Raw genomic sequence first — 112,690 nt, 5'->3', positions numbered from 1 at the left:
GTTTTCAAAGATCAACTTCTTCGTTACCGGCGAATCTCGTTCGCACCAGCAACTCTTATAATATATCATGTTCGTTTCGATAATGCAAGAGGTTTTTTTAGAAAGTTTTTTTAAGTTCTTCTTAAGTCCTTCATTACTTTCGGTTGACCTCTATCCCGCCGCAATCTTGCTTATCGCGACTGGATTTATAATGTATCATATTTCCCAACCCGATAGCAATACATAATTTCTTCCAAATGATAATTTCTTTATAAATAGCTATTAGTAGTATTTCATTACAGTAGATTCATAGACAGTATGTCGGACGAGCATACAAAAGGGACCGAGATGAGGTCCCTTTTGTTTAACTATAACCAGGCATTCATTGATGATGTCTTAACTCTTAATCCAGGGATTGTGGCGCTTGCCTTTTGATGAGACTTGAGGCTTGCGTGATTTCTTGGCTGCTGTTCTTGTTTTATTAGCTTGCTGACGATGGACTTTGGCTCTTTCCTTAGCATTCTCTTCAATGGCGGTATCTCTGGATCCGGATGGTTCCGTATCATTCTCAACGTCACTGCTGACCGACATATTATATTGCTTCGTTTCGAAAGGAGCCGACGGATTGAATGCCGAATCGAGCTGCTGATCATTTTGCCGATCATACCAGTTCTGTTCATATGGATTTACAAATGGAGGATATGCTCCTTGAGTTCCCATGAGTTCGGACGGATATCCGTATGGCCTAGCATTGTAGTCCATTCCACCCTGCCAAGGTTGATACGATACCGCCATGTCCGGTGCATGCTGATAATGCCCGTGTTGCGGCATGTTATAGTGCGGACTAACTTCTCCCCCGTGGCATCCGCATGGAGACGGCACATAACCATATGTCGCCGCTGTATGATGATGCTCAGGATATGGATGATAATCGGAACCCACATTCCCTGTATACGATTCCGCGATCGAGAACTGGGAATATTCCAAGCTCATCGGCTGTTCAGAAACACCCGGATATCCTGAAGCTGCATTTCCCCAGCCTTCATTATAGGAAACGGGCATCGATTCCTGCGGAATATGGTGATACGGATGGACGGCTGGGCCGTAATCTGCACCATGCCATTGTTTAGGCTCATGGCAACCACATGGCCCTTCATGAAAACCACCGTATGGAGGCATCATAAATGCAGGCGCTTCTTGAAAAGGAAATTCCGGACATGGATGTGGCATCATATGAAGTGGCATCTCCATAAATGGCGGACATGGTTCGGCCATGGGATGGATTGGGTGAGGTAACGGCATGGCTTTAACAGGGTACGTATACTCAGGTTCTATTGGTTTATATGGCGGTTTAAAATCTGGTTTGTACTCTGGTTTGAATTCAGGTTTGAATTCCGGCTTGAAATCAGGCATGATTACAGGCATTTTAAAATCAGGCATGACATCCGGTTTCTTGACTTCTGGCAGGATCTCTGGTTTCTTGACTTCTGGCAAGATCTCTGGTTTCTTGACTTCCGGCAGGATGACCGGCTTCTTGATTTCAGGTAAAATCTCCGGTTTGTACTCCGGTTCGAATTTCTTAGGCTCCTCGGGGAAAGGCGAAATCTCAGGAAGTTTCGGCAAAATCGGCGGCTCGGGCTCCTTAACTTCCGGAACAACCGGAGGCTGCTCGATCGGCGCTGTGATTTCTTCCTTTACTCCTGTGTAATCCTTGCCGCCCGGCTTCTTCTTGCCCGGGTTCGAACCACTGCCGCTGCTCATCGAAACCCCGTCATCTGCGCCCGACTCCGAATATACGCCTGATGAAGGGATGTTCACGACCTCTCCCACCAGCAGGGCATTCGGATTCTTAAGCTGCGGGTTGGCATCAATGATTTCCTTCAGGGTTACGCCCCATGCCTTCGACAGTTTCCAGAGGGAGTCCCCCTGCTTTACCGTATGCTTATGGATAATGGGTTGGCTGCCGCCTGGTACCGGAACAGGCTCTGTCGGTACTTTGATTTTGGCACCGACATCGAGCTTATTCGGATCCACCAGCTGTGGATTGGCATCGATGATTTTCGCTAAAGGAACGTCGTATTTTTTGGACAGCTCATATAGGGTGTCGCCTTCCTTGACGATGTGTATCTTCACGCCGCTAAAACCTCCTACACTCTTCTAGGCGTCATGTAATTCGCCCGCTTTCGTTACTACATCCTATGCACGGAATAGGCGATTGACATCCCTCTAGGCAAAAAAAATCCTTTCATCGACATGAAAGGATTTTTTAAGTCGTTTATTTAGCTGTCCAAAAACGTTAGGATTCCCACACTTTATAACCGTCTTGATCCACAATTTTGCGGAATTCCTCGAGCAATTGAAGCGTAATTGGACCAGCCTGCCCTATTCCGATCATCCGTCCGTCAATTTCGCGAGCGGCGATGACCTCGGCGGCGGTTCCTGTAAAAAACACCTCGTCTGCAATATATACGTCATGCATGCTGAAAGGCTCTTCCTTCAATTTAATGCCGAGTTTATCGCATAAATCAATAATCGCCTGACGCGTAATGCCTTCAAGCGCACCAAGGTAGCACGGTGGCGTGGTGACCACGCCGTTTTTCACGATAAAAATATTGTCCCCGGAGCCTTCCGTCACATATCCTTGTGCGTTCATCATGATCGCTTCATCCGCTCCCGCAAAGTTGGATTGGATCTTCACAAGAATATTGTTCAAATAGTTCAGAGACTTGATTTTCGGATTGAGCGCATCCGGAATGTTACGGCGCTGGGCTACGGAAACGGCCTTCAAACCGTTCAGATAGGCTTCTTCAGAGTAGATCGCCAGCTGTTCCACAATGATCAACACCGTTGGTTTAGGGCAGCGACGCGGATCCAGACCCAGATTGCCTGCACCTCGGGATACTACGATACGGATGTACCCGTTCCGCATATCGTTGCGCCGAATGGTTTCGGCCGTAGCCTCCAGCAGCTCATCATATGCCAGTGGGATGACTAAATCGATGGACTTGGCGGAATCGTACAGTCGATCCAAGTGTTCCTTGCACTTAAAGATGTTGCCGTTATATATCCGAATGCCTTCGAATATGCCGTCTCCGTACAAAAATCCATGGTCAAAAACGGATACTTTTGCATTCTCTTTTGTGACGAATTCTCCATCCAGATAGATCCATTGCTCTGACATTTACTTAACCTCCATTTTCTCACTCTCGTACGCATATCCCGGATAAGTACCCAGCACACGAACCAAACATCCCAGCGCTTCAATCTCTCCTATGGCGGCGAGCAATAGAACGGAATCCGCTGCGGCCATGACATCGATATAAAAATAGTAATTACCGAGTTTCTTCTTCGTCGGACGGGATTCGATCCGCGACAGGTTCAGGCGCCGCCAAGCAAAAGCAGAAAGCACCTGATGCAGCGCTCCCGGCACATCCTCTGGCAGGGTCACGAGAATGCTGGTCTTGATATGCTCCGGCGAACGGTTGACTGACATCGGCTCGCGTCCGATCAGGACAAACCGGGTGTAATTGTTATCATGGTCGGTTATACGCTCGGCAAGCAGGTTTAATCCGTGAGTGGCTGCGCCAAGTGAAGTGCCGATCGCCGCCCAGCCCTGCCCGGGATTTTCCTTTACGATCTTAACCCCTTCAGACGTGCTGCCTACTTGCTCCAACTCAGCCTGTGGTGCAGCCTTCGCGAGGAACTGACGGCACTGTGCCGTTGCTACTTGATGAGACCAAATTTTTGTGATTTTACTGTAATCCATCGTACCGTCATTTGAACGGAACTCGGCAGCATTTCCGATCAGGTTTTGAATGGAAGGATAGACCCACTCTACCTGCATCGGAAGATCCACCTCATTAACCAACCAATCCATATGAAGGCTCACGGAGCCTTCGATGGTATTCTCAATCGGGATCACGCTGTAATCGCTTTTTCCTTCTACTGTAGACATAAATACATCAGAGATCAGTTTATGGTGGACAAACTCCACCGGCTCACCGTTAAGGAGATAAAGTATCGCTTCATGAGATACCGATCCTGAGGGCAACAAGGCTATTTTTTTCATGCGGTAACTTCCCCTCTAATCATATCCAAAAAGGATCTATTGTTTATATCATCCAAGAGCTGGACGCCTTCCGCAACTGGATTTAATGGGTAGCACGAAGACGAGATTCCTTCCGCCTTCATCGTCTCCAATAAATATGCGCTCAATTCTTCTACCCGCGAATCGTTCCGATCCACCAACGCAATCATCGTCGGACCCGCTCCGCTCAGCGCAATACCGAGCGCTCCGTGGCTTGTAGCTTCAGCCAAAATTTTGGTCATCCCTGGCACAAGCGGTACCCTATAGGGCTGATGAATCCGGTCTTGCATTGCGGCACGAATCAAATCCAGTCTGCCTGCCGAAAGAGCCGCGGTCATCAAGGAGGATCGACTAATATTATATACAGCATCCGCTAAACTGACCTGGGCGGGCAGAGCTTCCCTTGCTTTGGATGTCGCCAACTCGAAATCAGGAATAACGACGAGCGTTCCGAGGTCTGCTGGAGGTTCAATACGTATATAATCCGCATGGGCTCCGTCCCATACAGCCGTAATAATCCCTCCAAATAAAGAAGCCCCTACATTATCCGGGTGCTTCTCAAGATCCGTCGCCATGTCAAAAAGCTTGGAATCGGGAAGCGGCGAACCGATCAGCGCATTGGCAGCCGCCAGCGCCCCTACAATCGCCGATGCACTGCTGCCAAGGCCGCGGGTAAGCGGAATTTCGGAATACATGGAAATCTCGAGATCAGGAACAGCCTGTCCCGCTTCTTCAAAAACCATCTGAGCCACCTTGTAGATCAGGTTGCTCTTATCCGTCGGAAGACCGCACATCTCATCACCATGTAGATGGAATACGGTCCGCTCCGACGCCTTCATCTCGATCCAGGAATATAAAGACAATGCCATGCCGAGTGTATCGAATCCAGGTCCCAAATTAGCCGTACTGGCCGGAACCTTCACCCGGACACCTTGAGACAAACTCATACCCGTGCAGCTCCTTCAAGCTTAGCAATAGCATCCATTACGGCTGATTCTGTATCCGATACGACGAGCGGTTCAGCGTTCACGGTAGAAATGGCGATATTCGGATCCTTGAGCCCATGCCCTGTCAGCACACAGACAACGGACTCTCCACCTTTAAAATATCCTTCGCGCTTCATTTTATAAACGCCTGCGATGGAGGCAGCCGATCCAGGCTCGGCAAAAATGCCCTCACGCGATGCAATTTTGCGGTATGCTTCCAAAATTTCTTCATCCGTTACGTAGTTAATCTGTCCACCGGATTCCTCTGCGGCCGCAACCGCGGTTTTCCAGCTGGCCGGGTTCCCGATACGGATGGCAGTCGCTACCGTTTCCGGATTCGCAATAGGCTCTCCCTTCACGATCGCCATAGCACCTTCTGCTTCAAATCCTAGCATTTTCGGCAGTGAAGATGATTTACCCGCTGCATGGTACTCTTTAAATCCTTTCCAGTAAGCGGAGATGTTCCCCGCATTGCCGACCGGAATCGCCAGCACGTCCGGAGCTTTCCCTAACTGGTCAACAACTTCGAATGCAGCCGTCTTCTGGCCTTCGATTCGATAAGGATTCACGGAGTTCACAAGCGCAATCGGATGCTTCGCCGTAATCTCACGCACGATTTCCAGCGCGCGGTCAAAATTGCCCTCAATCGCAATAACCTTCGCTCCGTAGATCATCGCCTGGGCGAGCTTGCCCAGCGCAATATTATTGTTCGGAATGATAACGATACAATTTAATCCGCCACGAGCGGCATAAGCAGCAGCTGCTGCAGACGTATTACCCGTGGAAGCGCACATAATAGTGCGGCTTCCCTCTTCCATTGCTTTTGCCACGGCCATTACCATCCCACGGTCTTTAAATGAACCCGTGGGATTAAGCCCTTCAAATTTGAAATGAAGATCAATTCCGAGCTCTTCGGATAGATTCACGGCTTTGATCAGGGGGGTGTTCCCTTCCTTAAGCGTTAGAAGCGGAGTACGCTCATTCACCGGCAAATATTCTCTGTAGGTTTGAAGCAATCCTTCATACGGCATCTCTCATGTTCTCCTTTTCTTATGAAAAAATTATATCGGGTTATTTAATGAGTTCTAATCCCTTATCCTTCAACACGGTAAACACTTTTAATCCGGCGAATGACTTCCAGGCCTTCAAAATGATTCAGCACTTCATCCATATTGGCTTTACTCGCATTGTGCGTGACGATGATAATCTCTGCGTCCGGATTATGCTCGTTCGGCTGCTGAACAACGGATTCCAGGCTGACGTTATATTCGGCGAACACCTGCGTAATTTGGGCAAGCACACCTGCTTTATCGTCGACATGAAGCAAAATGAAGTTCTTGTACATGATCTGCTCATCGGTTTTGAGTTTCTTCGGTTTGTATGGAACGATGGCTTTGAGGCCGTTGACGCCGAGCTTCAGATTCTTGATGACGGCAACCAGGTCTGCAACAACGGATGTAGCGGTTGGCATCTCGCCGGCGCCTGCTCCGTAAAACATCGTTTCACCTACAGCTTCTCCGTATACATAAACCGCGTTAAATACCCCATTCACGGCCGCGATAGGATGTCCTTTTCGAACCATCGTAGGCTGAACCGTGATGCTAAACTCATCGTCCTGACGCTCCGCTATACCCAGAAGCTTCATCTCGTAGCCCAAACGCTTCGCATAGGCGATATCTTCTTTGGTCACTTGCGAGATTCCCTTAACGGTTACATCCTGGAGCTCAACGTTCGTGCGGAAGCCGAGTGTCCCGAGTATCGCCATTTTGCGGGCCGCGTCCAAGCCTTCCACATCGGAGGTCGGATCGGCTTCTGCATAACCCAGCTCCTGAGCTTCTGCCAGGACATCCTCATACGATGCGCCTTCTTGGCTCATCTTGGTCAAAATGAAGTTGGTTGTACCGTTCACGATCCCCATGATTTTCATGATTCGATCCGAGGAGAAGCCTTCAATCAACGTGCGGATAATAGGAATACCGCCAGCAACGCTTGCCTCGTAGAACACGTCGCACTGCTTCTCTTGCGCCTTGGCTAATATTTCGGCACCATGGAGAGCCATCAGATCCTTATTCGCCGTTACGATATGCTTGCCGCGCTCAAGCGCTTCGAGGATATAGGTTTTTGTCTGCTCAATCCCGCCCATCACTTCAACGATGACATCAATCTCAGGATCGCGGATGACCGCCCATGGATCTTCCGTCAGTTTATTCTGGTCCACATTGATACTGCGGTACTTCTCCAAATGTTTGACAGCGATGCGTTCTATCGTAATCGGCGAACCGACCTGGCTGCTCAAATCCTCCTGATGCCCCTCAACGATGCGGACAACCCCTGTCCCTACGGTTCCTAATCCCAAAAGTCCTACTTTGACCGGTTTCATTAATACATACCTCCTGTATCCCATCGCATAGATATCTATTTATTCGTCATAACTTACCCTTGGCCTATCATCTGCACTCTTCTTACTCCGGTTATTCGTCTCAATCCGTCGAGCAGATCATCCAGCTCCTCATTAAGCCGGGATACTTCGACGGAAATCACGACATTGGCGATACCCTGCAGCGGAATGCTCTGATGAATGGTTAACACATTCCCGCCTTCACCCGCTACCAGCCCCAGCACTTCGGATAACATCCCGGAGCGATGTTCCATATCGATAGAAATCGTTACGATTTCATCTCGTTCCAGTTGATTGATAGGATGGATTCCATCCTTGTACTTATAAAAAGCGCTTCGGCTAAGCCCAACCTGCTCAACGGCTTCATGGACCGTCCTAACGTCTCCCGACGCCAGCAATTTTTTCACTTGCATCGTCTTAACCACAGCCTCGGGAAGGATGTCTTCCCGGACCAAATAGTAGCGTTCCTTCACAAACGTCCTCTCCTCAAAGACTACTGTATTCGTATAGTGGACATTATACTGGATATACCAAGTAAGGGCAATACATAAGTGTCCAGTTTTTTTAGATATCCCGATATTTCTTATGTCAACTCTATAGCCTATACTATATCGCAATTCGAATCGGAACACATCGATATTCACGTCAAAATTGTAAATGATGCGTAAGAAAAAGCAGTCTCCGGTATGCGGAGACTGCCGATAACGTTATACTGACGATGTGTAACTCAAGGTCAACCCGCAATAGTCGCATGGTACTGATTCGTTTGGGTTTAACATGATTCTGTTTCCGCAGCCAGCACACTCATGACTTTTTGGTCCCAGTGACGCGGCTGATATAGGTGATTGATCGGATGAAGTTCCCCTGAAACTGTGATGTTGTTGCGTGGGTAAAATACGAAACCCCGCAATGATCAAAGCTAATGGAAAAAACACATACGTCAGACCAATAATAAAATAATAGAAATTTTAAAATCGCGATTTAAAAGGCTTCACTGGAACGCTCATACCAAGATCTCCTCAATTTCTTCTTAATCGGACGCATGAAGATTAAGCCACAATCACCGTACCGCAATACTCACATTCTTTTTTCTCCAGATGCGTTACGACCGACCTTGCCCCGCAGCCCGGGCATTCCACAGACTTCGGTCCTGGATCGGGCGTCGCTTCGTTTCGGATTAATTGCTCTGGTTCAGCCGCAACTTCGCCCAGTGAATACTGCATTCTCTGTCCGCTGCGCGAAACAAATTCCCCTTGGAATGGGGATTGGCTTCTCCTCTGCAAGGACGGGATGATGACGACTCCATTGTCGAGCTTTCCGTTAGGCAGCATACGCCGTTCAAACATGAACGTGATATCCCGGACGGCATGTGCCGGCGTTTGTCTTGCCTCACGAGCGATATGTTCAATCTGGACGAGCCCTCTTTTCATAATGGCATTCGAATAAAATTGCAGTAAGCTGTTGAATTTCTTGTCTTCTTTTTTGGCAATCAACAGCATGATGATAGCTGGAACCAGTATAATAACGCCCCAAACGATGGAAGCCGAATAGAGGCCATCGACATCTTTATCATCAATAGTCGCCAGAATCATAAGCAATTCAAAGATTCCATAGGTGATGACCAAAACCCACCCGAAGAGCCGGTTGTTTCGTCCCTTACAGTGATTATGGCGATGGGTGACAAGCACCCGAACAGCTGCCAGCACAATGGCCAGCGGAAAAAACAGAACCGCCAGCGCAATAATGGAATAATCCACTGTCGTGAATTTCTGTTTAAAGCGCTTGAGATCAGAAGCTTCCATTTTCTATCCCCTCTATCATCTGCATTAGGTTGATCCCGCTTTTGCTTTCAGAAGTTCCGTGTTGCGATCCTGTACCGTTCTAAGGATATCGCGGATGATGTGAACGGTTTGCTCTGCCAGCTCATCACGTTGTTCCGCTTGTGTCTCCCCGATCAGTGCCACTTGGTCCTCCAACATCGCGATTTTTTGCTGGATCATATGCTCCACTTCATATAATGAGGTGTGTGTGATTGGATCGCTATACCGAAGCGTTTCCTCAAGCTCGGCCATCTGCCGGTCTAACGAATGAATGTTCTCTCCTGGCATCTCCCCTAGTTTTCTCCGGATTCCCCCGATCCAAGCCACCGTCTCTTTCTTAACCGAAAGATGATCACTTTCCTTCCGTTCATGAGCTCCTGCATATTTTCCCGCCAAAGCTATCAGTCCCAAAACAACCGAAAACCCCAGGAAGGTTATCAGATGAATCATCAAATACGAAGATTCAGGAAGCTTAAATAAATATCCCAGCAGAATAACCTCCAGCAAGACGGAGATTGTATAGATCCCTATAATAACGCCTGAAGCAATATGAAAAGGTGCTCCTGACGAAGCCGCTTTGCGCTGTTGCATGACAAAACCGATAAATACAAGAATGGCCGCCTCGACGCATCCGAGGGCTATGCCCGATATCCAAGCATTCAGTTGAACGATCCCACTGATCAATCCGAACAGAAGGATGGTTACGACCGGAAGCGCTACGGCAGCCAGCCATAATCTGTTTCGACTTGTGGTCCTTGTGTTCACTTTATTCCCCCGCTTTCACTTCACATCAATTTATGACCGCACTCCATGCAAAACTTCTGGCCCGGTTTGATCTCATGATGACACCCAGGACATGTAAGTTCATGGCTCGACCCGCAGTGCGGGCAAAACTTGGCTTCCGCATCCACCAATTCACCACATGCCCGGCAAGGCATAGGCAGCGGGGCACCGCACTCCGGACATTCAACAGCACCGGCCGGATGGTCATGGCCACACTTAGGGCATGCATGGTAAGGGTCTCCGCAGTGAAGACAAAACTTGGCATTTGGAGGTAGAGGCTGCCCGCAATCGTTGCACCGGACAGTTTTCGCTGGCTCTTGCTCGGCTTGCGCCTGAAGCGATTGGCCGCATCCCGAACAGAATCGGGCTTCTTCCCCGTTCCGTGTTCCGCATTTGGTACATGCCTTCTGGTTGATTGGCATATCATCCTTCTCTAGTTCCTTTGAACTCTCAAACATATGCCGGGCGGTCTCGTACATCGGGCCGACCATCCCAAGTCCCATGCCCAGCCCGGTTCCCATGACCGCTGCCGGGCTGCCGGGATTCTTCGCTGCCCCCTCAAGCGTATCAAAGGTTCTTTCCTGATGATAGGTATATCCGATGATGTCCATCTCCGCTTTCTTCGCTAGCGCCTCCTTGATTCGAACAGCTGCAGGGTCATTCTCCGGTATGTTAATGGAATCTACATAGAAATTCAGCAGAGTGATCCCTATCTCTTCAAATGAAGGCGCAATCGCTTCCATGATATGCTTCGATATTTCCGCTATGTAAGCATTGATCTCCACAACGCTGATTTTTTTGCGAACGATATAGGAGGATATGATTTCCGTAATATTGGACATCAGTACGCCGCGATAATATTTAATCAGGGTGCCCTGGTCAAAAGTTTGCAACGTACCGACCATGGTCGCCAGAAACTTTCGCGGATCGCTGATCTGTACGCCGAATTGGCCAAAAGCCCGGACCGATACGATAATATTGTATTTCGGATCTTGCAGCTGGATCGGCGAGTTAGTTCCCCATTTCACGTCCAGTGAACGAAGTTTGTTCACAAACCAGACTTCTGCCGTAAAGGGAGACTTCCCACCGAATGGAAGATTGATCACATTGGATAAAATCGGTATATTCGCTGTACTCAGCGTATGCCGCCCCGCCGAGAAGGAGTCCAGGGCCTGACCGCCCTTATACAGAATTGCCTCCTGTGTCTCATGAACAATGAGCTGGGTCCAAGTCCCTAACTCCTGATTCGGATAACGCCATGCAAACACATCCGGCGGCCCTTCGTATTTTACAACTTCAATAATAGCCATAGTTCTACTCTCCTTTTTACGCCGTTCCTTCCATCCTGATGGTATATGGAAAAGGACTATTGTACTACTATTGTATACGATTTACCCGATATGTGGATGCAAAATTTGGAAACCTAAATGGAAAAGACATATCGAAACAATTTCACAGGCAGATGCCATAAATCACTGCGCATGTTTACGTGTTATCGATTCACGGAGATACAAGTTCATTCATAAAAAAAATACCGCCAAGCCTGCTGTTATACAGACCTTGCGGTATTTTTCTTCAAAACGTATTTGTCACGCATTAATAGTAGCTGCTGCCTTCAACAAATTCGAATTCGAAATCGCCAATCCGTACAATGGTGCCTTCTGTCGCGCCCCGTTTCCGGAGCTCTTCATCAACGCCCATATGACGCATCGTTCTTGCAAGCTTCAGAATCGCATCATGTGAATTCATCTGCATCCGTTTCAGCATCCGCTCAATTCGCTCGCTATGCACCACATACATCTCATTATCCCTAGTGACGGTGAAGGAGTTGTCGTTTTGCGCTTTGAATTTATACACCTTACGCTCGGAAACCTCGGATACTTCTTCAATCGCCGGCTCATCCGGAATACTTTCGAGCACATCGATCGTGCGATAAAGAAGTTCCTGGATACCTTGTCGGGTCAGCGAGGAAATCGGCATGACCTCGATGTCCGGACGGATTTCCTTCACCTTCTCTTTGAAGGCTGCCAAATACTCTTCCGCCTCCGGCATATCCATTTTATTAGCGGCTACGATTTGCGGCCGATCGACCAGAACCGGGTTGTAAAGCCTGATTTCATCATTGATTTTTTCCCAGTCCTCAAACGGATCCCTTCCTTCCGTGCCTGCCATATCCACAACATGGATAATGACGCGTGTTCTTTCCACGTGCCGGAGGAATTCGTGACCAAGTCCCACGCCCTCATGAGCACCCTCAATCAGACCAGGCAAGTCAGCCATTACGAAATTGCGACCGTCTCCAACCTCAACCATTCCCAAATTCGGTGTTATGGTCGTAAAGTGGTATGCGCCGATCTTCGGCTGAGCCGCAGATACAACGGATAACAAGGTTGATTTGCCTACGCTAGGGAACCCGACGAGACCTACATCAGCCATCACTTTAAGTTCCAGGGTTACGTAACGCTCTTCGCCTTCCTCACCGTTCTCGGCAAGTTCAGGCGCCGGATTGTTCGGCGTAGCAAAGCGGATATTTCCACGCCCTCCACGGCCTCCTCTGGCAACAACAACCTGTTGACCGTGCCGGGTCAGATCCCCAATAACCTCACCGGTATCGTCATCCATTAAGATGGTACCCGGCGGGATACGGACAATCATGCTATCCGCATTGGCGCCATGCTGACTTTTATTGCGGCCTTTTTCCCCGCGCTTGGCCTTAAAATGCTTCTGGTAACGGAAATCCATCAACGTGCGCAGTCCTTCGTCCACCCGGAAAATCACGTCGCCGCCCTTACCGCCGTCACCGCCGGCAGGTCCGCCTTCAGGAACGTATTTCTCTCGACGGAACGCAATGAGACCATCTCCGCCGTCTCCGCCTTTTACATATACTTTTGCCTTATCTACAAACATGAAATCACCTTCCTCAAGTCACAAACGGCAAATACAAACGATACGAGGTCTCCCCCGGCTCCGTCTGCTCCACCCGAATGCCTTCGCCTTTTACGGATTGTTCAATCTGAAGCTTCAAGCTGTCCGGGTCTCCAAAGGATCCTTCTCCTTGTGCCCATACCATCAGCTCTTGTTCTTGCTGCATAAATGTTAATGTTAATTGCCGGGTATCCCCCCAGGACGCTTTTCCGCTCAATTGAAAAGCTCTCACCGTTTGAATGATTGCTTCGGTAAAAGACTCCGCCGTTTGTGGCGATACTTTGTCTTCCAGTTGTACCTGGTCCACAACTTCAACGTCGAGCTGCAGATTGTTGCTGTACGTACGGTATGAATGTAAATAAAAAACCAGCGAAGGAATGCCTAGCTTAGATATTCTGCTCTCCGTCGCCATCCTGTCCTTTATTCTTTCCACAGAACCCACTGTTTTATCAAGCTTTCCAAGTTGAATGTAGCCGTACAAAATTTGAAGCTCATTCATCCAATCATGACGATGGTGATTCAACATCTGAATCGCCGTCGACTCCATATTCCGAATGATGGCTTGCTGTCTGCGCTCGTCCGATTTTCGGACAAGCCATGCACCGCAGGCAGACGCAGCGACAGCCCAAACCGTCAACACTGCTCCTGCAGCCAAAGTCGGTTTCCATACCATCCATGCTACGGGTATTACGGAGGTTAACCCCGCCCCAGCTGCTATCCATTTCCAGGATTTCATCGCTTCTCCTCGTCTTTCAACAGCAATTGGTTACATTCACCAAATCCCAGTATATCATAGACTTCCAGGACGGTTCATCCCCTGGATGATGATCTTTGCGCAATTCACAAAAAAAGAAGCCCCGGCAACGATGCCGAAAGGCTTCTTCTGTATGCAGCATAAGAAACGATTAAGCTTCTACTGCAGCCGCTACTGGAGCGACATCAACCGGGTAGACGCTCACTTTCTTGCGATCACGACCCCAACGTTCAAATTTCACAACGCCGTCAACTTTCGCAAACAAAGTATCGTCTTTACCGATACCTACGTTCGTTCCTGGATGAATTTTCGTTCCGCGTTGGCGAACCAAGATGCTGCCGCCAGTCACTGCTTGACCGTCTGCACGTTTCACACCAAGACGTTTCGATTCGCTATCGCGACCGTTCTTTGTGGAACCTACACCTTTTTTCGATGCGAATAACTGAAGATCCAATTTCAACATGTTGTCTACCTCCTTCTTCAAGTAGTCAATTCTTGTATTCTTATATACTTGCCGTATGAATCGGCAATTCCCTGTAACATAACAACCATGGATTCGAGAAGCAGTTGAACTTGTCCCGAGACGGAATCGTCTGCCGTCGGCGGAAGATTCGCACTAAGAAAGCCGCCCTTCATCCGGGTCTCCATAACAGTTCCGGTTAACACTTCAATGGAATTGACCGTCCCCACTGTAATGCTGGAAACTCCAGCACATACAATATCTTCTCCAGGATTGGCATATCCCGCGTGCCCCGTAACCTTGAAGCTATGGATCCGTCCATCTCCCCCGCGCAGTACTTGTACAGTAATCAATTACCGCACCTACTTACGCTTGGATTTTCTCGATGGTTACTTTAGTGTAAGGTTGACGATGACCTTGCTTCTTGTGGTAGTTCTTCTTCGGCTTGTATTTGTATACAACGACCTTACGGCCTTTACCGTGCTTCTCTACCTTCGCAGTTACAGTCGCACCGGAAACAATCGGCGTACCTGCTACCAAACCGTCCTCTTTGGATACGGCCAGTACACGGTCGAAAGTCACGCTCTCGCCGTCACCTGCAGTCAGCTTCTCGATGAACAATACGTCGCCCTCTTGAACTTTGTATTGTTTACCACCTGTTTCGATAATAGCGTACATTTGCTTGCACCTCCCTATGTCTCAGACTCGCCTAGTTTAAGGTGTCCGTCCTAAGCAGGAACGTCCTTGCTAACCCAACCGGAGCGGTTACAGCATGTGCAGCAATTCATCACTAGACACATACCCAATGATAATATCATATCCCATGTTCACCGTCAACATCATTGTTCGATAACAACGCCTCTGCCCCCACAAGCTCCGCAGGGCTTGGCAAATGGGAGCGAAGAGCTTTCTCTAGCTTTTTTTCGGGTCATTTCCAGCAGTCCCAGCTTGGTCCAACCCACCACAAAGCTCTTGGTACGGTCCTTGCGCATCACAGCCTCCATGGCAGAAACAACCTGCTCCCGATGCTCTTCACGATCCATATCGATGAAATCAACGATGATAATGCCTCCGATATCCCAGAGCCGCAGGATTCTTGCAATCTGCTGCGCCGCCATAAGATTTGTCTTCAGCACCGTTTCCTCGAAATTATCGCCACCGATATATTTGGCTGTATTCACGTCCATGATGGTCATGGCCTCCGTCTGATCTACAACAATGGTTACACCCTCGGGAAGCGTGATTTTCCTTGCAAAGCCGGCTCTCATCTGCTCGTCCAACCCGTAAGCATGAAAAATCGGACTTCCTTCCGAGTAATATGTAACCTTTGGCTCTATACCAGGAACGGTTTCCCTCAGATAGCTCTTGGTTTCCTCGCCTTTAAGCTTGCTGTCGATCACAAGTTCGTCATGAAGCGGATCAAAAGCATCGCGGAGAAAACGCTGCAGCATACCTAGATCACGATGAAGAAGCGTTGGAGCAGGAGAAGATTCGCTCTTGTCGAGAATTCGCGCCCACTCTTTTCGCAGATATTCAAGATCTCCCTTAAGAAATTCTAAAGGCTCGTCCTCCGATACCGTGCGGATAATGATCCCCTCTTCGTCTGTGCGGAGCTGATCGCCGATACTCTTCAGCCTTGCTCTTTCCGCATCACGTCCAATTTTCTTGGAGACGGCTACATAATCCGCAGTAGGCATGTACACCATGCATCTACCAGGAAGCGAGAAATGGGTAGTGACCCGCGCCCCCTTGCCACCTCTCGGTTCCTTCATCACCTGCACGATCAATTCCTGGCCTACTGTTAGCAGCTCCGATATTGACGGCTTCTGCTTGGGCTGCTTCTCTAAATGAGGATGGAGCACATCATCAATATAAAGAAATGCATTCTTCTTCAGCCCGATATCTACAAAAGCCGCCTGCATCCCCGGCAGCACATTAACAACCCTGCCCTTATAAAAACTACCGACTACACTTTCCTCACGACTCCGCTCAACGGCGAATTCTGCTAACCTCCCATCTTCGATGAGGGCCATCTGAATGGTCTCATGTTCACAATGAACTATCATTTGCCTCATGGCTTCACCCCTCATATGGAAGACGATATTCTATTTTTTTATCCTAACACAATCTCAGATGATATGAATGGATAAAGAATCATGGCCCGCCCTGCGTCTTCCTCATGGTGTTTACGATTTACGCATACCAGGGCGGACCATTTGATGCAAAATAAGAAGAGATCACATGCTGCTCCGGAACGACGGCAAGCAGGCTGCCTCGTCCGCTCATGACATAAATGAGATGATACTTCTCTCGTTTAAATAGACGCATGATATCATCCAAAGGTTTCGAAGAATCTGCAACGATTGGCTGGGCAGGACCGAGTCCATCCAAGTTTCGTTCATAAATCTCGCTCCGATTAACCAAAAATCGTAAGAACCGGTAATGCACATTCCGATAGTCTTCAAAATTGGAATACGCTAAAAAGAAACCGATCATCAGCACATTTAAACGGATACCGCCGCCGGAGAATAACGGCTGCAAGCCATATCCGATCATGATCAAGCTGCACAAAATGCCGGCGCGGGAAGCCCACAGCAACGTCGCATGATATGGGGCGAGCAGGCTCATGAGAGCCTGCAGCACTTTGCCGCCATCCAGTGGCAGAATCGGGAGAAGGTTAAACAGCGCAATGATGAGATTCCCCTGAATGATATAAGATAACAGCTGCTCGTCTCCCCACCCCGCCCATCTGCACACCAGGGTAATTCCAATCATGATGACATTTTGCAGCGGACCCGCAAGCGCAATGATTATTTCCTTCATCGCGGTCATCCTGCCGTCATCTTCAATGACAGCAACGCCGCCGAACGGCAGCATCTGAATGGCTCGTACCTTGAACCCCATCGCTGCCGCTGCGGCGGCGTGTCCCAATTCATGAATAAACACGATAATAAACAGGGTCAGCAATTCTAAAAAGCGACCGGTGAATACAGAGGCCAGCATGACAATAACAAAGAGAGGATGCAGCGACAATACCGTTCCCTTAAACTTAATCAAACGGAATCACTTCCGCCGGATCGACACCACGATTCCCCTCTTTCAGTTCGAAATAAAGGGCGGGCGGGCTGCCTGTGCCTGAAGACGCCAATGTGCCGATAATATCTCCACCTTGGACCCAATCGTTTACCTTAAGTCCCGTTTCTGCCAGCCTGCTGTATATCGCCGTTCTCTCTCCTGTATGCTGTATGAGAATGGTGATCCCAGTCTCAGGATGTTCTTTAACCTCAAGCACGCGTCCAGTCTCTATACTCTTAACCGCCCGGTCTGCTAAAGAACCCCCTCCGGCTTCCAAAACAATGCCTTTAAGATCAACAGCAAAGGATTGGACCACCTTTCCGGAAAGCGGAGGAACTAAAGAAGTCCCGGCATTTACCTTCGTCGAGCGCTCGTCAGTTTGTCCAAAAATCGGAATAAAGGAAGGCGCGCTTCCAAAGTGCTCCTCGTACCATACTTGAGCTGCCTGGAAATCCATCTCATGGCTCAGTCCCTCAACAATAAAAGCTTGCGTACGAAGAGCCCACGGCTGCTGAAACGAAAATACCCCCCATGCCAGCCCAAACACCAGCGCACTGACGATTACGCGGCGCACCAATCCCGACAGAAACGAAGCTTTTCTTGGAGGTTCCCCTGGATCATCGGGATCCAGCGTACCATGCCAACCGCGGTGCCCTTGCTTCCAAAGCTGCTCGGGATCCGGTTCCCTCTCTGCGAGATGCGGGGATGGGTTCGCTCTGTGATCCTGTACAAAGCCTGTCTTGTGAAGATTGAGATTGGCAGGCTTCCTCTCGGGAACGGGCGTCCATGACGACTTATCATGCGGTGCCGGAGACTGTTCCCCTTCCAGCAGCTCGCGAATGCGGGCTTCTCTTCGGTTCTTAACTGAAGTTTTGATGTCCATTGTTCTTTCCCCCTTGGGGCTTGTTTTCTTACTCTATCCTATGAGGAGATGAAAGATATTTAGAACAAGCCCTATTGAAGAGGCACGCAGAATGTATGCATATCAAAACAGCGTTAATGAAGTAAACAAAAAAAACCGATGCCTCTCGGCACCGGTTCGTGTTATAAGCCCTTAACCCATTCCAAAAAACTTTTTGAATTTAGTGAACATTCCTTTTTTCTGATGGATTTGCATCAGAGGAACGGTGTCACCTAGGATACGCCGGGCGATGTTTCTATAGGCGATGGCTGCCTGAGAGTCCGGATTCATCACCGTAGGCTCTCCGATGTTGGCCGCTCTAATGACCATTTCATCATCCGGCACGATACCGATTAGATCAATATTCAGCACCTGTAGCACATCTTCAATCTCCAGCATGTCGCCGGATTTCACCATGTTCGGGCGAATCCGGTTCACCACGAGCTTCGGAGACTCGACATGCGAGCTCTCCAGCAGGCCGATAATCCGATCCGCATCCCGCACCGCTGCATTCTCGGGCGTTGTAACCACAATCGCTTTATCGGCACCGGCAATTGCATTCTTAAATCCTTGCTCGATTCCAGCCGGACAATCGATAATGACGTATTCGAATTCCTTTTTCAATTCAAGTACGATATCTTTCACCTGCTCCGGAGAAACGGCATTCTTGTCTTTGGTCTGGGCTGCAGGAAGCATATACAGCTCATCAAAGCGCTTATCCTTGATTAGCGCCTGGTTAAGTCGGCATCGCCCTTCTGCAACGTCGCACAAATCGTATATTATCCGGTTTTCCAGGCCCATCACGACATCCAAATTACGAAGACCGATGTCCGTATCAACCAGACACACTTTTTTTCCGAGCAGTGCTAAAGCTGTGCCGATGTTCGCCGATGTCGTCGTTTTACCGACTCCGCCTTTACCTGAAGTTACGACGATTGCCTCTCCCATGTTCTACACCCCTTTAAACACATTAAAATCCCGACCCAAACGTGAGATGTTGCTGATCTTATCGATCTCCATGCTTCCGTCCTTCAAATACGCAAACTCCATGACCGTTTCCCGCGTCTCCCACTCATCCGGCGGTCTGCTGATCATCTGGGAGATACGGAGCTGGGTGGGGGCAAAATACGAAGCCGCTATAATCGCTTCCTCGTTGCCCTCTACACCGGCGTGCGCGGTTCCACGCAGAGCTCCCAATATGTAGATATCGCCGGTACACGTTATGGTCCCGCCGGGATTCACATCGCCGAGGAACAAGAGATCGCCGTCATGATGCAGCACCTGTCCGGAACGCACCATTCCCGTCTTAAGCGTAAACTTCTCCTCTGGAATGAGCTCGGACTCAAGCGACGGCGACTCCACATTACGTATCAGCAGGTTGCCCTTTTGCTTCAATATGTCAAGAATCGTCTGCTTCTCTTCTTCGGAAATTTTCCGGGAACCCAGCTTCACATCCACATGAATGATAGGTCCGGTCAAAATATTCTGATGACTGTGCTCCAGCTTATAGCGCAGCTCGCCGAGCAACTCCTCCAGCTCGCACTGGTCATCAAGCAGGAATACCAGGCCATCTTTGATGCCCTTAATCGTTACATGATTGGATTTTACAGCCATAAGCCTGTCCCTCCCATCCCTATACATTTCGCGCTCAAACCTTCAAGTTCCTGCTAGTCTAGTAAAATGTCATAATGGAGGGTTCAGGATGCCTTCCTTCTCTGATTCTTCGTAACCAACTCAATCTGCTTGCGAAGAGGAACGTAAATCGCCAGAGCAAAGGCAAAATGAACAAGGAGATTGGGTAGCATATGATGAAGCAGTGACCAATTATAAGAAGTCGGATTGAGTCGAAACACCTTATATATGCCAAAAAGCGTACTGTCAAACAACAAACTTCCCAGGATGACAACGGTCATCATCATGGGCAGAGGTGCCCGCGGGGACTTGAATACAAGTCCCACCAGATACGCGGATACCCCCATAGCAAATGAATAAGTGCCAATCATCTCGCCGTAATACACGATATCGTGAAGCATGCCGAATAGGAGTCCGAGCACCAGCCCCGTATGGCGATGATAATAAATCGATACAAAGAATAAGCAGACCAATACAAAGTTAGGATAAATCTGAAGCTGCAGCGAGCTTGGCGTTAACCAGAAAACCACCGTACCCTGCAGGATAAACAACACGAACAGCAACAGGACCAAAATCTGTTTACGTGCCATCTTATTCAGGCTCCTCAGGCGTAAAGACAACGATCAGATACTTCCAATCATCAAACTTGGCCGCCGGTTTGATCGTAGCTGTTCTGCTCTGACCGTATTGGCTTACCTGAACACTTTTCACCTCACCAATGATCAAGCCCTGTGGTATAACGCCTCCGGCACCGGATGAAATAATTTTATCGCCCTTCTTGATCGGATCATTCTCCTGAATACGCGTCATCTGCAACGTGTTGGTCTTCTCATCGTAGCTCTCGACCACGCCAAACGTTTTATCCTCTTTCCCGATGGCCGTTACCGCAATCGGCTGCGGATTCGGATCCTGGGCGTCCATCGTTGTCAGCAGCTTCACCGTTGAGCTGAAATTGCTTACGCTGCTAACAATACCGACCATGCCGTCGACGGTCGTCACCGACATGTTAGGGCGAACCCCGGCACGCTCGCCCAAGTCAATGACAAGCGTTCGGTTGTTTGGATCTGAATTCACGCTAAGGACCTGTGCGGTACGATATACATATTTGTCACGGTCCTTCTGGTTCTTCGTAAATCCAAGAATATCTTGAAGCTCTTCGTAATTGGCTTTCATTGTATTGTAGGAAGCACTCTCTCGAGAATATTGGGCTACCGCTCTACGCAGTTCCTCATTCTCTTCATAGATCTCCTTCATGTTCCGTACATCTTCAAAGAAACCCGCTATATAGGCAGCGGGCTTATAAAACACACTTTGCACAAAACCGACCGTATCTTTGACAAATTTTTCAGGCCAAGATAAAGAAGCTCTCGGGCCGAGCGTAAACCCCATAATAGCGATAAACGCTACCAGCCCGATGAGCATAATAAACAAACGCTTATTGCCTAGCAGCTTAAACAGTTGCAACACCCTCTAACTTACTGTTTTCTCTCCCAACATTAGGGGTTTACACTTCTTCTATTAGGTTCTACCGTTTGGAACGGACGGCAGAGCTGCTCCGGGATTTAAACAAGTGAATGTTCTCGAGCGCTTTACCTGTGCCAATGGCCACGCAATCCAGCGGATTCTCTGCAACGATCACCGGCATGCCGGTCTCTTCGGCGAGCAGCTTGTCCACGTTGCGAAGCAATGCGCCGCCTCCCGTAAGCACGATGCCGCGGTCCATAATATCCGCAGCAAGCTCCGGAGGACATTTCTCAAGCGTAACCTTAACCGCTTCAACAATGGCATTAATGGTATCTGCCAACGCTTCGCTAATCTCATCCGAAGTAATGGTAATCGTCTTCGGCAGACCCGTCACCAAGTCACGGCCGCGAATTTCCATCGTTTCCACGGTCTCCAGCGGCATGGCGGAACCGACTTCCATCTTGAGCAGCTCGGATGTGCGCTCACCGATCATCAAGTTATATTGACGTTTGATATAGGAAATAATAGACTCATCCATCTCATCGCCTGCCACGCGTACAGAGCGGCTGGTTACGATACCGCCAAGAGAAATGACCGCAACCTCGGTCGTACCTCCGCCGATATCAACAACCATGCTGCCTGTAGGTTCCCACACAGGCAAATCGGCACCGATTGCAGCTGCAAAGGGTTCTTCGATCGTATAAGCTTCGCGTGCACCGGCTTGCTTGGTCGCATCTTCAACCGCACGCTGCTCTACCGCCGTAATGCCGGAAGGTACACATACCATCACGTTCGGATGGCGCGGGAATATGGAGCGTTGCTTCTGTGCTTGACGAATAAAGTATTTAATCATCGTAGCTGTTGTATCAAAGTCAGCGATGACGCCGTCTTTCATCGGGCGAATGGCACGAATATTGCCTGGTGTGCGTCCAATCATTTTCTTAGCCGATTCTCCGACGGCTTCAATGCTCTTCGTATCTGTACGCAGAGCAACCACGGAAGGCTCTCTTACGACAATTCCTTTCCCACGAACATAAACCAGCGTATTTGCCGTCCCCAAATCGATTCCCAAATCTTTCGTAAAACCACCTAACATGATGTATCTCCCTTTCTTCGTCAATCTGAACTATTATATTACATCAAGCCCCGTTCCTTCAAACTTACAAACGAACCGTCCCCAATGATCAGATGATCCAGCACGTCGATCCCGACAATCTGTCCTGCCTCCACTAAGCGGGCAGTCAGCGATATGTCTTCCGGGCTGGGCGTCGGATCTCCGCTAGGATGGTTATGCGCGCACACCAGGGATGCACTGCTGCATTTGATGGCCGCTCTGAACACCTCGCGGGGATGAACGATGGAAGCGTTAAGGCTTCCCATCGATAACGTTTCCTGGGCAATGACATGATTTTTCGTATTTAAAAATACACAGACAAAATGCTCTTTCTGTAAATAGCGCATCTGTTCACTGAGCAGTTCTGCCGCGTCATGCGGACTGCGAATAATAACTGGCTCTACATGTCTCGATGCGGCTAAGCGCCGTCCAAGCTCTATGCCAGCCTTCAGCTGAACAGCCTTAGCGGTTCCAATTCCTTTGATTTGCGTAATTTCCTCAATGCTGAGATCAACGAGCTGCCGGATGCCGCCTGCTTCCCCCAGCAGCCGCTGGGCTATATGTACGGCAGATTCTTGGCGGGTTCCGGTCCGAAGCAATATCGCCAGCAATTCTGCATGGCTTAAAGCGCTCGCCCCATATTGCATCATGCGCTCTCTAGGTCGTTCATCATGGGGGATGTCGCGCAGCAATAGCGTTGGCGACTCCATATATTCCCCTCTTTTCTAAGATTTAAATCAGCAGGTCACCGAAAATTTAGGATCCCCCTACATTTCGCATGCCGTTGTTCTATATCTATGAATCGGTGAGTACATCCATCCCCATTTCAGACAGCATGTCCGACAGCAGAGAAAGCGGCAGGCCGACAACGTTAAAATAGTCGCCTTCGATTCCTTCCACGATGGTTGCACCCAAGCCTTGAATCGCATACGAGCCTGCTTTGTCAGCAGGTTCCCCGCTCTTTACATAAGCCGCGATCGCATCATCACTTAACGATTTCATCTTTACGGTTGTCACACGGTGGGCAACCTTTGTACGACCAGATTCCCGGTCAACACATGCCACGCCCGTGTACACGAGGTGAGCCCGTCCTTGAAGCATGGACAACATCCTTGCCGCGTCAGCATGATCCTCCGGTTTCCCGAGGACATGATCATCTACAACTACAATCGTGTCGCTTCCCACAATGATACCATCTCCCGGATCATCCGTCAGCTTTCGGAGAACCGCTTCCGCTTTACGTAGTGCCAGTGACTCCACAATTCGCTCTGGCGACCACCCTTGCGGGGTGTCCTCATCAGCTTCACTAGGCATAATCTCGAATGGGATACGAAGGGAGGCAATCAATTCCTGACGCCGAGGAGAGGTGGAGGCCAATATGATACGGCGGTTTCTCTTCTCATTCAAGGGGGATAATCTCCTTTGTCATGTCTTAGAGCCTGCGGTATAACCAAAGTGCAGCTATAATGCCAAGCAGACTGAGCAGGCAAAAGTTAAGTTCAAGGTTAATATCATAACGAATAATGTCAAAATCAGCGCGAGGCGACCACTTAATCGGTGTAGTAGACGTTAAAAACGACAAAGCCTTGACAGGCTGAAGCGCCTTAGCAAGCCATGTTCCCGTCAGCCACCCCAGCAGCAAAAACAAGATGAGCATTCCTTTGTTTTTCTTCATGCATCCTCTTCCCTCGCCATATTTTGACACCCTAATTATTATACGGTGAATCGATAAGCAATACAAACAGAAATCCGGCAGGGGGAACTATTTCCAGTTCCAAGCCGGATTTGACGTAAATTTGAATTTATAGGCCGTCCAGGAGTTTCTTTTGGCCCATGACATAGTTCATCATACCTGTTTGAATCTCCCACAAATGCCCCTTGGATTGATTTTTGTTATATTCGGAGAGCGCAGTGATTGCACTGTTCATGGATTGCTCCATCGCGGGCAGCAATGCCCCGGTCTCCGGACCCAAGCCGGCGGACAGCAACTTCATCGTTTGGATCCACTGCTGGTGCAGATTTGTGATCGCAGTCATATTCTCCGACGCCACCGCGCCCGCCTCCTGCTTCCCCAGCAGCGATGCCGATAGCGTACTCAACTCCGATACCAGCTGCCCGCTTATCCTAAAATAGTCCGCCAGCGTCTGCTCCTCGCCCGCAAAGACAGCTGACTCTATATTAGGGAGCGCGATTTCTTTTACGTATAATTCGACGCCTTCGGCCTTAAGCTGATTGCTGAGCAGCTTGGCCTGCTCGCGATCTGGTGAAATGCCCGCATACACCCGGTTCTCCTCATCCGAATCTCCGCCGGCGGCAATACCGGACTGCAGCAGCTCCCCCTTCGCTTGCTCAGCCCGTTCCGGGGTGCTGAACACACCGTACTGAAGCATATAAAAGATTTCACCAGGAATGTGAACAGCCGATTCAGTTAAATCAGGTGCGAGGGATGCACCCGTTCCACCAGAGGAATCAGCCGGTGCTTGATTCACTGCATCATTGGTTTCAAGCTGCCCCGATGTTGGATCCTCACCTGCATTACCGCCGTTAAACATAGACAACACCATATACCCAAACAGCAAACCCGTAACAACAGCCGCTGTCACGGACACAGCCATTTTCCAGAAGGAGGTAGGTTTGCGTGAGCGATAATAACTGTAGTCATCAGCAGATGACTCATATAGATCCGCCTCGGGCCCGAGATTCCAGTTGGAGTCGTTCGCTTCGGGGTCCACTCTTCCGGGATACACGTCATCATGAAGGTCATAGAGTTCCTTACGCTCACGCATATCGTCATATGTATCGGTATGTTCAGGTCCGTCACCAAACGACCCGCCGTCGATATGATCCAGACGCCGTCTTTCCTCAGCTAATCGGCCCCTGGACCGATTATGACGCGAGGTTCTCCACTCTTGACCGTTCACATTCGGGGTCTCCCCCTCCTCCCGGAGAGGCGGAACGACGCGCAGATGATCATGCTGCATACTGCTCCTAGGTTCGAACGAAGTGCCCGCATCGGCAAACCGATCTGGCGCCGTTGTGTCAAACTCGTCGAATACGAGATGGCGGTCATCAACTTGGTCATTGCGTCTTGCTGGAACTTTTTGATACGAATCACGTTCCTCACGCATATGATCCTTATGACTATCCTTCGGCGGATCGTGATCAAAACGAATCGTCATCCGTGCTTTATTCATATCCACACACCTCACTTGTCCTTCTACACCTAGCTATATGATCAAGCTTGGCAACTTATGAGTGTGCGAAAAACAAAACAAACAGGCTGACCAAGAAAGCATCTTGATCAGCCTGTTATACTTAGCGATTCCGCTCGCTTTGCCTCCGTTCGAAAGACAAAAGCCCATGCAATCCCCTGCTGCAGCGAAGCAGCAAAGCATGCGCGCAATCCATTTACTTCTTGCCTTTAATAGACTCTGCTAAAGCAGCGCCGACTTTCCAAATATCGCCCGCCCCCATCGTGAGAACCAGATCGCCTTCTTTTACACGACCTTTGAGATCGTTCAGAACATCCTCTTTGGTAGGCAAATAGCGGGCACCGGCATTACTGTTCTGGACAATCAACTCCACCAGCTTACCGGAACTGATACCCTCGATTTGCTTCTCGCCGGCAGGAGAATAAATATCGGTGATGATCACTTCATCCGCTTCTCCGAACGCGCGGCTAAACGCATCCAGAAGGAAAAAGGTCCTCGAATACCGCTGCGGCTGGAATACGGCAATAATCCGTTTGCCCGTCGCTTTAGCAGCACTGATCGTAGCCTCGATCTCCGTCGGATGATGCGCATAGTCGTCAATCACCAGAATGCCTTCTGCTTCGCCCAGCACCTGGAAGCGGCGCTTAGCGCCGTTGAACTTAACAATGGCCTCTACAATCGCTTCAAACGAAATTCCGCCCTTCAAGCAGCATATCACCGTAGCCATTGCGTTGTAGACATTGTGTTTACCCGGTACGGACAGTTCCACGGTGCCCAGCTCCACTCCGTTATGAAGCATCGTGAAGCTGACGTGACGGTCGCCGAGCACCAGATTTTTTGCCGTATACTCCGCATCAGCATGAATGCCGTATGTGGTCACATTACATTTAAGGTCAGGCAAAATAGCCTGGATGTTGTTATCGTCCGCGCAAACCACGGCCGTCCCGTCTGCCTTGATCTGGCTGAGGAATTGTACATAAGCTGCCTTGAGACGATTGAAATCCCCTTCGTAATTCTCCAGGTGATCGGCCTCAATATTCAGAACAACGCCGAGCCAAGGGTGATACTGAAGGAATGAACCGTCGCTCTCGTCGGCTTCGGCCACTACGTGCTCGCCTTCACCGGCTTTGGCATTCGTGCCAACATTCATGATTTCCCCGCCGATGATAAATGTAGGATCGACGCCGCATTCTTCCATCACGAGCGCAATCATGGAGGAAGTGGTTGTCTTACCATGCGCACCCGCTACGGCGACCCCTTTGCGTTCGTTCAAAAGACGCGCCAGCATCTGCGCACGGTGAAGGACAGGAATGTTCAGCTTCTCTGCTTCGACCCGTTCCACGTTGTCTTTGGACAATGCCGTCGAGTAAACCACAAGGTCCGCGCCCTGGACTTGCTCGGCGGTATGTCCAATGTATATTTTGGCGCCCTTGGCCGCCAGCTTTTCTGTCAATTCTTGCGATGCCACGTCAGAACCCGTGACTTTATAACCCATCTCCAGCATAACTCTTGCAATGGCGCTCATCCCGTAGCCGCCAATTCCTATAAAATGAACATGTTCCGATGTATTCAACAGATATCACCAACCTTTTTCAGAATCGGAAAGGCCCAGGAGGTTGGAACGCACGTCGGCAATCAGGTACAACGTGCCCGACACCACCCCAAGATCCTCCGCTTCCGTCCGTGACTTCAACTCTTCAAGTGCGTTTTTCCAATTTGGTTCTATGATGATTTGCAGTGTATGTTTGGCGTATTTCTCCCTTACCTGCTCTACGATGTCACCAAGCGCCTTGGCGTCCAGTTTCTTCCGGAAATCCGGTTCAGTCAGGATAAGCGTATCCACTATTGGCAGTATATGCTGCAAATACGATTCATGATGCTTATTTGCCAGCATTCCCATCATTAAGTTCAATTTCCGATACTTATAGATCTGCGGCAAGCTTTTGGCCAAGGTTTCAGCCCCTTCGGGGTTGTGCGCACCATCGAGAACAATCCGCGGGGAGGACTGTACTTGTTCCAGTCTTCCCGCCCAGAATGTATCCTTAAACCCTGTACGTAATTCTTCTTCATCCACGATAAAAGCCATGTACTGGCGAAGCACCTCCAGCGTCATCATGGCAAGCGCAGCATTGGCGCATTGGTGCTCGCCTTGCATCGAGATGTCCAGATCCATGTCCCGGAACGGGCCCTTAAAGCGGAAAGTCTGGCTTTCTTCATCCCCGCGCAGTCTCTCATAGGAGAATTGTTCATCTACGAGATACAGACTTGTACGGTTTTTTTCTACCGTTTGTTTCAGAATTTCGACAGCCTCAGGCTGAGTTACCGTACTCACCACAGGGACTCCAGGCTTGATAATGCCAGCCTTCTCCGTGGCGATCTCCTGAATGGTATCACCCAGAACGTCGGTATGGTCCATTCCGATATTCGTGATCACCGAAATGATAGGATGAACGATATTGGTTACATCAAGGCGACCACCAAGACCAGTCTCCCACACCACCACGTCCGGATAAGAGACCTCAGCATAATAAAGGATCGCAAGGGCTGTGGACACCTCAAACATCGTGGGCGATCCAAGCCCGGAGCTCGCCACTTCGGCTACAAGCGGCTCTAAGCGATTCGCAAGCGCCAGCAGCGTTTCTTCCGGTATGTCCTCGCCGTTATACTGAAACCGATTGGTAAACTTCGTAATATAGGGAGAAGTGTAGGTGCCAACCGTGAATCCCCCTTGAAGCAAAACCTTTGTTAAAAAAGCGCATGTGGAGCCTTTTCCATTCGTTCCGGCCACGTGAATAAATTTCAACCGCCGTTCCGGATGGTCGAGCAGCTCCATCAATCGCTGAATTCTATCCATGCCAGGGCGGATTCCAAACGGAATCAGCCCATTGATCCAAGCTACCGCTTCCTCATAGGTATGGAACGGAGCTACAGCTGCTGCTGCCGAATGATCAACCATCGTTCTCACCTTCTGGTCCAAGTTCATCTTGCCCTCAGCCTCTCAATTCTTCGATGCGTGCGATCACTTTACTGCGTTTGTCCGAGTAATCCACAAGCTTCGCCCGTTCTTCTTCAATCACCTTTTCCGGTGCTTTCGATACGAAACCAGGATTGTTCAGCTTCTTCTCCACACGCTCGACTTCGCTGTTCAAGTGCTGAATTTCCTTCTCCAGACGCGTGATCTCCTGAGCGATATCGATCAGCCCGGCAAGCGGCAGATACATTTCAACACCTGTAACCACAGCGGTCATCGCCTTATCCGGCGCCTCAAGCGCAAGGGAGGACTGATACTCCGACGTGTTGCAGAAGCGGCAAATATAATCCGCATTGCGATCGATAATGCTGGCAATTTGCTCGCTTACCGGCTTCAATTGCAGCTCCACTTTTTTGCTCATCGGTACGTTTACTTCCGCCCGGATGTTACGTACAGCGCGGATGACATCCATCAGCAGGTTCATTTCGGTAACAGCTTCCGTATTCTCAAACGCCTCATCATAGGTCGGCCATGAAGCCAACATCACCGTCTCGCCTTCATGCGGCAAATGCTGCCAGATCTCTTCGGAGATGAACGGCATGAACGGGTGGATTAAACGCATCGTGCGGTCCAGCACATAGGCAAGCACCGACTGCGTCTTTTTCTTGGCCGCTTGATCCTCGCCATACAGGGACAGCTTGGCAAACTCGATATACCAGTCACACAGATCATCCCAGATGAAATTGTAGAGCAGTCGACCGGTTTCGCCAAATTCGTAGGCATCAATTAGACGCGTAATGTCGCGGGAAGTTTCGTTCAAACGATGCAAAATCCACTTGTCGGCCGTTCCCAGCTCTCCGGAAATGTCGATATCCGCGGCCGTGAAGCCCTCCAGGTTCATGAGCGCAAAACGTGACGCATTCCAGATCTTGTTCGCGAAGTTACGCGCTTGTTCCACGCGTTCCCAGCGGAAACGAAGATCCTGGCCCGGTGTACTGCCGGTCGATATCATATAACGCATGGCATCTGCGCCATACTGTTCAATAACCTCAAGCGGGTCGATACCGTTTCCGAGCGACTTGGACATCTTACGGCCTTCGCTATCCCGGACCAGACCATGGATCAGCGTATCTTTAAACGGCATTTGATCCGTAAATTCAAGCCCTTGGAAGATCATCCGCGATACCCAGAACGGAATAATATCATAACCCGTCACGAGAACGCTCGTCGGATAATAACGTTTGAAATCCTCGCTGTCCAGATTCGGCCAGCCCATGGTCGTGAACGGCCACAACGCGGAGCTGAACCAGGTATCCAGGACATCCTCGTCCTGTCTCAGATCGTCCTTGCCAAGCTTCGCTCGCGCTTCCTCTTCATTCATGGCAACAACCACTTCGCCCGTAGATTCGGAATACCAGGCCGGAATCCGGTGGCCCCACCACAATTGACGGGAAATGCACCAATCGCGTACATTCTCCATCCAATGCAGGTAAGTTCGCTCGAACCGGTCAGGAACGAAGTTTACGCCCTTGCCGGATTTCTGCGCATCCACAGCTGCTTCCGCAAGCGGCTGCATCTTAACGAACCACTGCGTCGACAGATAAGGCTCAACCACCGCACCGGATCTTTCGCTATGGCCAACCTGATGGACATGATCTTCGATGCGGAGCAATACGCCCGATTCCTTCATGTCGTTTACGATCTGCTTGCGGCATTCGCTCCGGTCAAGACCTTGGTACTTACCGGCAAACTCATTCATCGTCCCGGATTCATCCATCACGGTAATTTGCGGCAGATCATGTCTCTGACCCATTTCGAAGTCATTCGGATCATGCGCCGGCGTAATTTTAACCGCTCCGCTGCCAAAGTCCTTCTCAACGTACTCATCGGCAATAACCGGAATCTCGCGGCCGACAATCGGCAGGACCAATGTTTTGCCGATCATGTCTTTATAGCGTTCATCTTCCGGATGAACAGCTACCGCCGTATCGCCAAGCATGGTCTCCGGACGGGTGGTTGCTACAGTAATGGAGCCGCTGCCGTCTTTTAGAGGGTATTGCAAGTGATACAAATGGCCATTGACCTCTTTGTACTCCACTTCAATATCGGACAAAGCCGTGCGAGCAGCCGGGTCCCAGTTGATGATGCGTTTTCCGCGATATATGAGCCCTTTATCATAGAGCTTAACGAATACTTCCCGAACCGCTTCCGACAACCCCTCGTCGAGCGTGAAACGTTCTCTGGAGTAATCGAGGGACAGGCCGATCTTGGACCATTGATCACGGATCGTATTCGCATATAGATCCTTCCATTCCCACACTTTCTCGAGGAATTTTTCACGTCCCAGATCGTATCGGGTAACGCCTTCTTCGCGAAGCTTCTGCTCAACCTTGGTTTGCGTAGCGATGCCCGCATGGTCAGAGCCCGGCAGCCACAGCGCATCATAACCCTGCATCCGCTTTACGCGAATCAGAATATCCTGCAGCGTAAAGTCAAGGGCATGGCCGATATGAAGCATTCCCGTAACGTTTGGTGGAGGAATAACAATCGTGTACGGCTCCGCGTCCGGTCGTTTGCCAGCTTCAAAGAAGCCGCCTTCCTTCCAGTACGGATACCATTTTTGTTCAGCTGCCTTCGGATCATACGTCGTCGGCATTTCTAACTGGGATTGGTTTTGTTTTTGATCCATATTTTCGTACCTCCGATACTGTTAATCAGTTTTGCCAACCCGAAATGTTTTAGCCTCCGGGCGTGGCCATGGATATCAATGTTTGGCGTGAAACAAAAAAAGCCCTTCGTCCTCAAAGGACGAAAGACTGTTCTCTCGCGGTACCACCTTTGTTTCGTGCTTATAATAATCCATCAACCGTGTCCTCCCATGAAGAACATGAAAGGCTTACGATCAAGCACGACACTTTACGCAGATAACGGCTGCGGCCGGCGAACTCTAACCAGGGTAGCAATCGATCCCTACTCTATCTCAAGTCCGCAACTCCGGGGTGACTTCGGCAAGCTGGTTCCTGCGGAATCTCACAGCGCTTGATAGCAATTCCGCTCTCTGAAGGCCATACCTTCCTACTCTTCCCGTTCAACGTTGTTCTATCTTTTGAAATACCTGTACATATTCTATTCAAATATACCGTGGTTGTTGCATATAGTCAATATTTCGAGTGTTTCCGATCCATTTAGACATCATACCTGCCGAATCAATAAATCTTATACTGCAAAGAGGAGCCTAAGCTCGTCCTATTCCCCTCTTCCTCTTACCGATTCCCCGCCAAATAAAAAGCAGGCCAAGGATGTCCTTCCTTGACCTGCTTGTTCTTACGAAATTGCTCCCCCCGCCGATTACTGGGGAATGTATAATACCTGTCCTTCTTCCACATTCTGCTCGGACATGCGATTATATAACAAAAGCTCTCGTGGCGTCAGTTGATAACGCTCGGCAATCACGTCGAGTGTCTCCTCACGCTGTACAATGCACATCCGGACCTTGCGGAACGGCGTTTCCTCGCGGCGGTTACCCAAGAACAGACTCTTCCACTCCACATCCTCGGCCGATGCGGAATCAACCAATTCCTCCGTCTCTTCTTCCTCGTCCCGAGCAGCTTGATCCTGATCCTGAACCGTTCTGCTCGATTGAAGCAATGAAGATAAGCCTACACCCGATGTGCTGTTTGTGCTGCTGTTCTTCGTGTTAAAGGCCACCTTTAACTCCGGCTTGGTCGGAACCTCTTCGGCTTTAACGGAAACCTCCTCCGCAATATCATCCATATCCTCCAAAGGTACTGCTTCCTCAGCAAAGACAGCCTGGGTTTCCTCCGTTTCCAGTGATTCCAGCACCGGTACGGCTTCAACTTCTTCGTCCTTACGCTCAGTGACACCAGGGAAACCGGCTGCTGAATCTTCCTGCACCGGCTCCGGCCGGGAGGCAGCCCGTTCGAATTGCCATACACTTGGAATCGACGGCTCAGCTGCCTGAGCTTCCGTCTCGCTATGTAAGGCATATTCGACCGTATCCCGGGCTTCAGTCGCACCGGAGATGCTTAGGGTGCTGTCCGCGGCCTGTGAATCCCGAGTTTGGTTCTCGTACTGCGCCCAGGATTCCAGATACTGCTGTGTGCGCGCATCCGTCCCGGACTCTTGGGCTCTGGGCTGAGCCTCGTTGAAGTAAGAAGGTGAAGCCGAATTCGCGTCAGAGTTAGCTCCGCCTTGAAACTGGTCATACGGGTTGGCTGCGAACTGCTGCTCCCCGTTCGAATAATCTGTCGCTTCAGGAGCATGTACCACTGTGAATTCCTCATTGGCCCATACTTGGTCACGGGCTCCCGGAGCCGCCGCCTGAATTCCTTTGAGCGACAGAACCCCTGTAATGTTCAAGCTGCGCTTAGATAACAAATCCACGTCAAAATTCTCGATCTCGACCGCGATGTCATCCAATGATGATACCCGGTTCAGCGGGACCGTGATTTCGACCGGAATCCAATGTTCGAGCGGCTCCGTCTCTCCAGCTTCGGTGTCACCTTTATACAGGCCTGCAAGAAGCAGATGACCCCGAAGCGTGGCCTGGTCCTGCTGACTGATCACCTGAATATGCGGGATCAACTCCGCCTCTTCCAATTCATCGATTCCCGGCAAATCTTCCGTTAAATTAATACGCTCGTAAATATCGAACCGCAATCCGTAGGACTGGTCAAACACGGGAATGTCCTCCTTTTTGGCATATACTATCCGTGATCTGTTATCACGGCATGAGCCTAAGTTTTGCCACTCAATTTATCTATATGCCGAAAATAGGAGAGCATGACTTTTTTGCGAATTGTGCGTGAAAGTTACCGGTTCATTCAGGATTTTGCAAATTTTCTTAACGGCCCGCTGACTCTATGATTTGCTCTCTTAACTCCAACATATCCTGAGGCCAGGGCGCTTTCACCTCAATACTCTCGCCCGAGAGAGGATGTGTAAACAACAGACGTTCGCCATGCAGCGCCTGGCGCGGAAACGTCCCGGGTCCTCCGTATAAGGAATCTCCCAGAAGCGGATGTCCCATATGACTTAGATGCACCCGGATCTGATGCGTACGGCCGGTTTCCAGACGAATTTGCAGCAGGCTGGCTTTTGGATACACTTCAGATGAGAGAATATGCGTGATCGCAGCCTGCCCAGTTAATGAAACCCTCCGGCGGCTTGCATGATAGCGGTCTTTGCCTATCGGCAAATCAATTCTCTTCAGATCCTGCGAGACCCTCCCCTGAACGATAGCCGCATAAATCCGGACGATCTTCTTCTCCCGCATGGCCTCGTCAAGCTTTAGCTGCGCATATTCATTCTTGGCGTACAGTACGGGACCTGTTGTGTCCTTATCCAGCCGATGAATATGCCGGACTGCCGTATGAATGCCTTCGGCTTCGTAATATGCCGCTACCACATGATTCAGCGTCGTCTCCGTGCTCTCGTTGTCCGGATGGACCGCCATGCCGGCCGGTTTGTTCACGACCAGGCAGAAATCGTCCTCGTACAATACATCTAGCTCCTGCCATCTCGGTTCGATGCCGTAATCCCGATAAGGAAAAAGGACCAGCCGAAGCCGGTCCCCTCTCCATTGTATCCCTTGTTCATGATGAAGCTTGCGATACAGCTTCTCGGGCATACCGACCGTTTCCATAAGCCACTTGGCAGCAGCCTCGTTCCGATCCGGCTGACTAAGCAGCGCCTTGCCCGGCGTCATCTCCAGCCATTCGCCGCGTTTACTCCAATTGCCCCCGTAACTCATAGGCTCTTGAAGGCATTGTAGTTGGCTTCGATGGTGGCATCGATATCTTCCACCGTATGCGCTCCCGAGATGAACATGCCCTCGAACTGGGAAGGAGGTACGCTGACTCCCTCTTGTACCATCGCTGCAAAATATTGACGGAAACGATCCAGATCACTTGTTTTGGCCGTATCAAAATTGACAACCGGCGTATTCGTGAAGAAAGGACATACCATGGACCCGATCCGGTTGATCGTAAGCGGGATCCCAAATTCCTGAGCGTTTCGCTCAAATCCGGCCTGAAGGCGGGCTCCCCGTTCCTCCAGCTGTTCATAGATAGCAGGCGTCAACAGTTTCAGAGTCGTGTAGCCGGCCGCCATGGCGAGCGGATTTCCGCTTAACGTTCCTGCTTGATAGATCGGCCCTGCCGGTGCAATCTGATCCATCAGCTCGCGCTTGCCTCCATAAGCACCGACTGGCAGACCGCCGCCGATCACCTTGCCCAGACATGTCAAATCCGGCGTAACCCCATAACGTCCTTGCGCGCAGTTCAGATCCACGCGGAATCCGGTCATGACCTCGTCGAAAATAAGCACTGTACCATAACCGGAAGTGACCTTACGGAGTCCTTCCAGGAACCCTGTCTGTGGAGGTACCACGCCCATGTTGCCGGCCACCGGCTCAACAATGACTGCGGCGATCTCTTCGCCGAACCGCTCGAAGGCAAGCTCTACTGACTCCAAGTCATTATAAGGAACGGCAATGGTGTTGGAAGCCACGCTCTCAGGGACACCCGGACTATCGGGAAGACCCAGCGTTGCGATGCCCGATCCCGCCTTGATCAGAAGGCTATCAGCGTGACCGTGATAGGAGCCCTCGAATTTGATGATTTTGCTGCGCCCGGTATAACCGCGCGCCAGCCGGATGGCGCTCATGGTAGCTTCCGTACCGGAATTTACCATTCGCACCACCTCCATCGACGGCACGCGCTCGCAGACGAGCTTCGCCATCTTCGTTTCCAACAGAGTTGGCGCACCAAAGCTTGTCCCCTTCGCAGCGGTCTCCTGAAGCGCTTCAACGACCTCAGGGTGCGCGTGGCCCATAATCAGCGGTCCCCAAGAACCTACGTAATCGATAAAGCTGTTGCCATCGATATCATATACGCGGCTGCCTTCTCCGCGATCGATATAAATCGGTGTTAGTCCCACAGATTTAAACGCACGTACCGGACTGTTGACACCGCCGGGAATGTATAACTTCGCTTCTTCAAAAGCAGAACGCGATAATTCTTCTTTCCGCATATCTTGGCTCATACTATGCACTCCTAACTCTTTAGTCGTTATTGGTTACTTGCTGCGCATCCACCGTGCTGCATCCTTCGAGAAATACGTGATGATAATGTCCGCACCGGCACGTTTCATCCCCGTCAGCAGCTCCATCACAATCGCCTGCTCACTGATCCAACCCTGCTGAGCAGCCGCCTTAATCATGGAATATTCCCCACTTACGTTATAAGCGACAATCGGCAGATCAAACTGGTCTCTCAGCAATCTGACAACGTCAAGGTAGGCCATAGCTGGTTTCACCATCAGCATATCGGCGCCTTCCAGCACGTCCGTCTCCGCCTCGCGAAGCGCCTCTCTCACATTGGCCGGATCCATCTGATAGGTTTTACGGTCGCCGAACTGCGGAGCAGAATCGGCAGCTTCACGGAAGGGTCCGTAAAAGGCTGAAGCATACTTAACCGAGTAAGACATAATCGGCACATTATAAAATCCGGCTTCATCAAGTCCAGAACGAATAGCTTGGACAAAACCGTCCATCATGTTGGAAGGTGCAATAATATCGGCTCCCGCCTTCACTTGGGAAACCGCTGTACGAACGAGCAGTTCCAGCGACTCGTCGTTTAATACATCGCCGCAGGTGTGACCATCACGCTCAAAGGTATGAACCATACCGCAGTGACCGTGGTCGGTAAATTCGCACAGGCACGTATCCGCAATCACCAGAAGATCAGGATACCACGACTTGATGAGACGGGTTGCCTCTTGAACAATCCCGTCATCCGCAAAACCGGATGTGCCCACGCTGTCTTTGGTCTCGGGAATTCCGAACAGGAGCACAGCAGGAATGCCTAGACTTACGATTTCGTCTACTTCCTCTTTCAAGGTATCGAGCGAAAAATGATAGACCCCCGGCATCGAGGAAATTTCGGATTTCACACCACTGCCATAGGTAACGAAGATCGGCTGAACCAGATCCTCCGTATGAAGCACGGTCTCACGGACCATGCTGCGAATGCCGGCATTTTGACGCAGCCGACGATGGCGTACGATTGGAAAACTCATGACGTATACCTCCAGATGATGTAATTTTTGATCATGTATTTAAAAGATAAGGATATTATGGCGCAACGCGGCGTGGATCGTTCTCATTCCAAATGCACAAGGCCTTCACCAGACTGTCGATCGTCGCTTCCTCGGCGAGGAGGGATACGTGCAGACCGGCTTCCTCTGCCGTCTGGGCGGTCAAAGGTCCGATGCAAGCAATCGTCGATCCTTTTAACAGTTCGGCAGGATCTGCTACGCCCATCCCCTTCAGCGCCTTCAGCAGATTGGTAACGGTAGAGGAACTGGTAAACGTAACCGCGTGAATGCCGCCATCTTGAAGCAGCTTCAACAGCTCATCATCGTCCTCACCACACAGCACGTTCTCATAGATCACGGCTTCCGTCACGAGCAGACCCATTTCCGTCAGCTTCTCCGGCAGCCACTTGCGTGCCAGATCGCCGCGAGGCAGCAGCACACGCTGACCAGGCTTGAGCTCTGAACCGTAAGCATCGATAAGGCCTTCCGCCTGGTACCGCTCCTTAATGACTTCAGCGGCTATGCCGTAATTACCAAGAGCATGGGCTGTTGCTGGACCAACCGCGACGATGCGGGCAGAGGCTAGGGAACGAATATCGCGCCCATTCTCCTTCAAGTGGCGGAAAAAGAATTCGACTCCGTTCACGCTGGTAAAGAATACCCAGTCATACGTACTCAGCTTGTCCAGTGCTTGTTGAACGCCAGCAAGCACTTCGTCCTTCGAAGGCATGACGATTTCAATGACGGGAAATTCATAAGGCTCTCCGCCGAGCTCTTCGATTTGGGATACCAATGCACTGGCCTGGCTTCGGGCCCTCGTAACCAGAATTCGTTTACCGAACAGAGGCAGCCGTTCTGCCCACTTCAGGTGCTCCCGTTGAAGCACCACCTGTCCAACGACGATGACGGCAGGCGGCTGAAAATCCGCTGCCTTGACTCTGTCCTCGATGTCTGCCAGCGTCCCCGTCAGCGTATCTTGCTCCGCTCGGGTTCCCCATCTAATAAGAGCCACCGGGGTTTCTGGCGGTCTGCCGTGCTTGATCAGCTGACGACTGATATAGCCGATCTTGGCCACACCCATCATAAAAATCAAAGTCCCCGTTGCATTGGTCACCTTATCCCATTGAATCATCCGATCCAGCTTTTCGGGACTTTCATGCCCGGTAATGATAGATAAAGATGAAGCATGGTCACGATGCGTCACCGGAATCCCGGCATAAGCCGGAACGCTGATCGCTGAGGTGATCCCCGGTACAATCTCGTACAAGATACCATGACGGTATAATAGTTCCGCTTCTTCGCCTACTCTACCGAAGATGGTTGGATCGCCGCCCTTTAAACGGACGACCGTCTTGCCTTCCAAAGCATAATCAACCAGCAGCTGATTGATCTGCTCCTGCTTCATCGTATGCCGATCGGGGAGCTTGCCTACATAGACCTTCTCCGCTCCGGGCTTCATCCACCGCAGCAGCCGAGGGCTGGCTAATCGGTCGTACACCACGACATCCGCCTTCTCAATGCATTCCTTGCCTTTAATCGTGATCAGGCGTGCATCGCCCGGTCCTGCACCCACGAGATAAACCTTGCCTGCCATCCCCTCAACCCCTAACTTGTGCCAGTATCTTCTCCGCTCCTTTAGCTTTCAGCTTTGCAGCCACTTCCACTCCGAGCGATTCAGGGTCGGTTCCTTCGGCGCTTTCCTTCAATACGATTTCGCCGTCAGGAGAGCCAACCATTCCTGTTAATTGTATAACGTTTTGTGCTCCGCGGGAATCTTCGGCATCCACATTCTTCAGGACAGCGTAAGCCCCGATAGGCACCTGGCATCCTCCGTTCAGCTCACTCAGAAACTTCCGTTCAGCCGCAACGGTTCGTGCGGTGACCTCATCATTATAAAGTGAGAGCAAATGCAGCAGCTCAGCATCGTTCTCGCGGCATTCAATCCCGAGTGCGCCCTGGCCAACGGCAGGCAGGCTGATTTCAACCGGCAAGTACGATGTGATCCGATCCTCCCAGCCCATGCGCTGAAGACCGGCGGTCGCCAGAATGATGGCCTGAAATTCACCATCCTCCATTTTGCGAATGCGAGAATCGATATTCCCTCGAATCCATTCGATCTGCAGATCCGGCCGATAGGCCTTGAGCTGGCTGGACCGGCGCAGACTGCTTGTCCCCACCTTGGCACCTGTAGGAAGGTCATCCAGCGTTGTCCCTTCTTTGGAGATCAGGCAATCACGAGGATCCTTTCTTGCCGGTACCGCGCCTGACACCAAGCCTTCGGGCAGAACAGAGGGCATGTCCTTCATGCTATGAACCGCCATATCAATCTCACCGTCGATCATCGCCTGCTCGATTTCTTTGACAAACAATCCTTTGCCGCCTACCTTGGAGAGGGTAACATCCAGTATGCGGTCGCCCTTGGTGACGATTTTCTTGACGGTGAAGTCATAGTCCAGACCATGCTCCTTGGCTAAACGCTTTAAATCATCAATAACCTGTCCTGTCTGTGTCAGTGCCAGAGCACTTTGTCTACTGCCAACTACGATTGTGCGCATCTTTCATTCCTCCTGATTATTCGCAATCCACTGCTTGATTTTGTCCTCACTCCAGGGCGCATAACCTTCGCGGCGAATCTCTCCGAGCATATCCATGCGGTATGCCTTGTGCAGCAGCCGCCTGCGTGCATCAGCGGACTCCACCTCTTCCCTGATTATCGAACGCATCCTATATAAAAAATCCAAATAATCCTCATACTCAGGCCCGAACTGTTCTTCGAGCTCGTCGCGTATACCGCGTGCGGCCATTGGCCCTGCTCCTGATGTTGATACAGCCAGTGTAAGCCTCCCTCGCCGCAGCACCGTCGGGTTGATAAACGTCCCGGCCTCGCCGTTGCTGGCTACGTTAACCAACACGCCAAGACGATCGGCGTCCTCCGCTATCTTCAGGTTCAGCATGCTGTCGTCCGTTGCCGCATGAACCATGAACGCGCCTGTCAGATCGTCTGATTGATACTTCCGCTTCGTCCATCGAAGAGCCTTCTCATTGGCCAAACGTTGAAGTTTCTCGCTTCGTAGTATGGGACTTACAATATGTACGCTTGCCCCGGCATTCAGCATGGTGTCGGCTTTACGTTCCGCCACCTTGCCGCCGCCGACAATCAAGCATAGACGTCCCCTGCAATTCAGCAGGACGGGCACATAATGATCATCATATGCCATCTGCCATCACACTCCTGACCAACTATGGAAAGCGGACCACGTATTGAGAAAGAAATTCAAAATAATGAATCCATACCCGATTAAGGCCCATATGGCTGCTTCCCTGCCTGACCTTCTCCACAGGCGACGTTTGATGAAATAAACCAAATACATCGCAAGAGCCGTCAATGTAGACAGGACTTTGATATCCAAGAACAAGGTCCATCGCCCAGCCATGGCCACCGACATGACGGCCAAAATGAGCGACATGACCAGAATAATCGTTCCAGCCATCAGCGCTTTATAAGAATAAACATCAAGCTTCTCCAGACTTGGCAGCCTGCGGATCGTATCATTCCATTGCTTGTGCTTCAGTTTCCGGTGAAGGAACATATAAATCGCCGCAAACACAGCCCCGACGGTCAAAGCGGCGAAGCTGACACTCGCCAGGGCAATATGAATAAGCAAGAGACGATGTTCCGTCTCCCAGCTGTACAATGCATTGTCTCCCGCCGTGAACCATAAACGATTGACCAGCATGACGCTAAACCCGACGAGGTTCATTAACAGGACGGCAAATTCCGACCGCTTCAAATACGCCAGGGCAATCGAAGTAATCGATATGCAGAACGCCAGCAGGAACAGGAAATCAAACAGCGTAAACACCGGGAAGTGAAAATGTCCGCCTTCCATCGCTCTGATGCTGATTCCGGTGAATTGTAACAGTGCAGTAATGACAAGAAGCCCTGTGCCTATCCGCTTCGCCACCGAATTGCGTGAAACGCAATCCGAGATATAAAACAGAAGGCTCAGGGCATAGATACAAATGCCGGTGATATAAATTAAGTTTAACAGCATGGGTTTGTACTCACCCTCCTCAAAGGGTGGCTGGGGCTAGAGACACCTTAAGCGGTTTCTCTTCTGCCTGCTGATCTACAGCATTCTTCGTCCGTTCAGCTTTAACGGGTGCAGTTGCTTTCTTGTTGCGGCTGCGGGCTTCCTGCTCGTTCTCATGGATCAGGCTTTCCAGCGCAAAGATTTGTGAAAAATAATCCAGTGCTTCACCGCCCTGCTTGCCGCCCGTCATTTCCTTAATCCGGTTAATGGGATCATGCATCATCTGGTTAACGATGCTCTTGGTCAAACGACGGATGACTTTTCGCTGGCGTTCATCCAGTTCTGGAAGCTTGTTGAACAAGCTTTCCATCGTTTCTTCATGAATGGTATTCGACTTCTCCTGCAAGGCCCGAATCGCCGGTCTGACACCGAGCGTCTTCAGCCATGTGTGGAATGCATCCATCTCTTCTTGAATCATTACTTCAATCTTCGCTGCTTCCACCCGGCGCATTTCCATATTGGTCTCTACAATGCCTTCCAGATCATCAATATCGTACAAGAACACATTGGAAAGTTCCCCAATCGCCGGATCGATATCCCGTGGCACAGCAATATCAATCATGAACAACGGGCGGGCTTGACGTTTCTTCATGCTCTCTTTAACCCGCTCCGCATTCAGAACATATTCATTCGAGCCCGTAGAGCTAATAATAATATCGACTTCATGCAGCAAATTCTTGGCTTCGGCTATGGTGCACGGTGTCCCTTGGAACTTGCGTGCAAGTTCCTCCGCACGGCCAAGCGTACGGTTGGCTACAATTACTTCCGCAGCACCGTTGGCATAAAGATGCTTCACGGTAAGTTCGCTCATCTTGCCTGCGCCGAGAATCATTACTTTTTTGTCGTTAAACGTACCGAAAATCCGTTTACCCAGTTCCACCGCAGCATAGCTGACAGAAACAGCACTCTCTCCGATCGATGTCTCGGAATGAGCCCGCTTGCCGAGCGTAACAGCTTGCTTAAACAACATATTAAACCAAGTACCAGTGGCGTTCTGCTGCTGCGACGTCAAAAAAGCATTGCGCACCTGTCCCAGGATTTGCGTCTCTCCAATGACCATGGAATCCAAGCCGCAGGTAACCTTAAACAGATGGGAAATCGCTTGTTCGTCTTCATATATATAGAGGTGCTGTGTAAATTCTTCACGATTAATGCCGAACCACTGTTCCATAAAACTGCGGATAAAGTAGCCGCACATATGAAGGCGGTCTACCACAACATAAATCTCAGTACGGTTGCAGGTAGCGACAATGACGCCCTCCAATACGCTCTTGGTCGAATTTAGCTGCTCTAACGCCTTCGGCATGTCTTCTTCCGAGAATGTAAAACGTTCTCTGACTTCCACGGGCGCCGTGCGATAGTTCAACCCAACAACGACGATGTGCATTGCATGTTCACCTGCCTATTTCTCCGAGTAGTTTTGCCGTTCACAACGGACTGTCTTGACCCTGTTCATTATATCACAGTATACTGAGCACCCTTGTCTATTTTATGAAATGTTTATGAAATCCCCATACTTCTTCATTCCATTCATGAAGATTTCTACCTGTAGATCGTACCTTACTATTGTGGATATAGAACACCTTAGATATACGTGTTATTTTCTACGAAATCTCATTTCAGAGAACGACGGACTGGAAATCGGCCGTACTTCTCAATCCCCAAAATAAATAACCATGGAAACCTCCATGGTTATAAGTATAGGCATTTTTTTAGAAGGCTGGATTAAACGAGTTCAGCCTGGTTCATCTCAGGCGTTTCCACGGTCATTTCGCCGAGTCCTCGCACGAGTTTCTTAGCATAGCATTTTTCAGGTTTCAAAGCGGATACCAGATAGTCAATAGCCAGTTGCGGATCTACTGTCTCCCCGCAGGTATAACAGTCAATCGCAGCAAAACCTCTCTCAGGGTATGTGTGAATCGAGAGATGGCTTTCCGACAGCAACACCAGCACAGTTGCACCTTGTGGTTCAAACTGCTTGGATTGGACGGACATTACCGTTGCTCCACATGCTTCAGCGGCTTCCACCATCTGAGCTTGCAAAAATTCTGCACTGTTCAATAGTTCAAAATCGACTCCCCAAGTATCAACAGCAACGTGTCTTCCGAAAGTTGAGTATTCCATCTTCCGGTTTCCCCCTTCCTAGGAATAAAATGTTTGAAAATTTCATCCGCTAGGACCTACGTCATTCACTTCCCGAGGGAATAATCTCTCGCAACATTACATGTCCTGAGTGAATCCTGGTTCCTATATTCTTTTCAACGAGATTAAAAATAACATCTATGACGCTTAAATGCAACACCTTTTTCGAAAATTACCCATAAATATTTTACAGCTCAATATATGTGCGTCTGAACCACTTGGTGTCATGGATCCATGAATAACAACAAGAAGATTCTAGCTAACCTGATAATACGAAAAGCCGCCCTGTTACAGGGCAGCCTCCTTAGGCCTCTAGCACGAATAGGCGTTGATTAAACCGTCGCAGCCGCTCATCTATGGTCTTCGTAATAAGATTATCATTCCCTGCTGCAATCCGTTGGTCCAGAAGCACGTTAATGTGATGCTGGATGGATTCGATCTCTTTCTCTGCTTCATTGCTGTTGAAGAGTCGCTGCAGCTCTCCTGCCGTATTCTTGTACTCATAAATGACAATGCTGTCGTTCCCGGTGACTTGCGTAATTCTGTGCACCGTTCCCGCGTGGTAGTCGTAGCTCATCGTAAAGCCGCGATAGATCCGATTCACTTTACCTGATCCCTTAAAAGCCGCAAACAGTTTGCGTACGGCATTTGTCAGATGGGGAGTAACCAATCGGCACGACAGCTCACAGACGTACAAGCCATTCTTGCGTTCAAAGGGCAAATGAACTTCTTCCCCGCTTTCATCTTCGAGCACGAACTCCTGCTCTCCGCTATCCATGACTTTTACCCGGTTAGTAACCCGGAAAGCTTGGGTATATTGCAGAAATTGATCCATTTGAATGTCCGTCATTTGCATTGTGGCATTAACATATTCTGTGGCTAACCGCTGAGCCATAAAAATCTCCCTCAATTCTTTTAACTTACTACCATTATACAGCAGATCCAAGCGGTCTTTCCTGTCTTTCGAATGAGAATATCCATCATATTTCATAAAAAAACGGAATTAGCCGGAATCAGAGCGATATTTCCCGCAAGATGCTCACTTTCCTGTAAAGAATTCACCGATTCCCTATATTACCCTTGAAAAAAATATCACGAAATTAACCGGATCAGGCTTGCTCATTGCTTTCCGTTTCCGAATCCAGATATGGCTCTTCTTCTTCATCCTTAGTCCCCATATGAGACTCCATGATGGCCCATAACTCATCTTTACCCAGACCGAGCTCGGATGAAAACATGACAAAAGAGTGATAGGGTTTGAAGCCGAGTGTTTCCTTCACGATCTTTACATGCTTCTCTCGGCGCGTTTTCGGAATTTTGTCCGCCTTGGTCGCAACCACGCATACCGGCCGGTTATAATGCTGCAACCATTCATACATGCTGATGTCATCTTTTGAGGGCGGGTGACGCATGTCCACAATCAGTAATACAAGCTTCAGTTCTTCCCGGCTGAGCAAATATCTCTCAATCATTTCGCCAAATGCCGCACGCTGGGTCTTGGATACCTTCGCATAACCATAGCCGGGAAAATCGACCAGATACAGGTCGTCGTTCACCCGATAATAGTTGAGCTGCTGGGTTTTCCCCGGTGTTGAACTGGTACGGGCCAGGTTCTTACGGGATATCATACGGTTAATCAGTGATGACTTGCCCACATTGGAACGCCCTGCCAGAGCAATTTCCGGCAAGGCGTCTTCAGGATATTGAGCAGGTACGACAGCACTGATGACAAACTCGGCTTTCGTAACTTTCATAATTAGACTTTCCTCTCTAGTGCACTCCCGCTTGTTCAACGAGCGCATGCTCCAGAACCTGATCCATATGGGATACCGGAACGAACTCAACGTCGTTCTTCACGCTGTCAGGTATATCACGCAAGTCACGTTCGTTATCCTTAGGGAGTAATATTTTTTTGTAGCCGGCACGGTGGGCTGCCAGGGATTTCTCTTTCAAGCCACCAATCGGAAGAACGCGTCCCCGAAGTGTAATTTCCCCCGTCATGGCCACATCACGGGCTACATGCCGTTTGGTTAAAGATGAGATAAGAGCCGTCGCAATCGTAATGCCGGCTGAAGGGCCGTCCTTCGGAATGGCTCCCTCCGGGATATGGATATGGACATCCAGCTTCTCGTGGAAATCCGGATCAATGCCCAGTTCTACCGCCTTCGAGCGGGTAAAACTGAAGGCGGCTTGAGCCGATTCCTTCATCACATCACCCAGTTTACCCGTCAAAATCAGCTTGCCGGTACCAGGCACCACGGTAACCTCAATGGTCAGCGTCTCGCCGCCCACTTCCGTCCACGCAAGCCCTGTTACCGTGCCTACTTGATCTTCAAGCTCGGCCATGCCATAGCGAAACTTCGGAATGCCGAGATATTCCTTAATATCGTCAGCCTTAATCTCAATGGATTCCGATTGATTGGTCACGATCTGTTTGGCTGCTTTGCGGCATAGCGCAGCCACTTGCTGCTCCAGATTCCGCACCCCGGATTCACGGGTATATTCCCGGATCACCTTCATGAGTGCTTCCTCTTCCAGAATCAACTGCTCCGGCGCAAGCCCATGCTCACTCTTCTGCTTGGGCAGCAAATAACGATTGGCAATCTGCAGTTTCTCCAGTTCCGTATAGCCTGGAATGTACAGCACTTCCATCCGGTCCAGAAGCGGTCTTGGAATGTTGTGAAGCACATTCGCCGTTGTGACAAACATGACGTTAGACAAATCAAAAGGAATTTCCACGAAATGATCGCTGAACGTATTGTTTTGCTCAGGGTCAAGTACCTCAAGCAGTGCGGAAGACGGGTCGCCGCGGAAGTCGGAGGCCATCTTATCGATTTCATCCAGCAGGAACACAGGATTCATCGAACCCGCTGTTTTCATGCCTTGAATGATACGTCCCGGCATAGCCCCAACATAAGTGCGCCGGTGACCGCGGATTTCCGCCTCGTCTCTTACTCCGCCTAATGAAACACGAACGAACTTACGTTCCAAAGATCGGGCAATAGACCGGGCCAGCGATGTTTTACCGACCCCTGGAGGACCAACGAGACATAGAATAGGCCCCTTCATCTTCTTCACCAGCTTTTGGACCGCCAGATATTCCAGCACGCGTTCCTTCGGCTTCTCGAGACCGTAATGATCCTCATCCAGCACTTGCTCCGCTTTGACGATGTCCAGATCATCCTCGGTCTTGTTCGTCCATGGCAGCGCCAGTAGCCAATCGACATAGTTCCGAATCACGCCGCCCTCTGCAGAGCTTGCCGGCATTTTCTCGAGTCGGTCGATTTCCTTCTCTACCTTCTCATGTACGCGCTCCGGCAGCTCAAGCTCCTGAAGCTGACTTCGAAGTTCCTCTACTTCTCCTGCACGGCCTTCCTTGTCGCCAAGTTCTTTCTGGATGGCCTTCATCTGTTCGCGCAAATAGTATTCCTTCTGGGTCTTCTCCATTTGCTTCTTGACCCGCTGGTTGATCTTGCGCTCCAGCTCCAGCACTTCACGCTCGTTATTCAGTATATCTAGAAGTTTCTCGAGGCGTTTGCGAACATCAATTGTTTCGAGAATTTCTTGCTTATCCTTGATCTTCAGTGACAAATGACTCGTGATGACGTCTGCCAGTCGGCCCGGCTCATCAATATCGGAAACGGCCGCCAGTGTCTCTGGTGTCACCTTCTTCGACAGATTGATATAATTCTCAAACTGAGACAGTACGGTTCGCATTAATGCGGAAACTTCAGGGTCATGATTCTCTTCTTCGGGAAGCTCCCGAGCGATGACCTCATAGTATTCCTCTTGATCCGTATATTCAATAACTTCCGCCCGTTCCATACCCTCCACTAGCACACGTATGGTACCGTTAGGAAGCTTAAGCATCTGGCGTACATTCGCAACTGTGCCAATCCGAAAAATATCATCCTGCGTCGGTTCTTCAATGTTCACTTCCGATTGAGAACATAGGAGAATCAAATTGTCTTCAACCATCGCCTTTTCTAAAGCCTTTACCGATTTCTCCCGGCCTACATCCAAGTGAAGCACCATGCTTGGATAGACCAACAGACCTCTCAAAGGCAGTAAAGGAAAACGACGACCTTTGGATTTACTGGGTCCCATCGCTTTCGCACCTCCAATGGCTCTCAATGTTGACACTATTCCTATTTTATCAAATCTGCGTATAAAAAACCAACCAAACGAAGCTTAACATCCTCCGGCGTCCGTTATTTTGCCGTTGCGTGGAGGCGTCGCCTGCAGTAATGAAGCGGAAGCGGATGGAAATACCTCGTTTGCAGGGAGCTGTACCACCTCCGGAGCGAACGATCCACCAAAAATATGGCTGAATACTTCATCCACCGACTCTACCGGAATTACCCGCAAACCGCCGCTCAAATCCTGAAACAGCGTCTGCCAGTTGTCTTTAGGGATGATCACGCGGGTAGCACCTGCCTGGAATGCCGCCTCCACTTTAGCGATGACCCCGCCTATCGGTTTCACTTTTCCATGAATACTCATCTCGCCGGTCATGGCGACCTTGTTATCGACTTCAATCCCTTTGATGGCTGATACGATTGCTGTTGCCATCGCAATACCGGCGGAAGGACCGTCAATCGGTGTTCCTCCGGGAAAATTGATATGCAGGTCATAGTTTTTAGGTGTGAAGCCCATCGAACCCAGCACGGTTAGTACATTCTCGATAGAGCCTTTGGCCATGCTCTTGCGACGCAGCTTGCGCGAGCCTCCGCCAAATTCCTCTTCATCCACAACCCCGGTGATATTGTAGGTACCCCGGCCCTCTTCGACAGGAACCGCAGATACTTCAATTTCAAGCAGTGCCCCCATATTCGGGCCATATACGGCCAATCCGTTTACTACGCCAATCTGAGGCTTCTCCGGTATTTTCCGGTCGGGCCTTGGCTGAAGCTGGCTGCTGCTGGCTACCCATTCTACATCCGCCGCTCGCAGCGAATCTCGCTTCTCCGTCAAAGCAAGACCGGCAGCCAATTGAATCATATTGACCGCTTCCCGCCCATTGGAGCAGTACTGCTTCACAACTTCCACCGCTTCAGGCGCTGCATTCAAACCAATTTTCTGAATGGCATCCTCTGCAATTCTCCCAATTTCTTCAGGCAAAAGCGGACGGAAAAAAATCTCCATGCAGCGCGAGCGAAGTGCAGGAGCAATCTCTTCGGGCGAACGTGTCGTAGCACCCACCAGACGGAAGTCTGCCGGAAGGCCATTTTGAAAGATATCGTGTATATAGGCAGGTGTATTGGCATCCTCCGAATTATAATATGCACTTTCGAGCAGCACCTTGCGGTCCTCCAGCACTTTTAAAAGCTTATTCATCTGGATGGGATGCAATTCCCCGATTTCATCAATAAACAGGATCCCCCCATGGGCCTTGGTCACCGCACCCGGCTTCGGCTGAGGAATGCCTGCAACCCCCATGGCACCGGCACCTTGATAAATCGGATCATGAACAGACCCGATGAGCGGGTCGGCAATTCCGCGTTCATCGAAACGGGCCGTCGTTGCGTCGATTTCCGTGAATTTCGCGTCATATTTAAACGGCGATTGCGGGTTCTTCTTGGCTTCCTCCATCACGACGCGGGCAGCAGCGGTCTTACCGACCCCCGGGGGTCCGTAAACGATGACATGCTGAGGGTTCGCGCTGCATAGCGCTGCCTTTAAGGCGCGTAAACCGTCCTTTTGCCCCACAATGTCATCCATCGTTTGCGGCCTTGTTTTCTCAGCGAGCGGTTTCGTTAGTGATATCGACCGGAGTTTGCGGAGTTTATCGAGCTCCTTGCGCGATTCCCGATCCACCGCTGTTTTGCTTGTCTTCTGTCCGCGCAATAAATTCCAAAAATAAATGCCGATGATGACCGCAAAAAACAGCTGCACCAGCATAATTACGATACTTAAATTCACAAGTCATTCCTCCTGTACTCCATTATGTCTTCATCCAAACGTTAATACATGGTAGTATTGCCGATTCCTCGGATGGTAAAACGCGGGAGGGGGAACAAATTGTAAAAGAGGGTGATTTAATTAGGATGCATTGACGAAGCCGTAAAAGTATCAAAAAGGGAGACGCTCCGCGTACGTATCGTTCCTCCGATCGCTGTTGTTTCCGAATTTCATGAATTACGCTACCAAAGTAGAAATCCGAAAAAAAAGGCGAACGCTTCGCTTCTCCGAAATCGATTCGTCCGCTCCGCTGCTGCGGCGTATGGCATCCTTCTAAATCATGGGGGTGGGAGAGTGGGAAGGGCTGAGCTTCATAAAAAAGAAGCTCAGTTAGGAGCGATGATACTTGGGACAACAGTACGCTAACTTGCAACTTTATACTAATTAGCAGGCCGCTTGTCTTGGTTCACACTGCTATACCTTATACGTTCAAAATACGTTCAATGAAATGTGAGAAACAGACAGACCTTGGACTTCCTTGGACCTTTTGCTTCCTTAGAAAACAACAAACAAAACGGCAGTCTCTTTGAATCCAGAGACTGCCGTTTTTATATAAGTGGAGATACATTTCAAAAACCAAGTTATCTAGCTTAGACCGTGGATTTGTGCTTGCGGCCCGGGATTTCACCCGTTTCCTCGTACACCTTCACGATATGATCGATTTCTTTCTTAAGCTCTTCAACCATGGTCTCTTCGGGTACCTTACGGATCATCTCTCCGTAACGGAAGAGCAAACCTTCACCCCGAGCACCGGCAATACCAATGTCGGCTTCTCTTGCCTCGCCGGGGCCGTTTACGGCACAGCCCAGAACGGAAACCTTAATCGGCACTTTGATCTTCGAGATATATTCCTCCACCTCGTTGGCAATGGAGAACAAATCGATATCCAGCCGTCCGCAGGTCGGGCAAGATACCAAGGTTGCCGCATCCGAGATCAGACCGAAGGATTTGAGCAGCTCCCGGCCTACCTTGATCTCTTCCACAGGATCGGCACTCAAGGAAATACGCATCGTGCTGCCAATTCCAAGGGACAACAGTGCGCCAAGTCCCGCAGCACTCTTGACGGTACCCGAGAACAGGGTGCCTGCTTCGGTTATGCCCAGATGAAGCGGGTATGGTATAACTTCCGCCGCCTTGGTGTAAGCCGCAATTGCCATCGGTACATCAGAAGCTTTAAGAGAAACGATGATATCATGGAAATCCAGTTCTTCCAAGATGCCGATATGATACAAGGCGCTTTCCACCATGGCTTCCGGTGTCGGATACCCGTATTTTTCAATGAGATGATTCTCCAAGGAACCGGCGTTAACTCCGATCCGAATCGGAATCCCCTTCTCTTTGCATGCCTTCACGACAGCTTCGACCTTTTCACGCTTACCGATGTTTCCCGGATTGATCCGCACTTTATCGATACCGTTCTCGATCGCCATCAGGGCAAGCTTGTAGTTAAAATGAATATCCGCCACAAGCGGAATATGAATGCGTTTCTTGATTTCCTTGATGGCCGCAGCTGCTTCCTCATTGTTCACCGTAACCCGAACAATCTGACATCCCGCTTCTTCCAGACGGAGTATCTCGGCAACGGTCGCCTCCACATCTGCTGTTTTGGTGGTGCACATGCTTTGAATAATGACTTCGTTCTTTCCCCCAATAGTGAGATTCCCCACCTTGACGGGCCGTGTGTCTTGTCTCAAAAACATGGTACGATCTCTCCCATATAACGCCAAAGCTCCACTCCAATCAACCCGATTGGGTATAACTGGAAGTGGAGAATCAGCGTAGATTTATTCCACGTCTAATGCGCTAGAGCGCATTAGGCGCTTTCTTCTTGTTTCTTATCGTCTTCGTTACTTTTGGCTTGCAGTTCAGGAATCACTTTATCACGAACGACCTGCTCCGTAATGACGCAATCCTTAATGTCATCTCTGGACGGTACTTCGTACATCACGTCCAGCATAATGCCTTCAATGATGGAACGCAGTCCGCGGGCACCGGTATTGCGCTTAATGGCTTCGCGGGCAATCGCTTCAAGCGCGCCTGGCTCAAATTTGAGGTTTACGTTGTCAAATTCAAGCAGCTTTTGGTACTGTTTTGTCAGCGCGTTTTTCGGCTCGGACAGAATACGCACCAATGTTGCCTCATCCAACGGTTCCAGCGTAGAGACAACTGGCAGACGACCAACGAACTCCGGAATCAAGCCGAATTTCAGCAGATCTTCCGGCAGAACCATCGTCAGGTATTCACCTGGCTTAAGTTCCTTCTGGTTTTCGCCGGATGCATTAAAGCCGATGACCTTTTTACCGATCCGACGTTTAATGTACTGCTCCAATCCGTCAAATGCACCACCGCAAATGAACAGGATATTCGTTGTATCGATCTGGATGAATTCCTGATGCGGATGCTTGCGTCCACCTTGCGGCGGCACGGAAGCTACGGTACCTTCAAGAATTTTCAGCAGGGCCTGCTGAACCCCTTCACCGGAAACGTCACGGGTAATGGACGGGTTCTCCGATTTACGAGCCACTTTATCGATCTCATCAATATAGATAATGCCGCGTTCCGCTTTTTCCACATCATAATCCGCTGCTTGAATCAGCTTCAGCAGAATGTTCTCGACATCCTCACCTACATAACCAGCTTCGGTCAGTGAAGTTGCATCTGCAATAGCGAACGGCACGTTGAGAATTTTGGCCATGGTTTGCGCGAGCAATGTTTTACCGGAACCTGTAGGTCCGAGCAGCAAAATATTACTCTTTTGCAATTCAACGTCCTCAATTTTGTTCTGGGTATTGATGCGCTTATAGTGATTGTAAACGGCAACGGAAAGGGACTTCTTCGCTTGATCCTGACCGATTACGTATTGATCCAGAATGTCACGAATATCACGTGGTTTCGGAATATCCTTCAGATCCACTTCTTCCTCATGGCCGAGTTCTTCCTCAACGATCTCTGAACACAAGTCAATACACTCGTCACATATATAAACACCGGGCCCCGCAACCAGCTTGCGGACCTGCTCCTGCGATTTACCGCAGAAGGAGCACTTCAGCTGCCCTTTGTCATCGTTAAATTTAAACATGCTATTACCACCCCTTAAGATTTGGTCGGTGAAGACAGAACATCATCAATAATCCCGTACGCCTTCGCTTCCTCCGCGCTCATGAAAAAGTCGCGGTCCGTATCGCGTTCGATTTTTTCAAGGGGCTGACCCGTGCGCTCCACATAGATTTGATTCAGCTTATGTCTGGTCTTGATGATCCAATCTGCATGGATTTGGATATCGGATGCCTGACCTTGAATGCCTCCGAGCGGCTGATGAATCATCACTTCACTGTTCTCGAGAGCATAGCGTTTGCCTGGCGCTCCTGCAGTAAGCAACAGTGATCCCATACTGGCGGCCATGCCAACGCAAATCGTGGACACATCAGGCTTGATCAACTGCATCGTATCATATATACCCATCCCGGCTGTAACCGAACCGCCAGGGGAATTGATGTACAAAGAGATGTCTTTTTCCGGATCTTCCGCAGCTAGAAACAGAAGCTGGGCGATGACAAGATTGGCAACATCGTCATCGATCGCACTGCTGAGGAATATTATGCGATCCTTCAGTAATCTTGAGTAGATATCGTAAGATCTTTCGCCTCGACTGGTTTGTTCCACAACCATAGGTACAAGACTCATGCGACCAACCTCTTTTCCTTGAAAAATATACTACAACGTTACAAAAGTTATTCTAACATGTTCACAGCACGATGTCATTTTTTAACCCTGCTTACATTCTATGAACTTGCCAAGAATTATATCCTGCCAACTTGTCTCATTATGTATGTCGAAATTAATAACCAATTCATGTCACATTTAGTAGTAAATTGGCTATTCTTAGTTAAAAATAAGGCACGCATGAAATGTACGTGCCTTATCTAATGTGAGGGCAGCTTTTCGCAGCCGCCTATTTATTATTCTTCAGTTGCTTCTTTCTTCTCAACAGGAGCGCCTTCTACGCTGTTTTCCAACAAGAAGTCGATGGTTTTGCGAAGAAGCAGTTCTTCACGAAGGCTGTCAAGGGAACCGTTAGCACCCAAGATGCTGCGGATTTCATCAGCAGGACGTTTGTATGTGTCAGCCATGTTTTCCAGCTCTTTGTTGATTTCCTCTTCGGATACTTCGAGCTTTTCTTCTTTCGCGATTTGCTCGAGCACGAGGTTGTTGCGAACGCGTTTTGCAGCATCGTCCTTCATTTGACCTTCCAGATCGGCATTCGTTTGGCCGGAGAAGCTAAGGAACATTTCCAGGTTCATACCTTGCTGGCGAAGACGGTTGTCGAAATCGCGCATCATGTTCTGAACTTCGGATTGAATCATAGCTTCAGGAATTTCAACTTCAGCGTTAGCTGCAGCTTTTTCAACGGCTTCGTTCTCACGAACGCCTTGTGCTTCTTGCTCTTTGCGAGTCAGCAGTTGTTTCTTCAGATCTTCCTTGTACTCATCAAGCGTATCGAATTCACTTACGTCTTTAGCGAATTCATCATCCAGCTCAGGAAGCTGCTTGCGTTTGATTTCGTGAACTTTCACTTTGAAGATAGCTTGTTTGTTAGCCAAATCTTCAGCATGGTAAGTTTCAGGGAATGTCACTTCCACGTCTTTGAAGTCTCCAGTAGCCATTCCGATGACTTGATCTTCAAAACCTGGAATGAACGTGTTGCTTCCAAGCTCAAGGGAATAACGCTCAGCTTGTCCACCTTCGAAAGGAACGCCGTCAACGGAACCGTCAAAATCAATCACAACGATATCGCCAGACTGGGAAGCACCTTCGTCGATTACTGTAAGCTCAGCATGACGTTGTTGCAGACGCTCGAGCTCTTCGCTCAGTTCCTCGTCGGAAACCTCAGCAGCTACTGCAGCAACTTCAACACCTTTGTATTCGCCAAGTTTAACTTCTGGTTTTACCGTTACTCTTGCTTTGAACTTAAAAGTTTCGCCTTTAGCGAATTGCTCGATGTCCACTTCTGGACGATCCACAGGGAAGATATCCGCTTGTTCTACAGCTTCGCTGTATACTTCTGGAAGAAGGATGTCGATTGCATCCTGGTACAAGCTCTCAACGCCAAAACGAGCTTCGAAGATCGAGCGAGGTACTTTACCTTTACGGAATCCAGGTACATTTGCTTTTTTAGCTACTTTATTAAAAGCTTTGTCGAGGGCGGATGCAACGCGCTCCGCATCAACCTCAACGTCAAGAACCCCAAGGTTCTTCTCTATTTTTTCCCAAGTTGCTTTCATTTATGCTTTCCCCTCCAAAATAATTCACGTGGTCGACGCAATAATGTATCACGTACCGAATAACCACTATAGTATAAACAACATTAAATTCTTTTTCAAGGGCGAACCCTTATGCTACGATACCGTAAACGTTTTCCAACTCTGGCTAATCTTCCACGCCCGCAGCAACAAATTGTTTAAGAGATCGGTAGGCTCCCTCATAGCGGAACCGCATGGTGTCCGTTATGCCGTAGAGCGGGCGGATTTCCTCCTCATTGCGAAACCCTTTCAGACTCTCCGACACAATGTCATGCAGCGCAGCCGCCCATATGTCAAGCGTGGATTCTTCTTCATCCAGCATGGAATGGTAATCTTCGGTGCCGTAAATCGCCATGATGAACTGAGACCATAATTCCTGTGCAAAATAAAATAGTGTCGGTTCATGAATCTCAGTCTGATCGGCCACACGCTCCAAAATTTTCGAAATGGCGTCCGGGAAACTTCCCGGGTCCAGGGGAACCGATTCGATCTCAATCTCGACGGCTTCCTGCCCGCGATGAAGGCTCACATTACCTTCCATTCCTCTTCTCCGGAGCGTTTGCAGCACCCGAAATTGCAGCAGCGGATGAAGCGGCGTATCATGCAGCCACTCGACCAAAATAGCGTCGATCTCCGGACGGTCCAAATAAGCGAGCTGTTCCAGCGCCAAAATGGTCTGCTCTGTCAGCGGCCCGTTCATGACCGAAGCCAGCAGCTTGTCGGCATATCCGGCATCCTGAGCGACTTTGTCCCTAACCATCTGCCTTGCCATTTCCGCTTCGTCCGGATCATCCTCCTCGGGCTCTGCTTCGGAATCAACCGAACGGGGGACAGCCTGTTCCGGAAATGCGGCTTTAAGCCAGTCGAGGAGCGAATTCCACTCTTCATAATGCCGTTCATTCTGTCCGCCGCATTTCAGCAGAAAGCGCAGAACCTCCATCGCTTCACCGTAACGTTCATTCTCGAGCATAACCGTAAGCTGAATCTGGTAATAATCCAGCGTCTTCGGAAACAGGATGATGTTCTTGTCCTCTTGTTCTTGGGAGTAAGAGTCCTTGATAAGGACACCTCCTTTCTAGTCCTGTTTTTCGTATTCGTTGATTATAGCATATGTACTGCCAAGTTTAAAAAAGGGCTGACATCCCTCGTACTTTGCCGCATCCGGCAACGGGTGGACGACTATCTTTATATAGTCCAGCGTATATTTTATCAATATAACCCGATATGCTGCTCTCATAATCTTGCAGAACCAAAAAACTATGCATCTTAAAATAATGATTGAATTTCTCCAGCGTATGTGATAAAATATTTTTTGCTTGAAAAATTCCTATGTCCCAGTAGCTCAGCTGGATAGAGCAACGGCCTTCTAAGCCGTCGGTCAGGGGTTCGAATCCCTTCTGGGACGTAAAAAATGCACCGCCCTTCGGGGTGGTGTTTTTGCGTCCATGGGGATGAGAACCCCTGGTAGGGGGGCGTCGGAGCCTATGCTTCGGAAGGATTGCTGCGCAGTCGGCCTGGAGAGGCCGCATCCCTTCTGGGACGTAAAAGAGGAAGCCGCCACTAGTGATAGTTGGCGGCTTCTTTGCGTATTCCAGAAGGGTGATGAACCCAGAATTGGGTTCGCCTTCGCATACGCTTCGGGAGGATTGCTTCGCAGGCGGCCTGCAAGGCCGCCTCCCTTCTGAGGTACAATGTGGATATGACTTCCAATAGCAGATTCCCAACATCGCGCACAGAACATAACTCTATCGGACCGTAGATTCGTTATTCCAGAAAAAACGTCCTAATTTAGAAATTAGCGGACACCAAAGCCGTTATTTAGCAAATTCACAGGCAAATTACCCTCTTTTGTCATAAATAACGGACTTCAGGTCCGTTACCATACCTGTACGAGTGTTTTTTCCTCAATTAACGGCTCCTGAGTCCGTTAAGGCAACGCAACGCGACCGCACAACTCTCTACACCTATACACCTGCTGCAAACAATACTTTACTACCGCCAAGCACTCCCCCGCTCGGATTTCTTCACGAAAATAGAAGACAACGCTCTCGCTCGCAGAGGTTGCCTAGTGTGCGACGGTCAGAAGTATTTTCCTTCCATCGGGGGTATAGGTAAACCAAATTCGTCCGGGCCGACATGCTTGGACCACAGTTGGGTAAGGCGCTCTTCATGCTCTTAACTGCGTCCGATTTCCCCCGGCACCGTATGGTAATCCCGTTTGGTCACAAACCAGCGGTGAGATTCACTCTATCGGGATTCACTATATACAAGATATTACGTGTCCTCGATCAGATCCAGCACCTGCTGTAGCGATTCTTCAGATGATGCTCCAGCCCGACCGATACCCTTTTCTGATAGGAGCGCCAAGAATAGCGCAACGACAAGTTACTCGGAAAAACTTCATTGACTCCTCAGCTTAGACTTCTCCAGTTGGCTGCTCCCCCACTTTTTTATCAGATTAGTTAAGATATAACGTCTATCGAAGTTCTTTCAACGAAGAAAGTGGCCGTCTGCCGCTACCGCGGCCGGCGCCGGGTTGGCGTCCCGCTTCCCACGAAAAAAACTCCTGCGAATGATCTCGCGGAGTTTTCTTCTGAGAATGTTATGCGATTTTCGCTGGGCTAGCTGCGCTGATCCATGACATTACTGCAGCTCCATGTGAATAAGCGGAAATGGCTTCCCGGAGCCGTCCAACTCGGAGCAGCCGATTTGCACGAAGCCGTATTTTTTATAAAAGCCATAGGCCTTGGGGTTCTGTTCATTCACATCGACTTGCAGCCTCCGCCCCTTCAGCTGTTCGGCATGCCGGATCAGTTTCGTTCCCGTACCCTGGCCGTGATGGAGGGGATCCACGAACAGCATTTCAATTTTGGAGCCATCCAGCCCCATAAATCCAATCGGTTCCTGTTCCGTATTCAAGCACACCCAGATCTCCACGGCTCTCAGCGCTCCGTTTTTGATCATGTCATAATAAAACCGGATGTCTTCCTCCGTCAGGAAATCGTGGGTTTGGGATACGGCACGATGCCACAGTTCCACCAACTGATCATGATACTCTTCTGCGTAAGGCGCTATATGAAACGTCATTTTTCATCCATTCCCTTTCAAATTGTTCGATCTCATAGAAATTCATGATATCGGTAAAATTGCTCTATACTATTATAAAGGAATCCGGTACATTAATCAGAGACTTTATCTTAGTCAGGAAGGAGAGATCAGCATTGCCATTATGGCTTGTATACGCATTGCTGTCGGCGGCCACGGCGGCACTTATCGCTATTTTCGGAAAAATAGGCCTGCAAAACATCGATGCCAATTCAGCAACGGCCATTCGCTCTGTCATCATGGCACTGTTTCTGCTCGGGGTCGTGGGGGTTCAGGGCAAATTCTCGGAACTCGGTGACATTCTGGTTCAGAAGAAAGCATTAAGCTTCATTGTGCTCAGCGGCATTGCGGGTGCATTGTCCTGGCTGTTTTATTTTCTCGCGCTCAAATACGGCAAAGTATCGCAGGTCGGACCTATCGATAAATTAAGCGTTGTCATCGCGGTCATTCTGGCCTTTGTCTTTCTTGGAGAAAAAATATCCTGGATTAACGCAGCCGGCGTTGCACTTATTGCCGTTGGCGCTCTTCTTGTTGCCGTTAAATAATGTTCTACATAAAACCGCTGCTCAGCGGCTTTTTATTCGCCCGCTTATTGCTAAAACCTATCAATATTATTTCATTTATATATTTCCAATTATAAGCTAACCATGTCACAATGAGGATAATTCATGGGTGAAGGAGTGTTGTTATGTCAAAGCAAGTATGGAAAGCTTACGATTATGATCGGCAGTTATCGTTTGTCTCGGCTTATGGAAAAGGAGTGGCAGAACTTCTTGCGCCTCAACCCGGAGAACGGATTCTTGATCTCGGCTGCGGAACCGGTGATTTGGCTTATGAAATATCCGCTTCGGGTGCTCATGTAATCGGCATGGATGATTCGGCCGAGATGATGGAGCGCGCCAAAAGCAAATATCCTGAACTGATGTTTATAACCGGAGACGGACAGAACTTCGAAACCGAAACGCCGTATGATGCCGTCTTCTCGAATGCCGCCCTACACTGGATGAAGGATGCTGCTGGTGTAGTACGCTCCGTCTATGGCGCACTCAAGCCCGGTGGTCGATTCGTCGCGGAGTTTGGAGGCAAGGGAAATATCGACGGAATTTACCAAGCCTTGAAAACGGTGTTCGCCGATCATTATGGAATTGATGCCGACACCCGAAATCCGTGGTATTTTCCAAGTCTTGGCCAGTATACCACCTTGCTTGAATTCCAAGGGTTCCGGGTGCATATCGCCCATCACTTCGACCGGCCCACGAAGCTGCCTGAAGGCAAGGACGGCGTGAAATATTGGCTGCTGCATTTTGGCGATCGTTTCTTCACTGGATTCTCGGCTGAAGAGAAGGACCAAGCCATTGCCCGCATCAGCCAAGCTGCCCAAGCGACACTCTGGCATGAGGATGCGTTTTATGGAGATTACAGGCGCCTGCGTGTCTTTGCAGAGAAGGTTTAGTCATTTTAGGGTTGATTTTCTAAATAGAATGGTTAATAATATGAAAAACTTGAACATGTGATTTTCGTTGATTGGGAGAGTAACTGCACTTGACTTTAGTCCAAGCGAGCCGGGAGGGTGGAAACCGGTACAAAGTCGGCCGTGAAGCGGACCCAGGAGATGGTCTTCCGAAGTGAAATACTGTAGGAAGCCCCGGCTTACACCGTTATCGTATAAAGGTGGTTAAACCCTTCGGTTTAACAACAAGAGTGGTACCGCGAGCACAAGTCCTCGTCTCTTTAGGAGATGAGGGCTTTTTTGATTTTTCTGACATGTTTTTTTTCAAAAAGGGGGATTTAATTTGCTAAGTCATTTGATTACTTCAAGCCTTCAACAAGCTGTAAACCAGGTGTGTGAAACTTTGGGCTCCAAACTGCCGGATTCCACTCCAATCCGGATTGAGCAGCCTGCCAGCATGGAGCATGGGGATTATGCCACCAACATTGCGATGCAGCTTGCGAAGCTGCTTCGTAAGGCTCCGATGCACATTGCCGAGCTGATTCAAGCCGAGCTTGAGCAGGACGCGTCGTACAAACAGCTGGTCTATTCCACGGAGATTGTTACCCCAGGCTTTATGAATCTGCGTATCGATTGGGAATATTGGGCCGGGCATCACTTTGAACTGCCTCCGGCAACTAACGAGAAGATTGTCATTGAGCACACTTCCATTAATCCGAACAAATCCGCCCATATCGGCCATCTTAGAAACTCCTGTATCGGAGATACGCTGGTCAGGCTGATGAGGAGGCTTGGTTACGAGGTAGAGGTTCATAATTATATCGACGACCTTGGCAATCAACTGGCAGATACGGTAGTTGGAATGCTCCACACGCCGCTATCGAAGGAACATGCCCGGTTCGGCGATTACTGCTGGGACGTGTACTCAAGTACCAATAAAGCCTATGAAAGGGAGCCTGGACTGGTTCAGCATCGGACTGAGGTTCTGCACGCACTGGAAGAGGGCAACCAGAATTTATCCTGGATCGGACTGCTCGTTGCCGAGAGAATCGTCAAAGAGCATCTTGAAGAAATGAAGCAGTTCGGCATTGACTATGATCTGCTTGTATGGGAGAGCAGCATTGTCAGAGAGGGATTTTGGTCATCCGCTTTCGAGCTGTTGAAGAATACGCAGCTCTTCCATCAGGAAACCGAGGGTAAGCTTGCAGGCTGCTGGGTGCTCAAGCAAACAGGAACGGAAGCCGTGGACGATCCGGAGTCAGACCACAGTATGGATAAAGTGCTCGTGCGCTCCAATGGCATACTGACTTACACGGCCAAAGACATCGCCTACCACTTGTGGAAATACGGTGTGCTCTCCAACGATTTTGTATACAAAAAATTCACGGATGAGGTTTGGACGACGAGTACCCATGGCGAGCAGCTCTCTTTCGGCAAAGCAGACATGGTCATCAACGTCATTGATTACAGGCAGCAGTACCCGCAAGCGATGGTGAAGCAGGCACTAGAAAGCTTGGGCTTCCATAAAGAGGCCGACAAGCTCCGTCATGTCAGCTACGGCGTTGTTTCGTTAAGCCCTTCTGCGGCTGCGGACCTCGGAATCGATACTTCAGACGGGAAAGCGTCCTATGCGATGTCCGGACGTCAGGGAATCGGAATTAAAATCACCGAGCTTATCCACCAAGTAGCCAAGGTCATCGAAGATACCCGTTCCGATAAAAACGGTTTGTCCAGTCATACGATCGCAGCCGCCTCCATCCGTTACTATCTGCTTCGCTTTGCACTGCAAACCGAGGTGGTGTTCGATCTGAAGCAGGCCACTGAAATATCAGGAAATACGGGGGTATACCTGCTCTACTCCTACGCGCGTGCACTCAGCGTGCTCAATAAAGCTCAAGAAGCCGGTGTTACGCCGTCTGTGCCTGCCCGGTTCCCTGCTATGGAAAAAGCGGAGCATGCGCTGCTTCGCCATATCAGCACCTGGCATGATACCCTATACGCCGCCGGACGGGATCTATCCCCAAGCGCCATCTGCAACTTTACTTATGAGCTGTGCTCCTTGTTCAACAATTTTTATTCGGCATGCCCTATTCTAAAATCGGCGGATGAAGTGCTCCAGTTCCGTGTATGGCTCACTGCCTTATTCAAGAACAACCTTGGCGAAGCGCTGGAGGTGCTGGGACTGCCCACGCCAAGCCGGATGTAAACTCCCTCTGAAAGAGATTAACGAATCATGCTGTATTTAAAAAAGCCACCGTACTATTCTTGTTGAATAAGTACGGTGGCTATCATATATATTATTGCAATCCTCTGACGGTCAGTCTGACCTGGACACCAGCTGCAGCTGGCTCTTCCTGGAGGGTCCAGTTGACAGCCAGCGCTTCCTTCAAGCGTGCGACCTGTTCCTCCTGGAGCTTCAGCCCTTCAATAATGCCTTCACCTACACTAAAATCGGATTCCGAGCTGATGCGAAAGGCTTCCTCCAGCCAGATTTTCAACCCGTTGCGGGTGTTAAACGTAATTTTGTATCCCTCGCTAACGGCCTTCTCCAAATCTTCCCCATGCTCTCCGGCATAAGAGAACAGTTCCTCGTAGTGAAAATGACCATTGTTCGCGACTTGGAATCTTTCTACCTCGCCAGAGCGCACAGCCTCCAGCAGTTCGGAGGAAGTCAGCCCCGATTTTCTGGCATGCTCCAATAAAATGGCGGTATTTTGTGATATTTTAGTAAGCTGCATGCTCGATGCCTCCTCGATATGGTTCGTAAAATACTTTTTCTTCTATTATAAGACGAAACCGCTAGGATGTCAGACACTTCTCAAAACATAAACTATATTCGCTTCCCATGTATTCACCAAACGGTTCAATCTGGGCATACCCCAGCTTCTTATAAAAATGAACGGATTCCTTCTACAGCTCGCCTGTTTCCAAGCGCGAATCAGGCGTACCCCATTCGGGGTTCTCATCCTCACGGGACGTTCTTGTCCCAGTCGGGATACGGCCTTCGGCCGACTGCGAAGTGGCCCTCCGAAGCTTATGCGCAGGCGTACCCCAAATGGGGTTCTCATCCTCACGGGACGTTCTTGTCCCAGTCGGGATACGGCCTTCCAGGCCGACTGCGATGTAATCCTTACGAAGCTTATGCTCCGACGAACCCAATTATGGGTCCTCATCCCCATGGACGCAAAAGCACCGCCCTGAAGGGCGGTGCTTTTTTACGTCCCAGAAGGGATTCGAACCCCTGACCGACGGCTTAGAAGGCCGTTGCTCTATCCAGCTGAGCTACTGGGACATATATGTATGAAAATCTTTTAAACAGTAACGAAGTATATTATATCGCATCTTTTGTATTTTTCAAAGAACTTTTTTTCGGAATGGTTCAGAACCGAATCAGGAGCGGGCTTACTGGGTAATATGTATATCATGAAAATGACTTCAGGAGCGTGATATCATGAGACAGCTTTTATCCTCTTTATCGTATTTCAGCATCTTCTTTGCCCCCTTCCTCCTTCCTCTCCTCGTATGGATTTTCTCCCCGGACGCCTATGTTGCCAAGCACGCCCGTCGCGCCCTGTTCTCGCACGTATTTCCCGTCATAGCAGCGATACCGCTGATTTACATGGCCGTTACCTCAGGGTCCTTCGGTTCCATCATTGGATACCTCATCCTGTTCGGCATTCTCTACTTCGGGGCTTTTGTTTATAACGTGATCATGGGCATTCAAGTGCTGAGGGAGTATGCTTAATGAGCATCTTATTCTAAAAGGACCATGCGCTTAACCGCATGGTCCTTCTTGTGTTATTTTGTTGTAAATCAGTACATTCATTGCCGTCCCACTGCACTTCACAGCCCAGCGCTCGGATGCCACAAAAACGCAGTGGCACCATTGTGGTGCCTTTCACTATTCGTGGTGCCGAATCCAGTGCTTCATTCTTTCCGTTAACGACCGTGCTTGGAGCCCATCTTCAGGCCTTTGCGGTCAGGTATACCCTATTCTCGAAGTTGCTTCGAGATATTGCGCGAACCCACGAGGCCACTGTCGCCCAAATTGCATCCTGCGTATACAAAAAGAGATCTGCCCATGGTGCCGGACAGATCTCTTCATTCTTCAAGGCTCTAGAAATATCGAGGTCCTTCACTGAGCCTATGATTCAGCTGCTCATATAGCTGGCCTGTAGAAAGCAGCTGCTGCTTGAAGGCATCCCGGTCTTCCTCCGCGGTGGATTGAACGTCGTTCTCGAACGCTTCGTCCGTGGCATCAACAAATGCATCATGCATGCTGTTGTCGAACCAATCCACATCCGTGCTGGCGTTGCTGCGGACGATTTTCACCAGCTCATAGCCTCCTAGCGGGGAAGATGGCGTCAGATAAGCCAGCAATGCACTTTCTCCTTCCACTGCTGGATAGACCTCAACCTCAGCGCAAGGGGCGCCGTTTACTTCCGTAATGCGGCGGATTTTTGCATCTCTGATTGCATACATCATACATTCTCCTTCATCAAGATGTGCAGGGACTGCACAATCCTTATTATTGTCATGTCAAATCCGAGAGCAATCGCAGCTCTTCCATTTGCTGGCGCGTGGCCGGTGTACCCAATTGATAAATGGTTCGATACACCTTGTCCAGGGAGGATTGAAACAGGGCATTGGTGCTTTGTTGCGGCGTATCCGCCCAAGGAAACATGTATCCCATCGCTTCTTCGTCCTTCTCCTGCATCATGTCCAGCTCAATCCGAACTTGATCCGCCTCTTCCGGCGTTGCTTCGATCTCCCATTCATAAGCGCTCGCTCCCTGTTCGGTCAACACAGAGCGGCTCTGTACGGAAACGTAGTAGGTCGACTTATTCATGGACGCATCTCTCCTTCTCTTTGAATATTCGTCCTCTTTCTTAGTTTTCGTAAAAGGACAGACATTTTATGCCTTCCTTCGGCATATATCTGTATCACTTTGGCGACGTAGGATTAAAAAGATGGGACAGCGTATGACAAAGACAAAGAGAGGATGAACCGTCATGTGCGGAATAACCGGTTTTATACAATGGAGCGGCGATTTGACGCAGGATTCGCAGCTGCTGGTAAAAATGACAGAAAGTTTGGCTCACCGCGGACCTGACGGATCCGGCACTTGGATTTCCAACCCGTGCGCATTCGGTCACCGAAGACTCAGCGTGATCGACCCCGAAAATGGCGCTCAGCCGATGATCATTCATCAGGAAGAGGAAGTCTATGCCATTGTATATAACGGGGAATTATATAACGCTGCGGAGCTTAAAGACGAATTGGTACGACGTGGTCATCGTTTCAATACCAAATGCGACACGGAAGTTTTGTTAGTATCCTATATCGAATGGGGCCCCGATTGTTTGGAACGCCTCAATGGAATATTTGCATTCGCCATTTGGGACAGCGTACGTGAACAGGTATTTCTGGCACGGGACCGAGTTGGAGTAAAACCCCTGTTCTACAGTTACATTGACGGAACGCTCGTATTCGGATCGGAACCGAAAGCATTGCTTCAGCATCCGAAGGTGGAGCCTGTGGTCGGGGCAGAGGGGCTTGCGGAAGTATTTATTATCGGTCCTGCCCGAACCCCGGGACACGGTGTCTACAAGGATATCGCAGAGCTTCGTCCTGGTATGGCCATGATCTTTAACCGGGAAGGATTGCGCAAATATACTTACTGGAAGCTGGAAAGCAAGCCCCATGAAGATGATGTGGATCAGACGGCAAGCTTCTTGCGCGATCTGCTGCGCGACACCGTTGAACGCCAACTGGTATCCGATGTACCGGTCTGCTCGCTGTTATCCGGCGGGCTCGATTCCAGCGCGCTTTCCTCGCTGGCCGTCGATTACTACAAGCGGACGGGCCAAGGACAAGTGCACACCTACTCCGTCGATTATGTGGACAATAACAAACATTTTAAATCCCATTCCTTCCAGCCGGGTGCGGATGGGCCATGGATTGAACGGATGCACGAGGAGCTCAGCACAAACCACCATTGGATCGAATTCGACACGCCCGAACTGGTCGAAGCGCTGGATGTCTCTACGCAGAAGCGTGACCTCCCGGGAATGGCTGACGTTGACGCCTCCTTGCTCCTCTTCTGCCGTGAGATTAAAAAAGGCGCAACCGTCGCCATATCCGGTGAAGCCGCTGATGAAATATTCGGCGGTTACCCTTGGTTTCACCGGGAAGAAATGCTGAATTCCGGTACTTTCCCATGGTCTGTTGCCCCAGATATGAGAGCCGGGCTGTTGTCTGCCGAGATCCGGGACTGGATCAAGCCGCTGGATTACCTCGGAGACCGCTATACCGATGCGGTAGCCGAAGTGCCGAAAATGGCCGGGGAGACCGGGCAGCAGGCCAAAATGCGGGTCATGTCCTATCTCAATATCACCCGTTTCATGCCAACGCTCCTCGATCGTAAAGACCGGATGAGCATGGGCGTTGGACTGGAGGTCCGCGTACCTTACACCGATCATCGACTGATCGACTATGTGTGGAACATTCCTTGGAGCATCAAAACGACAGGCGACCGTGAAAAAGGCATTCTGCGCAAAGCCCTTGAAGGTGTGCTTCCGGACGATGTCCTGTACCGCAAAAAAAGCCCATATCCCAAAACTCACAATCCGAACTATCTGGCAGCCGTCAAAGCGCAGGTGCTATCCATTCTGGACGATCCTTCTTCGCCGCTACTTCCGCTCGTCGATACGGCACGAATCCGGGAGCTGGCTTCTTCGCCGGATGCGTCCTCCAATCTCCCTTGGTTCGGTCAATTGATGTCCGGTCCGCAGCTGTTCGCCTACCTGGCCCAGGTGCATTTCTGGCTCAAAGAGTATAACGTATCCATACGTTAAGTCCTTATTGTTCTAAAAAATCAAAGAAACCATACCAGCAGCAGGCCGGTATGGTTTCTTTTTATAGCACCTTATTCGGTTATCGCGCCTGCAGGTCCGCTACAAGCTTGCGCAGTGCTTTTCCCCGATGGCTGATCTCCTGCTTCTCTTCCAGGGAAAGCTCGGCCATCGTCTTCTCATGGCTTGGCAGGTAGAACAGCGGGTCATATCCAAATCCGCCCTTTCCGGACGGATCCGACGTGATCCAGCCTTCAACGCTCCCCTCAGCCTCGAGCTTTTCTCCCGAGACCGGATCATACAGCACCAGCACACAGACAAATCGGGCCGGACTTAGCAAGGGCTGCTCCGTATCCTCACCGAGCCTTAATTGTTCCAGCTCACCGAGCAGCTTCTCGTTATTGTCCTCGTCCGCGCCGTGTTCGCCGGCATACCTCGCGGAATAAACGCCAGGCGCGCCATTCAGCGCATCCACGCATAATCCGGAATCATCAGCCAGGACAGGCAATCCTAGTGCGTCGCCAACCGCCTTGGCTTTTTTAAATGCATTGGCTGCGAACGTTGCTCCATCCTCAACGACATCCGGCAGATCAGGGTAATCGTACATGCTCTTGACCTCCGTACCGAAAGCAGCAAAAGCATGCGCAAATTCCTTGACTTTCCCCTGATTGCGGGTAGCTACAATTAGCGTGTCTCCAAGTGTCAATGTCATGGGACTATACTCCAGTACCCGCATTCACGGAACCGATTTTAGCTGCGATGGGGCCAAGTGCCTCCTGCTGACGCTCGATGAGCTCGCGGATTCCTTGTTCCCCAAGCTCCAGGATCTGATCCAACTCCTCACGAGAAAACGGGCTCTCTTCGCCAGTACCCTGAACCTCAACGAATTTGCCGCTTCCGGTCATGACCAGATTCATGTCTACCTTCGCTTTGGAATCCTCTTCATAGTTCAGATCCAGCAGCGCCTGTCCGCCAGCAATGCCCACGCTAATAGAAGCCAGGTAGTCCGTAATCGGAAATACCGCTAGTTTATGTTGTTCTGCAATTTTATTTACCGCTATGGCTAAAGCTACAAATGCTCCTGTAATGGAGGTGGTCCGCGTTCCGCCATCCGCTTGGATTACATCGCAGTCCAGCGTAATTGTCCGCTCGCCAAGAGCATGCAGATTCACAACAGACCTAAGCGCTCTGCCGATCAGCCGCTGAATTTCCATCGTCCGGCCACTGAGTTTACCGCGATTGGCTTCCCGTTGGTTGCGGGATTGTGTTGCGCGCGGCAGCATGGAGTATTCAGCCGTCACCCAGCCCTTTCCTTGTCCTTTCAGAAACGGGGGAACCTTCTCATCCACGGTCGCCGTAATCAGCACCTTGGTGTCTCCCATCTCGATGTACACGGAGCCTTCCGCATATTTATTCACATGGGTCGATAAATTCATCGGTCGAAGCTCATCGCTCTTACGTCCGTTAGATCTCATGTTTTCTGCCTCCTACTTCTTATCGCAATCCTGATTAGCATTCCCTATTCTACCAAAGTGCAGGCACAAAAGCACCTTTTCCGGCGCATATTTCAAAGATAGCGGTGAAGCGTCAAATCGAAATTTCGTTAATGAACTCCGGACGGCCAACAGGCTCGCTATAATTGCGGCTATCCGTTCCAACCACCTCAGAGAGATCGTTCATCCGAATTTTGACCTTCGCATCATCCGAGTTCTCGGCTACGGTTAGCACGACAGCCTGCAGCAATTCGGTTGGAACCTGCTCCCCCTGCTCAAACATGCTGTCCTGAAGTGATACGGTAACAGCGCCGTCCTCACCTTTTTCGACCGATGCAACGGTGGTATCGTCCGGGATGACCTCGACAAGCCCATCACCGTAATGCGGTCCCCGGATCAGTTCGTTCAAGGCAGCCTTAACGGCCTCCTGTCCGGTTGGAACAAGTCTTGTAACAGGTACATAATACTGAATGCCGTCAGGCGTCACGGAAGAGAAATAGACGGTAACCGGCGAAGAGGAAGTGTACAAAGCGTCATCCGCCTTTTGAAGATTGATCCCCATCGCACGTGACAGTGGACGGTCCAGCGGTGTGTGGTTGACTGGCATTTCCGTCAGTTTGACTCCGTCCACCCATACCTGCATCGACTGGATGCCTTCGTGTCCCGTCAGCGTCCACGTCAACGCCTCAAGGATTCTTCGTTCATCTGCCGCTTGATACTCTGTAAACGATTTATTGAATTCAACGACGGCCAATTTGCTCTCCGGATCGACCGTCACATTATGGATCTGCGTACCGGCAGGCAATACCGCCTGGAAGCCCTGTGGAACATAGCCAGCATAGCGGCCTCCGTTCACAAGCACTTCAAGAGATTCTTTCACGGCGCTTGCACCTTCTACTTTCGGAATACCCAAGGTTACAGGTGCCAGCATTCCCCGCGCATCCGAAAGATAAACTGTTGTCTGCGTGCCAATGTCTCCTTGTGCCGCTGTAGATCCAGCCGTGTTCAGCATTTGCTTCTCCACTTGCGCAGGCGGTGGGTCAATCGCCTCCGATTGCTTCCCGGAAAACACGCCGCAGCCGGACAACACGATCGGAACAGCAAGCAGCCCGGCGGCGGAAAGCCTGCGAAGATTACGATTACTACGTTTCATGTATTGTTCCTCCCTAACATTTTTTTGTACAGGTTGTACTCCTATGTATACGAGCCCTTTCCAAAAAAATAACTCGCAGTTTTGTCCTTTCTGGACAAAGGGGGGTGGAAAAAGTACAATCGTCGTAAGCATCTTCATCAACCACGAAAATGAGGTGAGTTCCATCATGGCAGAAAACGATTCAAACATTCCATACAGTCTGAACAGCAAGAAGGTAGCGGAAGCGACACGGAGCCTGCTGCATAAGCGTGGAATCAAGCTGGAGGAAATCGCTGAACTAGTGATGATCCTTCAAAAAAAATACTACCCGAATTTGACCATGGAAGAATGCATGGAGAATGTGGATGCCGTACTTAGCAAACGCGAAGTCCAAAACGCGGTGTTAACCGGAATTCAACTAGATATTTTGGCGGAGGAAGGCAATCTCATATCCCCGCTTCAAGAAATGCTGGCCAATGACGAAGGGTTATACGGCGTGGATGAAGTCCTGGCATTTTCCATCGTTAACGTATATGGAAGCATCGGCTTCACGAACTACGGGTATATTGACAAGCTCAAGCCCGGCATTCTCGAGCAATTGAATGATAAATCAAGCGGCCGTGTACATACCTTCCTCGACGATATCGTCGGCGCGGTTGCCGCGGCCGCCAGCAGCCGGATCGCCCATCGCAAGCAAGCGGAGCGGGAGATCGAGCTGTTCGGAACGACCGAAGAGCTTCCAAAAGAATAAACCACTCTCCAAAAAAGGAGATTCGCACAGAATGCGAATCTCCTTTTTTTCCTGCCTATCAGAAGGAAGGAACTCATCGAACCTATCCTTTTCCAATCCGAACTGGGTGATTTCAAAGAATGATAGACGATTGCAGTAGAAAGCATTTTAGCATTTCGGGCCGGAACGATGAGTTTCTTCTATAATAAGCAGGCTCCGCTAACCAATAAGAAGGCTCCTCTCACCTATGAAAAAACGGACTGTCCAATCACGTAAATCGGTAAATCTATCTAGTCATTTTTGCAAGCATCCATCATATGCTATGATGAAGAACATTCCAATAGAGCACCTATGGAAACCCCGCCAAACCTATGGCGGGGTTCTTTTTTTAGACTTTGTGATAGAGATAGATTATCAATTCACACCGACCTTAACAGGAGAAACATTCCAGATGTCGGATGCATAACGGTGAATCGTGTTATCACTGGAGAAGTGTCCCGAGTGTGCGATATTTACAATTGACTTCTCGGTCCAAGATCCACTATTCAAATAAGCATCATCGATATCCGACTGGGTTGCCACATAACTGGCAAAGTCCGCTAATACAAAAAACTCATCGTTATGATCCAGCAGGGACTGAAGAATCTGACCAAACTCCAACTCGTGACAGCAGAACGGTCCTGAGGATATCAACTGATTCAGCACGCGGGCGATTCTCGGATCCTGCTCATACCGTTCCCTGGCTACATAAGCTCCCGTCCTGTAATACTCGAGTACTTCCTCCAGCTTCAAACCGAACAGGAACATATTCTCATTGCCGAGCAGCTCGAACATCTCCACGTTAGCCCCATCCAGCGTGCCGATGGTCAACGCACCGTTCATCATGAACTTCATGTTTCCTGTGCCGGATGCCTCCTTGCCAGCCGTGGAAATCTGCTCGCTCATATCAGCTGCGGGAATAATCTTCTCCGCCAGAGACACCGAATAATTTTCCAGAAACAGCACCTGGAGTTTGTCATTGACCTGCGGATCCTTATTCACGACTTCGGCAACGACATTAATGAGTTTGATGATGCTTTTGGCCAGATAGTAACCCGGTGCTGCCTTCGCCCCAAAAATGACGGTACGAGGAACGCGATCCGCGCTTGGCTGATCCTTAATCTCGTTATACACGTGCATCACTCGTATGATATTCAGCAATTGCCGTTTATAACCGTGCAGCCGCTTCACATGGACATCGAATATGGAATCGGGATTGATCACGATCCCTTGCTTATTCGCGATGTATTCGGCAAACCGTTCTTTATTGCTCCGTTTGATCCGCTGAATCCCCTGCTGAAAGGCGGTGTCGGTCTTGAGTGACTTAAGCTGGATCAATTGATTAGGATCCTTGATCCATGAAGTGCCGATACCATCGCAGATCAATTGACTCAGGCCGGGGTTGCTGTGCATCAGCCAGCGCCGGTGGGTAATCCCATTGGTTTTATTACTGAATCGCTCCGGATACAGCTCATAATGCGGCTTCATCACCTGGGTCTTCAGCAGTTCCGTGTGCAGCGCAGCTACGCCGTTCACATGATAGCTGCCCACAATCGCCAGATTGGCCATGCGGATCTGGTCGCTTTCGATGATGGCGAGCTGCGATATGCGCTCATGGTCCCCTGGATAGCGTTCCAGCAGCATGCCGCAGAAGCGTTTATTGATCTCTTCAATCATCATGTAAATGCGCGGCAGCAGCTCACGAACCATGCCGGCAGGCCATTTCTCCAACGCTTCGCTAAGCAGGGTGTGGTTCGTGTAGGATACGGTCCGGCTCGCGATGTCCCAGGCCTCATCCCAACCGAAGCCGTTGTCATCGATCAGAATCCGCATCAGCTCCGGAATCACCAGCGTCGGGTGCGTATCATTGATATGAATGGCGACATGCTCGGGAAGTTCATGATAGGTCCGTCCCAGCTTGTCGAACGTTCTAAGAATGCTTTGAACGCCTGCGGAACAGAGGAAGTACTGCTGTTTCAGCCGAAGGAGCTTGCCTTCGTATGCTGAATCATCCGGGTACAAAAACTCCGATATCGATTCAACCGAACGGTTATATTCCAAAAATTTATAATAGCTGTTATGATGATGGGCCGAACGGATTCTGGATATATCCGAAGCGGACTCGGCGCTCCACAGCCGCAGCGTATTCACCTGCCCCTCGCCATAACCGATCACCGGAACGTCGTACGGTACAGCCTGAACACGCTCATAATCCACCGTGTGAAATACGGTTCGCCCCTCCTGCACATCCACTTCCACGCGGCCCCAGAATTGGACTTCCACCGCCTTGTCAGCCCGCCGCTCTTCCCAGACATTACCCCGCTGGAGCCAATTGTCCGGCAGCTCGACTTGATGGCCGTCAATAATCTTCTGTTCAAACAATCCGTACTTATACCGGATGCCGCATCCATGACCTGCATAGCTAAGCGATGCCAATGAATCGAGAAAACATGCCGCAAGACGTCCAAGCCCCCCGTTGCCGAGCCCCGCGTCCGGTTCCTGCTCCTCAATCTCTTCCAAATTCCATCCCAGGTCCAGGAGGCCGCTGCGGACCATATCCAGTACACCCAGGTTCAGTAGATTGTTTCCCAGCAGCCGCCCGATCAAAAATTCAAGCGAGAAATAATACACCTGCTTCTGCCCGGTATCCCGGTATATCCGATTGGCAGCCGCCCATTCCCGTCCGACATACTCCCGAATCATGCTGCCGAGTATTTTGTATACATCCTCAGCCGTCGCTTCCTCAAGTCCCTTTCCCAACCGACTCACCAACTGCTCCGTAAAGACCTGCTTGAATGTTTCCTTGTTGTTAAACAAAAGAAAGTTCCTCCTGACGGATTCGTATTATTTTGCGATTAAATCGAGATGTCCTTGGCTATGACAAAAGGTTTGCGAAAATCGCCTTGAAGCATATGATCCCGCGAGATCATCACATCTTTATCGAGTATGACGTTCTCCAGCCTCACGTTCTCGCCAATGACGCATTTTTGCATGATGATGGAGTTATGGATGCTTGCGCCTCGCTTTACCTGTACCCCGCGGAACAGGATGCTGTTCTTCACTTCCCCGTCGATCTGGCAGCCGTTGGCGACCAGCGCGTTGCTCACATCGGCTGAATTCAAATATTTGGCGGGAACCTCATACTTGATCTTGGTGTGGACCGCCTGCTTGCGGAACAAGCTGTTGTATGCCTTCGGATTCAGCAGATTCATGCTGGTACGGTAATAGCTTTCGAGCGAGTTGATCACCGCGTGATACCCAAGGTATTCATATCCCGCAATGTTCAGCTTGTGTCGGTTATGCATAATCGCGTCCCGGAAGAAGTGATTGCCCCCATGGGCGATGCAATGATCGGCCATCTCAAGAAACCGCGATTTCTCCATCACGAACATCTCCATATATACCGCATCATGCTTATGATCGTAATGAATATCCGTGACCATGCCGTCCTCATCGACATCGAGCCGGGTGCAGGAACGATGCTCTTCCCTCGGTCCATTTACCCTAGTATAAACAAGCGTCACGTCAGCACCCTGCTCCAGATGGTATTCATACACCTCGTTCAAATCGACCGTGCTGATATGCTGGCTGCCGGAATGCACGATATGCTTTGCAGCTCCCCGCTCAAAAAAATCGAGATTATTATAAATATGCCGCAGCTCGCCGGCGGACACATCCGCTTCATCATTCCAATCCGGCGGAAGTATGAATAGGCCGCCCCGCTTGCGGTGCATATCCCACGGCCTGCCTTCACCCAGATGATCCATCAGGGAGCGGTATTTCCTGCGAACGAACAGCGCAATATCCTCAATGCCCGCATGCATCATATTCGACATCACAAAGTCGATCAGGCGATACCTTCCAGCGAATGGCACAGCAGCCCCACACCGGTAATACGTCAATTCACTCAGCACATCCCGTTCATGCTCCAAATTAATGATACCCATGAGTTCTCTCATCTGCGAATCCCGTCCTAACCTTGATTATTATGGGACGAAGACGACGATTGAAGCAGCTTCAGGACGTCTTCATCTTGATCGCTTACAAGCACAATCCGGGATGGATCTTCCTCAGGCGGGCCAATGACGGCATGATCTTGAATGACCATGTCCTCAGTGATAATCGCCCGGTGTATGCGTACATGGCTGCCGATGCGCACCTTGGGCATGATGACGGAATCGGTAATGACACTGCCTTCCCCCACTTCCACCCCATAAAAGAGGACCGAATGCTCTACCTCGCCGCATACGGTGCAGCCCTCGTTAATCATGCTGTTCCGGACGACGCCGGTTGGAGAAATATACTCTGCGGGCTGATTCGGGTTCCGGGTGTAAATGCGCCACAGCGGATCGTTCAAGTCCAGCTTGGGCTGCTTGCAGAGCAGATCCATGTTAGCTTCCCATAGGCTCTCGATGGTGCCGACGTCCTTCCAGTACCCTTCGAACGGATAAGCGTACAGCGTTTTGCCGTCCTCCAGCATGCTCGGCAGAATGTCTTTGCCAAAATCATGGCTCGTATCCGGAAGCTCCGCATTCCGCATTAAATAGGATCGCAGCAGCTTCCAGCGAAACAGATAAACGCCCATGGATGCCGTCGTACTCCTCGGGTGCGCAGGCTTCTCCTCGAACTCGAATATCCGGTAGTTCTCATCCGTATTCACCATGCCGAACCGCTTCGCTTCATCCAGGCTCACCTCAATGACGGAGATGGTGCAATCGGCATCCTTCTCCTTGTGATAAGTCAGCATCCGGTCGTAATCCATCTTATAGATGTGATCTCCTGACAAAATCAAAACGTGCTCGGGATCGTACTGGTCAATAAACTTGAGATTCCGAAAAATCGCATCCGCTGTCCCGCGGTACCAGGTCGTCCCGTCCTCGCGTTCATGGGGAGGGAGCACGAATACGCCCCCATTCAACCGGTCCATATCCCAATCGCTTCCTACGCCAATGTAAGAATGCAGAACCAGAGGTTCATACTGGGTTAACACCCCGACCGTGTCGATTCCCGAATGGGAGCAGTTGCTTAGCGGAAAATCAATGATCCGATATGTACCCCCAAAATAAACAGCCGGCTTGGCGAGCGTCTTCGTGAGGCCTTTCAGCCGTTTGCCTTGACCTCCTGCGAGCAGCATGGCGACCACATCTTTTTTCTTCATGACAGATTCTCCTTTAAGGGGCTTTATAAGATACGAATCCTATAACATGAAAATTGCGGATTGAACCAAGGGAACGCTTCGATACGAATATGGTGGAGTGGATCATGGTGATGAGTGATTAAGAAAAAAACGCTTGAGGGAATGCCTTGCTTAAAACAGCAAGGTATATCAACTATATGCGGGGGAGAGAAAAACTCTGACTCTAATCGGGGGGACGCCCCCGTCTCAGGTATGAAGGCGCCTTCTCTTCTCTAGAGAAAAAGTGCCGTGGTGCCGCTTACCAAGCATCCTGATTGCGGGGTTATAAGGGTAACTATCTGGTCAGTATCAGATAACGGATGCTCCACATTGTAACCCTCTGAATCTATTAAACAAAAAACCGCCCTTTCTACGCATGATGGAAGTCAACGTACAAGCAGACGGTTTTATTCATGTCTTGATTATATCAGGAATGCGGCTGTTTCCGTACAGAAAAATAGCACATTCGATCCTCGTTTTCGATCATCTTGGCTTCCCCGCGGCGGGTCAGCTCGACGAGATGGGCCAGCGCTTCGCACATGGCGAAGCGCAGCTGGTGGATGCCGAGCTTCTCGCCGAAGAGGGCGGTGCAGACCTCGAAGGCGGTAAGCCGTCCGGCAGCGCTCAGCATGCCGGCGATGGTGGCCAGGCGCTCCTCGTGATGGAGGAGGAGCGCATCGATCCGTTCACGGAAATGCGTGAACGGGTGGCGGTGTCCGGGGTATGCCGTCCGGACATGCAGTTCCCGCAGGCGGCGCAGCCCTGTGAGGAAAAGCGCCAGCGGCTCGGCGTCGCTGCCGGGCAGCAGGCTCACGTTGGGCGAAATTTGCGGCAGCACGGCATCGCCGCATAACAGAACGCCGCTCTCCGCATGGAAGAACGACAGATGCCCCGGAGCATGGCCGGCCGTTTGCACCGGTACCCATATCCGGTTGCCCATCCGGAACGGCAGGTCCTCGCCGATAAACGATATGTCCGGATGCGGCGTGACTTGGGGGAAAAAGCCGTTCAGATGCTCCGGCAGCAGGGCAAGCTTGGTTTCCGACATGCCATGCTGCCGGAAGAACGCCGGGAGCTCGTGATCCATCGTGGAATCCGTTCCCCACATGAGCATCGCTTCCCGATGCGCCCGCTCTGACATCCACACCTTGGCGCCCGACCGCTCCTGAAACCACCCGGCAAGCCCATAGTGGTCCGGGTGATGATGGGTCAGCACGATTGAAGCGATGTCGCTGAACCCGAACCCGAGCTGCTCCATCGCCGCCAGCCATTCCCGCTCCGAGGCAGCCGTACGCGGCCCCGGATCGATGACGGTCATACCGTCATCTCCGCGCAGCACATAGCTGTTCACCCATCTTAAGGGGTTGGACAATGTAATCTTCACCTGACTGAGCTGATGTTCTTCTATATAATGAATGTCCGGGCTTGAACCCTTCTCTTCCTGATCCATTGTAGATGCAACCTCCATCCGCATTATGACTTCATATCCGACTCTTTCATCATAAGCTTGTATTCGGGATATGTATAGAAGGGTGCCTCGTATAGAGTGCTACTGTTTTCCATTAAAGGACGCTGCACGTACGTATCGTTCCTTCAATCGCTGTTGCCCCCGGATTTTTCTTATTGTATTGATCCATTGTAAAAAACCGATGGCAAAGGCGACCGCTGCCGCTTTTCCGGAATCGATTCGTCGGCTCCGCTGCTTCGTGCTCGTTCATAATAAAGCGTTAACCATCAAATCGACTCCTCTTGGCCTATTAGCAGAGGTCCATCTTTCATATACGAGAAGCATCCCCGAAAAGTCATACGACCTTGGGGATGCCTTCTCCATTGATGAAATTGTAGGTCAAGTTCCTCTTGAGGACTTAAAAGCTAGCTGCGTTCGCTCCATTTTCAATCCTGAAAGTCTTTCTTAGGGACATGCACATGTTTGCACTCTCTTTTCGATCGATAAAGTCCCTCTCGGTGAATTGCACGTTCTGCAACTTCATGATCTCCAAGTTCTTCCCCTTTACTCCTCCTCCAGCTTAATGAATACTCGACTCATATTGAAAGGCTCCGTAGTATTCACTTCAGCTGGCGGGCTACCTCCTCGCGTGAGCGCTGGATGGCTTCCTCGACAGGCAGGTTGGTCTTGATTCCGTCCTCGCCCATCCATTCGACCTCTCCGGTAGCCGCTCCGCGTCCAACGATCAGACGCAGCGGAGCGCCGGCAAGATCTGCATCCTTGAACTTGACGCCGGCCCGTTCGTCCCGGTCATCCAACAGCGGCTCCAGACCAGCCTTGTTCAGCTCGCTGTAGATATGTTCAGCCAGTTTCATCTGGGCCTCATCCTTAACCGCAACCGGGATAATGTGCACCTTAAACGGAGCGACGGACATCGGCCAGACCAATCGCTCGTCCGAGATGCGCTGCTCGGCGATGGCGGCCATGACGCGGGAGACGCCAATACCGTAGCAGCCCATGATCAGCGGTTTCTCCCGCCCGTCGGAATCCAGGTACATGCCGTTCATGGCGTCACTGTATTTCGTACCCAGCTTGAACACATGTCCAAGCTCAATCCCGCGATGAAATTCGAGCTGTGCTCCGCAGCGCGGGCAAGGTTCTCCTTCGGTTACATTCCGGAAGTCGCCGGTATAGTCCAGCGAAAAATCATGTCCTGGCCGGACTCCCTTCAGATGCGTATCCCCCTGGTTGGCACCGGTGATCCCCTCTGCCATAGCCGCTACTTCGTAATCGACCAATACCTTTAGTGTTAGGCCTACCGGTCCCGCAAACCCGACTGGGGCTCCCGTCGCCTGCATCACCTCTTCGGCACTCGCTAATTCGGCGAGTTCTGCTTCTAGGTAAGACTTCACTTTTGCCTCGTTCGCTTCACGGTCTCCCCGGACAAGCACCGCAACTCGTTCTCCGTCCACGTGGTAAACCAGTGTCTTGATCAATTGCTCCGGGCCGACTTGGAGGAAGTTAGTCAATTCCTGAATACTCTTCACATTCGGCGTCAATATCTGCTCTATGGCAGAATGACCGTCAGCCGCCGCGGACTTCCTATTAGCCTGCTCAGCCGGAACCGCAGACTCCGCACGCTCCAGATTTGCCGCATAACTGCAATCGCTGCAGGAAACAACGGTATCCTCGCCTATATCCGCCAGCGCCATAAACTCATGGGTTTCCCCTTGCCCACCAATGGCACCTGCATCAGCTTCCACCGCCCGGAACGTCAGACCGCAGCGCCTAAAGATTCGTTCATACGTTTCATACATGTTCCGGTAGGACACATCCATGCCCTCCCAGTCCCGGTCGAAAGAATACGCATCCTTCATCAGGAATTCACGACCCCGCAGCAGACCGAAACGCGGACGCCGCTCATCCCGGTATTTGCTCTGAATTTGATACAGGTTCACCGGCAGCTTCCGGTAGGAAGAAATCTCTTGGCGAACGATGGATGTAATCACTTCTTCATGGGTTGGTCCAAGCACGAACTCCCGGTTATGGCGGTCATGCAGCCTGATGAGTTCCGATCCGTAAACATCGTACCTGCCCGATTCCTTCCACAGCTCGGCGGGCTGGACAGCGGGCATGAGCATCTCCTGCCCGCCAGAGGCATCCATTTCCTCTCGAATAATGGCTTCGATCTTCCGCAAGACCCGCCAGCCCAGCGGCAGATACGAATAGATTCCTGCCGCCGTTTGACGGATATAGCCGCCACGGAGCATCCATTGATGGCTTAGTGCCTCCGCCTCGGAAGGCACATCACGCATCGTTGTCATCAATAATTGGCTTTGCCGCATCTTCCTCATACTCCTTCTTATATCCATGAATGAACCTGCCTGAACGCAAAAAGAGCACACTCGCTCCTAGGGACGAATGTGCTCGTGGTACCACCCTGATTCCATCTTTGCGGGACGCAAAAGACGCTCCTTGCAAGATGCTTCATCAGGCGGTAACGGGCCGAACCGGCTCCGCTTGTTCACAGCGGGCAACTACAAGGTAGGAAGGACGCAGCCAAGCGGGTGGAAGCCTTTCAGCCGGGGGCTTCTTTTCTGTCTCGCCGAATCTTGCATCCTCATGTCCTTGATGATCGTTATTCACGGGAAATTCATTTTCCAATACATTACAGCCGGACGTTCAGAATGTCAAGCATGAAAAGGACAGGCATACTTAATGAGCGATATGATCCAGCACTTGCCGCAAGATCCCGATGACATGATCATCTTCATACGTATAAAAATATGTATTCCCGTCCCTACGGAATTTGACCAGTCTTAAACTGCGCAGATAGCCAAGCTGGTGGGATACCGCCGACTGACTCATGCCAAGCACCTCGGCAATATGGCCGACCGGGCATTCTTCTTGCGAAAGCAAATGAAGAATGCGGATCCGCGTCGGATCCGAAATGGCCTTCAGCAGTCGTGACGCTTCCATGGCCTGGTCTTCGTGCAGCAGCTCATGGTGCTCTTTTTCCATAAACTAATCCCCTCTTCTCCATAATGGCTTGAACGATTTCGCGGGCATCCCGTGAAACTCCTGCCAAGAGTGCGGAGCCCCGGTGCGTCTGCCAAGGCAAACCTACATAATAGAGCCCCTTCACCGGACTGATACCGCGTGTATGAATAACAGCCTTCTTATGATCCAGCGCTTGATCCACATGAAGCCAATCATAGCTGGAAACAAAGCCGGTTGCCCAGATGATATTCCGAACCTTAAGCTCCGTGCCATCCTCGAATCGTATTCCGGAAGCACCGGCATCAACGGCTCTCTTTTTCAACACCACTTTACCGCACTTGACCGCTTGTTTCAATTCATATCCAAAAATCGGGTCTCCCCGACGCTTCAGCTTACGTCCCACCCAGGAGGAACCGCTGGCTGATAAAATGCCGAGTTTGTCCAACCACCAGAACATCCCCTTGCCCCCAACGGTCATGGGTAAATACCGCGGCTGCTGTCCAAGAGCCAAATACGTTTCCCGACCGCCAGACAGTTCGACCGCAATCTGCGCCCCGCTGTTCCCGCCGCCAACGACAAGAACGCCACCCTCTTGAAGCTGGGAAGGTCGCCTGTAATCGGAGGAGTGCAGCTGGACAATATCCGCTGGAACCGATGCTGCAAACGCCGGAATGCGAGGCTGCCGGAACGGCCCGGTAGCGATAATCAGCGACTTCGCATGATATTCTCCCTCATTGGTTTCGATTATAAACCTGTCTTCTTCCTTATGGACACACTTCACATCCGTCTCAAACTGAATGGGCAGCTCAAACCGTGCTGCATAGGATTTCAGATAGGAAGCCAATTCATCTTTGTCCGGGAACCCGTCCGGATCCCCATCTATCCTCATTCCATGCAATGCACTGTGAGTTCTCGGTGTAAACAACTTCAGCGAATCATATCTCGTCTTCCATGCATCTCCTGCCTCCGATCCCCGATCCAACAACAGAAACTTCATCCCTGCCTGCTGCAGCCAATAGCCGGCTGCCAATCCTGCCTGCCCCGCGCCAATAACGATTACATCCCACATCATATAGGTATCACTCCAATTATATGAGTAATTGCTCATATATAGATATTACATGGATCTTGTTCTCCCTTCAAGCATAAAATGGTGATTGCATCGTCAAACGCCGCATGAAACTCGAATAAATATCTGATAAATTCAGTTGACAACACACGCATTCAGTCATACTATAGGCATAAAGTTGCTTCGAGGAAACATTATATGCTCGGCCCAATTTAGTAGGGAGAGGTTAAACTTTATGGATGAGACAAAGAATAGGCAGCATTTGCATCAGGCAGCGCTCGGCGAGCGTTTTCTGATTGAACAGGTGGATATCCGCGGAGAGCATAAACGGCGGCTTCTGGACCTCGGATTCGTTCCAGGCTCCGTTATCGAAGTGCTGAAAGCCAGCCCGCTCGGTGACCCCACCTCTTATAGAGTAGCAGGTACCGTCATTGCATTAAGAAAAGAAGAAAGTCAGTTAATCTGGGGTAAGGTGATGTCATCATGAGAACTTTTACTGTCGCACTGGCTGGCAACCCGAACACGGGCAAAAGCACGCTTTTTAATGCCCTCACCGGACTAAAGCAGCACACTGGCAACTGGTCCGGCAAAACGGTCAGTCTCGCAAGCGGCAATTACGATTACAAAGACACCCGCTTCCAATTTATCGATCTGCCCGGGACGTACTCCTTGTTCTCCAACTCGGCCGATGAAGAAGTGGCGCGCGATTATATTATTTTTGAGAAACCGGACGTTACCCTGCTGGTTCTGGATTCTACGGCGCTGGAAAGAAGTCTTAACCTTGCGCTTCAAGTGCTGGAAATGACCGACCGGGTCATCGTCTGCCTGAATCTGATGGATGAAGCGAAGAAAAAAGGAATCAAGATTAACGCACGCAAGCTAACGAATCAGCTCGGTGTTCCCGTCATTCCGATATCGGCCAGAAATAACGATGGGCTGGATACCCTGTCCGAGCAGTTACTTCTGATGTGCACAGGGCAGACTTCGACTACGCCTTACCGGATGAAATATAACGAACAGCTGGAATCGCAAATTTCCGGCCTGGAGTCCGAATTACGAGACATTTTCGGCGACGAATATCCAGCCAGATGGCTGGCCATCCGCTTTCTCGATGGAGACCGGAAGCTGATCGCGACGCTGAAAGACCGATTAAAGGCTTCGGATAAAGGGGGGATTTCACTTGGAACAGCTAAAGCGCTTGGAAGCTCTAACAGCCATCATTCCTGCTGAGCAGGTAGAGGATGTTCGGGAAGATATCGTGGGCGAGTTATTCAAAAAATCCCGCGAGCTGTGCAGTGACGCCGTCACCGTGACCAACCGGGAGCTTCTGTACCGTTCCGAGCGTCTGGACCGCATCTTCACCTCCAAACTGTGGGGATTTCCGATCATGCTGGCCATGCTCGGCATTATTTTTTACTTAACGATCGCAGGGGCTAACGTGCCTTCCTCCATGCTGGCAAGTTTCTTTGGCTGGATCGAAGGATACCTGACGATGGCCTTTCAGGCCCTCCATGCTCCCGATTGGCTCTATGGCGTGCTGATACTTGGATTGTTCCGGGGAACCTCCTGGGTCGTCAGTGTCATGCTGCCTCCAATGGCCATCTTCTTTCCGGCCTTTGCGCTGCTTGAGAACTATGGCTATTTGCCTCGGGTAGCCTTTAACCTGGACCGCCTGTTCAAAAAAACGGGAGCGCACGGCAAGCAGTCCCTTACCATGGCGATGGGATTCGGCTGCAATGCGGCGGCCATTATGTCGACCCGGATTATCGAGTCGCCGCGGGAGCGGATGCTCGCCATTCTGACCAACAACTTCGTGCCCTGCAACGGTCGCTGGCCGACCCTGATCCTGCTGGCCTCCTTGTTCATGGCTGCAGGTTTTTCGGGAGGAGCCCAGACGCTCGTGACGGCTTCCGTTGTTATGGGCATGGTGCTGATCGGTGTCGTTGTCACGCTCGCGGTATCATGGGGATTATCCAAAACCGCTTTGAAAGGCATTCCTTCCCACTACACCCTGGAGCTGCCGCCATACCGTAAACCGAAGATTCTGAATACGATTCTCCGGTCGACCCTGGATAAAACCATCTATGTCCTGCGCAGAGCCATTATCGTAGCAGCGCCTGCAGGCGTGCTTACCTGGGTACTTGCCAACATCTATATTGGCGATTCCAGCATTCTGGTTCATTTCGTTGAATTCCTTGATCCGTTTGCGCGCGCGCTCGGACTCGACGGCTTCATTCTGATGGCTTTTATCATCGGACTTCCCGCAAATGAAATCGTGCTGCCAATCCTGCTGATGGGATATTTGGCTACGGGCTCCCTGACCGAGGTTACCGATATGTTTGCCCTTAAGCAAATCTTCCTGGATCAAGGCTGGACCTGGCTGACCGCGCTAAACATGATGCTGTTCTCGCTGCTCCACTATCCTTGCGGAACCACGCTCGTTAACATCTGGAAGGAAACCAAAAGCGCGAAGTGGACGTTCCTGTCCTTTGCCATCCCGACGGCTATCGCAATCGGCGTTACCTTCCTTGTTACTCAGGTGGCCCGGGCATTGGGATGGGTTTAACGACCTCTTCTTCTGATAGCCATGCTTCAGATAGAGATATATAAAACAAACGAGCCACTCCAAGAAGTCTCTTGAAGCGGCTCGATATTTTTATACCCGGACTTAACCTTTCACCGACCCTGCAGCGATGCCTTCCACGATACGATCGCTGAGGAAAAGGAACATCAGCAGAATTGGGAAAATACTGATCATCAAGGTTGCGCCAATGGCACCCCAATCGGTTGTATATTGTCCGATAAAATTCTGCACCCCGACGGTAAGCGTCTTGAACATATCCGAGCTGATGAACGTGTTCACGAAGATAAATTCGTTCCAGTTGTAGATCATGTTAATGATGGCTGTCGTCGCCAGCACCGAGCCCGTCATCGGAAGCACAATCCGGAAGAAGACCCGGTGAACCGAGCAGCCGTCCATGACCGCCGCTTCTTCCACTTCCTTCGGCAGCGTGTAATAAAACCCCAGCAGAATCATAATCGTGATCGGCATATTGAAAGCCACGTACGACAATATCAAAGAAACCGGATGATCGGTCAAACCAACCTTGTTAAAAATGCTGAACAGTGGGATCAAGGTGGAATGAACCGGAATCATCATGGCAACCATGAACAAACCGAGGACAAAGGAACTGCCCTTCCACTTCATTCTCGTAATCGCGAAGGTGACAAGACTCCCTAATATGACCGTTAGTGCTGTTGCTACGACGGTGATCCAGACGCTATTCAGAAAATAAACGCTGATGTTGCCGGCACTCCATACCTTCTCGTAATTCTCCCAGCGCGGATTCATCGGAAGGGACAGCGGAGGAAGATCGAATACTTCCTGATTGTTTTTTAATGAGAACAGCAGCAACCATACGAGCGGGAACAGCTGAAATACGGCTACGCCGATCAGCACGATATACAGCAGCGTGTACCCCAGCTTGCCTACCACTCCGTTTCCGGACCGGGCGCGCCCGTCTTGGAGTTGTCCTGTGGCTCCGGATATCATGAAGTTTCCCTCCTTATGAATATTGGATCGTTTCTTTTGATGCCGTTAATTTCCGGATGACCCACGTTACGATCAGACAGATCACCAGCAGGAAGAACCCGATCGCGCTGCCGTAACCGAAATCATAAGCGCGGAAAGCCGTATGATACATGTAGGAAGCCATCACTTCGCTCGCGCCGTTAGGCCCCCCGTCCGTCATGACAAAGATGAGGTCAAAATATTTAAGGAACCTACCACCGCCAGCACGATCGTAACCTTAATCACTTCCATGATGAGTGGAAGCTTGATCCGGAACGCAATTTGCATGGAGGTTGCCCCGTCGATCTTGGCAGCTTCAACCAGCGATGCCGGGATGTTCTTCAGAGCTGCATAATAGATCAAAATATAAAAACCGGCATACTGCCACAGAATCGGAATAAACAAAGCAAACAAGACAAGCGACGACTCAGCGAGCCATGCCGGCGGGTTCGTGATCCCGATGGACTCCAGGAAGCTGTTCACAATCCCGTTCGTCGGGTGGTAAATGCGGAGCCACAGCTGCGCGATCGCAACGGAGGACAGCAGCATGGGTATGAGATAGATTTTGCGGAACAGGTTGGCGCCTTTGATCTTGGAGGCCAGCACCATCGCCACGGCCAGATAGATCATAAGGCTTGCAGCCGAGAATACGGCTAACAGCAGGGAGTGCCATGCACTATCCCAGAACTTGCCGTCCGAGAGCAGTGCCTGGTAATTATCGAGTCCGATAAAGGTCATTGCACCAATGCCGTTCCATTCGTTCAGTCCGTAATAGGCGGTCAATAGAATTGGAATATAAACGACGGCCATAATCACAAGCAGTGCAGGCAGCACGTACAGCGCGATGATTTTTTTGTTGGACATCACTTTATCCAAAGTGTTCGACTCCTTTCGCCATATGGTCTAGAGGAAAGATTTATCCGGCAGCGATGCCGGATAAACCAGGGTCCCGTTTCTTTGTTGTCCTAAAGAGTCTTAGTTCCCTTTGGAGATCGCTGCATCATGCTCTTCGGAGAATTTGTCCGGCGTCACGGCTTTTCCGAAGAGCGCCTGGATCATGTTCAGATGCGTCTCGGCAGCATTCGCCTCCATCTGTACATCCGCGAACAGGGTGATACTGCTTGCTTGATTCATTTCATCAAACAGATCAATGTACAGCTGCGGGAGCTCAAGCGTTGACGTATCCACCTTCGTTGCCGGGATGACACCAGCACCTGTAACGGACTGCTCGCCCCACTTGGTTACGAAATACTCAACGAACTTCTTGGATTCCTCTTTCACCTTGGAATTCTCGCCGATGAACAAGCCAACACCCGGTCCGCCTACCCAGCTGTTAATATCGCCTTTGCCGCCTTCAACCGTCGGGAATTTGAAGAAACCGACGCTGTCGCGGAACTCTTGCGGGATCTCTTCATTGGTCGTAAAGTTAGGCAGTTCCCAGGTACCCATCATGTACATGGCCGCTTTGCCGTTCAGGAATTCGGATTTCGCTTCCTCATTGGACAAGCCGTTGAACCCTTTGACAAACGCATTGCCATCCACCAGCGATTGAACCTCGGCGGCTGCCTTTACAAGCGATTCATCCTTGAAGGAACCCGAACCGCTAATTGCACTGGCAAGCGTTTCTTGTCCGCCGATTCGATCTGCCAGGTACATGTACCAGAGCGAACCGGTCCAGCGATCCTTGTTGCCAAGTGCGATAGGAGCAATCCCGTTATCGGACAGCGCTTTCACAACATTCTTGAATTCTTCATAAGTTTGCGGCACTTCCAAGTTAAGCTGTTCGAATATCGCTTTGTTGTAATATACCGGCGCGATATTGAACTCGAGTGGAAGTGCATACGTTTTGCCGTCAATGGCATAAGCCTCAGTCGTGCCGGCTACGAATTTGCCGTTAAGCTGACCCCCCAGCAAATCATCTACCGGTGCAAACAAGCTGCCTTCTACATAGGGCTTCAGGAATCCGGCTGCCCAGGTCACCCCTACGTCCGGAAGCTCGTTCGACGCGGAAAGCACTTTCAATTTATTTTTGTATTGCTCATTATCCAGAACTTCCTGTTTAATCGTCACGTTCGGATTCTCTTTTTGATATTCTTCGATGATCTGATTCACGATTTTGTTCTGTCCTGCAGAAACGCCCGCCGGCCATAAGTGCATGAAGTTCACCGTAACTTTCTCGCCTTCGCTGCCGCTGCTGCCTGAATCCCCCGTGCTGCTGTTGCTCGATCCACAACCAGCCGCAACCAGAGCGAGACACAATGTTAAAAGCAGAACCGTCCATTTTTTGTTGAACACGTTTACAACCCCTTTTCTAGTATGCTGTTCGCGTATTGAAACCGCTTTAATCAAATTTTATCAGTGAGGGGATGATTGTATAAGGTCATAATGATTGGGACTAATTCCACTTTTATTAGATTTCCGCCCCGCTATCGGATACGCTATGGCGGTATTGACTCGGGCTTACTTCCTCAAGGTCACGGAACACCTTCACAAAATATTTTGCTGTTTGGTATCCTACCTTCTCTGCAATTTCCGCGACAGGCAGCGTTGTGCCCGCCAGCAGTTCCTTGGCCCGCTGCACCCTGCGGCGCGTCAGATATTCGCTGAAGGTGAGCCCCGTCTGCTCTTTGAATAATACGCTGAAATAACTGGAATTCAGATGAAGCACTTCTGCCACTTCCTTAAGCGATACCGACTCCTGAAGATGCTGATCCACGTACTTCAGCGCTTCCTGTACCTGGATGCTGTAGCGCCTATCCTGCTGGGACGCCTCCAGCAGTTTGGGATCCACCAGCTTCTCCATCCGCTCAATCCGATCTATTTTTTCCCGGCGTTCCAGGGCCGATTCGACCGCAGTTACCAGCTTCCGCTTATCCAGCGGTTTCAGGAGGTAATCCACGACGCCGTATTGCAGCGCTTTACGTGCATAGTCGAATTCCGAATAACCGGATATGACAATAATGACCGGCGGATGCTCTAATTCATGCAATCTCTCTATGAGCTCGAGTCCCCCGATTTCCGGCATGCGGATGTCCGTCACCACCAGATGAGCCACCTGTCCCTGCAGCCGCTCCAGCGCCTCTACGCCGCTTGATGCCGTCACGATTCTGCAGCGGCCAGACGACCATGCCTCCAGGGTCTTTCTTACCCCTTCCCTCGTTCTCGGTTCATCATCCACGATCAGTATCGTTTTCATGCTTCTCCCCCTCCATCGTTAGCCTGAACATCATTCGGAATTTGAAATGAAACCGTCGTTCCCTGACCCACCACGCTGTGAATACGCAGGCCGGCTTGCCCGGAAGCGTAATACAACCGGATTCGTTGCTCTACATTGGCAATGCCGACACCGCTTTTTTTAGAAGATTCCGCGTATCCTTTTTCCATGGAGGAATAAAGAGAGGCCACCGTCTCATCGTCCATTCCGGGGCCATCGTCGGTAACCGAAATGATCGTAAATCCAGGGCGATCGGAGGCATTCGCCCGCACAATGACGGTGCCTGGCCCCAATCGCTGCTCAACCCCGTGCAGGATCGCATTTTCCACGATCGGCTGAATCAGCAGCTTCGGAATCGGCACGCTTTTGCTAGCTTCATCCGCCTCGATTTTCCAGGATAACCGGTCCAGCATCCGCATTTTCATAATCATCAAATAACGTTCGGCATGATCCAGCTCGTCCCTGACCGATACCCACTCATCCTCATCTTTGCGGTTAATGACATAACGGAATAAGCCGGACATTGCAACGACGATTTGGGCCAGCTCTTCTTCGCCTTGATCATCCAGCGCCCAGTAAAACGCTTCCAATGTGTTAAAAAGAAAGTGCGGATTGATCTGCGCCTGCAGCGCTTTAAGTTCTGTCCGGCTCTGAATAATCTCCTTCTGATATACAACCTCGATTAATTCGTTCAGCGAATCTACCATCTGGTTATACGAATTGTTAAGCTCGTTGATCTCCATCGTCTTCGAGGTGACAGCAATGGGTCTCAGCGTCCCCAGCCTCACGCCGCGCATGGCTTTGATCAGATTCAAAATCGGCCGGATGATCATCGTGGTCAGAATAAAGCTTAAAATCAGAAACAGCAGCGCACCAACGCCCCCGGATACGATAATCGCGGTTCGCAGCACCGATATCCCCTCAGTCGTATAATCGACAGGTGTCAAGATGACCAAGTTCCAACCCGTGGCCTCAGACTGTTTCTGTACGGCAATGTAATTTTCATGACCGAGTGTAACCGTCTCCCCTTCGCGGTGCAAAACCTCCTTCGCATCCACCGGGGTAACAAAATCCGACGAGATTTCATTCCCAGCCTGATCAAACAATCCCATTGTTTCACGCGAATCGCTGCCCGTGCCGCCAGCCGAATCCGCCAGCGCAAAATAGTCCTTCTCCAGCTTCACGAGCAAGTACCCGCCGTGGGCAAAGGAATGGTCAATCAGACGGATTCTCCGTACCGCTACCACCACATCCGGATCCCGGGAATCCTGACCGAACCATACCAGCTTCCCCATGCCCTGGTCTGCTTGAGCAATCCAATCGCCCCTAACCCGGCTGGTCAGTCTGCCTTCATCCAGCGGAAACAGCCGCCGATAGTCCTTCGTATATAATTCCAGCGACCGGATGCCCGTAGCATAGGCTTCATATTTACGAACCTCCTGTTGAAGGGACTGCCGTTCTCCGAATGTAATCGACTTACCCGCAGTCTCCTGCGCCAGAAAACGCTGAACCGTTGCGTTCGTCGAGACTTGAGCCGTCAATGTATCCACCTGCTTGAGCAGCGCATCCAGCTTACCCGTGGCCTGCACGGCCGTCTGCTGAATATGCTTCTCCGCACTGTTGCGCAGCAAGGCCGAAACCTGATCATATACAAACACCCCGACCAATGCCAATACGATAACCATCACCAGCATAAATCCAAGGAAAATTTGATTCCGCAGTGTATTCAGCCTGCCAAACCTGTTCAAGTTCTGCACTCCCTTTCGATTGGGAACTGTTATTCACTATAGGGGATATAATTCCTGATGCCGTTCAAGCTCTCTTTTGCAATCGGTGCACAGCCCTCTTACAGCGCCGGAGTCATCCGCGTAAAAGATTAATTGGCGCTTGCGGCGGCATTTACTGCACGCTTGTCCATCCTGTCCGCTGCGGGTTCGCGTTTTTGTTTTCAAATGAATGACATTACGCTCACTTCCGCTGCTTTTCTTGCGCCTGAACCCTACAAATACTAGAAGAACAAGAACCACTCCGGCCATCATCCCGATCATCCATCCCATGTTTATTTCACCTCCGACATGTACAGGCTATTTGTACAAAATAGCTACCAAACGATTAGCAAATTCGCACCCCATGATCACGTATAAACGACGTCGCTACATCTAATACCAACTGCGAACATTTTAACATATCTCTATTTGTCATGGCGGTTCCTGCCCATTTCCAATCACAGAATAAATTTTCCTTGAAAACACAAAAAAGCCTTCTCACTCCCGTTGCTACGGGAAGGAAGGCTTTCGCTGTGCTTTCGTTCATGCAACCGGCATGGTGTCAGATCTTCAACTCACCGAGTTTTATCAACTCAACGACAGCTTGCGAACGGCCCTTGACGTTTAACTTCTGCATGACATTGGAGATGTGGTTACGCACCGTCTTTTCGCTAATAAACAACTGCCCGGCGATATCGCGAGTCGTTTTATCCTGTACTAGCAATTCAAATACTTCGCGTTCACGATGGGTTAACAAGAACTTGCTGTTATGGTCGGTCCCCTTCAATGGTGTCACCCCTCCTTGCCCGGGTATGTGTGGTCTAACAAGGGTAAGGGATACAGTCAACTCATCTTATGTCAGATCAGGGGGGAAGGTGCGAAAGAGGCCAACAATTTGGGCGATTGGCCCGTATTGGCGATTTTTGTCCTTGCTTCCTCTCGTAGGTTGGTCTATGATGAGGGTGTAAAAATTATTTTCTTTATTTTTTCATGTTTTTAAAAATTATTTTCAAAATGAAAATCCCATTCGTTATGCCCAGGCAATAAGCTCACCGGGAACCTTGAAGGAGGCTTTTGATGACACCAATCTTGCATATTATTTCTGTCGAAAAGGAAGGTCTGCCCCGTCAGGAACGACGACTCGCAGAGTTTATTTTGACAGCTCCATCCGAGATTGTGCATATGGGCATTAAAGATCTTGCAGAGCAGTGTGAGGTCAGCGCTGCCACTGTAACCCGTTTTTGTAAGAACTTTCAGTGTAAGGGGTATCCTGATTTTAAGCTCAAGCTTGCCGCCGAGATCGCTCATGCCGAGATGGCTTCGCGCACGGGAAATACGCGCTACCAGGATATCGTTGCTGGCAACCCGCTTGCCGGCATCGTCGAGGCGATTGAATCCAATCATCTGACTTCGATCCGGGATACGACAGAGCTGCTCGATTTGGGTCAGCTGGAGCGTGCCGTGGATGCCCTATGCCGCGCGAAGCGCATTGATCTGTACGGAGTGGCTACCTCTTCCATTGTGGCACAGGACTTCTACCAGAAGCTGATCCGGATCGGCAAAAACTGCACGGCTTTTGCAGATTCGCATATGCAGATCACATCAGCCTCCACACTGACTTCAAGCGATGTTGCCGTGGCTGTTTCATACTCCGGCGAAACGCCAGAAACCATCGATGCGTTGAATTGTGCCAAAGACGCCGGCGCCTTCACGGTCAGCATCACGTCGTACCGAAGCAGTGCCATCTCCGCTCTGGCAGACATCACACTGTATTCATCTTCATTAGAGGAAGGAATGCGCCGGGGAGACATGGCTTCGCGTATCGCCCAGCTTCACATTATTGACATCCTGTTCATGGGTATGGCCAGTCGGGACTTCTCTACGTATGTTCCCCGTCTGGAGCAATCATATCTTAATGTTCAAAACTATCGCAAAAGCCGAGGAGGACAATAACCAATGAATATTTACACATTCAGCGATGAAGAACAATTTGTACAAACAGCCGCTAACCAGATCTCCAGCCTGCTCCACACCAATCCGCGCGCCACACTGGGACTGGCTACAGGAAGCACGCCGGTCGGGCTCTATAACAAGCTGATTGAAATGAATCGTCAAGGACTGGTCAGCTTCGCCCAAACCACAACATATAATTTGGATGAATATGTAGGCCTTCCCGAGAATCATCCGGAGAGCTACCGCACCTTCATGAATAAGAAGTTCTTTAATCATGTGGACATCCAGATCGAACGGACCCATGTACCGAACGGCAATGCCACCAATCCGGAAGAAGAATGCTTGAATTACGATAAAATGCTGGAAGAATTCGGCCCGGTTGATCTCCAGCTTCTAGGCCTTGGACATAACGGACATATCGGTTTCAACGAACCTGGCGAATCCTTAAGCGGCGGTACGCATGTGGTTGAGCTGCAGGAGAAAACACGTAACGCCAACGCAAGGTTCTTCCCTACCCTGGATGATGTGCCAACCCATGCAATTACGATGGGTGTTGCTACGATCCTGAAAGCCCGTCAAATCCTTCTCCTCGTCCGCGGTGAGGATAAAGCGGAAATTGTTCACCGCGCATTGAAAGGACCGATTACCACAGAGTGTCCGGCATCGCTGCTTCAATGTCATCCGAACGTGGTTGTCCTTCTGGATCAAGGCGCAGGGAGACTGCTAGTATGAGTGGCGAACGAAAAGAATCTGTCCAACTGCTGTATGGTCAAGTCCTGACGCCAAACGGCATCTGCAAAGACGGCGTGCTGGCCATTCAAGGAGAGAGCATTTCATACGCCGGTGATGCTTCCGGACTCCCTGCTGATCTGAAGCAGGCAGCAACGGAAGTGATCAATCAACCGGATGGCTACATTATTCCCGGTTTTATTGATATCCACGTACACGGGGGTAACGGTGAAGATTTCATGGATGCCACCAAGGATGTCCTGGATAAAATCACGTCGTTTCACAGCTCTCAGGGCACTACGGCCATGCTTGCTACCACGATGACGGCCCCTAAGGCAGCCATCGACCATGTATTGCAAGAAGTTAACGACTACCAGAGCCAAGATATGCCTTACACAAGACTGGTAGGCGTACATCTGGAAGGCCCTTTTATCAGTCCAAAATGGCCTGGCGCACAAAATCCGGAGCATATCGTCCATGCTAATATCGATTGGCTGGAAGAGTGGGTATCCACTTACCCTGACCTGGTTCGCCAGGTGACGCTTGCACCGGAGCGTGAAGGAGCGCTAGAGGCCATCTCTTGGCTGAACAACCACGGGATCGTAGCCGCTCTGGGGCATACGGATGCCACCTATGAGGAAGTCGAAGCCGCCGTGGAAGCAGGTCTTAGCCATGGCGTGCATACGTTTAATGCGATGACAGGATTGCATCACCGCAAGCCTGGCGTGGTGGGCGCAATGCTGAGTGATGATCGCTTAAGCTGCGAGATTATTGCTGATGGTATCCATGTTCACCCCGCTGCCATTCGGATTCTAGCCCGCATGAAGCAGGACGGAAATCTGATTCTGATTACCGATGCGATGTCCGCTACCGGTATGGCTGACGGCGAATATACGCTGGGTGACCTGCCGGTCGTTGTGGAGAACGGCATCGCCACGCTCAAGAGCAACAGAGACAGTCTGGCTGGCAGTACGCTGACGATGATCAAAGGCTTTCAGCTGTTGGTCCGAGAGGTTGGATTGAGCATAGAACAGGCTTCCCGCGTCGGAAGTCTGAATCCCGCCGCAAAAATCGGCATCGCTGATCTTACAGGCTCTCTTGAAGCCGGCAAGCTTGCCGACGTACTAATCCTTTCAAGTGATCTAGAGCTTCAAGGCGTTTGGATTCAAGGACAACGCAAACATTAATCTATAGCAAACAAAGCAAAGGAGCTGCCTTTTTAGGGATAATTTCATCCCTAAAGGGTAGCTCCTTTTGATATAGAGGTTTTACCGGCTGTTCCGATTACCGCCAAACCAACCGTCATCCGTATCATTCTTCATCAAGTTGCCGCGGGTGTCGTTCATGCCGTCACGACCGCCTACATTCAGCGGGAACACGCGGTTAATCCATGTGCCGAAATCGCGTGAAAGCGTTCCAACCGTGTTCGCTGCATGACCATCTGTTCCAAAACGATTGGCATGCTGATAAAATCCCTCATCTGTGGAAACATATACTTGACTGATATGTGGAGCGGTTTTGCGAATCTTGCTCGTTACTTCATGACGAACATGCTGAGGAACCTCTTCACGAGTGCTCATCATACCCATGTTATTATTGTTGTAAGTGCCATAAGGAACGCCATTGATGCCTGTTCCCATATAAGTGTTATTTGTCGTACCGTCGGTTCCGTTAAGGTTATTGGTACGTGTGCCGTTAGTACCCATAAGTCCATTGGTGCGTGTGCCGTTAGTACCCATCAGTCCATTCGTGCGTGTACCGTTCAACGTATTATAATTGCTGCCGCCAAATCCGCCATTGGTTGTCGTTCCGTTTACACCAAAGCCACGGTTATCGGCATTACGGCCTAGGCCTGTTGTGTTCTCTACAGCACGTGTGGTTTTTCCCACGACACGTTCTGTACCTCTAGCCATGTTGTTTAGAAGACCCACGCTGCCTGTGCTCGAAGTACCGAAGGTACGATTTCTAACATTCGTTGTGTTCGTGCCCGTCAACGTACGGTCAGTGCCACGATTTGCTCCAGTGCTCATGCCCGTCACATGACCGTTGATGTTGTTGGTGTTATTACCATCTTTGGACAGCGAAACATACGCAGTGTGATTCGTCACGAATACATGTGCAGGACCCACGCCACTGATATCTGACACTTTTTTTGACAGCGTCTTGCTGTATTTCAGGTTGGTCAGGTCATGCTGCTGCGTGCTGCGGACATTCTGGTTGTTCCGTACGGAATTCACACCGATACGGCCACCGTCCACATTGTTCGTACGTGTCGTGTTGCCGTCATTGGCGTTACCGCATCCTGCTACTGCAGCCATACTGAGCAGCAATGCCGTGGAGACGGTCAGGTTGAGGGCCTTGGATTTAATCATGATTCATCCTCCATCTCTATAATGAGTGTAGTAACATCGTATAGGATGACCTTGCGGCAGAAGTGGTATGCTGAAAGGTTTTAACATGGAAGATAAATGCTAACTAGACCTTTTATGCGCCAAAAAACGCCGATTAAAGCATTCAGCATCGGCGTTTCATTCCATTATAAATTCTTGGTCTTATTCAGCTAAACGAAAACAAATTAGGGCAAGCCCTTTAATCACCTTGCTCTCCTAGCGGTGTTAGAACTTGTTCAAGCCAAGCTATATTGTCCTGATACCATCGAATCGTCGCGCGAATTCCGCTCTCGTAATTATATTGGGGAGTCCAACCAAGCTCCTTCCTTATCTTATCAGCATTAATCGCATAACGACGATCATGTCCCGGGCGATCTTCGATGTGCTGGATCAATGATTCAGGTTTGTTCAGCTCAGTCAGGATCGTTCGGATGACCTGCAAATTACTCCTTTCGTTATGTCCTCCAATATTATATATTTCTCCATCAACGCCGCGGCGCAAAACCAGATCGATTGCCCGGCAATGATCCTCTACGTACAGCCAATCGCGTACGTTCAAACCGTCGCCATACACCGGAAGGGGTTTGTTATGCACAGCATTGTAGATGATAAGAGGTATTAATTTTTCCGGAAACTGATATGGGCCGTAATTGTTTGAACAGCGAGTAATATTGATTGGCAAGCCGAACGTCTCATAATAAGCCCGTACGAGCAAATCGGCGCCCGCTTTGCTTGCGGAATAAGGGCTGTTGGGCTGAACTGGTGATTCTTCGGTAAATAATCCAGTGGCTCCAAGCGTCCCGTAGACTTCATCCGTAGAAACCTGGACAAACTTGCTGACACCATATTGCCTGGACAGATCGAGGAGCGTCTGAGTTCCAATCACATTCGTCATGACAAATAAATCAGGCTGCAAAATGCTGCGATCGACATGAGACTCAGCTGCAAAATTTACTACCGCATCAATACCCTCTTTGAAGAGTGGTTCTACTGCCGCCTTGTCTCTTATATCCGCTTTCACAAAGCGATATTGAGGATTCGTCTGCACTTCCATTAGATTTCCTGAATTTCCGGCATAAGTTAATAAATCCACATTAATAAATTCGTCATGCGGATGTTGAGACAGCATATATCGAATAAAGTTGCTACCTATAAATCCCGCCCCGCCTGTGACGACAATCTTCATGCTACCTCACCCTTCATATTTAAAGTTATTTTCCGCCGAAGCCAATAGAGGATGCTTCGAATCTTTGTCAGAAAGAACAGGTTTGTTTACAGGCCAATCGATATTAAGATCCGGATCGTTCCAGGCAATACCTCGATCATGCTCTGGCGAATAATAGGCGTCGACCTTGTAGATGATTTCAGTATCCGGAACAAGGGTACAAAAACCATGGGCGAATCCTTTGGGAACGAGGAGTTGATGATAATTTGTTTCAGACAAAATGAAACTTTGCCATAGTCCATAGGTAGGAGAACCCAGCCGAATATCAACAACCACGTCATAGATCGCTCCACTAACAACGCGGATCAATTTCGTCTGTCCCTTGGGAGACAGCTGATAATGAAGGCCTCTAATAACACCCGCTTCGCGTGACATCGAGTGATTGTCCTGAATAAAACTTTCATTAATGCCGTAATCTTGAAGGATTCGATCATTAAAACTTTCCATAAAAAATCCTCGATGGTCTTGATGCACTGCCGGTTCAATCTGCTTCACACCTTTGAGCTTTGTATCCGTGATTTTCATCTGCTGCCTCCGGTACATGTATTAGAGAAAGGTTTACCGCCAACGTCGGTCTGCCACCCCCTAATTATTTATATGTCTAATCCCAAGTTAGGATATAGGCAGCACTCTCACCAATGCAAAAATCCCGATCGTAATTACAGATCGAGATTTTACAGTGATTATAGGATCTAACCTAGTTCGATTCTTATTTTTTCCTTAACTTCTTCCAGCAGACTCAATACTTCTTCCAAACGATTCCCTTTTACGATAATCTGGCCGATTCGGTCTGTGCCAACCCTGAATTTATTTACCTTTTCTCCTAGATGGTAATCAAAGGATATCTGAATAATATTCTCATGCTTATCATTTCCATTCACAATTCCAGTAATATCCCCGTCTTTGTCGGATATCAGAAGTTCACACGCGCATGGCTGTGAAGCATGAGCAGGAAAACTCGGGTTCATATGAAGAGCAGCTTTGATCATCTGCTCATAATAATCGAATCCGTAGAAAGTAGACACCAGTTCGGGTAAGCATGTTGCTCCCGCTCTGCCTCCGATTTCAAGAACATACACATGCCCGTCTTTCAAAATAAAATCAGCATTAATTGCGCAATTATTTAATTGTAACGCTTCGATACTCTGTTTTAACTGGGATAACAGATCCTGCTGCACTTCATCAGGTAAATCGTAAGGAACATAATGACCGATGGGAACTCCAGTATCTCCATAAAAGACAAAATCTCCGTGCGGCATAATGAACTGAATCTGGTTATCATAAACAAATGCCTGTGCACCAAACTCGGTTCCTTCAATAAACTCTTCAACAATAAAAAAATCCAGTTGCGTATCCTTTCTCACCGTTTCGTATGCGTAGTCCACATGGGCGATATCCGCTACCTTTACAATACCTTTACTTGCTCCACCGTCCACAGCTTTAAAGATGAGAGGTGGCGATAATACTTCGAAAGCGCTGTAAGCTTCCTCTAAAGTTTTGACCTTTAGAAACCTGGCTGTTCTTACGCCATGTTTCATAAAAGCCTGTTTCATCTTCCATTTATTTGAAGAGAGTTGAGCGGATTCAAAACTCAATCCGCTAACTCCCAATTCATCCACTACTTTGCCAACCGACTTGACGGCTACGTCCGTGCCCGTTGTACATATTCCATGAATTCCTTCAAGACGGGCGATTTCAACTACCTTATCCATATGGGTTGTATCCTCATAATAAACCTTGTCAGCCTGGGCAAATCCCGGGTAGTTTCCATAGCGGCTCACAACAATGACGTATAACCCCATTCTTTTCGCGGTTTCGATTAATGGAAGCTGAGAGATTCCTGCACCTAGAACCAACAGTTTTCTCATGGCTTAAACTCCCTTATACGGGTTATGATCCGATCCATATCCTCTTCCGTAATATTAGGATGAATAGGAAGGGTCAGAATTCTTTTCCAGATCTCAGAAGAGATCGGCACGATGGCTTTTAAATGCAGGTAGCTAGGATGCAGGTGGCACGGATAATAATGAACTCCCGTCGCGATATTGTGTTCCTGCAAGTGGCCAATCATGCGATCTCTCGAGTTTTCTTTGCTGAATTTAACTTGGAACAAATGCCAGGAGCTATGAGCATACATTTGTTCCTGAGGAAGTTCCAGCCATTCCAAGTCATTTAATTCGGATTGGTAGTGAGCCGCTATTTCTTTACGTCTTCCGTTCAATTGGTGCAGCTTTTTTAACTGAACGAGCCCGATTGCAGCCTGCATATCATTCATATGATATTTATACCCTACGTCATCAACGAAATACTGCCATGCATACACCTTTTCATGCGACGATCGTATCCACGTATCCCGGGAAATACCAACCCACCTCTTCTCACGCAGCTTACGATTCATCCACTCTGTATTGCAGGTGATCGCCCCGCCTTCACCACTCGTCAAATTTTTGACTGCGTGAAAACTGAAGCAGGTGATATCGCTGATGGAGCCAATCTTTTTACCTTTATATTCCGCGCCGCACGCATGCGCAGCATCTTCCACTACCTTGATGCCTCTGGAATTCGCCAACTCATGGATCGTATCCATGTCGCAGGGATGCCCACCCATGTGAACGACGATAATTGCCTTCGTTTTATCCGTAATCTTCCGTTCGATATCTGCCGGAGAAATGTTCATCGTATCGGGTTCAATATCCGCAAAAACCGGCGTTGCTCCCACATAACTAACGGCATGGACAGTGGATATGAACGTGATGGAAGGAACGATTACCTCGTCACCGGGCCCAATCCCCAAAATGTCCATGGCCAGATGGAGCGCAGCCGTACCGGAGTTAAGCGCAACCGCAAAACGACTGCCGACGTACTTGGCGAATTCTTGCTCAAACTGTTCCGTTTTGGGGCCAAGACCAAGCCATCCGGACCGTAAAACATCCGACACAGCGTCAATTTCCTCTTGACCTATACTCGGTTGAAGAACAGGTATCAGCTTATGGTCCAAGTGAAACTCCCCTTTCGTTATCCCTCGTTATTCCGACATTAGAATTTGTGAGCGCCATCGTTCGGCGCAAGCTTCCACTGAAAAATTCGCCCATGCTACTTGTTCGGCATGTTCACTAATGCTCTGCCGCAGTTCCGGTTGCTCTATCAATTGGACCATAGCTTCATACCAATCATCGCTAGTACTGGAAACAATCAGACCGTTTTCCTTCCCGGTTACCCATTCTTCGTAAGCTGGAGAGGAAGTATAAATGCCCGGAATTCTACAGGCGGAATATTCACGAAATTTATTGTTGCTTTTGCAGTCATGCAGCAGCGTTCGTTCCAACGGCGCTAGCCCGATATCCCAATTTGACCGATAGAGACGCTTTAGAAAGTTTTTATAGTTCTCATCATAGGTTTCCGTAAAGACCTGTGGCTTCTCTCTGAGTTCATCAGGAACATACCCGCAGAACTCCATTTTGATTTTATCCCCGTATTTCCCAATGATTTTAATCAATGCACTGGTAACCGGTTCAAAAGCCGCTTGTTTTTTTCCGCCTTCATACCCGATTACAACTTTACCTTCTTCCTTGCGGTTCTTTTTCAACCCGGAGATAGCAGCGAAATCAACACTTCCCGGAAAATACACAATTTTTTGGGGACCGAAATGCGTATCAAGATGTTTGGCAAAAAAATCGGAAGCTACCTTTACGATTTGAGCGTTTTTCAGAAATTTAACATACGTCTTTCTTCGTGAAGAATCATGGTAATATCTTCCCATATCCGATCCCGGGGACATTGCGATAAAATGGTCATCGATCACGTACACCGTTTTTTTCCCCATCTCCCGGGCCATCTCCAGAAACTTATATGCTTCAGGCTGAACCGTTCGGAAGAAGAGCACGATATCCGCTTCAGCCAGCCTTGATCTGTCCATCTCATTATCGGATCTGACGTCAAATTCGCAGACTCCCATCTTCTGCAGATGGCGAAGCGGCTGCTCAATGCCGATTTTATAGGAAGCGATTTTATCCGATCCGATGATGAGAACGTTTATATCCCCTCTTTTCCCCATTTTCCCGCTCTCTCCCTCGATTTTACGTTTTGAATATAAATTTCTTCCAATTATCGATGCATGTCTGAAGTGCAAAATGCTGCCTAGCTGCACTTTGCGCATTCTCCTTGATTCGCTGCCGCATCGCTGGATCTTCTATCATGGCCTTGATTCCCTCATACCAATGCTCCTCGTTATGCTCAACCAGGTAGCCTGTTTCGCCCTGCTCGACCCAATGCATATAAACAGGAGACTTCGAGTATATACCCGGAATTCCGCAGGCACCGTATTCACGAAATTTTGTGTTCGTTTTCCCCTTGTTAAATGAATTGTTGGCGAGAGGCGCAATTCCGATGTTCCAGTTGCTTTGAATTAGCTTCTTCATAAATTCCTTGTATTCCATCCCCCCACCTTCATATTTAACGCTCGGATGATCCGCCAGTGAAGGAGGAAGGTAGCCGTAAAATTCCAGTCTCACAAATCCCCCGTAGTAATCCAGAATTTTGTTCAGAGCGGAAATGACGGGAACAAAATCTTCCTCTTTGTCCCCTCCTGCATAACCGATGACAACTTGCTCCTGACTCTTATCTCTCCTGTTGTGCTGATCCAGCCACTCAAAGTCGATACTGGCAGGGAAATAAATGACATGTCTGTTGTACCGCTCATGAATGTAGGTGCCGAGATCAGGTGCATCTACCTTAATGATTTGCGTATTTTTCAAAAACTTAATAAACGTCTCTCTTCGGATCGGATCGTTATAATATTCCCCTACCGAAGTCGTCGGCTGAATCTCCAAGAAATTATCATCAATAACATATACAGTTCTTTTTTTCAGCTGATGGGCCAACTCCAATAATGCATAGGCGGCTGGCTCAACATTACGAACAAATACGATCGTGTTTGCGGCAGCAATCATTTCATGGGTCACATCGGTTTCCAATTTCACATCGAATTGCAGATTCTCTTGTTTATTCAGTGCACTAAGGGGCTGAATAACACCGATTTCAAGCGAAGGTATAAGGCCTGCCGCGATAACAAGAACATCCATCTTTGGCAGCTCCGACTCGATAACGGCCACAGCGTTATGAGACCTTTTCTGGGCTTCCGCACGCCCTTGTGCAAAACCTTCCTCTTTTCCTCGCTGAAAACCATCAATACTCCCTATTTGATATGCGCTAAGACGAACAGGTGGGCGTTTTCCTTTTCCAGCTCGCTTTCGAGGCCTTGTTTTTTTTCTTAAAGCCATCTTATCCTTCTCCTTTATAAGCTTCTTGATGACCGGCCTCCATACCCTCCGCATAACCAACGTTAAATCCTTCATTATACGCTTTATCAAACCCCGCATCATAGGATTGATTATAGTCGACTGCATTTTGAACCGGAGCTATTCTTCCCGGCCCCCTCCTTCTCTTTCCTCCAGAAGCTCTATTTATCCCCTTACCTCTTAAGCCTTTTCCACGGATACCTTTTCTTTTCAATCGCAGCGATACACCGCTATTTTTTCTCCGTGCTCTCATCCATCTCACCCTCTGCTCTTAATTAAATGTTATCTGCCTTAATTACCGGAGGAGAAATAATCGGAACTTCCTCCCCATATTTCTGAACCTCTTGCTCGTTCACTAACAATGGCTCGTAAGAATCAAGGTGCCAAGCGGCAACCGCGAGCCGATTCATGAATCGTTGCAGTCCCTTCCCCTTGTACTGATAAACACTGCCATTCCTAAGCTTGATCAGCCTCCCTTCTTGCTCCCATGAATCCGATGAAAAATATGCAGCCATCATACGATGAATGGCATCCTCCGCAGAAATACCATCCCCAAGCGGCCAGCAACGCAGATCAACCTGTGAAACTCGGACTGGCTGAATTCCGCTGGCACCATGAATCGGATACCTGACCCCATTCTCTATCCAATACGTTTTCGAATTGGCGCCTCTCACGAAGATACATGTCGGATACAAATCAATGGTACGCAGCTTCATGCCGCTGTTCATGTTTTGCTGCCACTTCAGGGACAACATATCATGGGGATCTCCCCATTTACTGGAGTAGAAAGTAAGATTATTTGCATACACTTGTTCGAATTTGGAATTTAACGACTTCATACTGACGCTGCCGTAATGATGAATAAACGTATCCTTTGCTATAACTAGCTGCATGCCAAGAAGCCGGGCACGCAGCCCATAATCGTCGTCTTCACAGTTTCCAATCTCAAAACCTTCGTCAAAAAAACCCAATCGGTTAAAGTCATCTCGCCGAAACAACATGCAAAAACCTGTCAATCGTTCTGTCACGTTCCAGCTGTGCGCATTAGATTGATTGTATGATTTGGAAAATTGCTGCATATCCGCTATATCCTGGTAGCTCACATGAATCAGTTGATCTCCACTGATATAATTTGTCACCGGCCCGACAATTCCGAACCGTGAGTCGCTTTGCAAACAGTTGAGCAAATTCGAGAGCCAGTTCGTCGTTACAACGGAGTCATTATTTAAGATCATCAACGTTGTTCCTTTTGCCATCATAAGTCCCTGATTGACAGCACCTGCAAAGCCTAAATTGTCTTCATTGATTTGAAAGCGGAGTCCTTGGGAAGATTTGAGGAATTCTGCTGTGCCGTCATCAGATGCATTATCAATAATAATGAGTTCATACGGCGCATCAGTATAGTGGAGGATACTTTCAATGCATTCTTTTAAATAGTTAAGCTGATTATAAGTCGGCACAATGATACTTGTGCCTTCGAAGAGATTTGCGAATTGGGTTATTCCCATATGCCGCCCCCGGCTGTATCCATCCTTGTAGCCGGAATTGAACCCTTTGTTAAATCCGTCGTTGTAACCATTTCTTTTATGATTGCTCACCTGATTCATAAGGTTGACTCTCCATTGGTTAATGAATCAGCCAAATGCCCGAAATCAATGGCAACTTTCCCGAGCTCTGAGGCTATGCGCTCTGTAATGATAACAGCCGGAATGCCGGCACCCACAAGTGCGATGTCGAATGGATGACCTCGAATTTCATCCATTGTTCTAGGAATATCATGCATTCCTTCCACGGGAGCAACCGTGCCGGTCACCTTGATTCCGCGATCTGACAACACCCGTGAAAGACCAGGAGCGGAATTGCCCACAACGAGAACTCGGCGTCCTGCAAGGATCCCAGGCAACAAACCTTCCAAATGCAATGCATAGTTGACCGTCGATAACGTTAGCTGTAACTTTCGATAATCGATGCCGTGAGCTTTAAGAACGGAAAAGCACAGAGGTTGGAAGTTTGGCAATCTTAATTTGGGAATTCCAACAATATCTGCATTTCTCACAGAGGCTGCCAGCAGATCCCTTGCTATTAGATCGGGTAAACTAACACCGGCGTAGCTTAAAAAATGTCCTTCTTTCCGCACTTCATCCTCGTTCAAAACCATTTCCTGCGCAAGCGTAAGCAATTCTCCATCCCCTAAACGGATAACAGACAACGGGGAACTTGAGTCTAAAGCTTCTTTAATCCTTCCCGCAACTTCCGCCGCGCTCATAAGACGATAATACTGAGAACTCAGTTGCTTCATACCTTCTTCAATAATCTGGCGAACTGAAATTTCAGGGAGAACCTCGAGCTCCGGTAGAATCGAGTCCACAATACCTTCTCCTCCATCATATAATCCCTTCGCGTACCCCTCTCCCGAGCTTGGTTTGACCTTCGTTTCGGGTACGGAATGCTGCTGCGACCTCATCATTGCCTCGTCATAGCCGGTATCAAAACCTTCATTAAAAGAAGCTGCAGCTTGCTCCAGCAATTTCTGGGTGCACTCGTTTGGTGCATGGGATTTTGTTCTTTGAAGAGTAAATTTCCGCCTATCGCGTCTCTTTACCAGCCTTTTTCTTTTTTTTTCTAAGCGCTGCCGTATGATGATCACCCCATCTTACGCACAATATATTCTTTAGAACTCATTCGGAAACGGGTATAACAATCCATTTTGACCTGACAGCTAGGGGAAAATAGTACGAAGCATCAAATCCAATCGTTTATGATAGGTATGATCCTTTCTTGTTCTCATCAAGCCGTTCAACGCAATTCGCTGTCTCTCTTCCTCATGACGCAAATAATAGTCGATTTTATCCATCAATTCACCATAAGAACCATAGGTCTCTATCTCCGTTCCAGGGGAATATAACTGATCCATATCATGGCGGATATCCGATAACTGAAGCGTGCCACAGCCGGATATTTCAAATGTGCGGGGATTGACGGAAAGCGCCTGTACTTTTCTACTGTTGGCGTTGATCGTATCATCATCTGATGAACGATGCTGGTTGATAACAATTTTGGCACCATTATAATAGGTTGCTGTATCCTCTGGCGTCATCCAATCCCCGAGCTTGATCTTGTCAGACAGCTGGGCGTAATGCTTCATCCGGTCCCACCACCATCCGGAGATAACAACTTTTTTATTTTTTAGTACCGGGGCTAGATGATCCATTAACTCCACTCTGTTCCAATAAGCTGTTCCAATAAAACAGATATCGGTTTGATACGAGGTAGGCACATGCTTCGGGTAAAATACGTTAGGATTAACTGCAAAAGGCAAATGATAGACGTGTTCACAACCTAAATCGCGATAAAAAGATACGCAGTTTGATTCAAGCGTAAAGATATAATCGTAACGGGGAGCGATCGAAACCGTCCAGTCCGTATAATACGGATCGTCAGTAAACCAAATGGCCGTTTTAAATCCGCTATCCCGGAGCGCTTTGAGCGTATCGGCTTCCAAAACAACCCCGTTCAAGGCAAGAATCAGATCCGGCTGAAATTTCTTAGCCAATAGAACGATGTCTTCTGAAGGATTTGCAACCGAAAGACTTCGAACCAGTCCCTTTAAAGCGTCTGTCACCGCTTGATCAAGCGCAGGATACGGAACGCCAATGCCTGCAGTGACATAGAGAATTCGGAGATCCCGGATCGGCACCTCTTCCTTAGGCAAGGATCTGATAAATGCATCGGAAAAACCAATCCGGTACCCCTCTCTCCGCCCTTCTGTAAAACCGTTTCTGTATCCTTCCATGTGAGCGGATTGTTTCTCTTCCTGAAGCAGCAAATGATCATTCATTATTCTCATGCAGTCATGCCTCCGGACTTATACATTCCAAAAATTGAGTTCTCTACAATCGGCCACTGGCTTGGTATAAGGACTGGAAGGTTCCTGCATCCGTCCACCACCCTTCCAAAATGTCGTAGGCAAGTTTCCCCTTCGACGCGTACACATTGTTAACGTCTGTTATCTCCAATTCACCTCGTGCCGATGGTTTAATGACTCGGATCGTTTCAAACACAGTCGAATCATACATATATATACCGGTTACACAATAATCAGATTTGGGTTCCTCCGGTTTCTCTTCAATCATTACTATTTTATCTTTCTCCAAGACTGGAACCCCGTATCGCTTCGGATCATGAACCTTCTTTAGAAGTACACGCGCTCCATCGGTTTGTTTTTCAAAATCTCGAACATAAGTTGTTAGATGATCTTCAAACAGATTATCCCCAAGAAGGACAACGAACTTTTCGCCTGGTGTTACGAACGGTTCAGCCAGGTATAAAGCTTGGGCAATACCCCCGGCTTCTTCCTGGACTTTAAATGTGGCACTTACTCCCCACTCTTTTCCACTGCCGATCAGGTCTATATATAAACCCGCAGATTGCTTGCCGATCACAATGAGAATATCTTCAATACCCGCTTTTTTGAATTTCTCTATACCGTGACATATCATCGGAACTTTCCCGACAGGCAGCAGATGTTTATTTATGACTTTTGTCAATGGATAAAGACGGGTGCCCGTACCTCCTGCCAGAATGACGCCTTTCATATAACCCTTCCTTTCGCAAACTATATAATTATACATAGATCGTTGGATCGACGCCCCATTTATCAATGAATTTTTGTCTGTTTGTATCAACAAGATCCTTCACTTTACTCATGTCCTGCTTGGCAAAGCTGGCACTTCCATGATGAAAAACAAAGACATCTCCAGCTATCCTGAACGTATATCCCGCATTCCTGGCCCGGTGACAATAATCATCGTCTTCAAAATGACCCGGTGAATAACGTTCGTCCAGCAGTCCGATGCGGTCCATTAACTCCCGTTTGAACAAGAAGCACATCCCTACGATTCGTTCCACCTGATGCCACTTTTTCGCATCCGGCTCATTCAGCTGACTCGACATTTCTTCCAAACTGGTATAAGGCATATCGATCTGTTGTTTGCCGCTTGCATAGTTGGTAAGTGGTCCGACGATACCGATATTGGTTTCGCTGTTCAAACAATTCAACATATTCTGTAACCAGTTGCGGGTGACGATGACATCATTATTCAGCAGAAGTATCGTATCGCCGGTTGCAATTTTTAATCCCTTGTTGCATGCTGCGGGAAATCCAACGTTATTTGCCAATGAAATGAAGGTAATCCCTTCTTGACGGCAAATATCAACGGTACCGTCGGAGGAACCATTATCCACAACAATGATCTCATAGGGTTCTTCCGTATGACGTTTAATGGAATAAATACAATCCTTCAGCAGGTCCTTTCCATTAAAAGTCGGAATAATGATACTTGTTTTTTGCATAGCTTCCACCTTCTAAACCTTGGTTAGCTGCCTTTGTCTTATCTGATCCGAAAAAGATAGCCGTGATCCCTTTAAATCGAATGCCGTTTTTAGAGCTTCGATGTGGTCTCCAATGATCAAATCGGAAACCGCATTCTGTAGTCCGACATTTCGAGCCCGGAGCCGATTTTTTGTAATAACGTCGACACTGGCCGGTGCGTTTATTTTTAAACCCTTTTCAAGGGCGATGACTTGCGCTTTCGGGGGAACGGATAAATTGGCGTACCCGATGATCTGCGCTGCTTCTTTCTTGATCGCGTGAGGCACCGCCGTAAGCGAATTAGCTTCGAGATCCGCCCTGCCCATGGATCGGTTAATAAACTCCTTAACTATGGTTACGTAGTCTCTTTCGGAAAACATCCCGATCAATGGAGAAATATCATTTAAGGCAATATCGCTACCCTGTTCAATGGCATCGATGAACGGTACGAGATGCTCGGCTAATATCGGAACATCTCCATCAAGAAACAGCAGAATGTCAGAATCGGCTAACTTCGCCCCAACCGCTCTGCCAACATCGTGTCCCAAAGCTTGTTTATAGTGCACAACAATCGCTTTCGATTGGTTACGGATCATTTCAAAGCTTTCATCGGTTGATCCGTTCACCACAAAAATGATCTCATGAAGCGGCAGCCGATGAAGCTGTTCCAGCAATTGTAAAATCGTATCTTTCTCGTTCATTACCAAGACGATCGCCGCTACTCTTTTGTCCGTTGGCAGGAGTACAGCATTTCCTAAATAGATTCCAGAATGCTTACGGTATCCTTCCACAAATTTAGACGCCGCCGCGTGGTAAATCGTCCATGGTAGCGGCCTAACTGAATGGTACCAACGGTTCCAACTCTCATTCAATTTGATATGGGGGTCAGTATCTTCACGCTCACTATCTCGATTTGCATGCGTATCCGTCGTTATTGAAACTTCATGGACTGCTTGTTGGTAACCGACTGTGTAAGCTTTCTCTTTCCAATAGTCGATGACTCCGTTTGAAATCAGACGATTCTTGAATATGCGAGCCCCTAATTTATGGCGGCTGCGTTTTTTCTTGGTAATTGTTCTTTTATTTATTGGCTTCATTGCTCTTCTAAAAGAATATGAGGCTGGTATCACAACTCGTCTCTGCTTTCTTCGCACCATTCCATCACCACACGCTTTCTCTTTTTCGTGTGAGATCTGACCGATTTCCCCGCATGCCGGATTTAGAGATCAACCAATCTATAGCCTCCAAATGATCCCCAACGATCAAGGTTTCAAGGGGATCATTTCCTTTGGTTCTTCCCCTTCTGGGGTTTCTTTTTCCCACATCCACGTAATGGACCCCTCGTACCTTCAAGCCATTATAAATGGCCATTGCCTGAGCTTTCGGGGGGACAGCCAAATTGTCGATACCAATCAGATTTATTGCTTTACGGCTCATTGCATGTGGAATCGTTGTTAAAGAAGCTCCTTTCAATTCGGGATTGGAGACCAAAATGTTTAACGTATGCTTGGCGAGGATAACGCTGTGAACGCGATGCTTGTCGGTTGGACCCAAATACTTGTTCAAAGCTACATCCACACCATCTTCCACAGCTTTCGTTAAAGGCGTCAAATCACTTGCTTTAATAACAATGTCTGCATCGGTAAACAGCAAGATGTCTCCTCTAGCCGCTGCAGCGCCGATACTTCGTCCCACATCATGACCGAGCGGAAAGGGCAGGTGAATCACCCTCGCTCCGATGCTTTGAGCAATTTCTGCTGTACCGTCCGTTGAACCATTGGCAACAACGATAACCTCCGTGTCGGGGTGCACTTGATCGGCTTGCCGAATGACTGCCGCAATGGTCTTCGACTCGTTCATGGCAGGAATGATGACGGATACCCTCGGAAGCTCCGCATTTTTGATCGGGGACAGGGATCTTCTCCTCTTTTTTCTGTTAACGGGACTCGCAGGACTTCGTTTCAACATGTTTCTCACCTGCCAAGTTTGGATTAAGAAGACTTCCCCCTCATTTTATGTATAGGTTTTTTTACTGTAACGGCACTCGTACCTGATAGCGAAATTAATTGGGTTGAATGTATGGACCAATAAACATACCAACTCTATCTACATAGAATAAACTAAAGCATTCAAAAGAAAGGAAGTGAAGACAATCAGAACATTCCGGGCATTATTACTAGGAAGAAATGAGGTTCCACCTGTTAGAACGAGAGCCACAGGTAATATCGTATTTCAGCTCAACAGCACAGGTACCGAGCTAAGATTCAGACTTGTTATCCGAAACATCAACCGTGTGACGCAAGCTCATATCCATCTTGGAAGAGTAGGACAAAACGGCCCCATTGTCGCCTTCTTGTTCGGTCCTTCAAAATTCGGTATCACCGTAAGACGCGGAGTCGTTCAGGGTGTGTTGACGAACCAGGATTTGGTCGGTCCTCTGCAAGGCAGAACGATTCGAGACCTGATTCGTGAATTCGAGCGTGGTAATGCTTATGTTAATGTTCACACAATCCAAAATCCGGATGGGGAAATTCGCGGCCAGGTTCGCCGATAGAAGCACATCATCATATGGTAATATACGTTTTATGAACGTAAAACCCTCCAACTGTGCATAGTTCGGAGGGTTTTACACGTGGTCGGCGTCACCCTACTAGAGACACCTTTCTATTATATTTGAACCTTTCGCATGGTTATCAGAAAGCGCTCCTTCAAAGCGTAAAATCTATCTTACGTCAACAACACACTTAGCGCCGGCATCAACCTTAACGTAGGTACAGGGCACCCTGGTTTGGAGGAACAGGGTGCGATTTAATGAGATGGAGTTTAATCAAAATTATGGACTGGTCATTGCTGGCAATGAAAATACTGCTTTCGGGAACCGCTTCACAGGCAACCAGCCGACTCAGATTTCCATAACGGGTCAGGATAATAACCTGTTCTAATCCTTTTTCAAACTTGCCTGTTCTCAACGCATGTGTTGGGAACAGGCACTTTTTTTGCACTGATATTTACCACGTGCATTATCCGTTCGAGAACGATCCACGTCTTGGCTGTAGGAACGTAGGCTTTAACCTATCAGTTCTTTCAACCTCTCAAAAATGTGCATTTTATCTCATTCATCTGCCTTAACATAACTTTCATCCATTGCATTAACTGTTACTAGATTAAGAATACAAAACCTTAATCAATTCTATATAAGGAGGTAGACGTGATGGCCATTATTTCGGTCTTCCCTTCACCTACAGGGACGCCAATTGCAACTGCGGTAGCTTCAGCTGTCGCTGGTGATGTCGTATTGGTTAATGATGGAACGTATCCAGAGCCGGCGGTGACTGTAGCGACTTCCAACGTAAAAGTTATAGCTAAAAATGAAGGTTCGGCGATACGCCAAGGACTCAACGCTGCGGCAAGTGCGTTCATTGTCACGGCAGCTACGGGGGTTGAAATTAACGGATTTAAGATTCAAAACTACACGGCCGATGCGATTGATGTTACCGCTGGTACCAATCACCGCATTATTGGCAATACCATTAACAACACGCTTGGTATTGGCATTGATTTAGCTGCCGGTACCGGTCATGTAGCGTGGAGAAACAGTGTTCAAGACGCAGGCGGCGCTGCAGGAATCAACGTAGTAAGCACCGACAGCTGGATCGTACAGAATGTATCCTTCAGCAATACAAGTGTGGGTATTTTGTTGGCCGGCGCCAATAATGCGGCTATCGGTAATACTGTCTCGCAAAACGGCACGATCGGCATCTCCAGCACCGCAGCGAACAATCTGTTATTCGGCAACACGGTCTCGCAAAACGGAACAAGCGGAATCACCGTTGCAGCAGCAAACAACGTACTGATACGCAACAACGCGGAAAATAATACAGGGATCGGCGTTTCGATCACAACCGGGGATAACGGTTATCTTGGAGCCAACGATTCCGATGGTAACACTCAAACCGGTATCGCAATTGCCACGGATTTTAACAGCGTGGAATTCAACGAGATGGAGCTCAACCAGAATTTTGGACTCCTCATTTCTGGCGATGAAAACACCGCATTCGGAAATCGGTTCACCGGTAACACGCCGACTCAAATCTCCGTAACAGGTACCGATAATAACTTGTTCTAAATTCCTTGTTTCATGTATGGCTTTTTCGCTTGCTCTCCTCTTTCGTGATGAGGGCAAGCACTTATTTTACAACTGAGTTACCCGCAAGGGCATCCAGTAAACATTGTTGATTGGAGGTCATTAGATGAGAAGAATTCTTGTGGTCGGCTCAGAGGGAACCGCATCGTACCAAATCATTCTTCTCCCACCTCTCCGTTATCTGGAAGGACAAGGATACTGCCGTTTTGAGATCCTTCCACATAAACAGGTAACCCGATCTATCATTTCTTCATTCGATATTATTTTGTTTCTGAGAAGCATTGAGCCCGCAGCGCTCCATTGCTTAGAATGGGCACACCTCGAGGGAAAGAAGACTGTATACGTCATTGACGACCATTTTCTCGCGATTCCTCAAACAACTCGTCTTGGCCAGATCTACTCAAAACCCGCTTATAAAAAAACCTATACTTACTTTCTAAAAAACGTACACATGGTCAAAGTAGAATCACCCGTCTTTCGCGAGCTGATTAAGAAGCAATTTAATCCTAAAGTGATCTATTTTCCAGGGAGCATTGATGTTTCATTTACACAATTGTCCAGAGGTCCGAAAAAGGAAGATCGACTCGTGATCGGATACGAAGGTGCAAAAAAGGTTAGTTCTTTCCGGCCCGTTATTCCCGCATTGAAACGTATACTTAAGGAATACGGAGATTTGGTTAGACTGGAGTTCTATGGGTACTGTCCTGAAGAATTGAAGGGTCATCCCAATGTCTCGCATTGGAAACATAATGAGGATTACAGCCAGTTCATGCAGCGGCTGTATCGGGCCAATTGGGATATCGGTCTTGCACCCATGGATGATGATCTGTTCTACCACTGCAAAAGCAATGTGAAGTTCCGCGACTATGCATCCTGCCGCATTCCCGGCATTTATTCATTATCCCCCATATACCGTGATTGCGTATTCCACAAAAAAACGGGTTATTTTGTTCCTCAAACAGAGCAGGGTTGGTACGCCGGGATTAAAGAAATGATCGAAAATCCCCAACTTCGGAAAAAAATTTCACAAAAGGCCGCGAAGGCTGTGACGAAGAACTTTAAGGTCAAACAGTGTGCGGAAAATTGGAGGTCTCTTTTTCAAGGCTTGATCGGCGTACCATAAGACTGTAATAGATGATGACCTATGATCTGGAATGGAGAGTGATAGCATGCCTACAGTTCAAGATGCAACGATGGTTCTTAACCAGTATTATGACATCAAAAAACCGAGAATCGAATGGATTCAGGACGAGCCGGATAAAGCGGTGTGGAAGGTAATCGATAACAAAGAAACTTATGTCCTTAAGTCGGATTACAGATCAAGTAAAACCTTCACCCCTTCAGTCACTATGCAAAACGCGCTATCCCAACAAGGGTTAAAGGTTCCTGAGGTTATCGCCACGAATCAACGGAAACTATGTACGAAGCAAGGAAAGCATCGTTATTATTTATCTAGATATATCTCTGGCGGTTCTGCATCGATAATGGACCGCGTAAAGGTAATCGGGGATTTTCATCAACACGCTAGATTGCCGAGTTCACTCACATCCAATCAAAATCCAGACGACTTGAAGGTTGGAATAAAGAGGTGGATATCTGAGTATCAATTCAAATTAAAAGAATTGATGAAATGGAAAGACCAGTACTCCTTGCAGCATATTCAACCATGTATACAATTAGCTGAGAAATGTATAAGAGTTTCTTCCCGGAGGGTGCCCGTCCTCGCTGATCACCTCAAATCCGTGAACAATAGAAGATGGCTTGTACATGGGGATTTAACCCATTTAAACGCAATAAAAACGGCATCAGGAGATATATGGATCATTGATCTGGAGCATTCAAGAATTGACTCTCCCATCAAGGATATCCGTTATTTATTACCGAGGATGGTGTTGTCTTCTCATTATAAAGAGTATTTTGCGAGATTTCCTGAAGGGAAGTCCTTTGAAGAACTCTACTATATAGACGCGATTTTTCCTTACAGCCTCTACTACTACCTCGGCGGATCGATCAGGCAAAATAAACTCCCACTGAAGAAATCCCGGGTACAAGAGATTGTATTGGACGAACTGAAGAAGGATGACATATTAAGCAGGCAATTGGGTGGCGTTAAATAAAACACTTTTCCTTGCGCCAGACTACCACCTTATTGAAGGGAATGCAGAAGGGGCCGTTGTACGACAACAGCCCCTAAGATACATATTGCTAGCGCTTCAACCTAGTCGACTTATTGTGATGTTTGCTCCACTTAAAAAATTCATTATTACGGATATTGCCATTGATCGCGGTAAATGGAACATTATTCTTCCAGGCAACGTAATTAAAACTGATTTGATCTCTTTTACTGTAACTCATAATTTGTCTCCACCATGTTGTCATCGTGCCGGTAACGATTGGATCATTATGGCGTCTTAAGATCACACCGGACTCAATCAGTCCGTTGTCTTTCGGATATCCCGCATTCTTATACAAGGCTGCTTGTTTTAATATGGTCTCTTTCTTATCCTTTCCCAAGGCAATACAAGCATCCGCTTCTTTATAAATACAATTCCGATGTGAATGTTTGTAGAACACGAGCGATGAAGTGGCGCTATATTTTTCAATAAATCGATCGATATCTCCGACAATTCTGATATTCCCGTCAACCCAAACACTGTGTTTGTAGGTCGGGAATAACAAGTGTGGCATAACTTTTATCCATCTTGCTTGACGGGCCGTATCCGCGAATATTTTATCTAACATAATAATTTTCCAGGTTCCGGACTTTAATTTCGGATTATCCGTAAAACAATAGTAATCACAATGCTTGCTCAAATGTAAGGGATCCTGCAGCTTATCGTAATTACCGGTTATCGCTGTGTATATTACGTTTTTCCGTTGATTTCGTGTTATGATTTGTCGTCTGCACGCTAATAGCCATTTTAATTTTGCCCTTGTTTCTTTGAGCAATCGATGCTCGACCATTTTTTGTACCGATCGCTTAACCCTTGCCTCGCCATGTTTGCGATAGAGGGCAGCTTTCCCATTATGTGCTAATTTTTTCCTTCTATCGGATCCAAAACTTGCCGATTTTTGATGATAGATATAACAATGAGTGGCAACCTTTAATTTAAAGTTAGCAGCGCGGGCACGAAGACAATAATCATCTTCTTCTCCGTAACCTACCGGAAAGTTCTTCTCATCAAAATAGCCGATTTTTTCCACAACTTCCCTCTTGATCATTAAACAGAAGCCGTTCAAAAACATGACCCTCGGAAAATTCTTATCCGAGGATTGATAGACAAGTTCAGCCATTTGTTCAATCGTTAAGTTGGGCTCCAATCCATTCCGGCTCCTATCCAGATGGGGAATGGATTGCC

Annotated in this window: 104 protein-coding genes, 2 tRNA genes, 1 pseudogene and 2 other annotated features (1 of these 109 only partly in view); of the genes and pseudogenes, 18 read left to right on the top strand and 89 right to left on the bottom strand. The window is 49.3% G+C overall.

Features of this window, described 5'->3' with window-relative positions; all coding sequences use genetic code 11:
• Positions 1-375: 375 nt before the first annotated feature.
• The 49 genes from CRG97_RS08045 to CRG97_RS07800 form a co-directional block, all read right to left on the bottom strand.
• Positions 376-2,112 (bottom strand): LysM peptidoglycan-binding domain-containing protein, encoded by a 1,737-nt coding sequence (locus CRG97_RS08045; protein ID WP_098742559.1) that lies wholly within the window; start codon positions 2,110-2,112, stop codon positions 376-378.
• Between the two features lie 163 nt (positions 2,113-2,275).
• A complete protein-coding gene (gene ilvE / locus CRG97_RS08040) occupies positions 2,276-3,160 on the bottom strand; it encodes a branched-chain-amino-acid transaminase (RefSeq protein ID WP_098742558.1) in 885 nt (294 codons plus the stop codon).
• Positions 3,161-4,048 carry a prephenate dehydratase gene (gene pheA, locus CRG97_RS08035; RefSeq protein ID WP_098742557.1) on the bottom strand — a complete coding sequence of 296 codons (888 nt, stop codon included), beginning with the start codon at positions 4,046-4,048 and terminating at the stop codon, positions 3,161-3,163.
• Positions 4,045-5,013, bottom strand: a complete 969-nt coding sequence (thrB, locus tag CRG97_RS08030; protein WP_098742556.1) for a homoserine kinase — start codon at positions 5,011-5,013, stop codon at positions 4,045-4,047. Before thrB ends, pheA begins: the two co-directional genes overlap by 4 nt.
• Entirely contained in the window at positions 5,010-6,083 is a 1,074-nt protein-coding gene (gene thrC, locus CRG97_RS08025) for a threonine synthase (RefSeq protein ID WP_076323143.1), read from the bottom strand. The genes thrB and thrC overlap by 4 nt, the downstream gene beginning before the upstream one ends.
• Before the next feature lie 62 nt (positions 6,084-6,145).
• On the bottom strand, positions 6,146-7,432 hold the full coding sequence (locus CRG97_RS08020) for a homoserine dehydrogenase (RefSeq protein ID WP_076323142.1): 1,287 nt from the start codon (positions 7,430-7,432) through the stop codon (positions 6,146-6,148).
• Positions 7,433-7,485: 53 nt separating this feature from the next.
• Positions 7,486-7,923, bottom strand: a complete 438-nt coding sequence (locus CRG97_RS08015; protein WP_063478870.1) for an ACT domain-containing protein — start codon at positions 7,921-7,923, stop codon at positions 7,486-7,488.
• Positions 7,924-8,499: 576 nt separating this feature from the next.
• A complete protein-coding gene (locus CRG97_RS08005) occupies positions 8,500-9,252 on the bottom strand; it encodes a hypothetical protein (protein WP_098742555.1) in 753 nt (250 codons plus the stop codon).
• Between the two features lie 24 nt (positions 9,253-9,276).
• Positions 9,277-10,035 (bottom strand): FlxA-like family protein, encoded by a 759-nt coding sequence (locus CRG97_RS08000; RefSeq protein WP_098742554.1) that lies wholly within the window; start codon positions 10,033-10,035, stop codon positions 9,277-9,279.
• Between the two features lie 20 nt (positions 10,036-10,055).
• Complete coding sequence (locus CRG97_RS07995) at positions 10,056-11,363, bottom strand: SPFH domain-containing protein (protein ID WP_098742553.1); 1,308 nt, start codon at positions 11,361-11,363, stop codon at positions 10,056-10,058.
• A 286-nt stretch (positions 11,364-11,649) separates the two neighbouring features.
• Entirely contained in the window at positions 11,650-12,960 is a 1,311-nt protein-coding gene (gene obgE / locus CRG97_RS07990; protein WP_076323137.1) for a GTPase ObgE, read from the bottom strand.
• A gap of 13 nt (positions 12,961-12,973) precedes the next feature.
• Positions 12,974-13,714 (bottom strand): Spo0B domain-containing protein, encoded by a 741-nt coding sequence (locus CRG97_RS33560; RefSeq protein WP_237566338.1) that lies wholly within the window; start codon positions 13,712-13,714, stop codon positions 12,974-12,976.
• A 169-nt stretch (positions 13,715-13,883) separates the two neighbouring features.
• Positions 13,884-14,195, bottom strand: coding sequence for a 50S ribosomal protein L27 (rpmA, locus tag CRG97_RS07980; RefSeq protein WP_015734021.1), 312 nt, complete (start codon positions 14,193-14,195; stop codon positions 13,884-13,886).
• Positions 14,196-14,212: 17 nt separating this feature from the next.
• Complete coding sequence (locus tag CRG97_RS07975; RefSeq protein ID WP_098742552.1) at positions 14,213-14,545, bottom strand: ribosomal-processing cysteine protease Prp; 333 nt, start codon at positions 14,543-14,545, stop codon at positions 14,213-14,215.
• Between the two features lie 13 nt (positions 14,546-14,558).
• Complete coding sequence (rplU, locus tag CRG97_RS07970; protein WP_098742551.1) at positions 14,559-14,870, bottom strand: 50S ribosomal protein L21; 312 nt, start codon at positions 14,868-14,870, stop codon at positions 14,559-14,561.
• A 161-nt stretch (positions 14,871-15,031) separates the two neighbouring features.
• Positions 15,032-16,267 carry an Rne/Rng family ribonuclease gene (locus tag CRG97_RS07965; protein WP_098742550.1) on the bottom strand — a complete coding sequence of 412 codons (1,236 nt, stop codon included), beginning with the start codon at positions 16,265-16,267 and terminating at the stop codon, positions 15,032-15,034.
• A 118-nt stretch (positions 16,268-16,385) separates the two neighbouring features.
• Positions 16,386-17,249 carry a M50 family metallopeptidase gene (locus tag CRG97_RS07960; RefSeq protein ID WP_098742549.1) on the bottom strand — a complete coding sequence of 288 codons (864 nt, stop codon included), beginning with the start codon at positions 17,247-17,249 and terminating at the stop codon, positions 16,386-16,388.
• Positions 17,242-18,150: a M23 family metallopeptidase gene (locus CRG97_RS07955; protein WP_098742548.1), complete on the bottom strand. Its 909-nt coding sequence runs from the start codon at positions 18,148-18,150 to the stop codon at positions 17,242-17,244. Before CRG97_RS07955 ends, CRG97_RS07960 begins: the two co-directional genes overlap by 8 nt.
• Positions 18,151-18,321: 171 nt before the next feature.
• Positions 18,322-19,116 carry a septum site-determining protein MinD gene (minD, locus tag CRG97_RS07950; RefSeq protein WP_098742547.1) on the bottom strand — a complete coding sequence of 265 codons (795 nt, stop codon included), beginning with the start codon at positions 19,114-19,116 and terminating at the stop codon, positions 18,322-18,324.
• Between the two features lie 3 nt (positions 19,117-19,119).
• Positions 19,120-19,782 carry a septum site-determining protein MinC gene (locus tag CRG97_RS07945; protein WP_098742546.1) on the bottom strand — a complete coding sequence of 221 codons (663 nt, stop codon included), beginning with the start codon at positions 19,780-19,782 and terminating at the stop codon, positions 19,120-19,122.
• Between the two features lie 83 nt (positions 19,783-19,865).
• Complete coding sequence (gene mreD / locus CRG97_RS07940; RefSeq protein WP_098742545.1) at positions 19,866-20,390, bottom strand: rod shape-determining protein MreD; 525 nt, start codon at positions 20,388-20,390, stop codon at positions 19,866-19,868.
• Position 20,391: 1 nt separating this feature from the next.
• Positions 20,392-21,267: a rod shape-determining protein MreC gene (mreC, locus tag CRG97_RS07935; protein WP_098742544.1), complete on the bottom strand. Its 876-nt coding sequence runs from the start codon at positions 21,265-21,267 to the stop codon at positions 20,392-20,394.
• 58 nt (positions 21,268-21,325) lie between these two features.
• Entirely contained in the window at positions 21,326-22,360 is a 1,035-nt protein-coding gene (locus CRG97_RS07930) for a rod shape-determining protein (RefSeq protein WP_098742543.1), read from the bottom strand.
• A gap of 38 nt (positions 22,361-22,398) precedes the next feature.
• Positions 22,399-23,088 carry a RadC family protein gene (radC, locus tag CRG97_RS07925; RefSeq protein ID WP_009593994.1) on the bottom strand — a complete coding sequence of 230 codons (690 nt, stop codon included), beginning with the start codon at positions 23,086-23,088 and terminating at the stop codon, positions 22,399-22,401.
• A gap of 85 nt (positions 23,089-23,173) precedes the next feature.
• The gene (locus CRG97_RS07920; protein WP_098742542.1) at positions 23,174-23,785 is read right to left on the bottom strand and encodes a Maf family protein; all 612 of its coding nucleotides are present in this window, start codon (positions 23,783-23,785) and stop codon (positions 23,174-23,176) included.
• A gap of 25 nt (positions 23,786-23,810) precedes the next feature.
• Positions 23,811-24,053, bottom strand: a complete 243-nt coding sequence (locus CRG97_RS07915; RefSeq protein WP_076323127.1) for a DUF4321 domain-containing protein — start codon at positions 24,051-24,053, stop codon at positions 23,811-23,813.
• A gap of 127 nt (positions 24,054-24,180) precedes the next feature.
• Positions 24,181-25,572, bottom strand: coding sequence for an SPOR domain-containing protein (locus tag CRG97_RS07910; protein ID WP_098742571.1), 1,392 nt, complete (start codon positions 25,570-25,572; stop codon positions 24,181-24,183).
• A 214-nt stretch (positions 25,573-25,786) separates the two neighbouring features.
• Positions 25,787-27,163, bottom strand: a complete 1,377-nt coding sequence (gene murC, locus CRG97_RS07905; RefSeq protein ID WP_098742541.1) for a UDP-N-acetylmuramate--L-alanine ligase — start codon at positions 27,161-27,163, stop codon at positions 25,787-25,789.
• Positions 27,164-27,169: 6 nt separating this feature from the next.
• The gene (locus tag CRG97_RS07900) at positions 27,170-28,573 is read right to left on the bottom strand and encodes a bifunctional folylpolyglutamate synthase/dihydrofolate synthase (protein ID WP_098742540.1); all 1,404 of its coding nucleotides are present in this window, start codon (positions 28,571-28,573) and stop codon (positions 27,170-27,172) included.
• Positions 28,574-28,580: 7 nt separating this feature from the next.
• The gene (locus tag CRG97_RS07895; RefSeq protein ID WP_098742539.1) at positions 28,581-31,250 is read right to left on the bottom strand and encodes a valine--tRNA ligase; all 2,670 of its coding nucleotides are present in this window, start codon (positions 31,248-31,250) and stop codon (positions 28,581-28,583) included.
• A gap of 112 nt (positions 31,251-31,362) precedes the next feature.
• Positions 31,363-31,662 (bottom strand) — a binding site (T-box leader).
• A 247-nt stretch (positions 31,663-31,909) separates the two neighbouring features.
• The gene (locus tag CRG97_RS07890) at positions 31,910-33,262 is read right to left on the bottom strand and encodes a LysM peptidoglycan-binding domain-containing protein (protein WP_098742538.1); all 1,353 of its coding nucleotides are present in this window, start codon (positions 33,260-33,262) and stop codon (positions 31,910-31,912) included.
• Between the two features lie 163 nt (positions 33,263-33,425).
• Positions 33,426-34,334, bottom strand: a complete 909-nt coding sequence (locus CRG97_RS07885; RefSeq protein ID WP_098742537.1) for an RluA family pseudouridine synthase — start codon at positions 34,332-34,334, stop codon at positions 33,426-33,428.
• On the bottom strand, positions 34,331-35,626 hold the full coding sequence (hemL, locus tag CRG97_RS07880) for a glutamate-1-semialdehyde 2,1-aminomutase (RefSeq protein ID WP_098742536.1): 1,296 nt from the start codon (positions 35,624-35,626) through the stop codon (positions 34,331-34,333). Before hemL ends, CRG97_RS07885 begins: the two co-directional genes overlap by 4 nt.
• Before the next feature lie 33 nt (positions 35,627-35,659).
• Positions 35,660-36,661 (bottom strand): porphobilinogen synthase, encoded by a 1,002-nt coding sequence (gene hemB / locus CRG97_RS07875; protein ID WP_076323120.1) that lies wholly within the window; start codon positions 36,659-36,661, stop codon positions 35,660-35,662.
• 55 nt (positions 36,662-36,716) lie between these two features.
• Complete coding sequence (cobA, locus tag CRG97_RS07870) at positions 36,717-38,273, bottom strand: uroporphyrinogen-III C-methyltransferase (protein ID WP_098742535.1); 1,557 nt, start codon at positions 38,271-38,273, stop codon at positions 36,717-36,719.
• Between the two features lie 4 nt (positions 38,274-38,277).
• Positions 38,278-39,234, bottom strand: a complete 957-nt coding sequence (gene hemC, locus CRG97_RS07865; RefSeq protein ID WP_098742534.1) for a hydroxymethylbilane synthase — start codon at positions 39,232-39,234, stop codon at positions 38,278-38,280.
• Positions 39,235-39,237: 3 nt separating this feature from the next.
• Complete coding sequence (locus tag CRG97_RS07860; protein WP_098742533.1) at positions 39,238-39,897, bottom strand: precorrin-2 dehydrogenase/sirohydrochlorin ferrochelatase family protein; 660 nt, start codon at positions 39,895-39,897, stop codon at positions 39,238-39,240.
• Positions 39,898-39,903: 6 nt separating this feature from the next.
• Positions 39,904-40,734 carry a cytochrome c biogenesis protein CcsA gene (gene ccsA, locus CRG97_RS07855; protein ID WP_076323116.1) on the bottom strand — a complete coding sequence of 277 codons (831 nt, stop codon included), beginning with the start codon at positions 40,732-40,734 and terminating at the stop codon, positions 39,904-39,906.
• Positions 40,735-40,753: 19 nt separating this feature from the next.
• A complete protein-coding gene (hemA, locus tag CRG97_RS07850; RefSeq protein ID WP_076323115.1) occupies positions 40,754-42,160 on the bottom strand; it encodes a glutamyl-tRNA reductase in 1,407 nt (468 codons plus the stop codon).
• A gap of 338 nt (positions 42,161-42,498) precedes the next feature.
• A complete protein-coding gene (gene speD, locus CRG97_RS07845; RefSeq protein ID WP_076323114.1) occupies positions 42,499-42,897 on the bottom strand; it encodes an adenosylmethionine decarboxylase in 399 nt (132 codons plus the stop codon).
• A 322-nt stretch (positions 42,898-43,219) separates the two neighbouring features.
• Positions 43,220-43,810 (bottom strand): non-ribosomal peptide synthetase module, encoded by a 591-nt coding sequence (locus CRG97_RS07840; protein WP_076323113.1) that lies wholly within the window; start codon positions 43,808-43,810, stop codon positions 43,220-43,222.
• A gap of 214 nt (positions 43,811-44,024) precedes the next feature.
• Complete coding sequence (gene yihA, locus CRG97_RS07835; protein ID WP_237566337.1) at positions 44,025-44,669, bottom strand: ribosome biogenesis GTP-binding protein YihA/YsxC; 645 nt, start codon at positions 44,667-44,669, stop codon at positions 44,025-44,027.
• Between the two features lie 16 nt (positions 44,670-44,685).
• Positions 44,686-47,022 carry an endopeptidase La gene (gene lon, locus CRG97_RS07830; protein ID WP_098742531.1) on the bottom strand — a complete coding sequence of 779 codons (2,337 nt, stop codon included), beginning with the start codon at positions 47,020-47,022 and terminating at the stop codon, positions 44,686-44,688.
• 84 nt (positions 47,023-47,106) lie between these two features.
• The gene (lonB, locus tag CRG97_RS07825) at positions 47,107-48,816 is read right to left on the bottom strand and encodes an ATP-dependent protease LonB (protein ID WP_397330396.1); all 1,710 of its coding nucleotides are present in this window, start codon (positions 48,814-48,816) and stop codon (positions 47,107-47,109) included.
• A gap of 650 nt (positions 48,817-49,466) precedes the next feature.
• Positions 49,467-50,576 (bottom strand): flavodoxin-dependent (E)-4-hydroxy-3-methylbut-2-enyl-diphosphate synthase, encoded by a 1,110-nt coding sequence (gene ispG / locus CRG97_RS07820; RefSeq protein WP_076323108.1) that lies wholly within the window; start codon positions 50,574-50,576, stop codon positions 49,467-49,469.
• Positions 50,577-50,689: 113 nt separating this feature from the next.
• Complete coding sequence (clpX, locus tag CRG97_RS07815; RefSeq protein ID WP_098742529.1) at positions 50,690-51,955, bottom strand: ATP-dependent protease ATP-binding subunit ClpX; 1,266 nt, start codon at positions 51,953-51,955, stop codon at positions 50,690-50,692.
• Positions 51,956-51,969: 14 nt separating this feature from the next.
• Complete coding sequence (gene clpP / locus CRG97_RS07810; protein ID WP_006208779.1) at positions 51,970-52,560, bottom strand: ATP-dependent Clp endopeptidase proteolytic subunit ClpP; 591 nt, start codon at positions 52,558-52,560, stop codon at positions 51,970-51,972.
• 275 nt (positions 52,561-52,835) lie between these two features.
• Positions 52,836-54,158, bottom strand: a complete 1,323-nt coding sequence (gene tig / locus CRG97_RS07805) for a trigger factor (RefSeq protein WP_098742528.1) — start codon at positions 54,156-54,158, stop codon at positions 52,836-52,838.
• Positions 54,159-54,303: 145 nt separating this feature from the next.
• Positions 54,304-55,146: a hypothetical protein gene (locus CRG97_RS07800; protein WP_098742527.1), complete on the bottom strand. Its 843-nt coding sequence runs from the start codon at positions 55,144-55,146 to the stop codon at positions 54,304-54,306.
• Positions 55,147-55,507: 361 nt separating this feature from the next.
• On the opposite strand from CRG97_RS07800, the gene CRG97_RS07795 reads away from it, so the two are divergent.
• Positions 55,508-55,581 (top strand) — tRNA-Arg (locus CRG97_RS07795).
• Positions 55,582-56,819: 1,238 nt separating this feature from the next.
• On the opposite strand, the gene CRG97_RS07785 is transcribed toward CRG97_RS07795, so the two are convergent.
• Entirely contained in the window at positions 56,820-57,263 is a 444-nt protein-coding gene (locus tag CRG97_RS07785; RefSeq protein WP_098742525.1) for an acetyltransferase, read from the bottom strand.
• A gap of 134 nt (positions 57,264-57,397) precedes the next feature.
• On the opposite strand from CRG97_RS07785, the gene CRG97_RS07780 reads away from it, so the two are divergent.
• From CRG97_RS07780 to CRG97_RS07770, 3 genes are all read left to right on the top strand, one after another.
• Positions 57,398-57,826, top strand: a complete 429-nt coding sequence (locus CRG97_RS07780) for an EamA family transporter (RefSeq protein ID WP_098742524.1) — start codon at positions 57,398-57,400, stop codon at positions 57,824-57,826.
• Positions 57,827-57,969: 143 nt separating this feature from the next.
• Entirely contained in the window at positions 57,970-58,734 is a 765-nt protein-coding gene (locus CRG97_RS07775; protein ID WP_098742523.1) for a class I SAM-dependent methyltransferase, read from the top strand.
• Positions 58,735-58,792: 58 nt separating this feature from the next.
• Positions 58,793-59,015, top strand: a binding site (T-box leader).
• A gap of 59 nt (positions 59,016-59,074) precedes the next feature.
• Positions 59,075-60,937, top strand: coding sequence for an arginine--tRNA ligase (locus CRG97_RS07770; RefSeq protein ID WP_098742522.1), 1,863 nt, complete (start codon positions 59,075-59,077; stop codon positions 60,935-60,937).
• A gap of 91 nt (positions 60,938-61,028) precedes the next feature.
• Here the strand turns inward: CRG97_RS07770 and CRG97_RS07765 are convergent, their stop codons facing one another.
• The 3 genes from CRG97_RS07765 to CRG97_RS07755 all read right to left on the bottom strand — a co-directional run bounded on the left by CRG97_RS07765 (position 61,029) and on the right by CRG97_RS07755 (position 62,023).
• Positions 61,029-61,469, bottom strand: a complete 441-nt coding sequence (locus tag CRG97_RS07765) for a hypothetical protein (protein WP_098742521.1) — start codon at positions 61,467-61,469, stop codon at positions 61,029-61,031.
• A 172-nt stretch (positions 61,470-61,641) separates the two neighbouring features.
• Complete coding sequence (locus CRG97_RS33215) at positions 61,642-61,890, bottom strand: hypothetical protein (protein ID WP_202618887.1); 249 nt, start codon at positions 61,888-61,890, stop codon at positions 61,642-61,644.
• Positions 61,891-61,949: 59 nt separating this feature from the next.
• Positions 61,950-62,023: transfer RNA gene (locus tag CRG97_RS07755), tRNA-Arg, on the bottom strand.
• A gap of 159 nt (positions 62,024-62,182) precedes the next feature.
• On the opposite strand from CRG97_RS07755, the gene CRG97_RS07750 reads away from it, so the two are divergent.
• Entirely contained in the window at positions 62,183-62,476 is a 294-nt protein-coding gene (locus CRG97_RS07750) for a magnetosome magnetite crystal formation protein family (RefSeq protein WP_098742520.1), read from the top strand.
• A 13-nt stretch (positions 62,477-62,489) separates the two neighbouring features.
• Here the strand turns inward: CRG97_RS07750 and CRG97_RS07745 are convergent, their stop codons facing one another.
• The 3 genes from CRG97_RS07745 to CRG97_RS07735 form a co-directional block, all read right to left on the bottom strand.
• Positions 62,490-62,633 (bottom strand): copper amine oxidase N-terminal domain-containing protein, encoded by a 144-nt coding sequence (locus tag CRG97_RS07745; protein WP_237566336.1) that lies wholly within the window; start codon positions 62,631-62,633, stop codon positions 62,490-62,492.
• Between the two features lie 214 nt (positions 62,634-62,847).
• The gene (locus tag CRG97_RS07740) at positions 62,848-63,216 is read right to left on the bottom strand and encodes a hypothetical protein (protein ID WP_237566335.1); all 369 of its coding nucleotides are present in this window, start codon (positions 63,214-63,216) and stop codon (positions 62,848-62,850) included.
• A 49-nt stretch (positions 63,217-63,265) separates the two neighbouring features.
• The gene (locus CRG97_RS07735; protein WP_098742518.1) at positions 63,266-63,580 is read right to left on the bottom strand and encodes a hypothetical protein; all 315 of its coding nucleotides are present in this window, start codon (positions 63,578-63,580) and stop codon (positions 63,266-63,268) included.
• Positions 63,581-63,743: 163 nt separating this feature from the next.
• Between CRG97_RS07735 and asnB the strand changes: the two genes are divergently transcribed.
• On the top strand, positions 63,744-65,588 hold the full coding sequence (gene asnB / locus CRG97_RS07730; protein WP_098742517.1) for an asparagine synthase (glutamine-hydrolyzing): 1,845 nt from the start codon (positions 63,744-63,746) through the stop codon (positions 65,586-65,588).
• A 79-nt stretch (positions 65,589-65,667) separates the two neighbouring features.
• Here the strand turns inward: asnB and CRG97_RS07725 are convergent, their stop codons facing one another.
• The 3 genes from CRG97_RS07725 to CRG97_RS07715 form a co-directional block, all read right to left on the bottom strand.
• Positions 65,668-66,297: an XTP/dITP diphosphatase gene (locus CRG97_RS07725; RefSeq protein ID WP_098742516.1), complete on the bottom strand. Its 630-nt coding sequence runs from the start codon at positions 66,295-66,297 to the stop codon at positions 65,668-65,670.
• Positions 66,298-66,301: 4 nt separating this feature from the next.
• Positions 66,302-67,060: a ribonuclease PH gene (gene rph, locus CRG97_RS07720; protein WP_076323095.1), complete on the bottom strand. Its 759-nt coding sequence runs from the start codon at positions 67,058-67,060 to the stop codon at positions 66,302-66,304.
• A gap of 112 nt (positions 67,061-67,172) precedes the next feature.
• Positions 67,173-68,231 carry a GerMN domain-containing protein gene (locus tag CRG97_RS07715; RefSeq protein WP_098742515.1) on the bottom strand — a complete coding sequence of 353 codons (1,059 nt, stop codon included), beginning with the start codon at positions 68,229-68,231 and terminating at the stop codon, positions 67,173-67,175.
• 166 nt (positions 68,232-68,397) lie between these two features.
• Between CRG97_RS07715 and CRG97_RS07710 the strand changes: the two genes are divergently transcribed.
• Positions 68,398-68,961 (top strand): phosphatidylglycerophosphatase A family protein, encoded by a 564-nt coding sequence (locus tag CRG97_RS07710; protein WP_098742514.1) that lies wholly within the window; start codon positions 68,398-68,400, stop codon positions 68,959-68,961.
• 393 nt (positions 68,962-69,354) lie between these two features.
• Here CRG97_RS07710 and CRG97_RS07705 read toward each other — a convergent pair whose 3' ends face one another.
• From CRG97_RS07705 to CRG97_RS07675, 7 genes are all read right to left on the bottom strand, one after another.
• Positions 69,355-71,796 carry a glycogen/starch/alpha-glucan phosphorylase gene (locus tag CRG97_RS07705; protein WP_098742513.1) on the bottom strand — a complete coding sequence of 814 codons (2,442 nt, stop codon included), beginning with the start codon at positions 71,794-71,796 and terminating at the stop codon, positions 69,355-69,357.
• A gap of 38 nt (positions 71,797-71,834) precedes the next feature.
• Complete coding sequence (glgD, locus tag CRG97_RS07700) at positions 71,835-72,938, bottom strand: glucose-1-phosphate adenylyltransferase subunit GlgD (RefSeq protein WP_098742512.1); 1,104 nt, start codon at positions 72,936-72,938, stop codon at positions 71,835-71,837.
• A 14-nt stretch (positions 72,939-72,952) separates the two neighbouring features.
• Positions 72,953-74,137: a glucose-1-phosphate adenylyltransferase gene (locus tag CRG97_RS07695; RefSeq protein WP_098742511.1), complete on the bottom strand. Its 1,185-nt coding sequence runs from the start codon at positions 74,135-74,137 to the stop codon at positions 72,953-72,955.
• A 445-nt stretch (positions 74,138-74,582) separates the two neighbouring features.
• A complete protein-coding gene (locus CRG97_RS07690) occupies positions 74,583-75,605 on the bottom strand; it encodes an MBL fold metallo-hydrolase (RefSeq protein WP_098742510.1) in 1,023 nt (340 codons plus the stop codon).
• Positions 75,606-76,222: 617 nt separating this feature from the next.
• The gene (locus tag CRG97_RS07685) at positions 76,223-77,947 is read right to left on the bottom strand and encodes a proline--tRNA ligase (protein WP_098742509.1); all 1,725 of its coding nucleotides are present in this window, start codon (positions 77,945-77,947) and stop codon (positions 76,223-76,225) included.
• Between the two features lie 370 nt (positions 77,948-78,317).
• Positions 78,318-78,623, bottom strand: a complete 306-nt coding sequence (locus tag CRG97_RS07680; RefSeq protein ID WP_098742508.1) for an ArsR/SmtB family transcription factor — start codon at positions 78,621-78,623, stop codon at positions 78,318-78,320.
• On the bottom strand, positions 78,604-79,671 hold the full coding sequence (locus CRG97_RS07675) for a flavin-containing monooxygenase (RefSeq protein WP_237566341.1): 1,068 nt from the start codon (positions 79,669-79,671) through the stop codon (positions 78,604-78,606). Before CRG97_RS07675 ends, CRG97_RS07680 begins: the two co-directional genes overlap by 20 nt.
• Positions 79,672-79,906: 235 nt before the next feature.
• On the opposite strand from CRG97_RS07675, the gene CRG97_RS07670 reads away from it, so the two are divergent.
• Genes CRG97_RS07670 through CRG97_RS07660 form a run of 3 tightly spaced genes read left to right on the top strand, consistent with a single transcriptional unit; the run spans position 79,907 to position 82,237 of the window.
• The gene (locus tag CRG97_RS07670) at positions 79,907-80,158 is read left to right on the top strand and encodes a FeoA family protein (RefSeq protein WP_098742506.1); all 252 of its coding nucleotides are present in this window, start codon (positions 79,907-79,909) and stop codon (positions 80,156-80,158) included.
• Complete coding sequence (locus CRG97_RS07665) at positions 80,155-80,901, top strand: FeoB small GTPase domain-containing protein (RefSeq protein ID WP_098742505.1); 747 nt, start codon at positions 80,155-80,157, stop codon at positions 80,899-80,901. The genes CRG97_RS07670 and CRG97_RS07665 overlap by 4 nt, the downstream gene beginning before the upstream one ends.
• Positions 80,852-82,237, top strand: a complete 1,386-nt coding sequence (locus tag CRG97_RS07660) for a nucleoside recognition domain-containing protein (protein ID WP_098742504.1) — start codon at positions 80,852-80,854, stop codon at positions 82,235-82,237. The genes CRG97_RS07665 and CRG97_RS07660 overlap by 50 nt, the downstream gene beginning before the upstream one ends.
• 102 nt (positions 82,238-82,339) lie before the next feature.
• Here the strand turns inward: CRG97_RS07660 and CRG97_RS07655 are convergent, their stop codons facing one another.
• The 7 genes and pseudogenes from CRG97_RS07655 to CRG97_RS07625 all read right to left on the bottom strand — a co-directional run bounded on the left by CRG97_RS07655 (position 82,340) and on the right by CRG97_RS07625 (position 89,009).
• Entirely contained in the window at positions 82,340-83,224 is an 885-nt protein-coding gene (locus CRG97_RS07655) for a carbohydrate ABC transporter permease (protein WP_098742503.1), read from the bottom strand.
• Between the two features lie 13 nt (positions 83,225-83,237).
• A pseudogene (locus CRG97_RS07650) lies at positions 83,238-84,118 on the bottom strand (carbohydrate ABC transporter permease).
• Between the two features lie 99 nt (positions 84,119-84,217).
• On the bottom strand, positions 84,218-85,537 hold the full coding sequence (locus CRG97_RS07645) for an extracellular solute-binding protein (RefSeq protein WP_098742502.1): 1,320 nt from the start codon (positions 85,535-85,537) through the stop codon (positions 84,218-84,220).
• Positions 85,538-85,652: 115 nt separating this feature from the next.
• On the bottom strand, positions 85,653-86,438 hold the full coding sequence (locus CRG97_RS07640; RefSeq protein ID WP_098742501.1) for a response regulator transcription factor: 786 nt from the start codon (positions 86,436-86,438) through the stop codon (positions 85,653-85,655).
• Entirely contained in the window at positions 86,435-88,204 is a 1,770-nt protein-coding gene (locus CRG97_RS07635; protein ID WP_098742500.1) for a cache domain-containing sensor histidine kinase, read from the bottom strand. Before CRG97_RS07635 ends, CRG97_RS07640 begins: the two co-directional genes overlap by 4 nt.
• 36 nt (positions 88,205-88,240) lie before the next feature.
• Positions 88,241-88,513, bottom strand: a complete 273-nt coding sequence (locus CRG97_RS07630; protein WP_076323074.1) for a hypothetical protein — start codon at positions 88,511-88,513, stop codon at positions 88,241-88,243.
• Positions 88,514-88,784: 271 nt separating this feature from the next.
• Positions 88,785-89,009, bottom strand: coding sequence for a helix-turn-helix domain-containing protein (locus tag CRG97_RS07625; protein ID WP_006208732.1), 225 nt, complete (start codon positions 89,007-89,009; stop codon positions 88,785-88,787).
• A gap of 290 nt (positions 89,010-89,299) precedes the next feature.
• Between CRG97_RS07625 and CRG97_RS07620 the strand changes: the two genes are divergently transcribed.
• The 3 genes from CRG97_RS07620 to nagA are packed head-to-tail and all read left to right on the top strand — an operon-like array spanning position 89,300 to position 92,091.
• A complete protein-coding gene (locus CRG97_RS07620) occupies positions 89,300-90,175 on the top strand; it encodes a MurR/RpiR family transcriptional regulator (RefSeq protein WP_098742499.1) in 876 nt (291 codons plus the stop codon).
• A gap of 3 nt (positions 90,176-90,178) precedes the next feature.
• On the top strand, positions 90,179-90,907 hold the full coding sequence (gene nagB / locus CRG97_RS07615) for a glucosamine-6-phosphate deaminase (RefSeq protein WP_098742498.1): 729 nt from the start codon (positions 90,179-90,181) through the stop codon (positions 90,905-90,907).
• Positions 90,904-92,091, top strand: a complete 1,188-nt coding sequence (nagA, locus tag CRG97_RS07610) for an N-acetylglucosamine-6-phosphate deacetylase (protein WP_098742497.1) — start codon at positions 90,904-90,906, stop codon at positions 92,089-92,091. Before nagB ends, nagA begins: the two co-directional genes overlap by 4 nt.
• An 81-nt stretch (positions 92,092-92,172) precedes the next feature.
• Here the strand turns inward: nagA and CRG97_RS07605 are convergent, their stop codons facing one another.
• From CRG97_RS07605 to CRG97_RS07535, 15 genes are all read right to left on the bottom strand, one after another.
• On the bottom strand, positions 92,173-93,276 hold the full coding sequence (locus CRG97_RS07605) for a YhcN/YlaJ family sporulation lipoprotein (RefSeq protein ID WP_098742496.1): 1,104 nt from the start codon (positions 93,274-93,276) through the stop codon (positions 92,173-92,175).
• 217 nt (positions 93,277-93,493) lie between these two features.
• A complete protein-coding gene (gene rfbB / locus CRG97_RS07600) occupies positions 93,494-94,480 on the bottom strand; it encodes a dTDP-glucose 4,6-dehydratase (RefSeq protein WP_098742495.1) in 987 nt (328 codons plus the stop codon).
• A 6-nt stretch (positions 94,481-94,486) separates the two neighbouring features.
• The gene (gene rfbC, locus CRG97_RS07595; protein ID WP_098742494.1) at positions 94,487-95,044 is read right to left on the bottom strand and encodes a dTDP-4-dehydrorhamnose 3,5-epimerase; all 558 of its coding nucleotides are present in this window, start codon (positions 95,042-95,044) and stop codon (positions 94,487-94,489) included.
• Positions 95,045-95,211: 167 nt separating this feature from the next.
• The gene (locus CRG97_RS07590) at positions 95,212-96,387 is read right to left on the bottom strand and encodes an ATP-grasp domain-containing protein (protein ID WP_098742493.1); all 1,176 of its coding nucleotides are present in this window, start codon (positions 96,385-96,387) and stop codon (positions 95,212-95,214) included.
• On the bottom strand, positions 96,384-97,517 hold the full coding sequence (locus CRG97_RS07585; RefSeq protein WP_098742492.1) for a DegT/DnrJ/EryC1/StrS family aminotransferase: 1,134 nt from the start codon (positions 97,515-97,517) through the stop codon (positions 96,384-96,386). The genes CRG97_RS07590 and CRG97_RS07585 overlap by 4 nt, the downstream gene beginning before the upstream one ends.
• A 27-nt stretch (positions 97,518-97,544) precedes the next feature.
• Positions 97,545-98,573 (bottom strand): glycosyltransferase family protein, encoded by a 1,029-nt coding sequence (locus tag CRG97_RS07580; protein WP_098742491.1) that lies wholly within the window; start codon positions 98,571-98,573, stop codon positions 97,545-97,547.
• Positions 98,574-98,595: 22 nt separating this feature from the next.
• On the bottom strand, positions 98,596-99,798 hold the full coding sequence (locus CRG97_RS07575) for a glycosyltransferase (RefSeq protein WP_098742490.1): 1,203 nt from the start codon (positions 99,796-99,798) through the stop codon (positions 98,596-98,598).
• 1 nt (position 99,799) lies between these two features.
• Positions 99,800-100,069, bottom strand: coding sequence for a hypothetical protein (locus CRG97_RS07570; protein WP_098742489.1), 270 nt, complete (start codon positions 100,067-100,069; stop codon positions 99,800-99,802).
• A gap of 22 nt (positions 100,070-100,091) precedes the next feature.
• A complete protein-coding gene (locus tag CRG97_RS07565) occupies positions 100,092-101,423 on the bottom strand; it encodes a glycosyltransferase family 2 protein (RefSeq protein ID WP_098742488.1) in 1,332 nt (443 codons plus the stop codon).
• Complete coding sequence (locus tag CRG97_RS07560; RefSeq protein ID WP_237566334.1) at positions 101,420-102,343, bottom strand: GT-D fold domain-containing protein; 924 nt, start codon at positions 102,341-102,343, stop codon at positions 101,420-101,422. Before CRG97_RS07560 ends, CRG97_RS07565 begins: the two co-directional genes overlap by 4 nt.
• A gap of 192 nt (positions 102,344-102,535) precedes the next feature.
• Positions 102,536-103,663, bottom strand: a complete 1,128-nt coding sequence (locus CRG97_RS07555) for a CgeB family protein (RefSeq protein WP_098742487.1) — start codon at positions 103,661-103,663, stop codon at positions 102,536-102,538.
• Positions 103,664-103,706: 43 nt separating this feature from the next.
• A complete protein-coding gene (locus CRG97_RS07550; RefSeq protein ID WP_098742486.1) occupies positions 103,707-104,411 on the bottom strand; it encodes a sugar phosphate nucleotidyltransferase in 705 nt (234 codons plus the stop codon).
• 28 nt (positions 104,412-104,439) lie between these two features.
• Positions 104,440-105,168, bottom strand: coding sequence for a glycosyltransferase family 2 protein (locus tag CRG97_RS07545; RefSeq protein WP_098742485.1), 729 nt, complete (start codon positions 105,166-105,168; stop codon positions 104,440-104,442).
• 12 nt (positions 105,169-105,180) lie between these two features.
• Positions 105,181-106,344: a glycosyltransferase family 2 protein gene (locus CRG97_RS07540; RefSeq protein WP_237566333.1), complete on the bottom strand. Its 1,164-nt coding sequence runs from the start codon at positions 106,342-106,344 to the stop codon at positions 105,181-105,183.
• Positions 106,345-106,348: 4 nt separating this feature from the next.
• Positions 106,349-107,155, bottom strand: coding sequence for a glycosyltransferase family 2 protein (locus CRG97_RS07535; protein WP_098742483.1), 807 nt, complete (start codon positions 107,153-107,155; stop codon positions 106,349-106,351).
• Positions 107,156-107,339: 184 nt separating this feature from the next.
• Between CRG97_RS07535 and CRG97_RS07530 the strand changes: the two genes are divergently transcribed.
• The 5 genes from CRG97_RS07530 to CRG97_RS07515 all read left to right on the top strand — a co-directional run bounded on the left by CRG97_RS07530 (position 107,340) and on the right by CRG97_RS07515 (position 111,448).
• Entirely contained in the window at positions 107,340-107,741 is a 402-nt protein-coding gene (locus tag CRG97_RS07530; protein ID WP_098742569.1) for a CHRD domain-containing protein, read from the top strand.
• 247 nt (positions 107,742-107,988) lie between these two features.
• Positions 107,989-108,129, top strand: coding sequence for a hypothetical protein (locus CRG97_RS33210; RefSeq protein WP_202618885.1), 141 nt, complete (start codon positions 107,989-107,991; stop codon positions 108,127-108,129).
• A gap of 269 nt (positions 108,130-108,398) precedes the next feature.
• Positions 108,399-109,313 (top strand): right-handed parallel beta-helix repeat-containing protein, encoded by a 915-nt coding sequence (locus CRG97_RS07525; RefSeq protein ID WP_098742482.1) that lies wholly within the window; start codon positions 108,399-108,401, stop codon positions 109,311-109,313.
• A gap of 124 nt (positions 109,314-109,437) precedes the next feature.
• Positions 109,438-110,454, top strand: a complete 1,017-nt coding sequence (locus CRG97_RS07520; RefSeq protein WP_098742481.1) for a glycosyltransferase family protein — start codon at positions 109,438-109,440, stop codon at positions 110,452-110,454.
• 46 nt (positions 110,455-110,500) lie between these two features.
• Positions 110,501-111,448, top strand: a complete 948-nt coding sequence (locus tag CRG97_RS07515; protein ID WP_161952923.1) for a phosphotransferase — start codon at positions 110,501-110,503, stop codon at positions 111,446-111,448.
• 88 nt (positions 111,449-111,536) lie between these two features.
• Here the strand turns inward: CRG97_RS07515 and CRG97_RS07510 are convergent, their stop codons facing one another.
• Positions 111,537-112,690, bottom strand: the 3' portion of a protein-coding gene (locus CRG97_RS07510) for a glycosyltransferase domain-containing protein (RefSeq protein WP_098742479.1). It continues 364 nt past the right edge of the window; the window shows 1,154 of its 1,518 coding nt (coding positions 365-1,518); its start codon lies beyond the right edge, outside the window — the gene reads right to left on this strand; the stop codon is at positions 111,537-111,539.

This window comes from Paenibacillus sp. EZ-K15, from assembly GCF_002573715.1.
Lineage (GTDB): Bacteria > Bacillota > Bacilli > Paenibacillales > Paenibacillaceae > Paenibacillus_AQ.
This window is presented reverse-complemented; position numbering and strand designations above follow the sequence as displayed.

Coding starts and splice junctions, on each gene's coding strand:
- ilvE (WP_098742558.1), bottom strand. CDS start 3,160: ATGTCAGAGCAATGGATCTATCTGGATGGAGAATTCGTCACAAAAGAG.
- pheA (WP_098742557.1), bottom strand. CDS start 4,048: ATGAAAAAAATAGCCTTGTTGCCCTCAGGATCGGTATCTCATGAAGCG.
- thrB (WP_098742556.1), bottom strand. CDS start 5,013: ATGAGTTTGTCTCAAGGTGTCCGGGTGAAGGTTCCGGCCAGTACGGCT.
- thrC (WP_076323143.1), bottom strand. CDS start 6,083: ATGCCGTATGAAGGATTGCTTCAAACCTACAGAGAATATTTGCCGGTG.
- CRG97_RS08020 (WP_076323142.1), bottom strand. CDS start 7,432: ATGAAACCGGTCAAAGTAGGACTTTTGGGATTAGGAACCGTAGGGACA.
- CRG97_RS08005 (WP_098742555.1), bottom strand. CDS start 9,252: ATGGAAGCTTCTGATCTCAAGCGCTTTAAACAGAAATTCACGACAGTG.
- CRG97_RS07995 (WP_098742553.1), bottom strand. CDS start 11,363: ATGGCTATTATTGAAGTTGTAAAATACGAAGGGCCGCCGGATGTGTTT.
- obgE (WP_076323137.1), bottom strand. CDS start 12,960: ATGTTTGTAGATAAGGCAAAAGTATATGTAAAAGGCGGAGACGGCGGA.
- CRG97_RS33560 (WP_237566338.1), bottom strand. CDS start 13,714: ATGAAATCCTGGAAATGGATAGCAGCTGGGGCGGGGTTAACCTCCGTA.
- rpmA (WP_015734021.1), bottom strand. CDS start 14,195: ATGTTGAAATTGGATCTTCAGTTATTCGCATCGAAAAAAGGTGTAGGT.
- rplU (WP_098742551.1), bottom strand. CDS start 14,870: ATGTACGCTATTATCGAAACAGGTGGTAAACAATACAAAGTTCAAGAG.
- CRG97_RS07965 (WP_098742550.1), bottom strand. CDS start 16,267: ATGAGGCAAATGATAGTTCATTGTGAACATGAGACCATTCAGATGGCC.
- CRG97_RS07955 (WP_098742548.1), bottom strand. CDS start 18,150: ATGGACATCAAAACTTCAGTTAAGAACCGAAGAGAAGCCCGCATTCGC.
- minD (WP_098742547.1), bottom strand. CDS start 19,116: ATGGGAGAGGCAATCGTCGTAACTTCAGGTAAAGGCGGAGTCGGTAAA.
- CRG97_RS07945 (WP_098742546.1), bottom strand. CDS start 19,782: ATGGCTGTAAAATCCAATCATGTAACGATTAAGGGCATCAAAGATGGC.
- mreD (WP_098742545.1), bottom strand. CDS start 20,390: ATGGCACGTAAACAGATTTTGGTCCTGTTGCTGTTCGTGTTGTTTATC.
- CRG97_RS07930 (WP_098742543.1), bottom strand. CDS start 22,360: ATGTTAGGTGGTTTTACGAAAGATTTGGGAATCGATTTGGGGACGGCA.
- radC (WP_009593994.1), bottom strand. CDS start 23,088: ATGGAGTCGCCAACGCTATTGCTGCGCGACATCCCCCATGATGAACGA.
- CRG97_RS07915 (WP_076323127.1), bottom strand. CDS start 24,053: ATGAAGAAAAACAAAGGAATGCTCATCTTGTTTTTGCTGCTGGGGTGG.
- CRG97_RS07910 (WP_098742571.1), bottom strand. CDS start 25,572: ATGAATAAAGCACGGATGACGATTCGTTTTGATCACGATCCGCCGAAG.
- CRG97_RS07900 (WP_098742540.1), bottom strand. CDS start 28,573: ATGAACTTGGACCAGAAGGTGAGAACGATGGTTGATCATTCGGCAGCA.
- CRG97_RS07895 (WP_098742539.1), bottom strand. CDS start 31,250: ATGGATCAAAAACAAAACCAATCCCAGTTAGAAATGCCGACGACGTAT.
- CRG97_RS07885 (WP_098742537.1), bottom strand. CDS start 34,334: ATGAGTTACGGGGGCAATTGGAGTAAACGCGGCGAATGGCTGGAGATG.
- hemL (WP_098742536.1), bottom strand. CDS start 35,626: ATGAGCCAAGATATGCGGAAAGAAGAATTATCGCGTTCTGCTTTTGAA.
- hemB (WP_076323120.1), bottom strand. CDS start 36,661: ATGAGTTTTCCAATCGTACGCCATCGTCGGCTGCGTCAAAATGCCGGC.
- cobA (WP_098742535.1), bottom strand. CDS start 38,273: ATGGCAGGCAAGGTTTATCTCGTGGGTGCAGGACCGGGCGATGCACGC.
- hemC (WP_098742534.1), bottom strand. CDS start 39,234: ATGCGCACAATCGTAGTTGGCAGTAGACAAAGTGCTCTGGCACTGACA.
- CRG97_RS07860 (WP_098742533.1), bottom strand. CDS start 39,897: ATGGCATATGATGATCATTATGTGCCCGTCCTGCTGAATTGCAGGGGA.
- ccsA (WP_076323116.1), bottom strand. CDS start 40,734: ATGCTGTTAAACTTAATTTATATCACCGGCATTTGTATCTATGCCCTG.
- hemA (WP_076323115.1), bottom strand. CDS start 42,160: ATGCACATCGTCGTTGTTGGGTTGAACTATCGCACGGCGCCCGTGGAA.
- speD (WP_076323114.1), bottom strand. CDS start 42,897: ATGGAATACTCAACTTTCGGAAGACACGTTGCTGTTGATACTTGGGGA.
- CRG97_RS07840 (WP_076323113.1), bottom strand. CDS start 43,810: ATGGCTCAGCGGTTAGCCACAGAATATGTTAATGCCACAATGCAAATG.
- yihA (WP_237566337.1), bottom strand. CDS start 44,669: ATGAAAGTTACGAAAGCCGAGTTTGTCATCAGTGCTGTCGTACCTGCT.
- lon (WP_098742531.1), bottom strand. CDS start 47,022: ATGGGACCCAGTAAATCCAAAGGTCGTCGTTTTCCTTTACTGCCTTTG.
- lonB (WP_397330396.1), bottom strand. CDS start 48,816: ATGCTGGTGCAGCTGTTTTTTGCGGTCATCATCGGCATTTATTTTTGG.
- ispG (WP_076323108.1), bottom strand. CDS start 50,576: ATGTTTTTGAGACAAGACACACGGCCCGTCAAGGTGGGGAATCTCACT.
- clpX (WP_098742529.1), bottom strand. CDS start 51,955: ATGTTTAAATTTAACGATGACAAAGGGCAGCTGAAGTGCTCCTTCTGC.
- clpP (WP_006208779.1), bottom strand. CDS start 52,560: ATGAGTCTTGTACCTATGGTTGTGGAACAAACCAGTCGAGGCGAAAGA.
- tig (WP_098742528.1), bottom strand. CDS start 54,158: ATGAAAGCAACTTGGGAAAAAATAGAGAAGAACCTTGGGGTTCTTGAC.
- CRG97_RS07800 (WP_098742527.1), bottom strand. CDS start 55,146: ATGCTCGAGAATGAACGTTACGGTGAAGCGATGGAGGTTCTGCGCTTT.
- CRG97_RS07785 (WP_098742525.1), bottom strand. CDS start 57,263: ATGACGTTTCATATAGCGCCTTACGCAGAAGAGTATCATGATCAGTTG.
- CRG97_RS07775 (WP_098742523.1), top strand. CDS start 57,970: ATGTCAAAGCAAGTATGGAAAGCTTACGATTATGATCGGCAGTTATCG.
- CRG97_RS07765 (WP_098742521.1), bottom strand. CDS start 61,469: ATGCAGCTTACTAAAATATCACAAAATACCGCCATTTTATTGGAGCAT.
- CRG97_RS07750 (WP_098742520.1), top strand. CDS start 62,183: ATGAGACAGCTTTTATCCTCTTTATCGTATTTCAGCATCTTCTTTGCC.
- CRG97_RS07740 (WP_237566335.1), bottom strand. CDS start 63,216: ATGATGTATGCAATCAGAGATGCAAAAATCCGCCGCATTACGGAAGTA.
- CRG97_RS07735 (WP_098742518.1), bottom strand. CDS start 63,580: ATGAATAAGTCGACCTACTACGTTTCCGTACAGAGCCGCTCTGTGTTG.
- asnB (WP_098742517.1), top strand. CDS start 63,744: ATGTGCGGAATAACCGGTTTTATACAATGGAGCGGCGATTTGACGCAG.
- CRG97_RS07725 (WP_098742516.1), bottom strand. CDS start 66,297: ATGACATTGACACTTGGAGACACGCTAATTGTAGCTACCCGCAATCAG.
- rph (WP_076323095.1), bottom strand. CDS start 67,060: ATGAGATCTAACGGACGTAAGAGCGATGAGCTTCGACCGATGAATTTA.
- CRG97_RS07715 (WP_098742515.1), bottom strand. CDS start 68,231: ATGAAACGTAGTAATCGTAATCTTCGCAGGCTTTCCGCCGCCGGGCTG.
- CRG97_RS07710 (WP_098742514.1), top strand. CDS start 68,398: ATGGCAGAAAACGATTCAAACATTCCATACAGTCTGAACAGCAAGAAG.
- glgD (WP_098742512.1), bottom strand. CDS start 72,938: ATGAGAGAACTCATGGGTATCATTAATTTGGAGCATGAACGGGATGTG.
- CRG97_RS07695 (WP_098742511.1), bottom strand. CDS start 74,137: ATGAAGAAAAAAGATGTGGTCGCCATGCTGCTCGCAGGAGGTCAAGGC.
- CRG97_RS07690 (WP_098742510.1), bottom strand. CDS start 75,605: ATGGATCAGGAAGAGAAGGGTTCAAGCCCGGACATTCATTATATAGAA.
- CRG97_RS07685 (WP_098742509.1), bottom strand. CDS start 77,947: ATGCGGCAAAGCCAATTATTGATGACAACGATGCGTGATGTGCCTTCC.
- CRG97_RS07680 (WP_098742508.1), bottom strand. CDS start 78,623: ATGGAAAAAGAGCACCATGAGCTGCTGCACGAAGACCAGGCCATGGAA.
- CRG97_RS07675 (WP_237566341.1), bottom strand. CDS start 79,671: ATGTGGGATGTAATCGTTATTGGCGCGGGGCAGGCAGGATTGGCAGCC.
- CRG97_RS07670 (WP_098742506.1), top strand. CDS start 79,907: ATGGATGAGACAAAGAATAGGCAGCATTTGCATCAGGCAGCGCTCGGC.
- CRG97_RS07665 (WP_098742505.1), top strand. CDS start 80,155: ATGAGAACTTTTACTGTCGCACTGGCTGGCAACCCGAACACGGGCAAA.
- CRG97_RS07655 (WP_098742503.1), bottom strand. CDS start 83,224: ATGATATCCGGAGCCACAGGACAACTCCAAGACGGGCGCGCCCGGTCC.
- CRG97_RS07640 (WP_098742501.1), bottom strand. CDS start 86,438: ATGAAAACGATACTGATCGTGGATGATGAACCGAGAACGAGGGAAGGG.
- CRG97_RS07630 (WP_076323074.1), bottom strand. CDS start 88,513: ATGGGATGGATGATCGGGATGATGGCCGGAGTGGTTCTTGTTCTTCTA.
- CRG97_RS07620 (WP_098742499.1), top strand. CDS start 89,300: ATGACACCAATCTTGCATATTATTTCTGTCGAAAAGGAAGGTCTGCCC.
- nagB (WP_098742498.1), top strand. CDS start 90,179: ATGAATATTTACACATTCAGCGATGAAGAACAATTTGTACAAACAGCC.
- nagA (WP_098742497.1), top strand. CDS start 90,904: ATGAGTGGCGAACGAAAAGAATCTGTCCAACTGCTGTATGGTCAAGTC.
- CRG97_RS07605 (WP_098742496.1), bottom strand. CDS start 93,276: ATGATTAAATCCAAGGCCCTCAACCTGACCGTCTCCACGGCATTGCTG.
- rfbB (WP_098742495.1), bottom strand. CDS start 94,480: ATGAAGATTGTCGTCACAGGCGGGGCGGGATTTATAGGTAGCAACTTT.
- rfbC (WP_098742494.1), bottom strand. CDS start 95,044: ATGAAAATCACGGATACAAAGCTCAAAGGTGTGAAGCAGATTGAACCG.
- CRG97_RS07590 (WP_098742493.1), bottom strand. CDS start 96,387: ATGAGAAAACTGTTGGTTCTAGGTGCAGGAATCTCTCAGCTTCCATTA.
- CRG97_RS07580 (WP_098742491.1), bottom strand. CDS start 98,573: ATGGGGAAAAGAGGGGATATAAACGTTCTCATCATCGGATCGGATAAA.
- CRG97_RS07575 (WP_098742490.1), bottom strand. CDS start 99,798: ATGGCTTTAAGAAAAAAAACAAGGCCTCGAAAGCGAGCTGGAAAAGGA.
- CRG97_RS07570 (WP_098742489.1), bottom strand. CDS start 100,069: ATGAGAGCACGGAGAAAAAATAGCGGTGTATCGCTGCGATTGAAAAGA.
- CRG97_RS07565 (WP_098742488.1), bottom strand. CDS start 101,423: ATGAATCAGGTGAGCAATCATAAAAGAAATGGTTACAACGACGGATTT.
- CRG97_RS07555 (WP_098742487.1), bottom strand. CDS start 103,663: ATGAGAATAATGAATGATCATTTGCTGCTTCAGGAAGAGAAACAATCC.
- CRG97_RS07550 (WP_098742486.1), bottom strand. CDS start 104,411: ATGAAAGGCGTCATTCTGGCAGGAGGTACGGGCACCCGTCTTTATCCA.
- CRG97_RS07545 (WP_098742485.1), bottom strand. CDS start 105,168: ATGCAAAAAACAAGTATCATTATTCCGACTTTTAATGGAAAGGACCTG.
- CRG97_RS07540 (WP_237566333.1), bottom strand. CDS start 106,344: ATGGTGCGAAGAAAGCAGAGACGAGTTGTGATACCAGCCTCATATTCT.
- CRG97_RS07535 (WP_098742483.1), bottom strand. CDS start 107,155: ATGTTGAAACGAAGTCCTGCGAGTCCCGTTAACAGAAAAAAGAGGAGA.
- CRG97_RS07525 (WP_098742482.1), top strand. CDS start 108,399: ATGGCCATTATTTCGGTCTTCCCTTCACCTACAGGGACGCCAATTGCA.
- CRG97_RS07520 (WP_098742481.1), top strand. CDS start 109,438: ATGAGAAGAATTCTTGTGGTCGGCTCAGAGGGAACCGCATCGTACCAA.
- CRG97_RS07515 (WP_161952923.1), top strand. CDS start 110,501: ATGCCTACAGTTCAAGATGCAACGATGGTTCTTAACCAGTATTATGAC.